Source organism: Bacillus cereus group sp. BfR-BA-01453, assembly GCF_022662915.1.
GTDB classification, from domain to species: domain Bacteria; phylum Bacillota; class Bacilli; order Bacillales; family Bacillaceae_G; genus Bacillus_A; species Bacillus_A paranthracis.
In genome coordinates, this window is sequence record NZ_JAKUEN010000011.1 from 57672 (window position 1) to 173014 (window position 115343).

Below are 115343 nucleotides of genomic sequence, written 5' to 3' on the forward strand. Positions count from 1 at the left end.
TTAATAATGCTTGTCCCAAGTCCCTCCTCTTGTATACCAATTGTATTCACGTCTGCATTGTCTGCGATTCTATCTGTCCTTTCTTTCTCGTGTGTTAATACGTAAATATCTTTTTGGTCTATTCCTTTCTTCACTAGATCATTCGCCGCATTCATGACCTCTTTCTCCGTAATAAATTCATATACAAAAGGTTTCCTATACTTCGTTTCCATCTTTAACTTCCTCCTTTAAAATGAATTATTTGTTATATTATATGTAGTACACCTATTTTCGAAATGTTAAACATAAAATATGAAAAAAGTTATGTGAATTTTGCTTTTAATAGAGAATGAACAACATCATTTACCATTTTAAAAACATCTTCTCCTTACAATAACTACCTAAATTAACAGAAAATTGATATAATTAAGCGTGAGGAGGGATACTATGAAAAAAATTATATCTATATGCGCTCTAACCGCTCTATCTTTCACTTTAATAGGCTGTACAAGCACCTTATCTACAGATAAAGCTTCACAAGCTAAGCAAGAACATACACAAACTACCTTTCAATTAAACTCCGCAAATATTACAGACATTGAAATACTTAGCACAATAAATAACAACGTTTCAAAATCTCAAACAGACAACGAAGAAATGATACAATCTATCGTTTCCACAGTTCAAAAAGGCACGCCTAAAACAATCACTTTAGATCAAAAAAAGCGAGAATCGGCACATTCTACTATTACCGTTACATATAAAGATGACACAAAAGAAGAATTTCTTGTTTGGGTTGATAATAATGAGAAAATTACGATTGCTAAAGATGAGAAGAAGGATAAGGTTGAAGGTGTAACAGTGAATATTAAAGATGTGAAAATGATGAAGGATTTCTTTTAAAATTTTAATATAATTGATGTTAAAAAAGAGTAGGATGTAAAATCCTACTCTTTTTTAATCTTGTCCAATAAATAAACTTTTATAAAAGCTATTTAAGATCTAATTTTGCTAAATCATGTTGTAAAACATTATTTCCTTCTTGTGGGTTAAATACTATTGCACTAAGACCAAAAACATTCGTAACAACATCTCTATCTTTCGAACGAATGATTCTTACTTCATAAGCAAAAACACCTGAAGGAAGAGCTGCTGAACGAAAAGTAACACGTCGATTAGGTGCCAATGTTTGTGTTGAAGGGTCTACTAATGGTAACAATACCGGAGAACCCGATGACCAATCAAACATTTCAACAGTTACTGTATGAGTATCATCTGGATCAACATTCATAGCTTCCACAGTAAGAAACAACGTAGCGGAATGTCTACGTAATACACCCGTTGACAAAGTTTCATTGTGGTGTTTATGATGTTTTTCAGGAGGATGATCATAGCCATAACTCATACCAATACCCCCTTTCATTTACAATTAAGGATAAGTATTCCTTACAATATATAATGCTAGTATTATTTTAATGAAAGGTATAAAAGCGGATTTCTATCTGTATTTTTGGATATTTTGTTTTTTATTTATTCCTTCTTAAAGAACAATATAGATTCTCCTATTTTGTCCTTGAACTCCTTCAAAGAATAAATCTATTTTGAAAAGAACCTGCTCCATTCATAAATACATAAAGTAAATGGAATCCGTTAAAACACATAATTGATCCTTTGTTTTCCCCCTCCTATTTAAAGGAGGAACTGTTCTCGGCTTTGGTGATAGTTATGGCTTCGCGGGAGGATTTGCTTTATTAGTTGTATTGTTTATTTTATTAATCATCGTTGGAGCTGCTTGCTTCTGCTAAAAAACTATTGGAAAAGACATGCGATATGCAGAGATTCAAGTGTAACTAATACTTTAATGATGTAATATTACATTCGCCCCCAAAATGAACTTCGATGCTATAAAAAAGATAAAGTGTTCATTTATACAACCTTAGCTTGATAGCAATATCATGAGTTCCCATTCCAGACAAACTAGTTAACATCTCAATAATTGCTATTGCAGAAAAGTACAACAAGCTGGACAACATAGATTTCAAACTGTAAGATTAGATGTTGGTGAAATCGGACAGCAAAGCATATATAGAAAATAGGTGTTAATTTTGAAAATCAATAAAAAATTTGAACCGATAATTTTTAATCTCTTTATGATTTTAGGTATATCTAGTATTATCTCTTTCGTCATGGTTTCAATGAATGTTGGGTATACAGCTTTATTTCTCAAATCATGGATAAAAACATGGGCAATTGCTTTCGTGCTTGCATTTTTAGCTTCTAAATTACTACCCTTTGTAGTGAAAAGGATAATGAAAATATTCATATTTGTTGAGAAGGATGCTTAAAAATAAAGTGATGTACTACTCTAGTTCATTTAAATGAACAGAAATAATCATCACAAAACTTAACCTAGTAAAATGTTTCAACTCAAAGAAAGGTACTTGAAAAGTTGTCTTTTCTTTATATGTTAAAAAAGCTCGCCTATTTCCGTAGGCGAGCTTTATCTTTATTACACAATAAGAAAGTATACTCTCTTTTTCTCGGAAATTTTATGTAATTTTACATATTCATGAACATACATGTTTTGATGGACTTTATCTATATACTCATGGTAGTAATCCATTGAAAATGTATCTTCTTGAAAGCAAAACTCTCTTTTAGAAAAAAGAAAAGACACCCTAAAGTGCCTTCCTCCGACTTGAATCATCTTAATTTTAATAATATGTATTGGACTCTTATCTAAAAAATAATCTAATGTATTACAATAAGAGAAAGATAATGATACAATAAAAGTGCAACAAGATGTTGCTTAGTTTTTAAATTTTATGGGAATAACACAAAAGCTAGGTTTGGTCGCCAAGTTTTTTCATTCCTATCGGTCATGAAATACCCCGGTTGGTCGCTGGGGTATTTCTTTTTTATTAACGTATATATAGGTCTATTATGGACAAAATAAAATATAATCTTAGTAGAAGATAGAACACTGACACCTTTGCCGCTTCTAAATCACTTTGGTCTTGTGCGAAGAAAGTATGGTCAGTACTTTCAGCTCAGTGTTCCATCTACTTTAGTTTTGAGTTGAGTGTTGCTAATCATAGCAGCACTTTTTTACATTCCAATTTGTTCTTTGATGAATTGAATTATATGTTTTACAAACTGGCTTTGCGTGAAGAAGTAATGAATATTTCTCAGTACTGTCGTCCACGATGCTAGATTACTTACAAAAGACTGGGATTTTGCCTTTTTGGTCGCCTTTTTTTACGTTTTTTCATTCCTGTCCCTCCCTTCTTAAGGGAAGGGCAAAGATGGCACATTTTATATTTTAAAGAGTTATATAGAAGAGGACAATCTATTCATTAGCAAAATAAAGAAAAGACACCATAAGGTGCCTTCCTCCGACTTGAACCATCTTAATTCTAATAATATGTATTGGACTCCCATCCAACTATTATTTTACCATGTTAAGTTATTTTTGTTTATTGAGAAATACAATAATTTACTTGTGTTGGTTGTCTGTATGAAATCTTTTTGTAGTCCATGCAGCGATTAACAAAAGAACAATAGTAGTAATAACACCTAAAAGTCCTTGCTTGAGACAATGGCTAAGAACATAAGCATTACTGTGTATGTATTAAATTCCATTATAAGCAATCTCCTAATGGAACTACATATTGGTAGAAAAAATATATACTTCTCTGCCTATCTTAATGTTACTTGATAAGTGCTTGTTTTCATCTTCTCTCTTCATACAACCGATGTGCTTTATATGAGCAAATTAAATACATAACAATTGCAGTAGGAATAAACAACCATGCAAAGCCTCTCATCAATGCAAATGGTGTTTCAAATAAGAATGCCCATAGAAATGATACACCTTGCTTATCCCATAGTCCTGGCGTAAAATATAGTTCTTTCGGATTTGCAAGTGCTCCTAAACGAATCGTGTCATTAAACATAAATAGGATTAATATCGGAATAGAGCATATAGCTAATTCTAAAAATGTTTTAGATAGACGTTTATATTTCCCTGCTCGTGACATTTGATCTGAAAAAATGTCATCTTCACTTTCCTCATTTACCTTTTTAAAATAGTACGTACCTGACCAACGATTACCAGCTATATGCTCCCAGCCACTATCTTCAAATAACGTGCAGTAATTAATAAATTCACTTTTTCTACTAAATACTCTATGGTCTATTCTAATCGTCGCATCTTCCGGCTCTGTATATCTAAATGTATAACCAAATGTATTGCTTTCTAGTTGATAGCCTTTCCAAGCCATCTCTTCTAACCATTTTTCCTCTTTCTCAAAGTCTAAAAAGAATTTCAATCTCCACATCATCGTTTCCCCCTAACTATACGTGTAATAAACTCTTTGTAACCTCAATAATGTGCTGCATTCTCATAAAGTCTAAGTGCAATACTTCTTTCCCGCGTTCCGTAATGACATACACTTTTCTTCGTTTATCTTCACTTTTTACCGATTCTATTAACCCTTGTTTTAATAAATTTTCAACCGCCCCATACAATGTACCCGCTGCGATTTTTACTTGATGATTACTCAGTTCCTCCACCTTTTGCATAATTAAATAACCATGTGCTGGCTCTAATAAAGCTAAAAGAACGTAATACGTCGTTTCCGTTAATGGTAAATTTTTATCTCTATTCATAAAGACCTCCAATGTAACGATAAATATATAGCTAAACTATATAGTTCAACTGTATAGTTTGATTTTATACAGTTAGACTGTATATGTCAAATTAAGTTATAAAAAAAACCTAGATCCCATAGGATCCAGGTTTTTTTTTACATAAATGTAATCGTTACTAAAGAATATCCTTCTTTCGCATTGTACGGCTCCGCTTTATAAGAAACACGGTTTGCCCCTTGCGGATAACCAATTTCTCCAATTACTTTTTTCACATCTTGCAATGCATCATCCATTGATTGTTTATAAAGAATTTCAATCTTTGGTAACTTTTCGTTATAACGCTGCTGCATTTTATTTTTGAATTCATTATAGTTATTTGCGATGTATTCATTTCCTAAATAGTTTAACTTTGTATCTTTTAATATTTGCTGATAGGCAGGAGTTTTCGTACCACCTGCCGCAATTTTATTTGTTAATGTACTATAATAATTTGTTGTAGCTTGCGGATATTCCCCTCGGTTCCACTCATGATTTCTTGCGATTTGCTCATCTGATAAGTTGAAATAGGAATATGTTACGCGGCCTTGTTCATCTGGAACCGGATCATCAAATGTTGTATCAAGATGATACCATTTGTTTTCGATTTTCACTAAGTTCCAAGCATGAGGCTGACCGTCTCCAGTTCCTACTACAAAATGATTCTCAATTCCCGCTTCTTTTAATAATTGATAAGTTAATAGTGCGTAACCTTGGCAAACCGCAGAACGATTTACGAGTGCTTCATATGCTGTGTAAGCTTTATAAGACGTATCATAAGAAACATGTTTTACGACATAATCATGAATCGCTTTCACTTTTTCGTGATCATCCATCCCAACTTGTGTAATAGAAGAAACAATTGCCTTCGCTTGCTTCATTACATATTCTGTTTGTTCTTTCGTTTCGCGATATGTAATTTTCAGTGTAAACGTATAATTTCCAGGTGACCCATTAAGACCATATGAAACATTCGATCTATTATAATTCGTATACTCATTTTTACTTGCCACTTCTTTATAGGCGTTAAAAAGTGTATTCATCACTTCTTTTGTATTACTGTTTGTCGTTTTATACGGCAGTGTAATATTCGTTTCATACGCATTAATACGCTTCTGTACTTCCTCTTTAAATGCTGCTAATAATGCCGCATCTCCTGTATTTTGCACCGCAACCGCAGGCTTTTTATATTGCAAAGCATTATATAAAAACTGTGCATACTGTTCACGCGTTACCGTTTTAGAAGGTTCAAATTTCCCGTCGCCTGTACCAGATGCAATCCCGTTTGACTGCACCGCACTAATCGCCCCTTCTGCCCAAAAACCATTGGGAACATCATTAAATGTATGCTTTTGCTTAGCCGAAACTTGAAAAGCATTTTTAATAATTTGCGCCATTTCTGCACGGCTAACAGAATCTTTCGGTCTAAAACCTCCGTTTCCATCCCCGTTAAAAATCCCTAATTTCGTTAACGTTAAAACCTCTTCTGGAAACAATGTGGATCCTGAGTGAATATCTCGATACGGATTGTTTAAAGTAGATCCATCTTTTAATACATAACGAGCACCGTCATTACTGAACGTACCACCTTGCTTATTCGGTAACAGCGCACGATAAATTAAAGCAGCAACTTGCTCTCTCGTCGCAACATCACCGAAACCAAACTTTCCATTTCCATAACCGGAAATAATATTTTTACTCGATAAATCTTTAATCGCCGGATACGACCAATGCGACGTAGGCACATCAGAAAAAATACCCACCTCAGCTGCTCTCACATCACTGCCATTTGTATACAGTAAAGCACCACCTATAAGTGATAATGATGTAATTGATTTTAGTAGTTTTGTGTACATAATTCCTTCTCCCAATATCGTTTCTATGTATGTTATTTTTTGTCGAAAAATCTAAAATAATATGACAAAACATATTATACTATTAAATTTTTTTGAAGGATATATTAGGTTTTGAAATATGCAAAAATTCATATTGTTATAGGGATTCATCGTGATATTATGTTGTTTTACTTGTGGATATATAAATAGTAACTCGTTATAACTCCCTCATGATAATCTCTAATTTAGTATTGAAATTCTCTAAATCTCAATGTATTATATTTTTGTATTTTCTCAGTTTCCCAAGCCGAGAAAACATCATCACTTCTAAAAGGACCCGAACTCCAGCGGGTCCTTTCTTATATTCCTTATTTTTATAAACGTATTTATCGTTTTATCCAGTACGATAATAAGAGACTCTCGCGTTTGCTTCCGTGCCATATCATCACTTATTTCATTATACAAGCTATAGCCTTTTCTAATTTCTGTAGAGCAATGTATTTCCTTACTAATCCTAAACCAATAGTATGATTTTTTAAATCGTCTATAATAGCTGTTTGTTCTTGGTTTCCACTTGGAGATGAGCAGTTAGTTTTTGCTAACTGCTCCTTTATTTATAACAATGATCAAATTATTTAAAATAATTCTTCTTTATTTCTCAATATAAGAAACCTTGGATTTTCATTAACACTCCTGTAGTATATAAACAAAGAGTAAGGTAAGAGTTACTCTTTGCCATTTTAGAAAAGGTTCTGCTGGAGACAGCAGAATCTTTTTTCATATAGAGATAGTTTTACTAAATTTTTCACTACTAACCACAAAAATATCCTATAATCTTAATATAACAAATAAACATATTAGGAGCGGATCAAATGCCAGTTACACTAGAACTTATTCTTTTCATTCTTATAGCAATTAGTGCTATTGGCTATTTAATAAAAGAATTTCAAAAAACTAGGAAAAGAACACTTGGAATTTCAATAGAATTCTTGGTTCTTTTCTGGTCAATATGGAGAATATCGACTATCGTAATCTAATTTATAAAATATGAATTCCTTCGAATAAAACTCAATATTATGTCCATAATGTTGATAGGCTGTATGCCAAAACTCATTTAGTTTTCTCTGTATCTCCTTGTATTGAGCAGTTAGCACTTGCTAGCTGCTCTTTTATTTGTAACCTTGTTAGACAAGTTTTCATATAATGTAGTCATTCCTTTCTTATAAATTAAGCTCGTCACTTGAATTATAAAAATGGGATTATATCCTATAACATTTTCAGGAATTATCCATATTTTATTTCTGAAAAAGTGCTTTATTTTGCTGAAAAGTGGTTGCGGAAACAACCGCCTTTTTATTTATGGCAAAATGAGATTTCTATTACGATCTATTACAAAGTATGTTATTACTGGTACCATCCGGTATAATAAATACAGATCAAATATTGAAAGGAAATATGACAATGAAAAGATATTTGAACTTCATTTCACTTTTCTTAACTGTACTTGTAATAATTAATCTTACAAATATACATACGAAGTATCAATTCTTTATAGGTGCATCTATAGCAATATGTTTAACTATTATTTCTACACATGAAATTATAAAATTCCTTGCTACTAGTAGCTTATTAGTTTATGGATTTGCCGCTTTTACTTATTTAAGTATTGCTTGCTAACTTTCAATTTCGTTTTGTATTAAAATAACATTTTTATTTAACTTCATCACGTTAAGTTATATAGAAAACTATATATAATTGAATATTAAAAATGTTATTTCGATTCTAATATAGAGGCACATACGACTTTTTTCATGCCAATCACGATTTATTCATTTTTTTTGATACATTTTATGGAACATTCCTACGTTACGTTAGATAAATCCTTTTTGACAGAATGAATAATGAGTTATATCTTTCTCTCAATGAATTTAGGTATTTAACATGGTAAAATAATATTCGTATGAGCTTCCAATACATATTATTAAAATTAAGATGGTTCAAGTTGCAGGAGGCACCTTTGGGTATCTTCTTTGTACATACTAAAATCCTCACCACCTTATAAAAACGGTAAGCCCTTTACACCAAACAATAATTGCAACTATATTATTTTTACATTACATTAAGGTAAAAGGATGTCCTTTTACAAATAAAGTGCTAGATAGTAGGTGGAAAAATGGAATTTAACGATTTGGGTATTATCATTAAAGAACTTAGAATGAAAAAAAATATATCACAATCCGAATTATGTCATGGAATATGTTCACAAAGTCAAATTAGCAAGATTGAAAAAGGTATGATTTATCCATCTAGTATATTGTTATATCAATTATCAGAAAGACTTGGTATTGATCCAAATAATATATTTGCACTAACTCAAAACAAAAGATTAAAATATGTAGAAAATGTAAAATACGTAATAAAAGACTGCTTAAAGCAAAAACAATATAAAGAACTTTATGAAATAGTAAAAAAAGAGAAAAACTTAAATAATTTTCAAACAAAAGAAGAGAAACAGTTTCTAATATGGCACGAAGCAATTGCTATATTTATGGTGGATAGATCAATAAAAACTGCTTTAGATCTTTTAAATAATGCATTAAAACTGACTTTAACTAATTCTGATTTTTTATCAGAAAGAGAAATAGATATTATGCAAACAATGGCTATATTTTATGCAGAAAATAAAAATTATGAAAAAGGTATTAATATATTAAAAAGATGTTTAACTAATTTTAATAAGTTAGATTTTCCTAGAGATAAAGAAATTAAATTAAAAATCATGTTAAATTTAGCAAAATGTTTAGACTCCATATATCAACATGAAGAGGCAATAAAATACCTTGATAAGGGTATAAAATTAGCAATTAATTTAAATACTTTATACCTATTAGGTGAACTATTCTATTTAAAAGGTCAATATTTATTAAAGATTAAACAACATAATGTAGAAGAGGTTGTTTATAACTGGAAAAAAGCATTATTTATATTTGAACTAACAGAAAAAGAATATTATACAAAAACGCTACCAGATGAACTGATTGAAATACAAAATAAAAAACAATCATAATTTCGTAAAAGATACTTACAAAAGTCGCAGGAAGGCACCTTTAGGTGTCTTTTTTTGTGAAGAATCAGTTTAAAAACTAAAAGAACCTCAATAAATGAGGTTCAAAGAATCTACTATTTTAAATTACCTTCGTAAAAAGCAACTCCATTTTGAACATGTTTTAAATACCACGTAATCGTCCCGCCACAAACATTTTCAGTAAAACTATTAGCATATACTCCATTTGAGTAATACAGAGTTCTTTTGAATTTACCGTTAGAATACTCATAAGGAATTGAGCATGTTGCTTGCTTCGGAGAACTCACAGCTTTTTGCGTATCAGCTGAAGCCGCTCCAATTCCTCCTGTTAATGCAATACCAGTTGCTAATAGCCCTACTACTAATTTCTTGAACATAATAAATCCCCCTTTAATAGTTTTTATAACTTACAACTTAAATGTATCACTTTTGCAATTTATGTAAATATATTGAATATTCAGAAATATTTATTTAACTTTTAGTAATATTAGGATTTTATTTTATCAAATGAAAAATAAAGGAATTTAGAGAAGTATGTAACAATACATAATAAAGTGAAACTTTAATCAGTGGGGGGGTTCTTTATCCTCCACTGATTATTAGTTGAACCAATGATATTTGATTTCCTTTTAGTTTTTGAGGATAGCCCTTTCCATCCCATCTTTCATGATGAGAAAGAATTATGTCTTCATTACCTTTTATTAAAGATATATTTTTAAAAACTTCTAATCCTAATTGTGGGTGTGTCTTAATAAGATTATATTCTTCTTCTGTAAGACAAGATGCTTTCTTTAAAACATCATCCGGAATACCTATTTTCCCTATATCATGTAATAAACAAATAAAATGAAATTGTTTTAAAAAATTATCATCATATTCATTTGTTTCTTTAGCAAGAATCGTAGCATAATTGGCTACACGTTCACTATGCCCTTTCGTATATTGATCCTTTAATTCCATTATCCTCATTATCGATAAAGCTGTTTCTTTCATTTGTTTTTCATAGGATACTTTAATTTTTTGTACTAAAAATTTTAATGAAAGAAATACAAAAAATGACGTAACAAAAATGATTAGAAACAATAATATTAATGATATTGGATAATTAATTTCAAAATAATAAATAGCAATTAAAAATCTACATACCATACAAATAGATACCGTTAGAAGATAATGAATACTTAAAAATAAAGGTGCAGAAATTACTAGGAAGCACTCTAAATATGGGATATGTAAAGACGAACCTGAATCACGTATAAACATAAGATCATATGCCAAAAGATAAATAATACTAACACCAAGAAAAATATATTTTGTAAACATTTGTTTATTCATTTTTTGTAAACACTTATTACATAAAAAAAAATGAAATGAAAATAAATAAAAATACAAGTTCAAATAAAAGCTTCTCTAGTGTAAAATCCTTTCTAAGAATAAAATGTTGATAAATATTATCAAACAAAAGAGTACTACAGGGAATAAATAGAAACATGTTTATCGGTTCTTTCGTTTCGATATTTTTAATCCCTTTCATCATTTTACACACCGCTAAACCTTTTTAATAAAAAAATAAGTTCATATACATATTATTAATAATATCCAAGAATAGATAATGGTGCAAAAAATACCCTTTCTCATAACCTATAAATAGGGTACTGCCATGATAGGAATGTATAAAGATATGGATAGGGTTATAGAAAAAGAAAAAGGCGAATTCCTTTTGAAATTTGGAATTCGCCTTTTTCTTGCTACCGATAATGAGACGTTATATTAACCTCATATGTATAGAATATACAGTAAACTAAAAATGAAAAGTTTACATTTTTTATTGTTTCTTATAAGTGAACTATTTGTATTCCTGTCTATATAATTTAAACGAATAAATAGCTCCAATAAAGAATACAAAAGCTTCAAATAATATAAAGATTTGACGGAAATTCTCGATATCTTTACCAACTAAAGAAATAAATATAGCATTCATTAGAATTTGAGTAGTAAACATACGAGAAGTAATTTTTAAATAAATAGCATTTGTTCCTTCATTTGGTTTACCAATTTTTTTGTAAATAATAATAAGTGCAATTACTGAACCCAAAAGTAGAAGTGCTGTAAGTCCTACAACAATATTGAAATTCCCTGTACTTTCTAACATCCATTTATTTAATAAATCAATCATTATTATCTTCCTTTCCTACATAAGAGAATATTTCTTTCTTCTTTTTCACTATAATAAAAAAAGAAAAAGGAAAACATCGAACTTTCTTACAAACATTCTTGTATTCTTACAATTTTGTCATTTTGCAAATGTATTCATCGCCTTTCCTTTCATTATTTTCTTTGGAAAACATAGTGAATTACGAAATAGAGCGCTACATGATCAACTTCCAAGAAGTAGTGCACGAAACCTCTTAATTCATGCAATTAGTATGTAGAATACTAATGAGTTATTGATTAAGAAGATAAAGGAATAAGAAATACGATAAAGAATTAGAATAGATAATGTAAAAAATGGAAAGAGGGGAAAAGATGAATCTAAAATTAATAGATGTAACAGAAGAAAATTTCTTTGAAATTATTAATTTAAAATCAGATAAACTTCAAGAAAAACACATTCAAATATATGAAAGATGGGTTGGTTCAAATGCTTTCTTTCTTGCAGCTTGCCAAACGTTTGGGTTTACTCCGAAAGCTATATATGATAATGATGTTTTAATAGGTTTTGCTTCGTATGGGTTTAGAAATGAAACGAAGCAATATGAGTTAATTAGTATGATGCTTGGCCATCAATATCAAGGGTTAGGGTATGGGATTCCTGTTTTAAAAGCAGTAATAGATAGTATGGTTCAGACGTACAAATGTGAAGAAATATTCTTATCGGTTATTCACGATAATGAACGCGCAAAGCGGATTTATGAAAAAGTGGGTTTTAGGCCAACAGGAGAGATTGAAGAAGGACACCATCCAGAATTAGTTTACTGTTTAAAATTAAAAAACTATGTAAATGTATAAAATTATATATACCTCTAGTTCTGTATGAATCATTTCATTTTCTGGTTTTTACTCCATATTCTTTAACATATGAAGCAAAAAAATTAATTTTGTGTAGTTTATTTTTGTTAGCATGATAGCGATGTGGTGCTCCCCCTATTAGTAGTAATTTTAATATCACTATGGATAAATTACTTTTAGAACTTTACTTCCAAGAATGAATTTTATGTGAACAATTAGTTAAAAATTCCCTTTATTAATTAACTAAGTAATATTTTGAAAGAACATATAGATATAATAGAAAGAATACTCGGTGCATCATCTCAACGCGCTGAATAGGTACATTATTGCATGTTAAAAATTTAACTTAAGGTGGAATTGTATATGACTGAAGATAAAAGACTGAAAAAGCCGGTGGTAAGTTTTATATTACTAACCAACATTATTTTCTGGCCACTTTTTCTGCTTGTAGGAATTACAAAGTTATTACATTTTCCAACTTGGATTTTTGATGTAATGCTCTGCATATCAGCTTGGTCTTCCACTTTTGCTTTTATGTTTCTATTTAAAAGAATTTATCCTGGACAAAGTTTTATTCAATTCGTAAAAGATAGATTTAAAAATAAACTTAATTACTCTATCGTTCTTACTGTCAGTATGATTCAAATAATTATATTTTTGACGATGTTGTTTCTCATTTCGACTAATAGTGAAGCAGACTCTATTTTTAATAGAACTACATGGGGCGTGTTAATTTATTATGTTGTTAAAACTATTGTATCTGGACCACTAGGAGAAGAATTAGGGTGGAGGGGTTTTGCATTAATGGAGCTCCAGAAAAAATACTCGCCATTAAAATCTTCAATCATTATTGGTTTTTGGTGGGGAATGTGGCATCTGCCTATATGGTTTACTACAGGTTTTACAGGCAGTAATTTAATCAAATATATTTTATTTTTTATGATTGCAATTATATCTACTACAATTATCATGGCAACATTTTATAATTTAAATCAAAATTTAATTGTTCCAATTATCATCCACTTTTTCTTTAATTTATTTATTGGCATAATAAATGGACCATTAATTGAATTAATTATGTATACTGCAATTTTTTATTTAATAGTTGCCATTTTACTTATAGTTATAAATCCAAAGAAAGTTTTATATCGAAGATACTATAATTTTTTATAATTCTTGCTTTCTCACTCTCCTTGCATGATAAATTTCTCCATACTAATTAACAACTAATATTAAAACTATTAATCCAATAAATCCTTAGAAAAATGGTTATCTATACACTAACTTAGTTAAATATGGATATTTTTTAAGAAGATAAAAAAGAACTAATCCCTAGAAGGGATTAGTTCAATATCTCAAAAGCTATTATATTACATAGTTTTATGAGCAAACGTTATATAATGTTGTGTGGGATACATAACCTGTCATCCCTTTATAAGTAACTTTTAACCACTGTTTAGAATTACTATAATGCCCTTGAACATACTCACCTGTTACCCATGTGCCAGTAATTTTCTGACCACTAGTAAATGTATGTAAGACAGGTGATCCCACAGTGTAACCACTGCGCATCTTTGCACCATATGTACCTACCGTACCTCCCTTGGCACAAGCTGCTACTACTGTTTCATTTTCAGTAGTATTCGTAGCCGCAAAAGCAGAGCCGTTAAATGTAAATAAAGTAAACATAAAAGCTGTTAATAAAGTACAAATAGATAAGCGACGTAACAAAATAAATTCCCCCTTTTTTTATAATTTCTTTCTTCACAAACTATTTTCTTAAATATTCTAATTATTTTCAATATATTAATGTTGAGAAATATTAGTTGTATTTTTGAAATAAAATTTTATCAAAAATAGTAACAAACTCATATTTTACAGAGAGCCCGAAAATAGTCTTCTACCAACTATATAAAAGCCCCTTCACCTTAAGGCAAAGGGACTTTCTCATTCCTATCTCAAACTCCCCACAATCTCCGTAAAGATAACTCCAAGCGCATGCGCACCTGCATCAGGATAGCCTAAGCTTCTTTCACCAACTGTACCGGCGCGGCCCATGCGAGCTACGATTTCTTTCGTATACTCTGCTCCTTTCACCGCTGCTTCGGCTCCTTTTTCAAAGGCAGTTTTCATGTCTTCTTCGTTTGAAGCGCTAACTAACCATGAGTCTACACATGGAGCAAGTGCGTCAACAAGTGTTTTATCACCAACTACTGCTCCTCTTCCGAATGATCTTTCACCGATCGATTGTATGCCTTGCAGTGCTGCTTGCAACATTTCAGCAAATTCTTTCACTGTTAGCTCACGTTTTTCGCCTGCTGCTTTACTAGCTGCGCGGAATGCACCGCCCCAAATTGGACCAGATGCTCCGCCGCAATGTTCCATAATAATCATGGAGCAACCGTCAAGGAATGATCCGATCGTTACGTTTTCTTGTTCTACAATCGAATGCCATTCACGTTTTAATTGCTTAAATCCTTTTGCCACACTCATTCCAAAGTCGCCGTCACCTGCATGTGTATCTAACTCACAGAACGGTACTTCATTTTTAATAATAATATCGCTCATTTTATCAACGAGATAAATCATGTTGTTTAATGTGATGATATTATCTTTTATAACAGCGTGCTCTTCCGCTGTTTCTAGTTCAAAGGAAACTTCCTTCTCTTCTGCCTCTTCAAGTACATTTACATACTCAACACTTTCAACTGGTCCATCTACTTTAAACGCTGGTGTGTTACATTCTTTCGCTAGTAATGTTTTTAGCTCATCATCTAATTTCATTACTGTTAAAGACATACCAGCCATATCAATACTCGTCATATAGTTGCCGACAAATACTCTATTAATTTTAATATTTCTAGCAGCTAATTCTCGCGTCACTGCGTTGTTAAATAAGTAAAGTTCTTGCAGTGGTGTTCCGCCAAAACCGTTAACTAGAAGTGCGATTTCCTCGCCATCTTTTACTCCTAAATCTTTCATTAAATCATTTGTCATACGATTAGCTAGTTCATCCGCTGACAGCATTTTTTCACGTTTAATTCCTGGTTCACCGTGAATACCTACGCCGTATTCCATTTCATCTTCCGCAAGTGTGAAAGTAGGTGATCCGCTCGCTGGAACTGTACAAGAAGTTAACGCTAAACCAATTGTACGCACGTTAGCAGCTGCTTTTTCCGCTACAGCTTTCACCGCTCCTAAATCCATACCTGCTTCCGCTGCTGCGCCGGCAATTTTATGAACGAGAATAACACCCGCAACGCCGCGGCGTCCTACTGTGTACAGGCTATCTTCTACCGCAATATCATCGTCCACTTTTACGTAGTCGACTTCAATTCCATCTTCTGTCGCTAAATGCGCACCGTTTTTGAAATTCATAATATCGCCGCTATAATTTTTAATAATTAATAACGTACCTTTTTTACTAGCTGTTTCTTTAATTGCTTGATATACCTGAATTTGTGAAGGTGAAGCAAACACATCTCCGCACACTGCCGCATCTAACATTCCTTTTCCGACTAGTCCTGCATGCGCTGGCTCGTGACCACTACCGCCGCCACTAATTAACGTTACTTTATTTTCGTTCATTTCTTTCTTCTTAATGACTTTATATTTTTTCAAAAGCTCAAGCTCTGGATGAGCCATAACCATTCCGTTGCACATTTCCATTACTAATGTTTCTGGTTTGTTTATAATCTTTTTCATTGTGATTCTCCCTCAATTCCTTTAATATATTGTGATATATTTGAAATCTTCTTCTTACTATCCATGTTAAAATGAAAGCGTTTTATAGTAAACGGACAAAATGGACAATCTGTCTAAAGACAACGCTCTCATTTGTAGGTAGGATTTTCATATTACTAACATTCTAGGGATGATTGAGATGACCTCTTCTATAATTTCTAAAAAGATAATCGCGAACTCATTGAAGTATTTAATGGAAACAGAGTCGTTTCATAAAATATCAGTAAGCGATATTATGTTACACTGTCAAATGCGTAGGCAAACTTTTTATTACCATTTTAAAGATAAATTTGAACTATTAAGCTGGATTTATAGAGAAGAAACGAAAGAAAACATTATTGACTTTCTCGACTATGAAACATGGGAAAACATTTTTGATTTATTATTTGATTACTTTTATGAAAATCAAAAATTTTACCGAAATGCTTTTAAAGTCATTGAACAAAACTCGTTTAATCACTATTTATTTGAGCATACAAAAAACTTATATATGAAGATTATTGATGAACTATCTGTGAGCTGTGGATTCAGCCTTTCTGATGAGACGAAAAATACGATTGCCTCCTTTTATAGTCACGGCTTCGTTGGAACGATAAAAGATTGGATTGAAAGTAAGTGCGAAGTAGATCCGTCCATTATGTCTTCTCTTATGAAAAATATGATAAACAATCAATTACTACTATTACTGGAGCAATCAGCAAAGTAATTAAAGGGTGGCAAAAGCAATGAAAAAGATTATGAATGATGTACAAAATATCGTTCAAGATATGCTGCATGGCTTTTATTTTGAACATAACGACAAAGTAAATTACGACGAAACAAATAACATCATTTATGTAAAAGATATCGAAAAAATGACGCAAGACGTCGCTATTATAAGCGGTGGTGGTAGCGGACATGAACCTGCTGATATTGGTTATGTAGGAAAAGGAATGCTTACGGCTGCAGTAAACGGCAGTATTTTCACTCCGCCTACAGTGGAACAAATTGTGGCGGCAATTCACCTCATACCGAAGGAGAAAAGCATTTTATTCATCATTAAAAACTTTAAAGATGATGTTCAGAAATTTTTAGCGGCAAAGCAAATCGCTAAAGAAGAAGGAAGAAAAATTGAACACATCATCGTAAATGACGATGTTTCAATTGAAGATGATGCTTCTTTTAATAAAAGAAGACGCGGCGTTGCTGGTACTGTTTTCGTTCAAAAAATACTTGGTGCGGCTGCTCTTGAAGGTCATTCTTTAGAAGAACTAACAACACTCGGCCATTCTATCACCGAAAACTTACACACATTAGGAGTCGCCCTTTCACCTGCGAATGATCCAGTGAAAGGAAAAGCTTCATTCACATTAAACGAAGATGAAGTATTTTATGGGGTCGGTATCCACGGCGAAAAAGGTTACCGTAAAGAAGCACTATCCTCTTCTGAAATATTAGCAATCGAACTAATGAACAAATTAAAAAGCATTTACCGCTGGAGAAAAGGTGACAACTTCGCCATTCTCATTAACGGACTCGGAGCGACGCCATTAATGGAGCAATACATTTTCGCAAATGACATTCGCCGTTTATGTGAACTGGAAGGGTTACAGATTACATTCGTAAAAGTTGGTACGCTACTAACTTCTTTAGATATGAAGGGTGTTTCTTTAAGTTTACTTAAGGTAGAGGACTTGAACTGGGTGAAGTGGTTGAAAGAAAATACGGAAACTGCTAGTTGGTAATATAGATAAAAATAGGATGGCTTCAATTGGCCAGCCTATTTTTGTACGTAATTCAGCTATGAGAAAAATTCAATTACTGAAGAATTCTGCACTCAATATTACAGCAAATTTACATCAAAAATGTAAATCCTCATTTCCTTCGTATTTTCCTTTATTAAGCCTTTTTCTTATGAATAATTCTGCAACAATTAAATTAGGTACCCATGCTAACCAAGCAATAATAGCGTAACTAAGTTCAAAATGTTCTATCCCAAATAGAACGATAAACAAAGGTAGCCAAATTCTTAATGTAACTGCCGCAAAGGTTAAAGCATAATTTCTAATCATCCAATTCCGATGCTCTTTCATTTTTTTATTCTTAACTCTATGTAATGCTTCATATGCTGATGTTAGCCAAAGTACGGATAACAAACCGAAACCTAGCTTCGCTACCAATCCTCCCGTAGCATAAAAGGATAGATATAGTCCAGAAACGCCGCCTAATAATATACCAACCATATAGATTCTCCCAGCTATTCGATGACGGTTGATATTCCTTTCTCTAAATTTAGTGGATAATGTAAACGGACCAATTACTAATGCTACTATACTAGTTGTAATATGTATAAATAGCATCATATACCAGAACGCACTTAATTTAGATCCAAACATAAGCTTCGCTTTTACAAGCCCTGTTTGAAATCCATCCATAATAAAATATTGGACAACAATATAACTAGATACTAAAAGAGCAAAACAAGTAAATACATACCAAATTTTCCTGTTCAAATTTTACTGCCTCCTTATTACATGAAGGAATTAGATTATACATTACTGTTCATTCTAGGGAAAAATAGAAAAGCCTTCTTTACTGATTTATTCAACACATTGTTTTTATAAACCGAATGACTTACATGTAGCGACGAATAAAATATATGATACAAGGCCCTTCTTCATACATAAAACCCCTCAAGTATGTCGTTCTATACTTGAGGGGTTTTTCATTTATTCTCTCTCGTCTCTCATTTTCTTAAATCAATAATTAGCTCATCTGTAATCTGCTCAAGATAGAAAAATCTTTTTATATAATGGATATCAGACCATTTTTCTTCTCCACCAATAATAAATAATTCTTGCGCATCATACATAAATGAAAAGCTTGGATAGAAACTGTCAGTCTTTATTTCAATCTCACCAGTACGATTACTGATAATCTTACAGTCTGTTGAATAGCTTAATAACGTATAGAGAGAATCTTGTGCTGATTGAAAGAAATACTTCATAAGTGTAGTTATATCATCACCATTGGTAATGCACACTTTAAAAAAGCTCGTATCCTTTTTCTTATTAGTAAAAACTAGCTCAAAATGAAGTTTATTCTCTTCTAAAAACCCTTCAATAAAGTCTCTACATAAATAAGTTTCAAATAGCATATACATAGGAAATTTGTTATGTGTACTCATAAATCCTTTAACGATTTCTTCGAATCCTGTATGCTGATTCCAATTCGTCCCCACTCCTATCATACTAGGGTGATTTAAATAAATAGGATACGGCGATAATCCTTCATCTTTTAACATATACACTCGTTTTTCATCTGTATGAAGAGCTGGTTTTGATTCTTTTAGTAAGTATTGAGATAATTGAACATGTAACACCTTTACACCTACCTATCATGTAATACATAAACTATATCTATTAAGTTAGAAAAAGAGAATGCATCATTCACATTTTACTGTGTTTGGGTGTGGAGAACGAGAATCATTTTATAAACGAGATCACACATCTCATTGGAGAATTACAGGTCTTCCAAATAAAATTGGATAATAAATTAACATCGCACCTACAAATGAACAAACTAAACAAAAAACAGCTTCATATTTTATAACTAGAGAAGAGCTGGTATCAAGCTTTTCCCCCTCTCTTTTACATATCATTTTAAAAGCTCTATATAATAAATACCCAATAATCGCCCCTAGGGTGTTTGTAAATAAATCATCAATATCTGTAATTCTATTATTTAGTAATTGATTTAACTCAATTGCCAATGAAAAAAAGAATCCTGCACATACGGTGTTTTTCATTTTTCTAAACTGCGGCCAAATAGTCGGCAATAAAAAACCGAATGGCATAAACAGTACAATATTTAAAAGATACGTAGTACTACCTGCCGTATCAAATAGAGTCAAATTGATTTGATTTACACGAATCCACGTTTCATATCTACTTATATCCCATATAGTCGCGATCTGCGTCACCTTATACACTAACGAAAGGTAGAATAGAAAAACATATACCCATAAAAAATGCCGAATAGATATATTGTTTTTCGCTTTAAAATAAAATCCAATTTGAAATACAATACAAAACATAATTGTAAAAAAATAAGTATACAAATAACTCATTAAAACTCCTGTATGCATGTGGAATCCCCTAACTTTACATTTTCATCTATTATTTAGAACATAGTTTAAGAATCGGTACTTTGTTCATATATTTAATCTTCTACTTTGTCTTCGAATATAAGGAATATATGAAAAATAAAAAATCCCCACTTCTTCATTTTCAGTCTCCTCCTTGATGTAACTTGTTTATAGGATAGGAAAAACTTTTAAAATAAAAAGTGGGGTAAATATAAAATTTTTCTTAAATTTTCACCTTGTACCTAGGTAAAAGAGCCTAGCAATCACATAATACAATTCCACACAAAATAAAATTCTGATAATATAAAATAGATAATCATTTATATATGGATTTTTTCATATACAAATGATTATCTATTTTAAAGGGGATAAAGAAAATTGGAGCTGATTTTTATTCATGAATAGAAAAAATTCTTCTCATAACAAAGGTGATTCCTCAAATAAAATTGCTGCTTTTATTGCAACGCTAGGAGCTCTATTAGTAAGTGTAGAAGTTTTATCTAATTTTTTTATAATTTTTTGGTTAATGATAATAGCAATAACAAATTTAATAGTCATATTTTATCTTCAAATTAGTGTTTTTAGTTTAGTAACAACAATCCTTTTTGTAATCTTTTACTTTATATACAAAAAGTTATTTGCACATTCTAAATTTGTAGAAATCTTTTCAAAATATAATATGATTATTACAATAATTTCTTTATTAATTTTAAATATGTTATACATATCAAAAAAAATGTTTAACGGTGCTTTAATTACTCCTGTGGTAATAATTATTACATGGTTAATTTACAAATTTATGTTTAAAAAAATAAAAAATAAGAAGAGCTAGTTTTATAGAGCAGACTCAAAATGGAGTACTTGCTTTCACTGTTTTGTTTTCGGGGAATTGTATTGATTTTATTGTAAGTGTTAATAATCCGCCTCAAATATATCTTTCCATGCTTGAGGCGGATATTAATTTCTAATTAAAGTGTACTAATCTATTCCTTCTCATCCCTCATACTATAATACCCCAAATTAATAATAACCAAGAAATACCCACCCATAATTCCAGCAGCAAATGTCCACATGTACTCACGGTGTTCAATTTCATACATAATAATCGCACCGAGTATGGCAGCTGCGAACCGATTTATCATTCCAAGCATCGGTGCTTTTTCTTTTTTTACGATGCTATTTCCGAACTTTTCGATACGTCTTCCTAAAATCCAGGCGCAGTACATACTAACTAAAAGGCCGATGCTTATCCCTACAAACTGGGCTCGAAAAGGTGTCATCAACCATCCCAGTAACATCACGCCTAGCAAACAATATATTTGCATGTTGAATGATCTTAATGCCATACGAATCATGTTATGCTCCTTATCTTTCCTATTAATCCCATCTTTCGGACTTCAAGCTTTCCGATATCTCTTTTTTAAAATGGGGGAATTTGATTTTGCTCACCATTAAATAAGCAAGTACGCATGTGCCAAATGCCACGGAAACTGGGTTATTTAAGAGGCATAAAATGAGGAGACACATTGCCGCAAATGGAATGGGCATTCCGATGAATGTTGGGAGTTTGCTTTGCTGCGTGTTAAATCTCGCAAGTCGAAGCATTCCGCAAATACTGTAAGCGAGCGCACATATCATCCCAATAGATTGCAAATCTTTTAAAGCGACACTATAGGCAAGAATAGATGGCGCTACGCCAAAAGTAACTAAATCTGCAAATGAGTCTAACTCTCCGCCAATTTCCGAAACAGCATCCATTTTCCGAGCAACCATGCCATCAAACCAATCAAATACCATACCTGTAATAATGAACATGACTGCACCATACATATCGTGAACGAAAACAGCGTGAATAGCCAAAAGTCCACACACAAAGTTTGCTATCGTCATCATATTTGGTATGTAACTCATCACACGCTTCGCCTCCTTTCTACTAATTGCTTCATCTTCATTCTCACTCATTAGACTCAAGATCCTTCTGTTTTTCTTCCAATATCACTTTATTTATGTTCTTTAGCGTATCCGTCATTTGTTCTAAAGCACCGATATCGATTTTTGAAAAATACTTCTCAATTAATACATCATCTAACTCAGACAACTGCTCCATATACTTACTACCGTTTGGACCAAGTGTAAGGAAATACTCCCTTTTATTATTCGGATTAACTTGCTTTGAAATCATCTTCTGCTTTTCCAATTTCGATAAAACTTGACTCACAGCACTTTTCGATATATTAAAAGTAGTCGCAATGTGATTTGCTGTCGTGTTTTCATTTAAATGAATATGAAATAACATGCTCTCTTGCTGTCCTGTAAGACCGTACTCATCTTTCAACTCCTGAAATAGTAAAATGTAGAATTCATTATAGGCTCGGTTCATTTCATTAATTATTTCTTTATAAGTTCTCGTCATAGCACTCTTCCTCCATGCTGTTATTTTGTTTCGTTTAATAGTTAAGTTAACTTAACTTAACTATATTATACCGTTATGTTTGTGTAAAGGGAAATCGATCTCTATCCATTCCTATAACACGGAATAAAGTATGCCATTTGCCTTTTCCACTGTTTTTCATTGATTAAATTCCGATCTCTCTGGCATGATACATCTATCATTTTGAATAAATAAACATAATCATTACAAAAATTCCATATAGACCCATTACTGGTTAAAATGTTATAATAAAATTACCCTACATAGTTACTCATATTCCGATTGAGGAACTAGCGTCTTATTAAGCAATGCGCATAACTCAAATAAAAAAGACACTTTTTACAGTGTCTTTTTTATTTATATTCTAAGGATTTATCTCTTTTAGACACAAAATCTATTACATGATAAAGGAGACTATCAAATGGAACATCCTGTTGCAAGAGAATTACGTAACATACGTATATGCCTTATCATCTTAATTATCGTCATCGCATTTTGGGACCGTGAGAAACCTGTAGAAATCACTGACCATAGTAGCGATCCTATGTTAAACACTAGTAATATGACCCAAATTGGCGATCATACATTTGCCTATAAAGACGAATCTAATCAAATTAAAATATTTAAGTTTGATCCGGATACAAACGAAATAAAGCTAATAAAAGAGTTTTATGCTAGCGAATATTGATTATATACAATAAATAATTCAAATTGATAAAAGGCACTTTAGGGTGTCTTTTCTTTATGGAGTAGGATTATGAAAAGACAGATTTACAATTCTAAGCGACTCGTTGGTAATACTCCATCACCATCAAGCTAATATTTTCATATCCCCCTAAATTAAAATTTTCTTTCTCTACAGATAGTTATTCTGAGAAGCCGGGCATTATTTTCTTAAGTTGATGGACATGCATGGTGACCCCTTATTAGACGATAGTAAATGAACAATTTCGGGGTTCAGTTCAACTTTATTCAAAATAAGATTTTTTTGCAGTAAAATCAATGTTGGTGGAAATTTTTTAATCAAAATTTTTTTAAAATTAACATAAATACTTGCAATATTTAAATTAGTACTATATAGTTCTAGTTATGACAAAGGTAAAATTAATGAATCAAAAACGTGTGATTGAAGTAGCTGCAACATTATTTTTAGAAAAAGGGTTTGCTTATACAAGTATGGATGAATTAGTACGTGTAAGCAAAGTTTCAAAGTCGAATGTGTATTATCACTTTTCTAATAAGGAACAATTATTAGAAGGAGTCGTTGATTATTGGATTGAAATGTATCAATCTGCAATTGATGACGTACTTTCTCAGAACCAATTTTTAGTTGAAGATCGTATTCAACTGTTTTTAAAGCAATTATCACAAGGAGTTCAGTCGAGAGAGTATAAAGGGAGCTGTCCATTTATTACTCTTTATATTCAAAGTCCTACACAGGCCACGCAAATAAAAGAAAAAATAGGTCTTTTTTTTACAGGATTACAAGAGAAAGTTTCTCTATTACTTAAACAAGGGGTAGAGAATGGAGAATTCAGAAATACGATTCATATTGATGAGGTTGCATCACTTTTTATTACAAATCTTGAAGGAGCGTTATTTATTTCAGAAACATTGAAGGATGCAACTGTAATCACGAAAACAGCAGATCATTTTTTAAAATTGCTTCGATAAAAGAAGCATTTTTTTTACATCAAATTAGTACTAAGTAGTACTAAAAGGGGGATTTTATATGAGAACAGTATTTTTAACTGGTGGAACAGGCTTTATTGGAAAGCAATTAGTGAAAGAATTAGCCAAAGAGGATGTTAAAATTCTTCTTTTAGTGAGGTCGAAAAGTAAAGCAATACGCCTTTTTCAAGAAAGAGGCAGCTTAAAAAAGGCAGTTATGCACTTTATTGAAGGTGATTTAACGAAAATAGATTTAGGTCTAAGTGCTGAAGATAAGGAGAGGGTGTTGGAAACGGATGTGATTATTCACGCAGGAGGCCCCATGGATATTCAAGCGACAAGTAATGAGGCAGCTTCCGTATTTTTAAATGGCGCGAAACATATTAGTGAATTAGCTAAAAGTATTCATCAATTGAAGGGCTTGCAACAATTTATTCATGTTGTAGGTTATATGAGTCCCTTTGATGATAAAAATAGCAACATTGCAATTGATGTGTTTCAAGAAGGAAACAGTTATTTGAAAATAAAAAATCCATATGAGAGAACAAAATTTTTAGCAGATCTTTATATCCGTCAGCAGGCATCAGCAATAGGTTATCCGCTTTCTATAATTAATCCGCCAACTGTAGTCGGTAGTAGTAAAACAGGGAGTACAGAGCAGATAGCAGGATTAGGTTTGCTTGTGATGAGTATGCGAAGAGGGCTCATGCCAGTGATTCCTGGAGGTAAGGGATATAGGTTACCACTTATTTCAAACGATGAGTTTGCGAAGTTTATTGTGCAGGTTTTCAGGTTGGAGCAACCGACTATCCAAACATATACACTTGTTGAAGACAAACAGCACGATCAGAACATTGCTGAATTATTAAGTATTATGTCGGAAAGTATGAATATGAGGGCACCAAAAATCTCGGTTCCAATGCCGCTTATGAAAACAATTATGAATAGTGGAGTAAGTAAAATAACAAAAATTCCTTCTGATGGACTGAATTTTATTACAAAACGAAAATTTTCAAATGTTTCAGCGAAAAAAATTATGGGAGAGGATTGGTTTAAGAAGACGAGTGTAATGAAATTTCTCCCTGCTGTAGTAGCAGATCTGGACTATCGAATGATATATCAAAATGGCCAGCATAATCATTTATTTAAACGAACATTATGCGATAACACTACCCTTTACCAATTACAAGGAGAGGGTAAACCGTTTATTTTATTACATGGTTTATTGAGTGATGGAGAGGATTTATTTCCTTTAGCACAAGAGCTTCATGAAAAAACTGGTCAACCTGTATGGATCTTGGATCTTCCAGGTTTGGGGCGTTCTCCTTTTAAACGAGATAAAAATCTTCTAGATATCTATTTGAATGTAGTGAAAAAGTTATTGGAGAAAGCTACTAATGGTGCACATCTAATTGGTCATTCATTCGGTGCATTTATTCTTCTGGAAGCATTGGTACAACAGTACATAGATAAGAAGTATGCAATCACTTTACTTCAGCCACCTGTTGTTAAAAAAAATGCTAAATCGCTAAATGTTCCTCAATTTATGAACAAATGGACATTAAAACTGGCAACTACTAATTTCATAGAGCGATACTTATTAAGTAATGGTTTGTTTGAAAGTATAGAGAGCATCCCTGAACATTATATTGAAAAGATAAGTAAAAGTTTTACTTCTCCTAGAATTTTAAATACTACGGTTCAGCTTAACAGTTTACTACTGAAAAACGATCAAGGTGATTTCAATGAAGTAACAAAGTATAATCTTCACATTATCTGGGGGGGTTATGACAGAGCATATTCTGCTCCATCGCATGTTGGTAAGATTGATTTTGTTCCATATGGCCATCATTTTCCTCTTAGCCATCCGAGTGTAACGGCAACATTAGTAATAAAAAATAGTAATACTAGCAGATGAGAGTGTGGGATAAATAAAAGTGTGTAGTAAGATCGTTGTGTCTTTGAAATAAAATTGTACTGTTTTGGGTCCCACCCTATGCCCATCAACTTCAAGATTTTATAACACCCCAAAACGAAAAAATGAGATTTTTATTACAAGTAAGCACAATTTTTCGTTCTGGGGGTAAAATAATCTTCGGATGGGAGTCCAATACATATTATTAAAATTAAGATGGTTCAAGTCGGAGGAAAGCGCCTTAAGGTGTCTTTTCTCTTTAATTTAAAAAATTTGAGAAATGGAGTCTTTAGTCATAATTACGACTAAAGGCTTTTTTCTATATAAAAATGAAATACTTACTCAAATTGTTTTTCACTTCACAAACTATATCCAAAAAGTTGGATAGCTCCTTTTACTACTCATATTATTAATAAATAAAGCAATAACTACAATAACAAGAGAACCAACTAAAACTGGCGTTACTAAATAACTCCAACTGTATGCTCCTAAAATAACGACAATTGGATCAGCCCCTGCCGGAGGATGCGTTGTTCTTGTTAGCATCATAATAGCAATCGACATCCCAACTGCTAAAGCAATTGTCCAATATTCATTCCCAAACAAATGATATATTGATAGACCAATGAAAGTTGAAATTAAATGCCCTCCAATAATATTACGCGGCTGTGATAACGGTGCATTCCAAACTCCAAACGCTAATACACAACTCGCCCCAAATGGAGCCATTAACAATTCTGTAGCAGTTATACTCGTTAAATATGTTAAGGTGAGAATTGTTAAAAATCCTCCTAATAGTCCCGTCAAAGAGTCCTTTATGTTCACTTGTAACGGACTTCTTCCTTTCCCTTTCATTTTTGAAAAATATCGTACACTTATTGATGGAGCCTCTTTCTGCTTAGCTGCTGTTATATTATCCATCATTCTCCTCCTTTATTTACCAACAATTATAATCTAAATATACTAACCTGTAAATTACATTTTTAATGGTTAGTTTTAAAATACAAAAAAGAATCAACTTCTATAAGTTGATTCCCTAAACTTCTTCACATTTTCGATTCTGGAATTTTGCTACCTTTTTTCGGTTCCCACATATTTTCATAGAACACCATTTTCGTTTTCCACTTTTATCTATAAATAATAAAACACAGTCAGGGTTTGAACACCTTTTAAGGAAAATAAGCTTATTTTCTGCTATTAACGTTAAAGCATCAAATGCAATTAACGATGCGAGTACATCCTCAATTTCTCCAACTGGGACAGGTACTAGACGTTGTTCAATGACTTTATATGTAAAGGGTGCCTTCTCAATTTGTTGTTCTAAATACGTAATAAAATCATTAGAAATTTCGTGCTGATCAGCAATTGCCTCAAACTGTTTTCTCAGTACTTCTCTTGCCTCTAATATGCTAGATGTAACTTGATCCATTCGCTCTTGAATTTCTATAAGTGTTTTTTCATTCCAAAAAGGCAGATTAACCTTTATTACATGTAGCCATTCTAATACATCTTCATCCGTTATTAATAAATCATAACGTTGTCCACGCCTAACTAACTCTGTATTCACTAAATCTAATGAGAGATTTCCAGATATAAGCGGGAATTGTTTTGTTTCCTGCATGTACTCATCACCTACTCTTTAAATAATAATATTCCAAATTCATACAGAAGTACAACTTTTTTATTAACTATAAAGTATGAAGATCAAAGCCTTTAGCCATAATTACGACTAAAGGCTTTTTTGTATATAACTAAAAAGGAGCTGACTGTATGGAACATAATAAAAACGGAATACTTGCTTTAATCGTTTTATTTGTAGGACTAGCATTTTTTGTTATCGGTATGGTTTATCATTTGTGGGGAACGGTTTAAAAATAAATAATAATTCATTAAAAAAAGTACTCGTATGAGTACTTTTTTTAAAATGTCATGTAAAAACATTCTAAACTTACTTACATGCATACAATCACCAATGATAGTTATATAATTGAGAAGGTTGTAAATTATCAATCTATTACAACGTGATTTGGAAAGGAGCTAAAATCTGAAAATGTTAGAAATCATTTTTGTTGCTGTATTGCTTGCATCTAGCATCACTCCCATCTTTATCGAACGTGGTTTGACGAAAAAAAATATAGTCATTTTACTAATCAATTATGCATTCTTATTTGCCACCATCATTGTAATTGGCGCAAACTGGCGTATGATCCCCACCTATTTCTTATTGTTCATTTTAACATTACAAGTTTTTTTGAAACCAAAAACTACAGCTCTTTCTAAAAAGTTAGTGATGAAAATTTTAAAAGGGTTAGGAATTATCGTAACTGCTATTGTAATGTTTGCGTTACCCTTACTTTTTCCGATCATAACACTCCCAGAGCCTACCGGAAAATATACAGTAGGAACGAAAGCTTTTCATTTAATTGATACAAATCGAAAAGAAACCATTGTACCCAGTAGCCACGGAAATCGCGAACTAATGATACAAGTGTACTATCCTGCCGAAAAAGGATCCGGGAAACCTTCTGCCTACTTTGAGAACATAGACGCCCTCGCTGAACAATTGGGTGTAACAAAAGGTGCTCCCTATATCGTAACGACACATTTAGGTCTGACAAAAACACATTCTTATCAAGATGCTAAACCACTTCAAATTAAGGAAAAATTCCCCCTTCTTTTATTCGGCCATGGTATGGAATTATACGGGCAACAAAATACATTCCAGTTAGAAGAATTAGCTAGTCAAGGTTATGTAGTAATCGCTCTTAATTTCACAGGATACGCAGCAACAACGATTTTCCCTAATGGAAAACGTATAGATTCCGTACCAATTGAATTTACACCTAACGCTTTAAATAACATGGTTCGAAATTGGGAACAGGATACTACTTTTGTTTTAAACGAAGTAATAAAAGGCAATTTTGATAAAAACTTTACAGCCATTGCAAATTTAATTGACGATGACAAAATCGGCATGTTAGGTCACTCTTATGGAGGAGCAACTGCCGCACAAATGTTAGTAAAGGATAATCGTATTCAAGCTGCAATTGATATGGACGGCGGATTGTATGGAGATCCAATGCCTAAAGACGGCCCTCAGAAACCATTCATGTTGATGAATGCTGAAGCTACCATTCAGTATATGAAAGAAGCGGAGAATCAAAAGACAGGTGGAATCCAAGATGAATTGTTTGAAATATCCTATTTAAGAAATAAAACGATTGAAAAACCTGGCGCGTACACAGTTGTAATTCCAAAAACAAATCATAATAGTTTTACAGATTTAGCAGCATTTTCACCTATTATTAATGAACCAGACGAAGATGTAGCCGCAAATTATACACTCATTAATAAACTAGTAACTAGCTTCTTTGATCAAAATTTAAAAGGGATAAACGAAAATCATTTAGAAGAAATTCAGAAGCAATATCCTGAACTTCAGCTCATTAAACACTAATAATCATTCATTTCCCTAGTCATGTAACCCCTCACTATGCTTGAGGGGTTTCTGCTTTAAAACAATTATAAAAAAAGGCCCCATAACTGGGGCGCTCAAAAAATAATATAAGTAAATGAATTAAAACAAATAACAGACAACTAAAATATATAACATAAAAATTTTATAATCTATATATATGCAATATTACATATAAAATTCCATTATTACATGCTATACTAAAAAAGGAGTCGACAATCGTTATTTTCTTCTTATTTTTAAAGCAATATGGATATACCTTCTTAACATCATTTGGATTGTACAAGTAAAAGAAGACATCTTAATTGATGTCTTCTTTTCTTATAGTTTTATGAATTTTTTTGAGCAGCTGCTCTCCAAGCACGAAAAGATGTTGGACGTCCAGAATGAGCTCTTTGCTTTGCAGCAGCAACAGCTGTTTTTTCTTCAATAGTCATTGGTTTTTCCTTAATAATCTTTGGTTTTTCTTCCACAATCGCTGATTTTTCTTCAAGAGTATTCACGGCTGTCTGTATCTTTTCCAACTGCTCCTTTAAAGCTTGCTGTTCAATCTTTAAATCCGTAAGTAATCGTAAAATCATTTCAGAATTGGCCATAAAGATCCTCCTTCCCCCAATACACAGAATAAAATACAATATGTCATCAGCTGAATAGCGGTGACAAAAATAATATAGTCAACTCTTATAAAATTCCAAGTACCTTTATTTTTCAAAAGGACCTGCTCAAGATTATCTGTAAAAACATAAAGTGAATTAAATCCATTAATTAATGGTCTTTATGGAAGGAGGAGTTAATATGGGCTATGGCGGTAGTTGTGGTGGAGGCTGCGGTTTCGGCGGCGGTTTCGCTTTACTAGTTGTACTCTTTATTTTATTAATCATCGTTGGCGCTAGCTGTTGGGGCGGCGGATTCGGCTGCTAAGGGAAGGCACTCTTGAGAGTGTCTTTTTTTGTGCTTTTGGATGTACAGCTCATACCTTCTGTAGAATGTGGAACAGAAAAATAAAGAACCTTAATATAATTGATAATTACAAAAATTAATCCTATTAATATGGTTAATTTTCCTATATTTGTTATAATTATTTTGTATAAATAAATTGGAGGTGAAAAAATAATGATACTATTATTACCTATACTGTTATTATTCTTATTAATGATCCTTGTTAAAATTTCTAAAATGGTGAGTAGAACCGTAGCTGTTTTAGTTGATTTTTTATTTTTAGGAGGATTCGCTGCTTATTCATTACATCAGTCTGTATCAGTAAAAATAGCAAGTGGGTACGCCGTTTATTTTTGGGATATTTTATTTTTCATCGTTTCCTGTGTTCTATATTACATTGTTTTAAATTATCTAGTTACTAACTTCCCTAGACTAGCCGCATTAATTAATTACATTATTGCTTGGATTGGAACATTTTTAGTTTATGCCACAATCTGTATTATCTTGATAGGAAATTTACCGCAGTTATTAAATAATAAGTTTTTCAGTGAACTTACTAATATTATTATTATTTCTATACTTGCAATCATAACATTCAATGTTAGAAAAACTATGTTTGCCAACAAAGAGAGAAATGAAGAAGTTTATTAGTTTATGATTAACTGCATATCATAGTGTGATAATAAAAAGGCAGACTAAGGTGCCTTTTTTATTTATTTGAATTAGATTAATCCATAACCTTCTTATGTACTTGGAAATCCTAGTCATTGAGAATAAACAAGTAGATAGAATTTCACCAGATAAGGAGGTATTTCTATTTCTTGTTTACCTATCCATTTTTATTATAAGTGCTATTTCCCCAGTTACATGGGATGCATCCATAGTTGTACATCCAATCGTTTCCATACCAATTCTGTTGTACACTTCATTTTAAATATCCTCCGCTTCCTTCATTTCATTCCCATTTGCGCTTTACTCGTAGCAAATTTTCTTCCCCTTTTTTCAGTACATATCACATTAAAATTGACATAACACTTCATGCACCATATACTGTTAACAACAGTATACTGTCATTAACAGTATTAATCATAATTCATTCTAGGAGGAAGATCCATGAAGCATACAGGAAGACATACAGGTGCATTTCTTTTGTTATTTCTAGCTGAAGGTGATAACTATGGCGGGCAATTACTGCAAAAGTGCGAGGAAGAACTTCCCGTCAATCCAATCGATAGTGCCATTTTATATCGTACGCTAAAAAAATTAGAAAACGAAGGTGCGATTGAATCTTATGTAAGTACAGATTATCAAGACAAACCGAGAAAGATGTACAAAATTACGCCTGCTGGAAAAGAACAATTGGCAGATTTTCAAATGGATATTGAAGAAAAAATGAAGAACTTATCCTTTTTCCTAGGCAAATATAAAGACTTACAGGAATCCGACCATGATTAACGGCGTGATTCTTTACACTTTAGCCATTATCCTTACTGGTATTTCTTTTATGAAGGACCGCAGGAAAACGAAAGATGCTTTAATGAAGTCATGGAAAATGTTTCGCAACCTTCTCCCTGCGATGCTCTCCATCATGCTTTTCGTTGGCTTATCGCTTTCTATATTAACGCCGTCCTTTATCTCTTCTATTATTGGGGAACAATCAGGGTTTATCGGCATTGTGTATTCAGCGATACTCGGCTCCGTTGCACTTATTCCAAGCTTCGTCGTGTTCCCACTTGGTCATACGTTAGTACAACACGGTGCAGGTCTACCTCAAGTTGCGGCACTTATGTCTACACTCATGTCAGTAGGAATTACAACATTGCCAATGGAACAAAAGATATTCGGCCGAAGCTTTGCTTATGCACGTAATGCAGCCGCATTACTCATGTCACTTCTATTTTCCTATATCATTTGGATGGTGATAGTATGAAAGAACTAAAAAGATATCGCTTCTTTTTCATCTTACTACTCGGGCTCTTCATATTAACGTTTATAAATCAATCTTTAGGATGGAGTGCATTACAACTAACAGGAAATAGCATTTTAGATATGCTGTTTCTCCTCCCCCCTGTCTTACTATTTGTAGGGCTACTTGATCAGTGGGTGAAAAAAGAAACACTCATGAAATATATGGGCAAAAAATCAGGTATATACGGAATCTTATTTTCTCTATTATTAGGAGGCATTGCGGCTGGTCCTCTCTACGTTGCCTTCCCAATTGCAGCACTACTCTTAAAAAAAGGTGCAAGCATTCGGTACATCGTATTTTTCTTAGGCGTTTGGACAACTGCGAAATTGCCAATTCTCGTGTATGAATTCTCTTCATTTGGAGCAACTTTTACACTCATTCATATTGGTTTCGGGCTAGTATTTTTCTATGTAATGGGGATTATTTTTGAGAGGTTTTATAATCAGGAAGAGTTGCTAAGGTATGATGTTACGGAGGAAATGTAAAAGACATCTTTAATCAGAAAGATGTCTTTTTATATAAACCTTAATTTTCGTTCTGTAAAACCCCTGCTACCTTTACTCCCTTTTTCTCTTCTTTTAAGAATAGCGATACGATAAAAGCAACAACGATAAAGATTAATCCAAGTGCAAATGCACCTTGGAACCCAGATGTTAAACCGTTTAACTTCTCTACTGGGTCCATTGGATTTGCAGAGCTTTCCATATAGCTAGCTGTTCCTGAAGACATTTTTGAAATAAAAATAGCCGTACCAATTGCGCCAGCTACTTGCTGCAGCGTATTAAACAGCGCTGTTCCGTGCGGATATAGATCTGGTGTTAATTGATTTAAACCGTATGTTTGTGCTGTCATGACAAACATGAGTCCAACCATTAATCCGCTATGCATCACAATAATTTGTACTATTGATGTATCAGGAGTAATGCCTTTAAATAAGAACATTGCAATCCCTACTAACACAATGCCAGGAACGATAATAACTTTCGGACTAAATTTATCAAATAGTTTACCTGCGATTGGTCCCATTATGGCGCTAATAACACTTCCCGGAAGCATGATGATTCCTGATTTAAAAGCTGTAACGAGTAAAACTGTTTGCAGGAACATCGGTAATAAAGTCATCGTTGAAAATAATGACATCATCACAATGACGATTAATCCGACTGATAATGTAAACATCGGAACTTTAAATGCTCGTAATTCTAAAATTGGATTCTCAATTTTTAATTGTCGCACGATAAAAATACATAATGAGATAAGCCCAACAAGTAAAGCACTATACACTTTCGTATCAGACCACCCTAAATCACCTGATGCACTAAAGCTATACACAAGCCCGCCAAATCCTAATGTCGATAAAAGGATAGATGGATAATCTACTTTTGGTCTTGTTAACTCTGAAACATTTTGAATGTACTTCATTCCAATCATAATTGAAATGATCACGATAGGAATAACGATATAGAATAACCAGCGCCAATTTAATGAATCCACAATTACTCCAGATAATGTAGGGCCAATTGCTGGAGCTGCCATCATCACAAGTGCGATTAATCCCATTGTGGCACCACGTTTTTCAGGCGGACAAATAATTAAAATCGTATTCATTAATAACGGTGAAATTAACCCTGTCGCTACCGCTTGGACGATACGACCAATTAATAAAATGGAAAATGTCGGTGCGAATCCCGCAATTAATGTACCAGCTAAAAACGTTACCATAGCGATCAAAAACATCTGTCTCGTTGTAAGCCATTGCTGAAGTAACGCTGTAATTGGAACTAAAACCCCAACCACCAACATGTATGCTGTAGAAAGCCATTGAATCGTTGAAGCTGTTACACCGAATTCTTTCATTAATACTGTTAACGCATTACCAAGTAACGTTTCGTTTAATAACGCAACCATTGCCCCTAAAAGTAATGCAATTAAAATGGGGGTATGTTTCAAATTAGAAGTATCAACTTTGCCACTTACAGGGCCCTTAGTTGTTATATTCATTTGCAAATTCTCCTCCTGTTTCTTACTTAAAAAACTTTAAATATACCTAAACACATGTAATATAATATACATATGTAGATTAAAAAGGGAGAATCAATTTTCAACCACTGTATATTTAATCTACAAAAAAGGAGAATTGTAGATGAACGATAATGAAAAACAACTTGATTTACGTATTAGACGTACACATAAATTACTATGGGATTCCTTATTTGAATTAATGACGCAATCAAAACAGAAATATAGTACCATCACGATTAACCAAATATGTGACCGCGCGATGGTACACCGAACAACCTTTTATAAACACTTTGAAGATAAAGATGCTTTATTAGCCTTTGGATTTAAACGATACAGCAAGATGATTGCTGAAATACCCGTTTCAGATCGATCAAGTAAACCATTTCAAGTAATGGAACAATTTCTACACCATGAAGAACTCGGTAAAATATTAGAGACGCAAATGTCTGATGAACAATTTATTAACCGGACACAGTATTTAAGTCACGAAACGAGAAAACAAGAAATAGAAGCGTTATATCAACTGCGCAAAAATCATACGATGCCAAATGATTTAATCATTGAATTTTATTCAGGGGCAATCACCTCATTAAGCGCATGGTGGTTTAAAAATGAAAGAAAAGTTTCTGCTACTGAAATGGATAGGTATCTCCACCAACTTATTAACCGGGATATTTTTCAGTTTGAAAAGGAATAAGACTGCACCTTTTCAATCATGCAATCAAATTGACCCCAAAATAGGAATATGATATATTTTCCGTAGAATACTATATAAGTGTAACAGCGAATAAATTGGCATATAATAAAAAGAAGAGATGCGCTAACATCTCTTCCTTAACTGCTACCGTATAGGGTGGTGGTTATTATACGTTATTATTTTTTACGAAACCCACCCTTTTGCTTCCTACGGCGCGGAGTGGGTTTTTTGTTGTCCTTACCCAGAAGTTGCTTCCGCAAAAAATACGCTGAAACTTCACGTACAGTCGCTTTTACAAATTCTTTTACAAGGTCAAACAAAAACTCCATATTATCACCCCCTTTCCTTCCAAATGGAAAGAAGGGATAACCACCCTCACAATATGCAGTTGACTTTATTTTATCAAATGATTGTAAAGATATTATGTAAACAAATAAAATCTCACAGAAAAAAATCCTTCTAAACTGGGCCTTTTTTTATACATACCAATACTTCCCCAGTATTCGGAAAAGAAAAATACGTCGATAAATTTACATTTCAAATATTCAGAATTAATATTAAAATAAAAAATGGGGATAGGGGTATGGGCTTATAAAATTTATACATAACGAGGGAATAGAAATGAAACTACAATTAAAAGCGGATTTAATGTTACTATTAGTTACATTTTTTTGGGGTGCATCCATCTTACTTACAAAGGTCGGACTTGAAGGCATAGAAGAATACAATTTAATCGCATTACGATTTATTATTGCCTTTCTTTTATCAGGTTTAATATTTTACAAACATTTATTCAAAATCGATTTTGAAACGGTAAAATATGCATTTATACTCGCTTCTGTCTTATTTATCGTTTACATTTTCGCGACTTTCGGCACAAAGTATACGAGTGTTTCTAATGCTGGTTTCTTACTCTGTCTCACAGTCATTTTCATTCCAATATTATCAGCTATATTTTTAAAACACATTCCGGAAAAGAAAGTTATAGTAGGAATCATTTTAACGATAATAGGAATCGGCTTATTAACATTAACGAGCGAATTTAAGATCGGTAACGGTGATATATTTTGCATACTGTCTGCCTTATTTTATGCCATTCACGTCATCATTACTGGCAGCGTAACGAAACATGTGAACTCCATTGCACTTGGGGTCATACAACTCGGTTTCGTCGGCCTATTTAGTCTTATTTTTTCATTCATGATAGAAACGCCAAAGCTTCCTAGCACAACCAACTCATGGCTAATCATCTTAGCCTTAAGCATATTCTGCACAGCAGTCGCATTCATCGTGCAAGTGATTGCCCAGCAATACACGACGCCTACACATACCGGACTTATCTTTTCATTAGAGCCTGTCTTTTCCGCAGGTTTTGCCTTCGTTTTCACAGGTGAAACACTTACCGGGAAAGGATATTTAGGAGCGACACTTATATTAGTCAGTGTGTTGATTGCTGAAGTGGATTTTAAGAGTTTATTACGAGTTAATTATAAAAAGAATATGGAATAGATAAACATACCCCGAGAAAATATTTGTTACTATTATTTTCATTCTCTTTTAAATGAGACTTTTTTAGATGCTATCTTCGAATAAGATAGCATCTAAAACATGTTAAAAGGAATTATTATATTAATGTAGCCTGCATAGTTCACCGTTTCTACATTACTTACTGCACATAGTCATACAGATTTTTCGCTAACAACAAACAAGTTACTGTAATGAAAAGGGCGCGAACATACCCGCTTCCTTTTTTTATAGCAAATCTGGAGCCGGCGATTCCTCCAGCAATTTGAGCAACTCCCATTATAAAACCATACACATAGTTTACTTGCCCTACATACATAAACATGAACAATGCACCAACGTTGCTTCCTAAATTAAGAAACTTCGCCGTACCTGCTGCTTTTAAAAAATCATACCCAATAAATAAAAGAGAAAACATTAAAAATGAACCTGTACCAGGACCTAGAAACCCATCATAAAAACCAATAACAAAAATAAAAAAGGTAAAAATAATGACGTGTCGACCAGACAATTTTTTATGAGTGGAAATACTCCCCCAATCCTTTTTGAATATCGTATAAATAGCGACCACACCGAGCATGATCAGCATTAATGGCTTTAATACTTCTGGATTCATTAAATGAACGGTCCATGCCCCTATTATGGAACCTATGAAAGTGATTGGAAATAATTTAAACGCCGATTTCAAATCAAGATTACCAGAACGATAAAACACAATATTACTAGTGGCACTTCCCATTGTCGATGCTAATTTATTCGTGGCTACTGCACTTGCTGGATTCAGTCCTGTAAATAATAAAGCTGGTAAGGCGATGAGTCCGCCACCGCCTACAACTGAATCAATAAATGCAGCCACAAACCCAAAAACAATCAAAATCATTAATACAGATGGGTCTAAATAAAAATCCATACTAGTAGCCTCCCCTTTAGTCACTATTGTAATAGTAACTACCAATTTGCTAAATGTAAAGAGTTATTGTAACGTTGAAATATAACAGCAAACATCGGAGGACGAAAAAGTGGACTACATAGTACAACAGCTTAAAAAAATTGGTTTTAATGAATATGAAGCTAAATCTTATGTATCTCTTGTGAAACAGGGTCCTGTCACAGCCTATCAAGTAAGTAAGGATTCGGGTGTCCCAAGAGCGCGAATATATGAGATTTTAGGTAACCTTGTAGAAAAAGGAATTGTCATGAAGGAAGAAATAAATGACACCACTCGCTATTCACCTCTACCTGTTGAAATCTTTTTACAGAAGGCGCAATCAGAATGGCAGTCTACTTATGAAGGAATTAGCGATTCATTAAAAAAACTAGAAACTTCCGAGGAAAAAACGGATAATCGAGTCATTACTTTAAAAGATAATCAAACAATCATTAGCTACTGTCAAACATTAATAAAAAAAGCAGAACGACGTATTGTCATTTCGATGTGGGATGAAATGTATGAAGCGTTAAAAGAGGACCTAGCTGAGGTAGCTGATAAAGTCACAGTACAAGGCATTACCTTGCATGTAGAAAATCCTATTAAAAATCTAGAAGCCCATCGCATAACGGCTTATACAGAAACCCTCTCTACAGAACATTGGTTTATTTTATCGATAGATTCGAAAGAAATGATTTATGGACCATCACTTGAAGAGCGTAATATTGCTTTTTATACAGATGACCCCGTCCATATATACTTATTAGAGGATTATGTATGGCATGATGTTTTAGTAAACCGACTTGTCCGACGTAGCCAAGATGACTTGGAGCAATGGATCACTGCAGAGAGACGATCTTTCTTTATGGGAAAATAAGAAGTATATTGAAAGAATCAAAGAATAAAGCATAAGTGAATGCAATAGAACACTTATGCTTTATTTTATTTGCAAAGTCATACTCAAGTCTTTCAACTATTCCCCCTCCACAAACCGACCAAACTCCTTCATAAACCTCAGCTTAAAACTCCCCACAGGCCCATTCCGATGCTTCGCCACATGAATCTCCGTCATCTCTTTCTGCTTCGTTTCCTTATCGTAATAATCCTCGCGATACATAAGCATAATGACATCCGCATCTTGTTCAATTTGTCCTGTTTCTCTTAGATTAAATAAAAGAGGTGTCACCACCTCTTTTTTAAACATTTAATGTAGAATTGTTATTATTAGATTTTAAGTTTATTTTTCTTACAATTGCCGTTATTACCTTCATTAACAATAAGGGAATAACAGCTGCGTATATAATATATATAATTCCGTATTTAATAATAACCCCTAATCCATCAGTATCTCTCATTATAAAAGTGACATAATCTACATTTTCAAACAGTTCAATAACATTAGTAAATAACCTAGTGGCTAGAGCTAAACACCCTAAATAAAATAAAAAATTAATAAATCTAGAATTAGCTTTCGTTACATACATGAGTATAAATGATATAACAAAGCCTATATAAATATATGTAGCGTATTCAACCGCATACGCAATAACAAGAAATCCACCGATGAAAAAAGCTATTAAACCGGCTATTAAAATAGCTAAAACTAAAAAAAATGTCCATTGTCCAGTAGGTATTGGAACCCCTACTGAATGAGTATCGTTTTGTTTCAATCCTACATCCCATGTATCGCTATCAGGATCTAATGTATACCCTCTGTCATATAACTTATTTTCTGCATCTCGACTTACACGTGTATTCCCTTCGTAATATAACCGTTCTAGCTCTTCATCTGACTTATTCGAGTAATCCCCCATAAACTTCCCCTCTATCAAATACTTTGTTCATTGTATTATCTCATTTATATTTATAAGTTTTAATTATTATTTATTTAATTTTCTGTTTTTTTTATTTTAAAAGTAGTTATCTAAATCAATCTAGTTCGTAATATAAATAATGGAGACAAACAAAACGAGAAAGGGTGAGTTATTATGCAGTATGCAACGAATAAAAATATTTTACAAATAATATGTGGTGTCTTGCTATTATTCAGTTTCTTTTCAGCATGGTACAATACCGGAGCATTTTTATTTTCCCCTTCAGAACTTATGGGATTTAGTCGTTTTCCTTTATTTAAATTATTCTTTGCACTTCCTATACTCGGTCTCGCGCACATATATTTTGGGTGGATGAAAACTTATAAACCAATCCTCCACCTTGCAAGTACAATACTGAGCATCATATTAATATATGAACTCAATCGGATGGTTAATTTTGGAACATCAAATATAGATGGGGCTGCGAATGGCTACTATATGGCTGGATTAGCCATTTTAATTTCAATCGCAAGCTTTATTTTATCTAAAAAAGAGATATCCAATATACAAACAACTGGCAAAGAAGGTTAACTATTACGCTATAAAATATAGATGATTCAAATTGTAAAAAAGCACCTTAAGGTGTCTTTTTACAATTTGAATCCCACTAAAATCATACGTAACTTTTTCCTAACATAAACTTCCTCTCCAACTATTTCTTCCCCTCCACAAACTGACCAAACTCCTTTATAAATCTCAGCTTAAAACTCCCCACAGGTCCATTCCGATGCTTCGCCACATGAATCTCCGTCATCTCTTTCTGCTTCGTTTCCTTATCGTAATAATCTTCGCGATACATAAGCATAATGACATCCGCATCTTGCTCAATTTGTCCTGTCTCTCTTAAATCAGATAAAAGAGGTCGCTTATCTTGACGCGACTCTACTGAACGAGACAATTGCGATAATGCTACTACACAAACATTTAACTCACGTGCTAATAACTTAAGTTTACGAGAAATCTCACTAATCTCTTGAAAACGATTGCCCTTATGCTTCGGATCGCCCGTAATAAGCTGCAAATAATCTACAATAATTAAAATCTTTTTATCACCGTGCTTCCTCTTTAACTTACGAGTTTGCATCCAAATATCTTGCACCGTAACCCCTGCATTGTCGTAAATCTCAAGAGGTAACTCACCAATCTCCGCAAACGCCTTACTCACCCTTTCCCAGTCTTCCATCGCAAAACGATGCTTCGGATTTTTCAGCCTACCTCCTGACACTTCACCTACGCAAGAAGCCACCCTTTTCAATAATTGCTTACTACTCATCTCTAACGAAAACAACCCAACCGCCGCGCCAGACTTCGCCGCATGCAGTCCAACATTTAGCGCAAACGCTGTCTTCCCCATCGAAGGACGAGCACCGAGAACGACAAAATCTCCTTCCTGCAATCCGCACGTCATTTTATTTAGCGATGTATAACCCGTCTCAATACCAGTAATCTCTTTCGCATCTTGATGAAGCTCTTCATATAAATCAACTAGCGCATCCTTCAAATCAAACTCACATACACAGTCCTTCTCCTCTAACTCACAAAGTGCCGTAATCGTCTCACCAATAATTTTCTCACTCTTCTCTGCAATAAGACGCTCTCCCATCTTGTGCCCAAGAACACCCGCCTGATACATTTTCCAGGCACCTCGAACAAGCCCCTCATAATAAGAGAAGTTGGCAGTTGTAGGCACGCCATCCATTAACCCTATAAAATACTCCATTCCCCCGATCCCCTTCAAAAACTTCGGATCCACTCTAGAAGTGAACGTCACAAGATCAATCGGTTGCCCCTCATCTTCCATCTTTCGCATTAACTGAAATATAGACTTATGCACCGGCATAGAAAAATACTGCTCCGTCAAACGGCACTCCTTAATAAGCTCTCCATCAAGTAATAGAGAGCCTAACACCGTCTTTTCCGCCTCCACATTTTGAATACTCATGGACGCCACCCGCGCTCCGCTAAAAAGCGCTGCAACTCTTCCTCAGACGGCGTATTCTTCTCCCACTCCTCACACCTCGCCAAAAACTCCTCCGTCTCCCCCGTACTAACAGACGACCCCTTCTTCCGAAAATTCGCAGCATCCGCCTCAACCTCACACACTTTCGTAAACCCTTTTCCGTGCCAACCTCTCAAAATCCCCTTCACATAAGCAACCGTCTGCTTATTATTCTCAAACGCAATTTGAAGAGCCTTCAGCACAAGCTCCTCTGACAAGTCTTCCATCCACGCACTCAGTTCCTCCACAGTATGAGGAGACAAACTACCGAAATGTTGCTCATAAAAAGAAAACACGCGACTTCCCGTTTCTTCCTCTATAACCTCTTCTTCCTCTGTCTCCTCACAAACTGGCTCAACATCATCCACAGCCAGATCACTCGGCATACCGAAATGTGCTAAAAGCATCGGAACATTCAGCTCCTCCTCTACGCACTTCTGAAGAAACATATGTACAAACTCCTTATTCTTCACGCCCTTCAGCTCACGAAGCACGCACTTCTCCACATTTGTATTCGTCACCGGATTATAACGAAGCCAATTCAAAACGAATAACTCTCGCGTATCCGCATCATAAAGAATCTTTCCATAATCAATGAAGCGCTGCACAAGCTTATCAACAGTCTCCCGATTATAACCAGTCTCCATCTCAGCTAATCGCTTCGGAAAAGGAAAAATCCCACACTGCGTCGTCTTCGAACAAGTTAACAAATACACATAAAAATACCGCTCCTCCGGCGTCAAATCCAAAACAAAATCATCCTGCCAAAAATTCACCTGCACAGTACGATACACCGCCATCCTAATTCCTCCCGTCTCCGTTCAAAAGTAAAAGCCCCTTCATAATATATATGGGAGACTGGCCGGGTTTTTGGCGTGTTATTTCAAAAATTTTTTCGACTCCTACTACGGTGTTTGCTGTTGTTTTTGTTTTTGTTATGTTTTTTCTTAGTGATTTATTACTTGGTAGGGGCTTGTAAGGGGCTTAGGAGGGGGCTATTTATTGGTTACTTCGATTAGAAAGACTCGATCTGAGAAGCCACCTCGTTCTTCTGCTTTCTTTTTGCGGATGTTGTTGATTTCTTCTAGTGTTGTACCTTCGTGTTGGGCTAGGGCGTTTATTAGTTCCAGGAGGTCGGATAGTTCTTCTAGTTTATGTTCTTTTGTGTCTGCTTCTAAATATTCGGTTAGTTCTTCTTGTGTTTTGTTGCAGAGTTCCTCTATGTATTCATCTTCGTTTAGGATTCTTGTTGTTGGTGTTTTTCCGTTGGATTTTATTATTTGTGGAATTTTGTTTCGGATTAGTTTGTTGTAGGTTGGCATGTGGGTCTCCCTCCGTTTGGTTTTTCTTCTATTATAATGGAAAAGCAGTTTAACTAGGTGTTAAACTGCTTCATTGCTTCTTTTATATAGTTTTCTTCTTCGGTTGTGAAGAGAGCCGGGAATTCGGATAGTGGAAGGTTTGATTTTTGGATTATATCCTCTATATCAATTTGAGGTATATCAAGATAGTTTGTTACCTCTTCTATTACATTGAAAAATTCCTTCAAGGTAATTTGAACATCATGATGACTCGGATCCTTCTCCTCTTCCTTATACTTTTTCAACTTCCCTATCACATCCATAAATCGCCGATCAAACTTTTCTTTTAGTTCCTTATTATTATAAAAATCTCGAACACTATCCGTTGAAAAGTGTTCCTCTAGCCATTCCTTATTTTCTTTCTCCCATATAAAAGTTTGCAAAAACGAAGAAAACAAAGCGACATCCACTCGTTTCTCCTTTTGAAACTTCTTCGTCATCTCATCCATATGCGAAAGCACCTTCACAATCCTTTCTTGCTCTGCCAAAAGCAATTCCCTTTGAAAATGCATTTGTCTTAAAAATTCTTCCGTCTTTATATCACGCTGCAATATAATATTTTGAATTTCCCCAAGCGAAAAACCGAGATGCTTAAACGATTGAATTTGCTGCAGCACATACAAATCATCTTTCGTATATAACCGATGCCCACCCTCAGTATAATCGCTCGGCTTTAATAAATTAATCTTGTCATAATAACGAAGCGTCCGCACCGTAACATCCCCAACACTTGCAAACTCACTAATCATCCACGCCATACCATCACCTACTCCGCTAACTTCTCTCTCACATACTGAAGCATACGAGAAAAACTCTTCTCATTCTGCCTACAATATTGAAACAAACCTACAACAAGCAATAAAAAAGAAATATTCCCTCTATAACGATTTTCATACTCACTAATCCCATCATAAAAGTAATCATACTTTCTTTTTCGTAAAACGATATAAATTGCAATAAACAACACGGCAATCATAACCAAAAGTCGCTTTCCCCTTATTTCCACTTCTTGTTTCATCACCTATTCTCCTTCCACTACATACCTATCTTCTTTAAATAACGGAATTCGAATGAAATAACGATATGGCTCATCTCGTATTACTTTCCACGCAACAATGATCACTTGGACAACCTCAAAGACAAATACGATCCAAAACAAAACATCACTAATACGCGAACTAATATTAAATAGAAGAAAGATTAACAAATGAAAGTTGAAGGCCTTTCGGCAATGGTATTTGTACACTTCATTTTTACGTGCCATCGTGATGTACATGAGTAGTGGTGAAAAGATTCCTATTGTAGCTGAGAGTAATAGCATGATGATGGTATTTATTTTTTCTTTTGTGGTGGTTTTCATGAGTGGTTTGATCCCCTTTTTTGATTTGTCTTCTTTAGGTTAGGGGGTGACGTTGGGGGAGGTGCAAGGTTTTTCTCTTATGTAGGAGCTTCTTGGTTATTCAACAAAGATATCTTTTTCTTAGTTGTGGTCAGTATTTGGTCAATAACTACTTATTTTGGTCGACGATTTTATTTTTAATAGGTTTCTTTTGCTGTACACAATCTGCATAATGTGGCTTTAAAATTTGTTATATAATGTAGAAGAATTGTTACAGGAAGGGGTGAAAAAATGTCCTTGTTTATTATTAACACGAATCTACAGAAAGACACCCGTTATGAGCGTGAGATGCTGCAAGAAGAGAAATGTGCTGCTTGTCGTTCTACCAAGACTGACATCCAAAACATTCAAAAAAATGATAAAGTTTTATTGTATACCAACAAAAAAGGAATTATTGTACGAGGAATTGCTTCAGGACAATTGTTTATGAAAGACGATAATGGTGAGCCTAACGCTGAGTATTATCTGCCCCTTATAAATTTTACAGAACTAATTAAACCTATACCTTCGCATAAACTTAGAGACATCTTATTGCTTGCTGATTCGCAAGAAGCACGACCGTTTAATAAAACTTCTTTAAAATTTCAAGAAGGAGTTTTAGAGGAAATTTGGAAGGAAATATGTAGATATATGTAAACAGAATCGCCAGAGATTTGATGTTTTCATGTTTTACATTTCGAACTAAATTTTCTAATGAAGACAACCTTTATAAGAAAGTTTTCTAAAAGAAAGTAAATCCCTCTACTTAAATGATAGAGGGATTTATACCATCTCTTTGAAACTGGTAGCCTACGACATGTGAAAAGACCTTAATACCCTCTATCTTTTAATATGCGGGCTACTATTGCACGATCTGAAGGGCGGGAAAAGTTATTTCCCTTAGCTATTCTTATTAGTTTTTCGTCCGAATAACTCTCATATTTTTCAACACTGTTATTCATCTCATCTTGAAGATTATAGTATGTATCTACAACCTTGCCAAACATAGTTTTTATCCTAAAAGCAGCTGAACTCATCTTTGCAAGCTCTTTGCCGTAATCACTTAATGAGGCATTTTTTATATTAAGCTCCATGCCGTAAATACCTTTATCATCAAAAGCAACTACCTCAAGGTTGTAAACAATTCTATCTTCAAAAATTATTTTTATAGCATTCCCAAGAGCCAGAGTATCATCCTTATACATATAAGGAAAAATTATAAATGGTTGGTCTACTAAGTCTAAATCTATGTGATCCGATATTCCACTTACAATTTTATGAACAAGAACATCCACGTTCATCTCAAACACTCCTTGTAATGTAAAATATTAGTTAGATTTTTCTTGTTTAGGGCGTGGTTTTCCTGCATCACTTCTCTTCGCTCTCCAAGCACCGTCTTTATTTCTAGTACGATTCTGTCCAGCAGTCGGACCAGTTTTTACAATTGGTCCTTTTGTATCCTTTGGACTTGGCATAATAATCCCTCCTTACTAAATTTCAATAATAAAAGCATCTTAATTTTAACATATAAATATATTCAACCAAATAAATTAAATGTCTCATAAATCAAATTTTCGACTATGGGACACTCTTTTTTATTTTAAAAACGTTGTTATGTCAACATTTCTATTTTTATATTTTGGGAGAGCATGATGAAAAAATTAACAATTTCAAGCCTATACTTACTTACTAAATCCTTAGATATCACATTAGAAGAATACTTTTGCCCACCATCCTTTAAATGATGTCACTACGTTCCACATTTAAAGCCTAACCACAAAAGTACCAAAATAGCTGAACTAAATTTCAAATTCATTTTCAATCCTTTAATGCCTATTTCAAATAAACATTTTCAAAATAAAAAACACAAATAATCTCATAAAGAGAAATTTGTGTTTAGCTTGTTTTTTTATAATGTTTTATACGTTTATAATTTAGTAAATCGAAATCTGATTTTATTAACATTTTATCATGCATAACAAAACGATATCAAAAAATATGTTATATAAATAACAATATTCAGGTTTACTATGATATAGATTTTTTTCTTTTGGACCATTAAAAAACATGTGTAAAAGTAGAGCGTAGCCCACCAAACAAGGTGAGACTTATGCGATGGCTACAAAGTAGCTACCGCAAGAAATGTTTTAATCTATTTCACCAACGTTTAGTAATCCCGATCCAATATTTATTCATGCAGCAAAAATTATTTTCTTCTTTATCTTTTCCTACCAAATCCAATCTATAGTATCAATTACTCTCTAAAACCTGACCAATCATACATTCTTGCTTTTTGCCTACGCTTCTTCTCTTCAAATATACTTTCCACATTTTTTTCTTCTGTAAAACTCATGATGAATCCACACTTTTCACAATTGTATTTATAAACTTCAATAGGTTTGTCATATCGAACATAGTTAATTTCTTCTTCAGATATTAACATAAAAGAAATATCAGCACTTTCATCGACTTCATTATCAATCGAAGTGTTTATAGCTACATCTACGTCTATATGTACATCATCAAAACTACTGTATCTTACATCAACATCATTGTACGCTGTGGAGTAAACCTCAACATTTACACCTAGATCATAATATCCTTTACGAAAGTACTTTCCTCCACAAACCAAACATTTAATTTCACTCATCTACCACCACTCCTCCCTTTATTTACTTATATATATTTGGGAATTGAGCCCTTATGAGTAAAAAAATACTCACCAACAAGTGTAGAAAGCGGTTAATGTTTTATATTATGGCCTGTATGTATTTTCATTAACTAAATAACCTCGCTTCAATTGAAAAAGCATAATATTTTTTCAATTAACACCCAGCTAATATTTATCTAATATATTTAACAATTGCATCTATAATTTAATAGTGTTAACTATTGAACATCCATCATTTTTAACAATTTCTACACTGCACTTAAACCCACTTGTTTCAAACAAAAACAAGTTTGGCCTCTTATTCATTACTTAATCCCCTCTGTATCTAAACTCTATTCTCCAACATTTAACACCTCTAAAACCTCCCTAAACAACACCGAGCCTCTACCAACAACCAACTCCAAAGGAACTTCCTTAACTCGCCCATCTCTCCCCACCATAACAATCCCATTCTCATAATCAACCCAAATCTGAACATCCTGCACATAATAACTCTTAATAGTAGAAGCCTCATCTAAGTTGTTATGATCTAGCTCAACCTTAACTTGCTTCGTAAAACGACGCAGCGTTTTCCAAAGAATTCGTTCTTCTTTTGATTTCATGAAGAGTTCTGGGAGTTCTTGTACTTCTTTTAATAACGACATAGTTGTTATTGTGTATGTTTGAATGCCATATCCTACTGGGCGGATGAGGTGGTCGAGTTTTTTCCATGGCTCTAGTTCGAAATGTACATGCTCATCGTTTTGTTGCACTTGAATGTGTTTGATTTTTGCTACGTATTGAATCCCGCCTTTTTCACCATGCCATTTTTTCGGTGCGTATAATGCTATGTACTTTGCTTCTTGCCACCCTGGTTTTAACTGTGTAACTGGTAACTGGTATAAGCCTTCTTTTCTATATACTTCATAGTCGGCTTCAGTTTTCACGATGCCCACTAATACTTTTTCTTCTAGCGAGGAGTGCCATTCTTCTTTTGTGCCTCTTGGAAGGATGCCTTCTCTTATAATTTCTTCTGGGCTTTTTTCAATGAGATGGTCTAGAAACTGTTCGACTAGTCTTGTTGCGTTTGGTAAGAATGGAAAACCACCAATATTTACTTTTTCGATACTTTTATAAAATGGATGGTTCTCATACGCTTCCTCTTGGTTCCATGGGAATAATACGTACGCTCCGTAAGCTGTACGCTCAAAAGGTCCCTCTTGCTCCACTACTAATGCATCTCTGTAACGGTGCATTGTATTAATGTCTTCTTCCATTGGACCAGGGGTGCCATACTTCCTTTTGTAGTGGGTCTTTTCAGCAAAATCAATTCGATATTTCGCATCAAAAATGTATTGGTATTGATAACTCTTTCCCTTTTTCTCAATAGCAAGCATCGTATCCGGTTTTTGTGTAACTGTTGGTAATCTACCGTTTCTTTTCTGGAAATAAAGTTCTATTACTTCATCAGTGACTGGATGCTTGAATGTTCTTTTTGCAGTTTTACTTTCATCAAGCGTTACGTATAAACCATCTTGTTTTACTTGAATGACATCTTGATGGAGCGGTATATACTTTTTCGATAAAATTTGTCCGAGTTTTAAATATGTCCAGTATTCATATAACCTAGCAACATCTTTTACCGACATTTTGAAAATTTGCCCTCGTAATGTTAATCCGCGTGATAGCATTAAGAAGATTTGATACGCATCTCTATATCCTGCTGCCATTTGAATAACGAGTGAGAAGACTGAGCGATCCAATTTTCCAATTTCTCTCCAAAATGGATCGTTCAATTCATTTTTCATTCGATACTTCATATTTTTTACACGTTCCAGCAAATCTTCATCAGTTTCACCACGTGTATATCTAGACTTTTCCTCTAGCGCCTTAAGCAAATCATCGATTTTATGTATAACTCTTTGAATCATCCATTTAACAAATCGATTTTCCAGCGTATCATAAGAAACTTCCTTATAAGCTGTAATACCTTTAGTCGGCATACTGTTTTCTCCTTGCAGCAAGTGTGGTCGCTTTCGTAAATAATTCATTCCGACAGAATCCAATTTACGAATTTTTTCTCCTCGTACTAGTTGATGTCTAGTCATAAGCGTATGATGCGGTTGTCTTTTAATATGAGAAATTGACTTCATAAAACGCTCAAAGGAATCATTTAAAATACGATAGAACTCACTCTTCGATGGATTTGTGGCGTAAATTGCAGATGCTCCTAAGTAAGTTCTCTTTAATAAATGAAACGCTAAATTATAAATTTCATCATTTACTTCATCTAATAAAGCTCTGTAATCATCCTTATAATCAAGTTTTGCCGGGAAAACTTCAAATGTAACAGTTAATAAAGTATTTTGATCATCTTTAATTTCAAACGTTGTATTTCCTACTTCATTTGGAAACGAAAGATTACCCATTAACACATGAAGTGATCCCATTTGAATAGAACTAACTTGTTTTCGAAATCCTGGATGTTCATGATAAAAAGAGAGCTGCTTGTTATTTTTCGGAACAACAACAAGCTGATAACTTCTATTTTCAAAAAAGATTGGCGGATGTTCGTTCCATTCATCCAACCTCTGCAATCCCGCATCAAATACAGAAACGGATTCCGTCTTCCCATTTACATGAAAATACATCATTTCATCTGCGTTCATAGCGTGATATTCTTTTAAACTCTCATATTTTTCATGATAAGGATTTCCTTTAATCGTTAATGATAGCTCCTCTGTTTCAATCTTAACTAGCTCTATCTCATTATTAGATCCAGAAAGAGGTAAAACCATCATACTCGAACCTCCTTAACATATGAGACAGCTTGTTAGCGGAACGAGGATACTTAGCATATGAAGCGTCACTATTGCTACTATCATATTCTTCATTTGCACATAATACATACAACTGCTTTAATACCTCTTCTGTTCTTCCATCACTCCCTGCAAGACGCGGTAAAATCTTTTGATATATTTGATAATCAAGCGCTTCATCAAACGATAATAACTTTCCTTGTTCGTTATATGCCATATAGAAACAAATTTCATCTCGTATACGATACCCAACTTGGGCTCCAACTGATTCAAGTGTTTTATTTATTTCTATTAAAATATTCGATATGTTTCTCACAAGATCTTCGTTGTCTTTAAAACATTCTTTTAGATGAAGATACTCGGTTTCTAAAGAGCGATTCGAAGCAATTTCAGCTTCCTTCTCCTCTACATCCATTAAGAAATTAAAATAATCTAAGTTAACGGTATTAAACTCAATTGTATTCGCACGATCTAATACTTTCTTACTTAACGGATGTGTCGTTTCATCCATATTTACCGTTCCGATAATATATACATTTGATGGGATTGTAATGTGCTTATTCGTAATGGATTCTGGAAGTACTGGTGAGGTAACAATTTTTCCATCTTTCCATTTACGACTTTCAATTACACTTAAAAAATCACTAAAATAGTATTCCACTCGCGCTAAATTCATCTCATCCAACACTACAAAATACGGCCTATTTGGGTTTGCATCTGCATTTTCAAGAACTTTAATTAACGGTCTTTCTTGAAACTCTCCTTGAAGGTTCACATACCCAAGTAAATCAGAGCTATCACTCCAATCAGGTCGAACCGGAATAAGCGTAAATTGTCCCTTCTCTTCTGTTGCCCCTAAACTCTCCGCAAACCACTGAACAATTTTCGTTTTTCCTGTGCCCGAAATACCTGATAAAATTACAAATGGCTTCGTTTTTAATGAAAGGAAGAAATTAATAAGATCCTTTTTCTCATAAAAGAAACCTTTACTTTGAATATAAGAAGACACATGATCGATAATTGATTGTTGATCTAAATACACTTCTTTCCTTTCATAAATCATTTCATATTTCGTTCCTTCCTCTTTATAAGCTATGAACCCCTCATAATAGCGAAGCATTTCTTCTAGGTCCTCTACTAACTCTTTTTCACTTGGCATTTTATTAACATCGTACGCAATATAAGCCGCTGTTGAATTCGCATATCCTTTTGCTTTTGAGCTTGTTCCTAGGAAAATCTCATCATCTTTTTTCACCTGTTGGGACATATGTATTTGTTCACGAATCTCTTCTTTAATTTTTTGCATCTCTTCTTTAGTCGTTTCTGTCACACCTTGCGCCAGCGTTAAATATAATCGCTCCATATCTTCACTAAACAAATAAACGATATAATAACCTCTCTGCGTAGATGTCGTAATATCTTTATTCATAATCGCAAGCCATGGAACAGCAGCCCAATTCCCTTGTCCCACTGACCCTGTAACAACATACTGACTATGATCAATAAATGGTAATCTCGTTATTTCCGTTGTCATTTCATTCCTAACAAACGATCCCATTTTATGCCCCGCAAATCTTTCTGTTCTTGCCTGTAAATACTCATTCAGAACCGTTAAAAACTTTTCACGCAAATTACTGTCCATACTACCGCCCTTTTCTCCATCGTCTTTTGCATATTGTTCAACAGGAATCCATTCACCATTAATTAGCCCTACTTGTTCAAGCCAATCTAGTAAGTTACCCGTACGCCTCTTCGCTACCGATTCAACCATCAAATTATCTCCTAATGAATTTCGGACAATCGTCATTCCAAAATCAACTAGAGCTTCTTTCTTTTCACCCTTTGAATATTTCTCTAGCAATCCAAGAACAAATAAAACATGACGGAAATATTCTTGTCTTAAAACTAGCTGCGCAATGTAAGCATTCTTATCCTTCGATTGAACATATTCACTTAAGCGCAGCTGATTCATTTCATGAGATTCATTCAAAAATCCCAATAACCTTAAATCTTGACGCGCGCGAGACTTCCTACTATATAAATTTTCATCCGTTTGTTCACGTAACATACTTGGATTATATGTACCATTCATTATCTCTTCTAAAAAGAGTATGACTTTATCGTATTTTTCACTTGGTAGATTATCAGTTTGGAATTCTTTAAATGTAATAGCCTTTTCTCCATTAATCTTTGTTACCTTTACAAAAGGTAATTCTGCAAATAGCGATACAAAGAAATTTAATTCCTCTTCTTGATAAAAGTCAGGACTATTAATTATCCGATCATTTATGAAGTCTTGCCAAACTCTCAGAACTTTTTCAATGGTCACACTAAAATCAAATAATGTTCCCGCGTCTTTTTCTATTCCAAGTTTTCTTTCTACATATATTTCATTATCTTTTATCGTTATAAGCCAATTACTTTTATCACCAATACCATTAATAATCCGCTGTTTTGCCTTAATAAATTCTATAATTATTTTATCTAGCATTTTTATCCTCCGTAGCTACAATTAATTACAATTACTGTTATTTTATCAAACTATCTACAAGTAAAAAACATATCAATAAAATGATATCAATTATTCAATGAATCTATCCAAAATAAAAAAGAACCCCTTACCACACACTACAGGCAGAATAAGAGGTTCTCCTATCTTCAAACAATATTACCCATTCACTTCCGAATAAACTTCATTCATCATATCTTCCATAATAAAGTTTTTGAATTCTTCGTTCTCTAAAATTTCCATAGAGAACTCCCCGTTGCTGCTCATGCGATCAATAAAACACCTACATTATTTCTTCACATATTTTTAAAATCCCAAAAACTCTTTTGGAGAAATCTTCTTCTCTCCTTTGGAATATTATCAATTATCAAATCCAACAATTGATAAATATTGTAATTATATAACGCTGAAAAATAAATAGGTTCTTCAATCCATACTGCAGTCTCATTGTAAACACGCTCTTGTATAGAGATTACTTTTTCGTCTAGTTGTTTAAGCAATTCTTCACTTGGTTTGTTTGCTGCAGGAATCCACCCTTTCCCCTTTAAACCCATATCACATTGATTTATTGCTATTAATATTCTATCTGCTTGAACATTAGGAATAATCACTTCGTTTAACAATTTATAGGTAGTCCCTAAATCCCTGCTACCACCCTCTAAAATAACAAGTACCAAATCAATAAAACCATACCTAACTGATTCACCATACGATTTATGTAATAAATCTATTATTTTCTTTGAATGAATAGCGTCTGCTTTTATTCCATCACCTAATCCAGGGGTATCCCATAAACGAAGCCTTCTATCACTCAAATAATAAGAATCAATAGTCATTGTTTGAGGGTCTACTCCATTACCTTCGTCTGCTACATCTTTTTCAAAGATGGCATTAAGAGTCGTAGATTTCCCAGCACCAGTTACACCAGTAACCATAATATCTAACGGATAAAAACCTGCTATATTTAATTTAGAAGTAATATCTTCATTACGATACTGCTTATAATTCTCCCCACCTTTCCCCATAATCTTAACCAAATAACTTTCCAATGAATCCTTTTACCGCGCCACCAACGGCACCAACGGCACCACCAACTACCCGTCCTACTTTTTCACCACGTTCTCCACCAAAAATCCTTCCAATTTTAGCACCTGTATCTGCACCAAATTCCATACCATCTATAATCGATTCACCTAATGATTTCTTGATATTTTGATTATAGTCTTCTAATTCATCATTAGATTTCCATGGGTCTGGTTCCTTATTAATATTATCTATATACACTGCTCTTTTCTCAGAAGGTGTGTGTTTAATAATAAAACTTAACAGCTTTGAAACGTTATACAGTTGTTCCGCCGAATAGTAAATCGGATCTATCTTAATACCAGTGTCTTCATGTATTCTCCTTTGGACAGAAGTTACTTTCTTATCCAAAAATGATACTAATTCTTTTTGTGGTTTATTTCCAACATAGTCCCATCCCTTTCCCTTCATTGCAATATCACATTGATTAATAGCAACTAAAATACGATTTTTATCTGGAAGATTGGGCATAATCACTTCATTTATTAATTGATAAGAGGTCCCCATATCTCGTGTTGAACCATCTAGAATAACCAATACTAAATCAATAAGCGCATTGCCTTCTTCATCTTTTTCCAACAGCTTATTAACAATATTTTTACTATGTTGTATATCTGCCTTTATTCCATCGCCAAGACCAGGTGAGTCCCATAAAATAAGGCTTTGCAACTCATACTTCTCAATAGTCATTGTTTCAGGATCTACGCCACGTCCAACTTTAGCTATTTCTGTATCAAAGATAGCATTAATCGTCGAGCTTTTTCCGGATCCAGTAGCTCCAGTGATCAAAATATTAATTTTTTTATTTTTTAAATTTAATAGTTTATTAAATAATCTCTTTTTTGTAGCTTCATCTAGATCAGCACCAATAATTTCTCTCTCAATTTCATCCCAAACACTTTTTCTTTTTATTTGCATAACCATTAATTTGTACACCCCTATATTTCAATATTAGATAATTATAGCATAAATTTGGAATATTAATCCAAAAACATAATCACTAAATAGTATTATCTATATTAAATGTTTTTTTATAAGCCAATGTAAAATCCCTTTAACACCATAAATTTCTTAGTTTACTCCACCACTTCTACCTTCTTTTTAGGTTTATGATAAGCAACATAATCATCTACAATACTTTTTATCAATCTATCCATGGCAATAAACACTGTCAAAAAAAGAAATACTAAATAATCGTTAAATTGATTAGGAGTATCTATTCCCATCAAAATTTTAAAATCATTATATCCTTTCCCAAGCGCTATCATCATTAATAAAAAGTAACTAAGTATTCTTCTCATATTTTGTGAGACTAAATCGCGATCGGTAAAGTAAATAAAAGTTATTAAGGAAATTGGCAATATAATGATTACTATATAATAAATTTGATATGGCATATGTTTAAAATTGACTGCTCCAGCGAACAACACACATATTATTGTGATATGAATCATTAAACTAAGTGTTGTTTTCCCAAATAGGATGTCCAGTCTATTCATTAAATAATTCTTTTTATTAATCTTGGATACCATTTTTTGAATAACACTATTAAAAGTACCTAATTCTTTTTCTACGTCCAACTTAATCCTACTAACTATTACAACAAATATTGGATAAGCACATACTACACTTAAAATTGACCATTTCATTTTTTCTATTTCCGTCCCCATAATAATCTGGAAAATAAAATAGATTAATATCAGTGTTGCTATGATAATCAACACTTCAAATACCATTAAAACACGTTTAATTATTCGCTTTGACATCCTTATTAATCTTCTTGCGCTTATTTCTCCAATTTTCTCTAAAAATGGGAGAATCACTTTATTTATAAGAAAGTAAGATATCCCCCCTCCTACTACGATCAAAAATAAATAAAACAAAAACAACTTCATATCCTGCATAATCCTACTCTCCTTTTCTTAATATAATCATGGCTACATCTCTATATTATCAACCTTTCCGGTAATTATAACGTCACATAATTACAGTATTTCTTATTTATGAAATTTTTTGTATACAAAAACTCCAATCATCCAAGACTCTTAATGGATAATTGGAGTTCTATAAAATCTATTATATACATAAATTTCCTTAAACATATTTCATGTTACTTTCCATATAACTTTAGCAACTTTCTTCCTTCCTGAATAATATCTTCCCTTAAATTATCAGGCTTTATTACCTCTACAGCCGCCCCCATACCAAGAATCCATTTCTTTATCGATTCTTTCCCACTCATTGTCGCATAAAAATGAATACTACCATCCAAATTATATTCTATGATTTGATTCTCTCCCCAGATCGATTCTGGTACGGATACAGAAAACGGTGGATGTATAAGTAACTCTACCTCTAGCGGTTCATTCATAATCCCGAATCTAGGGAACTCTTTTTGAATATCAAATTCCTCAGGGATTGTATATGTATCATAAATAATTCGAATATCTTTCATTCGGGACAATTTGAACATACGTGTGTCTTTTCTCTGATCACACATGGCAATACAGTAGAAAAACTCGTTGTAATGTACAAATCCATATGGAGCAATGACACGTTCAGATCGTTCACCAGATCGTTTTTCATACTGAATTTTCACTTTGCATCTTGCTCCAAAGGCTTCTTGTAACTGTATATATTTTCGATTTTCATCCGAAAACTCATAATTTGGTCTGGATCGCTGCACAAAATAAATATGACGCTCTCGATCTTTCTCCAATTTCCGTAATGCTTTCAGCTTATCCAAAGCTACTTGTGCATCACCTGAATAAATAGCATTTCCTTTAGATAGTAATTGTTCAATCGCAAATGTTAGAGCACGCAATTCTTTATGAGACAAGTTTTTTATTGGGAATAAAGATGTGTTAGAAATATAGTATCCTCCCCCACGTCCTCTTTCACTTTCAACAAATATACCTGCTTTTTCAAGCTCATCTCGGTAGATGCGGATCATGCGCTCCTTAACTTCAAGCTCCTCTGCGAGTTCGCTAATTTTCATTTTTCCCCGTCCATGAAGAAGCTCTATCATACGAAGAGTATTACTTAACTTACTCATGATTCTTCTTCCTTTCTAACTTACACCGCTAGTTTTGACGTTTTAACTCATCTAATGTATGCCCATCATTATCTTTCCACTCTGTCCATCCATTTGCACGTCGCCCTAGTACTGCCGCAGCCGCCGCACTTGGAGAACTAAATATATAATCCTCCTTAAAAATATATACATTTTCTTTTTTCTCTACTATATCGCTATTTAATAATTTTTTTCGCATATTAATTACCGATGCACCCGCTGTATGAGCTTCCTCAATATTTGCTTTTGATCCTTTAAAGACAACAAAGCCATCATCTGTATATTCTCCTGTTGCATAAGCTTCTTTTCCTTTACAAGTTAATACTTCTTCCTGCTTTGCTGATGCCTCGTGTAATTCTTCAAATAACGGATAACCTAATGTTCCAATTAAAATTTTTATATCTTCAAATACACGCATTAAATCTGCTTGCATCCATTCTGTTATATACGATTCTTTTGGTATCATACTATTTTCAACTTCATAGCGCCCAACTTCCTTTGCTTTTTTATAAGTAAAATGCTCTAAATATTTTACATATGATTTTGTAAGAGTATTTGTTTTTGAAATAACCACTAACGCAGTATTCCAAAAATCTTTTTTCGCGTTATGCTGTTTTAAACGTTCAAAACAATTTTCTGATTCGCCAATATAGACCTGATCCTTCGCCTTATCATCTGAAGAGCCAAATAAGAAATAGATCCCTACATTTTGTAATTCCTCTCTATTCTTTGCTTCTTCCAATTTATTTCTCGGTATTACAATAATTTGAGTAATTCCACTTGTAAATTCAGCTATACGAATACTTCTAGGTGAACCATCTGGTAAAAATATTTGAATTGTTTGAGCTCTCATTATATATATATCCCCTTCCACTTACATTCTTTTACAACCTGATTATTTTGTATAACATATATGAATATATCGAACGGTAATTCTTCCAAATCCCGTTGGTGGTTGATTGATAAAACAAAGTTTTCATCTACCATTAAAATAATACAGCGTGTATTTCCATTTTCATCTTCACTCATAAAATCTACTAATGATAGGTTGGAATATGTCTTAACATTCTTACGTTGATTATTCCCCTCATACTCATTAATCAATTCTTTATAATCACTTGATATAAGTCGAGAAATATTCTTTTTATCCGGTACTAAGGTTACTTGCATCACTTTATACGGAGGCATAACGTTTACATTTCTCTCCCTTTCTACTTCTTCAAGACGACTTTTACGACGGTCTTCAATATCGAGTAGCTGCGCTTTCATCTGATTAATCAATGCTGAATTACGATTATCTACATTTTCATTGCGATATTTCTCCAACTTATCCATCGTATTTTGATATTGCGAATCAAACGCACGACGTAAAAATTGTATTTTTTTATTTAACTGTGTTTCGTTTCTTATGACGAACTCTTCTCGCTTTTGCATCACATGATCCATTGCCTGCATAAGTAAATGAGTTCCTTCTTCTTTCTTTTGAATCGCTGCATCAAATGATGAACCATATAACCAATATGAATCTAATTCTATTACATTTCCATTTTCTCGCTTTGCAAAATACACTATATCTTTATGCAATTCTCTTCCGGTTCCATCTGTTAGCCTAATTTCATATCCTTCAACTTCAAGTTTCTCTTGAATTGAAATTGGGATTTCATAAGTAACAACTGTTACTCCCTCCATCTCATCTTTCATAAGCTTGATTGCTAAAGAAAACAACGGATTATCATTTTGGATTAACGAAACCGTTTCATCTATATACTCTTCCTTGCTTGTAAAACGATAGGAATCCTCTTTCCCTTTCAATGGAATACGATGCTTTCTCGCAAATTCACGAATTGATTTCGGAATTCTATCAATCCGATACATTTGATCATTTTGCGAGGGATATACTCTAACCCTATAATCACTTAATGTATTAGCAGTAAAATCTGCGTATACTCTCATCGGAACCTTTTGGATGGCTATTTCCTGTTGTTCACGTTGCATACCAGGTAGATCAATACTATCCATTGCAAGCCGCTCTTCTTGAGCAACTCTTAATAACTCCTCATATTCCTCCGATAAAACTTGATTCACATCTCGTTTTATATCTTCTAGCTGTTCCCGATTCAAAACTGCATGTTGCATAAGTGTAGGTAAATCTATCATCCGATCTTCAAGACGATCCCCTATAAAATCATAAACAAGGTCTTGTCCTAAATCGTTTTTCATTTTGTCCATTTTTACTAAAAGAGTATGTAACACATCACCTTCACGTGTATTGCCCGCTACTAAATTAAAAACAAACACTTCATTCTTTTGACCGATACGATGTATACGTCCCATACGTTGTTCTAGTTTGTTTGGGTTCCACGGAATATCATAGTTCACCATTTGATTACAGAACTGCAAGTTAATTGATTCTCCACCCGCATCTGTTGCAAGCATGATTGGATAATCACTTCGGAAAAATTCCACCTGTCTTCTTCTCTCATCCATAGAATATTTTCCAATAATTTTAGCAATACGTAATCCGTGTGTACTAAGGCGCTTTTCTAAATAATGCAGCGTGTCTGTTGATTCCGTAAAAATGAGAATTTTTTCTCCTTTTTGCAAAAGGCCATCCGTTCCAAACAACGTATTTTCAAGTTCTATATATTTACGTTCAACACAATTTTGGCGAATATCACTCGAATGATGAATAAGACGTTCTAACTCTGTAATCTCTACTTCCAGCTCTCTCGGATCAATCGTATCTATACTTTCTTCACTGTTTTGCTCTAATAGTTCTTGCTCTTCAAATGTTGCTTCTTCATAATCCTCTACAGATATATCCTCAAGATCAACATGTTTTTTCTCCATCACTTCTAACAATGTTACCAATCGTTGATGGCGACGTACTAATGATAAATGCACAGCTTCTATAGAAGAACTTAATCTTCTTTGTAATAAAATCATTGCAAAAGCAGTACTGTTATTCCCTCGACTCATCGCACGATTAAAATGCACTTTTACATACTCTGTCACAGCCTCATATAGTTCTAATTCTCTATCTGACAAGTCATATTTAATTGTTTTTGTTGTACGCTTTGGAAATAGAAGAGTGCCGTCAAATTGCTTCAAACCTTCTTTTAAGCGCCGAATAATAAATGGATTCGTTTTATCACGTAACGTTTCTTTAATCCCAATAGAAGAAAAAATATCTGGATCAATCAACTTCATTAAATGACGAAAGTTTTCTACATCTCCTTTGTGAGGAGTAGCAGTCAACAACAAAGCATGCTCACTATTCCTAAGAATCCCTTCTCCCAATTGATATATCTTTGTACGCTTCGTTTTTTTATTCTTATTACCTGTTGTATAAGCTGCCATCTTATGAGCTTCATCTACAATAACTAAATCAAAATCAGCTTCCATCACAAGACTTTTAATATCATCTCTTGATGCCCAATAAAGAGATGTTAATATACAGTTCTGTTCAACAAATGGGTTTTTACCGTTGTATTCTTTTAAAGTATGACGTGTCACAATCGTAAATTCTTCTCCGAACTTTTCATGTAGTTCTTGCTGCCACTGCTTCAATACTAATGGAGGAACAAGAATTAAAATCCGATCCGCACTTCTTCTTGCTTTCAATTCACGAATGAGCATACCTGCCATAATTGTTTTCCCAGCTCCCGGGTCATCCGCAAGCAGAAAACGGACAGTTGGCACTTGCAACATTCTCCCATAAACTGCTTCAATTTGATGTGGAAGTGGTAGAATATTTTTGTTTCCTAATGCACGAGACTTAGAAAATTTCCGATCAATCAAAAGTTCTCGATATAACATATAACGCTTTAATTGTTTTGGCGATAACAAAGTTTTCCCGGCTAAATCATTCAACTTTTCAATTGATTGCAACTGTTCCGGGAGCATAATTACTTGATAGTACTGATTACTATCTTTTCCATATGCCTCAACACGATAAAAACTTCCTTGTATATCTTCACATTTCTTTATTTCTACTATTTCAGGCCATAACGATCCTTTAACAATATCGCCTACCTCTAACATAAGACTCCTCCTACCAATAACATTTCTATATTTCATTATAGCAAAAAGAAAAGGCCTCCCAATATTAGAAATAATCGGAAGGCCTTCAACCTATTAAATACTATATAACTTTAGTTCAAACTCTTCTTCTTTATACATTTCTGTCGTACGTCCCGAAACATCCTCTAAACGTAGTACACAAACATCACCTGTTTTATAACGATCTTCTAGCAGATGGAATACAGCTTCTGTTTGACGCTCTACTACCTCTCCTTTAGAATCGAATACGATTGTTAATTCATTTGAAATCCGCTCATTATTACGATAAAATGCTGCGCGCAATGTTCGTGGATATAACTCATTTGACACTTTTTCTTCTTGGAAAAATGGCACGATAAATTGATAACTTGTAATGACTTTTTGAATAGAAGTAACTCGAACATCTACAAGTTCTTTCTCTGCCTTACGTGCTTTTCCTTTTAACTGACGATATTCAATTAAAGGCACAATACTTTCTTGCGGCATTGCTCCTCCGTGAACAAAGCGTAGTCCACCACCAGCAGTAAAGCGATTTAATCCTTTCGCAATAACCGCTTCTTGTTCTAGCCCTAAATATTTCAAAGAAATCTTTACTGTTCCTTCAGGCTCTATTAAATCTTTCCCGATAGCAAATCGACGATTACTATCAAAAACATCACCTTTTATACTTTCTGTTTTCTGATGTTTTTCTACTTGTGAAGATTGATATAAGAACCCATGATCACTTGTAATAAAGATGCGGCCAGCGTCATACGTACCAGTCAGCTTTCGAACAACAACCTTTACACGTTCTATCGTATTCTCAACAGCTTCATATGTATAACCTTCCGTTTTACCAGAATCACCAATCGCATCGATATTATCATGATATAAATAGACAACACGTTTTCCTTTTATAAATCCTAAACCGTCTTCCTTACTTAAACCAATGAATTCTTCCATTTTTAATGCAATAGAATCTGGTTCACGCGATTGTAAAATCTTATTTCGATTTTGCAACCCTTTTGTAGAAATTTCATCTACATATACAGTACCATCACTTGCAATATTAGATATCTTTCCAGGTAACAACGCAGCCATTCCGAGTTGTGTATACGTCGGTAGCGATGCTTGCATAGGAATTAACCTTACTTCTGTATTCAATCGCTGACTAAAACTATTTGTTAACTCTTGTCCAATCTCATAGCGAAGTGCATCAGAAATGATCACAAAAATACGCTCTCTAGAACCTTCCACAAGCGGACGAATCATATAACGATAAAAGTTCTTCTGCTGCATTACATCAGTAATTGGCCAGTTCTCTTTTAATTTAGCCTCTACTATCTCATCTGTATAACGACCTAACTCTACTAAATATCGATTCTCATACCAAAACGTTAATCGCTCCAATAACTCACTATATTCATCTAAATTAGGCTCATTTACATAATGTACTTGAAAATGACGATACGCTTGATCGATATTATAATATTTATCTGTATAAAACGTAAACCATTCTTCTTCATTCTTCGGAATGTCATTACGCTCAAATACATCTTTCCACTCATACAAACGGAGTGCCTTTTCTAACAGTTCATATTCCTTATGAAAACGAGTCTTATACCAATAACTCTTACTTCGCTCAGTTAAAATACTCTTCCACTCTGTTACCACTATCGTTTCATTTAGAAGTAGCTCATGTAACACATCAAGAATTTTACGCTCTACTACTGCAAAAGTGTCACATCGAAGAAAAGCTTGATACGTGTACTGATCCACTGCTTGTACTACATTCCACTTTTGTTCTAATATGTCTAAAATTCCTTCTAGTACATTTCTTTCTTCCGACTTTAACCAATCTTCAATAAACACTTTACATATATTCGGAACTGTTGACTCATACTTAAACGCTACTAGCTTCTCATCTAAGTATGCAGCATAATGCTGGAACACGATTGTCTCCATAATTTGAACAAGACGATTATCGTCTTGTTTAGCAATTCCAAAATACTCTTCTATGAACGTATAAAATACTTCTGTATCCAAATACTTAGCAACTTGCTCAAGCATTTCATTTGTATCAGATAAACTTCCACCAGCTACAACACTTTTTAAAATATCTTGTGGTGTAATACTTTTAGCATTACATAACACAGCCAGCATCGTTTGCTTTACCTGCTCAACTGTCGACTTATTAGGAAGTAATTTTTGAAACTTCGCTACACGTTGCTTATTATCAAAGAACTTCGTATGCTCTTCTAAAAATGGTCGGATTGCAAGATGATCTAAACGCAATTCCTTCATACGAATCGCAACCTCATCAGCTTGAAACTCACCGTAACTTCCGCTATATAATAAAATATCTAATAAAAAATTCTCCCGATCCTCTGGTTTTGGAAATGGAGCATAAATTAAATACGAATTATCGGTATCCTCTTTCTCCAATAAAACCTTTGTACGGAAAGCATTATGTTCGTCTAAATAATGAAATTGAATATTTTCCCGTTTGATTGCTTCTTCTATTTCTGTCACATCACGCCCTTCACTTTGTGCATCATACCAAAACACCAGTGAACGATTCGTACTATTATTCTCTTCCTGTTGTTGATGAAACAGTCGAAGTAACTCTTCTATGATATTCATCAGTCACCAACTCTCACTAAACTTATTGTCCAACTCCTAGAATAAAAAAGAATAGGACGATTGTAAACTACTCAAATAAAAAAATGGATAGAGGGCATGCTCTATCCATTTTTTATTATTTAATCTTCGCAAGCACGCTTTCAATCTTCTTGTAGTTTACAACTACTCCATCATCTAAATCAAGTGCAATACGCTGATTTGCAAGTTCAGCCATCTTCTTATCAAAGTCAATAAGCTCATCTTGCTGTGCTTTAATTGTCGTTAACTGCTTATTATATCGCTTCTTCATCGCAGCTGTTAAATCCGGATTTACAAGATCTTGTTCTAAACGTTTTTGTTCTTGGCTTAATTTCTCTTGTAAATTCTGCAAATAAGAGAAGCGCATTGTCGCTAATGTTTCTGGTGTATAACGATGCAAGTAGAACAACGCACGGAAACCTTTCTTTTTACCTGAATCCGCCATCCAGTAAATTGGGCGTTTTTGATAGATCTTACAGTGATCACTATAAAACTCATCAAAGAAATAACGACGAAGACGCTCAACAGGCGTTTCATTATTTTTCATTGTAAGTGACTCAGCTAACCAACGAAGGTTCTCTGCAAGAGTATCTTGTCCAAACATAATCACTAATAATTCTTGTAAACGCGTTACAACATCATCTTCAAAATACTCTGTATCTGTTAATGGAATGATACCATCTGAATCAGGTTGGAATGTTTTATACTTACTAGTATCCCATTCTCCACCTGCATATGCTAGGCCTTCTACATCTAGTGAGTAACGTCCCATCATAAGACCAATACAGTAGGATAAGAATGATTTTGTATCACGAACGCGGTCGGCTCGGCGAATTGTTACTTCTCCATCTGGTACTTCTGGTGTTAGTTCGTCTTGTAAGCCATACATTTCGATAAAGATTTTATTTAACTCTTCTTCGTTTTGTTGGAGTTTACAGAATTGATTTTCAGCATACTCTTCCCAACTTGTATAGCATTCCTCTAAAACTTTAGCTTGTCCACGATACTTTAAAAGTGGATGCCATTCAAAATCCCAAGAGTTTTCAAAATGGTTCCAATCTTCTCTAGAAATCCCTATGTTTTCTTCTACTAACTTAGTAACATAAGGATAATTGGATTTATCTATTTTCACTGGAATATTCTTTATATTTCCTACCTGAAAGTGTAATGTAGGATTAAGGATTTTTAACATTGTTACTGAAATATTACTACTCAATAGCCCCAGTAAATAAAATAAGTTTTCTTTGCTTGTAAATGTCATAGATCCTGAAACATCAAATAAAAAACCTTCATTTAAATATCTCACACCAAAATAACTTGAGCTAACATCTGACCAAGTAATTCCCTCTTTAAAATAATACGAAGAGTTCCGAAGAACCGAACCTTTATAGTTTTTTATACTTTCTCCATTATTAAACCAATCTACAACATATTCTTGATTGCCATACCATTTTCGATAAGCTCCTCCCTTATTGTAAGGAAGCCATTTTAATTGATTCAATTCTGGATAATCAATTAACTTTAGATTAGCCTTTACAGCACTAACTTCAAACCAAAATCTTAAAAATTTATTATTGTTACCAGTTTGCAATCCAACCTTAGGTTCGGATACTTCCTCTAATCTTGCACTATTTAGAAAACTTTCTTTTACAGATGCAGATACCCAATACGCAATTGGAAAACCTGGAATATTATAAAAATCTCGACTATTGGCAGAATAACGATAATAAACCGAATCCCTTACCGCTTCCCTTACTTTAACCGGTTGGATGGAATAACCTTTAAAATCCTCTAATCTAATATATTCACCAACCTGAAGTTTACATTGGTTCTGAACAACAAATGTACAAATCGGTACCGTCGCTTCTTTAAAAGCAGAATATTCTAATTGAATTAACGTATTTATACTCTGATTTTCGATAATATATCTTCTTAATTTTTCATGAGTAGTTATAAACATCCATGTATAAGGCGTCATCAATGCAGAAAAACCATTTTTTGTAGTCATATTTGTACAACAATAAATAAAAGCAGCATATAAATCAGATTTGTAGTTGCTATAGTTAACTCCCATAAATTTCTTTAAAATAGGATTGTATTTATTATGATAAGGTGGATTAGTTACTACCACTTCATATTTTAAAGCTAATAAATATGCTTGTTCTAATAAAGGGACTAACTTCTCATTCAATTCAATAATATAAACTTCCTCTAATAAATCTACTGCATCTAAATTATAATCTTCAATGTGTTTAATATACTCTAAATATACTGAGGCTTCTTCTTTAGGAACTATAAGTGAACCAAACTGCTTTGCATTCTCAAATTGTCCTTGTAAAGAAGAAACCCAGCCCAGATCCCCTATCTTTTCTGATAAAAATGCTAGTGCATCATCAGAAATTTTTTCGCTATCTACAAACTCACAAATGTTTAACTTTAAATCCTCTGCTTTTTTTAAGAAACGACGATATTTTTCTTGTCCCTTCATCATTAATGCGAAGCTTGCCATCTGCACAGCACGTTTATCAATATCAAGACCGTACAAATTCTTCTCAATAATTAACCCTGGAATATCCCGTTCCGAGTATCCCGCTTCTAAATACATATCGTACAGCAAGTCAAACGCATACACTAAAATATGTCCAGATCCACATGCTGGATCAATCACCTTTATTTCTTCCAAATCCTTAACACCTGGGATCGGTAATTTCTCAGATGATTTGAAGTAGTATTCCCAATCTTCTACAAGGTTGTTTTCTGGCTTCCACTCATCATATAATTTCCCTAATGAATTTTGTACCATATATTGTACAATCCATTTTGGTGTAAATAATTGAGTAACAACAGGCAAATCTTCTTTTTTTACAGCATTGTTTTTAAGTCCACCAACCTTCTCCTTTCTCTCTGACATATAAAATTGATAAAGCCATCCGATAACCTCAACTTCTTGGAAATCATCCCCTAAATCATTCACTAATTTATTTATTAATGAATCTGCATGTAATAAAGACTCCGGCAATAATAATTCCGTATAATCCGCTAATTTTTCAAATAAGAAATCCATCATTCCATTTAATTCATTACATTGTGCTACTAATAACTTACGAAATGCTTCTTCACGATTTCCTTGTGCTAATAAAGAAGCCACGTCTTCTTTATTCACTGGCAAATCCGTGTATTGATACTCTGTTAAAATATCCGGATCAACTTTTCCTTTTGTTTCACTAGATAATACACGTACTTTTGATGGCAGATAGTTATGTACTTCCATATAGCGAATAGCGATAAGACGGTTAAACCATGTGTATGCTACTTCTTCAATTACATTATCGTAGCCTTTTGTTTCAACTTCTCTTAACAATTTTTGAATACTATTTTTATAAGATACTGGATATTTATTCCCATTTATTTCTACATAATCCGCCCCTGTTACAAGCACAGGAGAGCCTTCGGATGTGACTCCAAAGGCTTGTGCTCGTAATGCGATTTGTTCACGAAGTTCGTTACGGGCATAGACTGCAAATTCTTTTAGTACTTTTTTATTCATCGCATTTGTTCTCCTTTATTTTTTAATCTGTACTGTTTTTCCTTGATTTAATTCTTTATTAACCGCATCTTCCAGTTTTTCCAACCATTCCCTTAAAGCTTGAATGTTCTCTATTTCTACTTGACCATCTGGTAGTGCAACAGCCATTAATTGCGAGACACTCATTTTCACAATATTAATTTGATCAGTACCATCTAGATCATCTTGGTCATCTGCGTAATCTTTATATAGTTCCTTGACCCTCTCCTCCAAACGGCGATAATCATTATTTGCCATTTGCGTATACGTATACACACGTGAAATACTTTCAAGGTCCTGCATTTGTTTAACACGTTTCTGTAATTCAGCTATTTTTTCTTGAACTACTTCTTTGATGGAATCAATATTTTGATATCGTGTTTGTAGGCTTTCCATATCACGACGAATTGTTTCCATTTGCTTCAATTGTGTACCAATTTCATGTTTTACAAAATTAGAAAGCCCTTGTTTCAATTGCTCATTTAAAATTGGCAAATTAGGAATATGCTTATATGGATTGTCACTTGTTAAAATAGATACAATACTATTTTTAACTTTTTGCACTTCTGCATCATGCTGTGCTACATCTAAATCATCCCGGCGCTCTTTTAATACACGTACACTTTCATCAAAATGACGAATTGCATTACCATTATAGAATGAGTTTAAATGCTGCACATCGTCTAACCATTCTTCTAAATCTTCATCAAGCTCAATAAATTCTTCAACAAAATTTTCTTGTTTTGTGATAGCCAATAAGTCTATAATACTATTTTTAATTTTAGAAAGTGCAATTCCGCCTGGATATGGATATTGCTGGTCTTCACGTTGCTTCGTACGCTGCATATCGTCAATTGTCTCTATGAAATGTTTTTGAATTTGATTACGAATACTTTTCGCGACTTCATCGTAAGTTTCACCGATATCATAGAAGTTGAACAGTTCCCGCATTGTTTCTACAACTTCTTTACGCACACGCGATGGTATACCGATTTGCGCTTCAATAACAACTTTTTCTCTTTCCGAAGCCTTTGTAATTCGAGCGATAAACTGCGAGCTTGTTGTATCAAAGCTTTCATTTAAATACATCAGCTTAATTTTTTTATTATAGAGAGCAGCTGCGACCATACCAGCGATATCATTTTCGCTCCATCCATATGGTACATCTTTAAACTTCTCTACTAACAATTTCATAGTAACAATTTGTCTACCACGACTTTCCTCTAAGAAACGAACAATCGTATCATAAGCCAGGTGGTTTTCAAATGTTCCATCTAATCTTGCCGGTAAACCTTTTGTTGCCCAATCAAGAATGATGTCATTTGCATTTTTTACAGGTACTGGTTCATCAATATAACCTAAGTAGCTGTACGTATTTCGAACTAAGATCTCAAATGCACTTTGTAATTGATTTTCTAATGTACCCTTAAATTCGTAATCTTGCCCTTGAATAAAGTACTTTGCATTTGTTGCTGCTTCAGCTAATGCTTCTGTCGCTTTCTTCTCAAATTGACCAATTTGCGCACGTTTTTCATCTAATATTTGTTTTTGTTTTTCCGTTAAACTTGTTGAACTTTTTTTATTAGTAAATGCCTGGATTTTTTGTGCATATTGCATTGGTTCAAAGAATTTTTCAGCGTAATGATCCGGAATATACATAATCATCGTTCCAGAATGTGCATCTGCACGTGATTGTTCTTCTGATATATCACCTGTATATACTTGCAGTGTTAACGCATTTGTCTTCCCGCCACGATTATATGTATCAAATGCTTTATTAAATTCAAAATCATGCGTTTTCTGATAACGATATGATCTTACCTTCACAATATCTTCATAGAACACTTTACCTAAAGCATCGACAACATTTGCCTCATTTAAATTCTCACTTTGAATTTCACGGTTAATTTCTTGCTCATCATCGCTTAAGAAAACGAATGTACGATCTGCATTTTCTGCGATTAGCATTTTTTGACGAAGGCGGTATAGTGATTGTTTCACTTCTTTTTCCAATTCATTTTTAATACAATCTACACCATCTACAAGCAAAGTTGTAATGTTTTCAACAGTTGCTTTTACTTCATCAATACCTTTAATCATGAATAATACTTTAAGTACTTCTATATCAAATTCAGTAATACCATCACGCTTGCCAGCTTCAACAATCGTAGCTGAAACAGACGTGCTTAAGAAACGTTTTACCGTTTCGTAAAACTGTGAGAATCGTGCTAATTGATTTGTATCTTCATCTTTCAACTGAATCGCAACTTCTTGGAAAGCATTCAATAAAGAACGTTCCCCTTGTGATAAATGTGCACCAGCTTCTCCTTGTCGGCGAACCTTATTGAATACTCGTTGTAATAATTCTACTTGATATGGAACGAATGGATAAATAGATGCATATTCATCCGCTTCTTTAAATCCATTTTGTAGGACCGACTTATCTTTCTCGAACGTCAATGTATTATTTAAGCTTTGACCAATTTGATCGAAATCAATTTGTAAGCGATCTGCTGTTGCTGCTGTTTTTTCTAAAAGGCGACGTTTAATAACCTCGTCTGTATTCGAACTTGTAAGATGGATTTTTGTTGCAAATCGACCTTGGATTTTTGAAAACTTCTCCATTCCTTTTATTTTTGTTACAGCATCGATTTGTTCTTGCGATGTAACAATGACCCAAACTTTTCCGTGACAATAGTTACCCAAATCTTCTGTTACCGTTTGAAGATTTAACATTAAATCAGAATCATCGCCAATATACTGCCCAACTTCATCTACTAAAAACGTTAATCGAAAATCCTGTCCTTGATCTTTCACATGCTTAGCAACCAACTTAGCGAAGTCTTCCGAACTCATCTCGAAATTTTTGTTAGAAGCGGATAAGACAGATTCCGCTGTATCCGTTGTGTATCCTAATTGTGTTAATGCTTCAACAAATGATTTTTTCTTAAATAGTAAACGTGCACGGCTATCTACCCATTTCGTACCATCTATCTCTTCAAAACGCTTAACAAACTGATTATAAATTCCCTCTTCTGCAAGTTGTCTTTCTAAATTAGCAATCCATGGTGTAGAAGAGTAACCTAAATATTCATTAAACACTTTAAAAAATACATCCACTATCGTTGCTTTTTCTTTTTTCCCACCTGCTGATTTAGAATCTACATTGAATAAGATTGCTTGACTCTTATAGTTTGCAGATTGTTGAAGGATGTTTAATAATTCCTGATCATCGGTCTTATTCACAAAAAAGTCTACAGCTCGTTTGCCATATACTGTTTCATTGTTTAATAAATAAGATAAAATTTTTAAGAAGTGAGATTTACCTGATCCAAAGAAACCAGAAATCCATACACCCATTTTTGTTGTTTGATTTTCAAAGCTATATGCATAATTTTTGAAGAAATACGCCATGTTCTCGCTAATTTCTTTTGTCATTACGTACTCATCTAATTCATCTTGAATAACACCTTCATCTCGCTGCCCAGCCTGAACAACACCATTAATTTCACGATCAATATCTTTTTTAAATAATTCTTTAATTGTAAAAGAGTCTTGCAACATACTCGTTTCTCCCCTTATCTTCTATATCGAAAATGCACGATAATATCCGTTTGATTCAAAACGGTTGAATAAACTTAATCCTTGCCCCGTATACTCTCCTGGGTAAAAGATAATAATTGGTGTATTTGTTACTCGTGCATGTAGCTGGTTTAAAAGCTCATGCGTACTTACAAGTTGAAATACACTGCCCACACCTGTAACAAAGACAATTTTTGCATCAGTGGCTTCTTCTCCAATACGTTCTACCAATTGTTCTTCTTCTAACGTTGGAAGAATTGCCTCAAATAATTCTTCTGTTCCTTGCTCTTCTTCAAATTGCTTTAATCCCTCTATACCACCAATGTCTTCAAACAAGTCGATAATCATATCAAATAAATTTAAGACTTTTATATTTACTTGCATTTTATCTGCAAAATATTTCACTGAATTTCTAACCATCAGTTCATATTCAGGATCATAGTCAAACACAAAATAAGGGACTTCATTTCCAAGTCCACGCATCTTTAAAAAATCCTCTTTTTGAATTTCTTCAAAAAAACGATCCAATTTCTGTTGAATCATTTCCACATCTATCACCATCAGTCATTTAATGTAAGAATAAGTAAGTCACTATATTCAGTATTATTTTCTACGTATTCTCGTAACTCTTTACTTAGCGGAATCGATTTGATTTCATACTCATTTCCTTTTTTCACAAGGAGCTCTCCATCCACTAAGATCTTTAATGTAACTTGCTTTAGCTTATACTTTGTTTGGTCCGTCCATTTTCGAACTTCTTCATATTGTTGACCTTTTTCTTCAAAAAAGGTTATAACATTGCCTTCCGTTACCGTATTCTTAAAGCGTTTTAAGTTATAATGAATTACTTCTAGTACAAAATCACGTGGAAACTTAAAATGCTTTAAAAATGCATATAGCAAAATGGCATTATTATCAGAACGTGAACCATTTACTAGAATTTCACGCAATGTATCATCCAACTTTTCTGTTCTTCTATACACACGTGGAAAAATATCTTTCATTGCCGCTTCACTGCGGCAATGAAAGAGGTTTTCCTCAAATACTTTATCTTTAATAGCTTGCTTTGACATACCCTTTAATTGTAGGTCTGCCACTATCTTCATTTCATTACGATATAAATGTTCGGCTGTAAAACCACCAGAATATACTTTCATTTCTATATCACAACCTTCTAATTTCTAGTCCTGTAGCTTCTTCTTTAATTCTGCCCAACGATGCCATACTTTCAACCATGCATAAAAGTCATAGTAGCGTTCACGATCTTCTTCAAATGCTTCCATAACTACCTCTTCTTCCTCATCGTCAAACAATCGTAGTGTATCTTCTTGTTCTACTACTTTCATCTTTTCCACTTGTGGTTCGATGTTTGGATTAGAAATATCTGTGATTAACCAGTCTTTAAAAGACTTTCTCGGTTTTGGAGGTGCATTTGGATCACGATCCTCCAATAACGGTGATATGTTACCACGATAAAACATGTGCAAATCATGGTGGGCACGCGTAATGGACATATATAACATTTTAGCGTGTAAAGTCTCATCTTTAAAGGTTGTTTTACTTACATCATGTATAATTACTGCATCAAATTCTAATCCCTTTACTAAATACGATGGAATAATAACAATTTTTTCATGTAATTCTTGTCTTCCTTCTGAAATTACTTGAATACTATTGACTCCTCGTCTTTCCAATTCATCATAAGTGTCAATAGCTGCCTGTTTTGTATCTGTTAAAATAGCAACTGTTTTATGTCCTTTTCCATCAAACTCTTGAATAGAACGTACCATTTCATCATATAGCTCTCCAGCACTTGCCACATTTTGAATAGCAGGTACAGCTCCTGGACGGTTTACCGGGATTACAAGTGGAAAATCATAGTTACTATTTAGCAACACACGATTTGCCATATCCATTACTTGTCTCGTAGAACGGTAGCTCGTTTGCAGGTGAAGACGTTTATATTCTTTTTCTTTAAATACATATGACTCGATTTCTTCCCATCGATCTAAACCATAGAAAGAGAAAATCCCTTGCCCAATATCACCTAAAATCGTCATTGATTTTGCATAGTCTTTCATAATTGCAAGTTGGAATGGACTATAATCTTGTGCTTCATCAATGAAGATATGCTCATATTCTAATTTTTTTCCATTAATTTTCGCATCCAAATAAATAAGCGGCGCAATATCTTCATATGTAAATTTTTCTTGTTTTACTTGTCTTCCGTTTTTCAGAAGCAAACTAAGTAGCTCTTGTTCTATACCTTTGTGGAATGTATCAAATACTTTCTTTTGGAAAATAGATTTATACATAAGTATTGCAGAAATATGCTGCATCTTCTTCACATATAACTCAATTTCACTTTTCATTTTTTCGCGGAATACTTTCTCACGTAATTCCTTCGCTTTTTCCAATGCTTCATAAATTGCTTTACGCTCTTCTCCTTCTGGAAGCGTAATAATCCACTTCTGATAAGCATCTTCAAACTCATCTTCAATTTGCTGTATTTTCTTCTTCGTCTCTGCTATGCTCCAACTTGTAATGAAATCTTTTACTTTTTTCATACGAACATTCAACGGCAAATGTTCCTTCGTTTGATAGAAATTATGAATTTCATCTTTTTGCAACATAACATCTGATCCAATAATAATACTACCATGCGGAATCATTGTACTTCCGATATACTCAACAAAGTCATCTAATAACTTTTTAAAGCGAAGAGATCCTTTATATTTTGAAACTTTTATAAGATCTTCTTTATTAGAAGAAGCATAGACATTTACATAGTGGTCATGTAATTCTGGAATGCTGTTTACATCTGTAAAATAAGTCGATGCCCAATCATAGAATGTACGTTGTTCAATACCGTCTACTTCAATTTCAGGAACAATATCTTTAATGTAGGATAAGAAAATTTCGTTCGGCGCCAAAATCAAAATATCTTGCGGCTTCACTTGTTCATGATATTGATATAGAAGATAAGAAATACGATGAAGGGCAATTGTAGATTTCCCACTTCCCGCGGCCCCTTGAACAATAATGGTGTCTTTTAACGGTAAACGAATAATCTCATCTTGCTCCGCCTGAATACTCGAAACAATATCTCGTAATTGATGAGATTCACCTGTATTAGACAAAATTTCATTCAAATAATCATCCATATATTTTACTTGCTGGCCGTCTTCCTCTTCGACAATCCCACTTTGACCAATTTCATTTACACTATTAATTATTCCATCTTGAATAATAATACCGCGCTTACCAAGAATTTGAACGAATTGACTTTGATCATTTCCAATAGAAAAGCGAGATTGCACGCCTTGGTAAGCATTGTAAAGCTTACCTAAATCAGTACGCCAATCTACAACAATAAGATCCCCATCATCATCAATACCTTTTTTTCCTATGTAAATAGTCTCTTCACCATAGTCATCTTCAAAATCCAACCTACCAAAATACGGACTTTTTCGTGCTTCATTTAACTTCTTTATTTGCTTATGTTTTATTTCTTGTAAACTAGCTTCAACCTGAGATGTTACTTCCTTCTTCATCTCATCTTCTGTTTGATCTAACAAACTATCTATTACTTTTACCGTTTTATCTAAATACTTTTGTTCTTCTGTTATAAGAGTAGTATTCATCGCTCATCACCTTACATTTTATTACATACAATTATAATATAAAAATGTACCTTCTCATAGTTTAAGCTAAATAACAAATTATACTAATGAACTCCCATTCATCGAATATCTTAATTAAATTTTAATTCTAAAAAAGGTAACATTCACGTCACTTAAAAATATTTTTAAATAAACTTTATATTTACAATTAGAGAAATATAAACTATTAAAAAGGATTAGCACGTAATCCGTACCAATCCTTTTTAGCAATACATATTTATATTTGAGAATAATTCAATTAGTCTTAATGCACTAATTCCAACGTCTTCTTACACTCGGTACCCTGTGGTAATAGTCTTCATCAAATCTCTTATTATATCTACCACTTTCATTTTCTAAGATATAAGCTCCATATTTCAAATCTTGAGCAAATTCATCAAAATTCTCTTGATTAATATTAATACCTCTTTTGTAATTAAAATGTTCATTCTCTAAAAACATTTTATACACCCATGGATTTAAAATGAATTTTTCTATAGGCGAATCCTGAAATACTTCAAACACACCAATGATACGTTGAGGCATTATACCATCAAGAAGCATTACTTCTTGGTGAATATCGTTATACCATTTCACCCCAAGTCTTTCTAATTCTTTATTTAAATCCTCTGTTAATACCTCAAAACACCTTTCTTCTATTGGAATATACCCCAAAGTAATAAATCCATTATTTCTAGGTACGCCATCCAAACTATTAGTTGCAAACTTTCTAGCTATTTCCTTTTTCTTTTTTCCATATGTAGCGGAAATTAGCGGGCTAGTCTTTTTCCCTGACCATAAATTACCTATATTATGTAAAAATGCTGTTAAAAAAACTTTATTGTACTGAAGCTCTTCTATAGTTTTATCCTCATCAGTATTAGTAAACTTTTCAGATATTTGCCCATCAACCCATTCGCTCTTCTTTTTCTTTAATAAACCATTCGCTTCTTTATACAAAGCCTGAATCTCTTTTACCAGCGCTTCCCTGTCGTTCATTTCATATGTATATAAATTACTTCTTTTTCCTTCTGTTCTCTGCAAATATTCTCTTCCCTTTTGTCCCACAACAAAAAATTTATTTAAATCCTCTTTAATAAACCATTCATGCTCGTCTGGTAAAGAAAAACCACGAAGACATACGATCAATTTCCCTTCCTTCTCTAATCGATTTAAAGTGCGAATCAAATATGAAAGTTTTATAGCCCCCCTATAATTAACAGGTCCTAATTCATACTCATATATATCATTTATCGGATCAAAGCTCATAACTTCCTCTACATTTCGGAACAAAACTTCACTTTTTTTCATACTTTATTCCCCTTCACTATTAGCTTAGTCTTAGTTTCTCCAGTATCTCTTATTAATTATTTGTGATTATTTCCCCCTCTAATCCCCGGATGATTCTTTGTGACGTCTATCTTTTGTCCCCTTACTAAAGTATGTATCATCATAATTCCCCCGTCCTACACCTTTAATGTTTTATCATTCAGTTCAATTATACTCCTCTTTAGATTTCCAAGGATATTCTCAAGATATTTCGTTCCTTAATACTTGCCCAAAGGAAGGTTTATCATAACTTCCAGCATGAATGTATAAATGCTCAGATGATCTTGTCATGCCTACATATAATAGCTTACGTAGTTTAATATCATTTTGTTCAAGCTCCATTCTTTCAAACTTGTCCACATCAACTAAAAAGACAATTGGTGCCTCAAGACCTTTTGATGAATGATATGTTGTTATAATTAAATGTCCTTCAGTAATATTTTTTGTAACTTTTACTTTTTGACGTATCTCACGATTTAATTTCTTTTGTATATTCTCACAATCTTTTCCTTCTCTACACAAAATTAATATATCTTCTGGCTTATAGCCCTTGCGCTTAATAAGCTCGTAAACTTTATTACTAATATCTTCATATGATCCTTCAATAAAACTAACTCCATCTTTCATTTCATTCTCAAAAGATAGTTCGCTCATTGGACAATAAAATTTATTTACTTCCTCTTCCAATTTCTTTTCTTGTTTCAAGAAATTAAGGGCTAAATCTATATGTTGACTACCGGCACGATAAGATTTCTTTAATAAAGAACTTCTCCCGCGCATATCAATACCTAAGCTCTTCCAACTATGATCTGAGTTGTTATAGATGCTCTGGAGTCTATCTCCTGCTAAAAATAAATTTATCCCAGTAACAGTTTCCTTTTGGTTATTAACATACGTATGTTCTTTACAAGACTTCACACATAATCGAATCCAATCATCTAGAAAGTCTTGGTATTCGTCCACTAAAACAGCATCATATGATGATTGAGCTCGCTGTATAGCTACTTCCGGCAATTCTTCATTCCACCACTTCACTGTATTTTTTTGGGGTACACATATACTTGCTGTATCTAGCGCAAATTTATGAAAAGTGCTAACATCTATATTCTCTAAGCGCACATTCATAAAAGCAAGATCAGCTGCTAAAGAATTCAATTTGTTCTCAATTTTTGTTTTTAACGATCTATTATACGTTAATATTTTTATTTTCCACTCTGGATGTTCACGTACTAGATGAATTGCACGAGCTAGCAATAAAACCGTTTTCCCACTACCCGGAACTCCAGTTACCATATAGTGACCGTACGGTACACGCTTCGCGAAACGCTCTTGCTCTGCATCTAGTGCTGTAATTAATTCTTTTGTACTAATTTGATTATCGCTACAACTAACCTTAATTTCTGGGAATAATAGCGTTCGTATCGCAATAATTTCATCTTCTTCTACGAAACTAAATTCATTTTTAAATAATTGATTTATATTTACTGTACTTAACATGTCAGATGAAATACACTGCGCCGGTGGCTGATTAAATACTGGATCTAATCCACTCTCTTCAATTTTATTAAAATGAAGATACGGAAATATAACGTTAGTATGTAATTTAAACTTTAATTCGTTCCGTTCATTTTTTAAAACATCTTGCAAACTAAATAATCTCTGTGCTGCAGTATGATATAAGTTAGCTTTACAAAACGGATTATCTACCTGTTTCCCATCTGCTAAATCTATTTTTCTTCTATCCGCTCTACTAATGTAAGAAAGTTCCCAATCCTTCACTTCAAAGATTGTTACACCTCTTTGTGAATCAATTAAAATAAAATCTGGTTCTAAATGTCTAATTCTTGGCTGAATATATAAATACGCTTCTCTTTGCACATCTTTATATAAAGACCGAACCTTTTCAAGTACTTTTCTCTCACCTGGAGTTAAGCTCGGTAAATCATTCGGTATAACATGTAAACCCACAAGAATCCCCTCTTTTTTCATATTATGTACGTTGCAAATTCATAAAAACAAAATATAAATATATAATAATAATCAACTTCAAATACTAAAAAATTATCAAAATTTCTCTTTTACAATAAGAAATATTATTACAACACCATTCTCATTTTAAATTATATACTAAAATATAAGTTTTCTGGATTATTTTTCTATATTCAAAACAAAAAGACACTTTTCATAGTGCCTTTTCCATTAGTCTATACCTAACCTTTTATCTCCCTAATTTCTCTTTTCTCGTTTGCCCTGACTAATTAACTTAATAAGTTTCTCTCGATTAATTAATACAACTCGATTCACTTTAGCGAGTTTGTATGCTGCAGCTGTAAATTCACTATTTGTAACAACCCATGTTTCATCAGCTTTATACAACTCTTTTGCACCAACAATCTCCTGAACAGATTTAATTCCAATGTTATTCTTATAGCGTTTTGCCTGTACAATAATTCTTCTATCATTTTTTCTCAAAATTAAATCTGCACCAAAATCGTTAGATGCTCTAGTAACCTCTGTTTTATAACCCAAAGCCTGAAATAGACGTCCTAAATATTTTTCAAACTGGTGTCCACTCATTTTATCGATATCATAAATTCCTGATTGCCGAAGTTCTCTTAGCTTTTTTACATTCACATACATATATAATAATATAATTGCTGCCGATACCATTATTATCGGTACTAAAAATTCCGGTTTCCACAACACCCCGAAAAACGTCATAACTAGTAAAGATCCCAATATCGATTCATCTTGCTTCTTCTTTCGCTTAGCCATCTTAACTCCTCTTCACTCATAAACCATAATAATTACTTTAGTAACCTATATAAAATATCCCCCCTAAAACAAATAATGCTAAAACCCCTTTAATTATAGGTAGCATATCATCTGGTATATAAGATCTAATAATTACAAGCACAGTACATACAACAAATATAATACCAAGGAGCATCCATCCCAAAGTACTTCTTTTAATGATTCTGGTAACTCTATATTATTAACATCCATTTTAGTTCTCTTTCTATCTTAATTTATAAAATTATAATAACGCATTATTTTTATAAAAGGAAATATTTATATAAATGTATAGACTAAGAATGATATCGATATTTTATAAGTACAAAGCACTAAAATTACTTATCTCCTCTATCTCCACCAACCATCCCCCCATACCAACCATAACTCTCCTCCAAAAACCCCCTACTCTCCCCACTATCCTTATAATAAGAATTCCAACCCCTCTCCCTCAAAATCCACCTCCAACTATCACTCTCCACCATCCTCTTAATCACACCATCCCAATAAGCAACCTCTTCCTCCGTCATATCTTTCGGGCCCATAATTCCTTTCCAGTGCTGGAAGATAACGTTGATTCCTTGTTCTTTCCATGTTGGGATTTCTGGTAGGCGGTCTAGTCGTTTTGGTGCGGATACGGCTAGTATTTTTATTTTGCCGGTTTTGTATTGTTTTTCGGCTTCGGATAGGGTCATGGTTGCGGCGCCTATTTGTTTGTTCGTTAGGGCGTTTATGATTTTTTCTTTGTTTTCGTAGACGAAGAATTGTAGTTCGGCTGGGTTTATACCGAATGCTTTGCTTACTTGTACGAAGGATAGGTGATCGTCGTTTCCTAGGCCAGGGGCAACACCGATTTTGAATTTTTTCTTATCTTGTTTTAGTTGTTCCATTAGTTGTTTTGCGTTTTCTATGTTTGATTCTTTTGATACGACAACGACTTCCCAGTCTGATGCAAGTAGCGCGAGCGGGGTGAAGTCTTTATATGTTAGTTTACTGTGGCCTAGTAGATTGTTCGTTATGAGTAAGCTTGAGTTAATCGCCAGTACGTGACCGCCTTTTTGTTTCGTATATTTCCAGCCGACGTCACCGCTGCCACCTACTTTGTTGGTGACTGTGATTGGTTTTGTGAAGATTTTTTCTTCCGTCAGTGTTTTTTGCATTGCTCGTGCTGTTAAGTCCCATCCTGCTCCTTGAACGTTTGGCGCAACGATTTCTACTTTGTCGATGTTCACTTTATTCGTATGGGATTTTTCCGAGGCACAACCAGCTATTACTCCTGTCATGATCCATATACATAGTAATAATCGCTTTTTCATAGTCCTCGTCCTATTCGATATTTTCGTTCTGGTCGTCCAATTATTCCGTATGTGTATTCTACTGTGCACTCGTTTGTCGCTACTAAATATTCTAAATATCTTCTTGCGGTTGTTCTGGAGGCCCCCATTTGTTCTCCCATTTCTTCTATTGTAATGCCCTCTTCGAATCCTTTTATAATGCCTTTCACTTTTTGCAATGTTAGCGGATCAACACCAGTCGGTAAGTTTTTCATTTCTTGTGTTTGTGAAGTACCGAAAAAGTTATCGATTAGCGCTTGATTTACTTCATTGTTACTATGTAATAGTTGCTTCTTTCTTTTATAGTCTTCAATTGTGCGAACGAATTTTTCTAACGTGACCGGTTTTATAAGGTAGTTGCTTACGCCGTTTCGAATTGCTTTTTCTAGCATATGGTTTTCATTCGCCGCAGTAACCATAATGACGTCAACGTCTGGAAAGTCAGCATGAATTTTCGGTAATAAGTCGGTTCCGATTCCATCTGGCAAGTAATTATCTAATAGAAGCAAATCGATTTCTTCCCTTTGTAGTAGTTCCATCGTTTCTTTCGCGTTCAATGCTTTTCCGATCACTTTTACGTCCTTTATTTTTAATAAAAACTCCTCTTGAATTTGCGCGACACGGAAATCATCTTCTGCAATTGCAACCTTCAACATATGCCCATCCCCCTGTTTGTCATGTACTTTCTTTCAATGTTTTCGGAAGGTAAATTGTAAAAATCGCTCCCCCATTTTTCTCGTTTTGAATTTCAATTGTGCCCTCTAGGACATCTACCATTTCTTTTACATTGGCTAGTCCGTAACCACGATCATTTCCTTTCGTTGAAAATCCTTTTTGAAAAATAGTCGTGATTTTTTCAACTGGTATCCCTGCTCCACTGTCTATCACTTCAAACACAATGTCATGTCCAATATCCGTAACAAAGAAGGAAACACTCTTCTCCTCTCGTTCACTCACCGCATCAAATGCATTATCAATTATGTTTCCAAGGATCGTAATAAGGTGCGAAACTTTTATATGGTCTGGTAACGGATGAAGCGCACTATCTCCTTCAATATGAAAATCAATTTTCTTTTCAGATGCTGTTGCGATTTTCCCTAATAAAATAGCTTGTACTTTCGCATCATGAATTTGATGGAATAAAATATGGTTTTGGCTTTGATGAATATTAGATTCTTGTTGGATAAATTCAATCGCTTCTTTGTAATGTCCTAACTGAAGTAATCCTGATAAGACGAACAGCTTATTTGTGAATTCATGTGTTTGAGCACGTAAGTCTTCTGAGTACTTTCTTACTTCAGATATGGTGTTAACAAGGTTTTGCAGTTCTGTTTTATCTCTAAAACTACATACAATGCCTACCGTACTGTTATTTTCGAGTATCGGCGTCATGTTTAAAATAAACACTTTATCTTGAAACGCGATTTCTTGATCGTTTTCTAACACTCTCTCCATATTAAATTCCGGTAAAACTTTTGAAATGTGTTGCTGCATATAATCATCATTTACATGTAGCATCTCTTCTGCCGAGGTGTTCATCATTGTAATAAAACCATTTTGATCAATAGCGATAATTCCTTCTTTTATAGATAGTAGTATCGCGCTTCGTTCCCGGTATAGCGCTGCAATTTCATTCGGCTCTAAACCGAGTGTATCTTTCCGAATGCTACGCGCTAAAAGAATGCCACCAACAATGCCGGCTAGTAATACAGCTAAGGAAAAGAGTATAATTTCTTTCGTTCTGCTCAGTATGTTAGATTCGATACCTTTTATTGAAAACTCTACTGTCACAACACCTACGACTTGATCGTAGTCTCCGTTATGAACAATAATGGGCGCCTTCGCCATTAAAGCGGAACCACTTTCACCATTTCCTTCAAGCGTATAATAGCCACCAAAAGTGAGTGCTTCATAGTTATATGGATTGTTACTCTTTGTGCCAATTAACTCCGAATTAGAATGGGAATACATCACCCCAAAGCGATCTTCTATAATGACATAATCTGCACCAGCTTGCTCGCGAACTTGTTCCGCAATGGATTGGATCGTACTTTTATGCTCGTTATTTTGAAAAGCCTCTTTTATAGCTGGCATGAAAGAAAGAGATTTAGCTGTTTGTAGCGCTAACTGTTCCACTTGGCGCTTCGTATCAACGGACTGAATGTAAACAAATATTCCCGCTAATAGGAGAACGACAAATAAAATTAACGCGATAATTAAGCTTACTATTTTCGTTTGTAATGACACTTTGCGTGATTTTTTCATACCCCATACCCTTTGATAAAATATTCAAAACTATCAATCTCCTTTTTCTATTATTATGACAAAACTGAAAATGAAGCAACTATTAAAAATATCCATGTTCATAAAGTACAAAAAGAATAAAATTGTCATAATATTGAGATTTTATTTCGTAGACAGTACAATTCAACTACAATGAACACGCTTTCATATATACCTTTTATTTCTAAGCAAGAGGAGGAATTAGTATGGCTCAAGCAAAATCAAACCGAGTCGCCGGCAATATTTTCAAAGGTTCTGTCGGCAATTTAATTGAATGGTATGACTGGTACGTTTACTCTGCTTTCGCTGTTTACTTCTCAGCAGAGTTCTTTCCTAAAGGCGATCCAACGAGTCAGTTACTGAACACAGCGGCTATTTTCGCAGTTGGATTTTTAATGCGCCCTATCGGAAGTTTATTAATGGGCCGCTATGCGGATCGGCACGGACGCCGGGCAGCATTAACGCTTTCTATTACGGTTATGGCCGGCGGTTCTTTCATTATCGCCTGTACACCGAGTTACGAAAGCATCGGTATTATGGCGCCTATTATTTTAGTTCTTGCCCGTTTACTACAAGGACTATCGCTTGGCGGAGAGTATGGAACTTCCGCAACGTATTTATCTGAAATGGCTAGTAGTGGTCGCCGCGGTTTTTATTCAAGTTTCCAATATGTAACGCTCGTTGCTGGACAGATGGTTGCGTTAGGCGTTCAAATTGTTCTTCAGCAATTACTAAGCGAACCAGATATGAAAGCTTGGGGATGGCGCATTCCATTCATTATTGGAGCGATGGGCGCAGTAGCTGTATTATGGCTTCGCCGCACGATGGATGAATCAGAGCAGTTTGCAAACATAAAATCGCAAAAACGCGAAAGCGCAGGAACCGTTCGCGCACTTATGAAGCACCCGAAAGCAGTATTAACAGTAGTCGGCCTAACACTCGGAGGCACTGTTGCATTCTATACGTACACAACATATTTACAAAAGTTCATGGTAAACACAGTCGGTCTTCCGAAAGAAGTTGTAAGCTGGATTAACTTTGTCGCACTACTTATTTTCGTCGTACTTCAACCAATTGCGGGGTTACTATCCGATAAAATTGGACGCCGCCCACTATTAATGGCTTTCGGTATTCTCGGAACGTTACTAACAGCACCAATCTTCTTCTTTATGGAAAAAACGACAGAACCAATCGTAGCGTTCTTGCTTATGATGGTCGGCCTCATTATCGTTACTGGCTACACTTCCATTAACGCAATTGTAAAAGCAGAACTCTTCCCAACTGAAATTCGTGCACTTGGCGTAGGTTTACCATATGCACTAACCGTTGCGATATTTGGCGGAACAGCCGAGTTCATCGCATTGTGGCTAAAAAGTATCGGAATGGAGTCACTATTCTACTTCTACGTAGCTGGATGTATCGCGATCAGCTTTATTACGTATTGGCGTATGGATGAGTCATCGAAGACTTCGCAAATTGAGGCGGAGCTTGGTGGTGGGGATACATTAGTTAATAATAAATCTAGTTAAAATGATCTATTCTATAATCTTTGTTTACCTGAAAAAGCATAATTCATTAATATGAAATTCAAAAACCTCTACTTATATGTAGAGGTTTTTGAACTTTATAACAGAAAAGATATTCAAATTTACTTTTCTTCTTTTTTGATTATGACATGTATTATTTATAATAAATCATTATGAAACGAAAAAAAGAAGATTATAGAGGTAACATCTCATGTGTATCGACTTAAGAAAAATAAATACCTACTTTATAAGATCCACCAAGCTCAAATATTCTCTCATTTAAAGCCTTGAAATACGGAAGAATACTATCGCCATTGTTTTGCGCTAAAATTTGAAGCCTATCTTCTATTTATCTACATTTCTACATGTAGATAAATATATATATCATTCGAAAACACTAGCGGTTCGTTTTATTTTATGGTAAATTAAACCAATTAAAACATAAAAATTATTTCCAAAATGAAGATAATAATTTATAAATATAGTTAACATTCTATGCTTAGTAAAAAGTTAAACAAGGTGCTACTTTAAATCATTTAGAGGTTTTCTATCTAATTATACTAAAGTTGAGTGGTGAAACTAATATGAGCCAATGGCTAAGTAATGATAAAATGGCAGACCACGATTTTGGCGGTTGCATATTAAAATTTTTATTAGGTATGAGTATCATTTTTATACTTATTCTATATCCTATTTATTGGCTATTTTTTCAAGAAAACGAAAAACCTCTTGTAAAAAATACGTCATCCAACCAAGCAAATCAAATAGAAATTACGGGCATTTCTTATGGACATCTCTTCGATGATAAATACATAAAAATTTACTTTAAAGAAAAAAACAAACTTGTAGAGAAAACAAAAATAAGGGTGGCTAATTTTAATATTGTTAATAGTTCAGACCTTTATGAAATTTCATGGAAAGATAATACTAAAGTTTCAATAGTAATGAAATTTGAATATGAAACTAAAACATTGGAATATGATTTCGAAACGGAAAAAATGGGTGGATATATGAACAGCACAAATAATAACTTATTATAGCCTAATATTCCAAATATATAGGATACACTTCCAAATCATAAAAACTTTTTCCTACTATTTATATTTAAACAACGAAAGGGGGGTGGCACTTTGAACAAATGGGCTATATTATCTTTATCCTGTGTACCTTATGCTCTTTTAACTATAATAAATGAGCATACATTAGAAATTGGTGGATCAGCGAATATCTTTTGGAAAGTTGGTTTATTTGCACCACTTATAGGCGTTTTATTTTCAGCTGGAGCCAGTAAAACTTACCAACGCGTTATGCTTGCCATATTTAATTTAAGTTACTATTTTGTACTCTACATCCATATGATATACACTTTGTAAAATACTCTTATACTCGTTTTAGGAACATATATTTTGGAGAGAAAATCATGAAAAATAAAACCTACTATTTATCAAGTAAGTTGTAAAACTATCCTTACTATTATCTATATAAACAAAAAAGCACCAGGTCCCCCCGATGCTTTTCCCCTTAAAACAAATGACAAGCCACCTCATGCCCTTTCGCAATCTCGACCATCTTCGGTACTTCCTGTGCGCATTTTTCAGTGGCGAATTTGCAGCGCGTTCTGAATTTACAGCCGGATGGTGAGTTGAGTGGGCTCGGTACTTCTCCCTCTAGGATGATCCGTTCTTTGCCTATGTTTGTTGGATCTGGTTCTGGCATGGATGAGAGTAGTGCTTGTGTGTATGGATGTGCCGGTTTTGTGTATAGGTCTTCGCTGTCGGCAATTTCTACTATGTTCCCTAAGTACATGACTCCGATTCGGTCTGATATGTGCCTTACCATCGATAGGTCATGTGCGATGAATAAGTATGTGACGCCTGTTTCTTCTTGTATGTCTTGCAGCATGTTTACGACTTGTGCTTGGACTGAGACATCGAGTGCTGAGATCGGTTCGTCACATAGGATGAAATCTGGTTTTACAGATAGTGCGCGCGCGATGCTGATGCGCTGGCGCTGGCCTCCGCTAAATTCGTGCGGGTAGCGATATAAATGTTCTTCTTTTAAGCCTACCTTTTTGAGCAGGTCTAATATGATTTCTTTTTGTTCTTCTTTTTCATAAGATCCATGAATGTTCATTGGCTCACTAATAATTTGGAATACGTTCATCGACGGATTTAATGATGCGTATGGATCTTGGAAAATGATTTGCATTCGTTTTCTATATTCTTTTAGTTTACTTTCCTTTAAACTTGCGATGTCTTTTCCGTCGAATAACACGTTACCTGAAGTGACATCGTGCAAACGAATGATGCTTCTTCCTGTCGTTGATTTTCCGCAGCCAGATTCTCCTACTAATCCAAATGTTTCACCCTTTTTAATTGTGAAGCTTAGGTCATCGACTGCTTTTAATTGCTCTGTTTTTCTGCCGAATAGTCCTTTTTTAATAGGAAAATACTTTTTTAAGTTCCGAACTTCAATTAAGTTTTCTTCATGCATAGGAATCACCTACTGTCTTATCGTTTAACCAGCACATGGAACGCCTTCCGTCTCCGATTTCAAAATACGGTGGACGTTCTTTTTCACAAATGTCCATCGCATGCGGGCAACGCTCTGCGAATGGGCAACCTTTCGGCGGGTGTAATAAATTTGGCGTTACACCTTGAATTGGCGCAAGTCTTTCTTTTACGCCGTTCGATATTTTTGGCAAAGAGTTTAATAGCCCTTTCGTATATGGATGATTCGGTGATTGGAAAATATCAAGTACAGGTCCTTCTTCCATAATAAGCCCGCCATACATAACGATAACGCGTGTACAGTTTTGCGCGACTATTCCTAAATCATGCGTAATAAGAAGTAACGCCATATTCGTTTCGTTTTTTAAGTTTTTCATTAAATCTAGTATTTGTGCTTGTATCGTTACATCAAGCGCTGTTGTTGGTTCGTCCGCAATGAGAAGGTCAGGGTTACAAGACATTGCCATCGCAATCATAACCCGCTGCTTCATACCACCGCTTAGTTCGTGCGGATATTGTTTTACCCTTTCTTCTGGCGACGAAAGACCGACTTGTTTTAGCAAGTTAACCGCAATCTGCTCTGCTTCTTTCTTTTTTACTTTTTGATGCCGTATAATTACTTCCGTCATTTGCTTCCCAATTTTCACAACTGGATTTAGCGCCGACATTGGATCTTGGGAGATCAATGAAATTTGATTTCCTCTAATAGAACGTAATTCTTTTTCAGATTTAGAAAGGATGTTTTCATTATGAAAAAGAATCTCTCCTTCTTTCACTTTCCCTGGTGACGTAACGAGAGACATCACGGACTTCGCCATTACACTCTTTCCGCTTCCAGACTCCCCAACGATACCAACTACTTCTCCTTTATTTAAACGAAATGTAACGCCGCGAACAGCTTCCACTTCTCCACTTTCTATGAAAAAAGAAGTCTTTAAATTTTTCACTTCTAGTAGTTTTTCAGACACGCTTCTCACTCCTTTCACTTAACACTTTAGTTTTCATTTCCAGCTCCTTTTGGTGCGAAAGCTTTCTTCAATGCTTCACCAATTACGTTAAAACTTAGTACCGTTAAAAGGATAAGGAATCCTGGGAAGAGTGTTAAATACCAAGCTTCGCCAATATATCCTTGCGCATTGTTTAGCATGCTGCCCCAAGAAGAATCTGGTTCTCTAATACCTAAACCTAAGAAGCTAAGTGATGATTCCATTAAAATTGATGTCGCAATCGTTAATGTCGCGGCGATAATAATGGTTGATAAAATGTTAGGAATGATATGTCTTACAATAATCGTGAGTGATTTTTGTCCTGACACTTTTGCGTATAAAACGTACTCACGCTCTTTTACAGATAAAGTCTCTGCCCTTACGATACGAGCGGTGTCCATCCATGTTAGTAATCCGATAATAAGAACTAACGTTGTAATCCCTGGTTTTAAATAAGCATTTAATAGTAACATTAAGAAGAATGATGGAATTGACATAAGCACTTCAACAACTCGCATTAAGAAGTTGTCTAACTTTCCGCCAAAATATCCGCTAACCGTCCCAACTGCGGTACCGATTGTAACAGATACAACCATTGCAAGGAAACCAACCGCAAGTGAAACGCGTCCACCATATAACGCCCTAGTTAAGTAATCTCTTCCGTAATCATCCGTTCCGAAAGGATGACTCACACTTGGTTCTTGTAAGCGATCTGGAATTGACATTTTACTAGGATCGTAAGGCGATACGAATGCGAAAATCGATGCGACCGTTAAAACCGCAAGTATAATAACTCCCATTGCAACAAACTTATTTTTTGTAAAACTATGCTTTATCGTTTGAAATCTCCTATTATTCATTCCAAATCACCCCCTCATTCGAATGCGCGGATCTACTACGCCATATAAAATATCAGCAATTAAGTTACCAAGAATCAACATGAATGATGATAATAATGTAATTGCCATGATAATCGGATAATCAAATCTAAAAATAGCATTTACCCCAAGTGAACCAAGACCCGGCCATGAAAATACTGTTTCCGTAATAAACGCTCCGCCCACTAAACTTGGAATAGATAATCCGAAAATTGTAATGATCGGTATTAATACATTTCGAAGCACGTGATTAAATAAAACTGTTTTCTTTGAAGCACCGTACGCATATTGAACTTGTACGTAGTCTTCTTCTAATTGCTGGATTGTGCTGGAACGAATATATCTCATATAGACAGAGATGTTTTGGAACGCAAGCACCATGCAAGGTAAAATACCATGTTGGACAATATCCCAGACGGAATCTTGGCCGACCGTACGCATACCCATACTCGGAAGAAGATTCAACTTTAAAGAGAACAAGTAGATTAATAGTAACGCGAACCAAAAGACTGGCATTGAGATTCCTACATAGGAAATAAAGTTTACAATGCGGTCAAAGAACGAATTCTTTTTCACACCTGTAAATAACCCAAGTGGGATTGCGATCACAAATGAGACGAGTAAAGAAGATCCCATTAAACCGATTGTCGCTGGTAATCTTTCTACAATAAGATCTAAAACAGGACGGTGATTTTGCAGTGAGTAACCAAAGTTCCCTGTTAAAATATTTTTCAGCCATAAAATATACTGCATATAAATTGGTTGATCTAGTCCTAAACTTTTGCGAATACGCTCAACATCAATTGGACTCATATTCGGTGTGACAAAGTTTCGAACAGGATCGCCCGGTGCTAGTTTTATTAATAAAAAAGAGATAATAGAAATAACAAATAAAAGCGGAATTGCATTTAAAAGCCTCTTCGCAATTACTTTATACACAAACTTCCCCCCTCAAGCTAAAGAAGCTGATTTCCACCAGCTTCTTTACTGTTTGTTTCTTATTTCACTTCATAAATCTTAGATAAATCTTCAAACATTGTGACAGGAATTGCTTTTGCTTCTTTTAATCCATCAAACTTTTTATCTACTGCAATAACCGCTTTCGGATATGCGATTGGTAGATAAGGTAAATCTTCTCTAGCTGTCTCTTGAATTTTATGATATAGTTCTGCTCGTTTTGTTTTATCTGTTTCAACTGCAGCTTCTTCCCATAACTTATCGAAATCAGCGTTTTTATAACGTGCATAGTTGTATTCAGCATTACTTAAGAATAAGCTCTTATATGAATCTGGCTCAGGTCCCATTATGTAACCACCAAATGTAATGTCATATTCTTTATTCTCTTTATCTAAACTTTTTTCACTTGCTGCACTAGCATCTAATGCATTCAGTTCAACTTCTAAGCCAACTTCTTGTAATTTTTGTTGTGTATAAAGCGCTAAGCTTTCCATAATTTTATTATTCGTTACATACATGACGCGTACTTTTTCTTTATCTTTCACGCCAGCTTTCGCTAATAAATCTTTCGCTTCTTTTTTATCATACTTATACTCTTTAATGTCTTTTGCATAATACATAGCATCCGGCGTTAAAATTGAATTTGCTGGTTCTGCAAATTGACTAGAAACGAATGCAGAGTTAATCATTTCTTTTTTATCTAACGCATGCGCAATTGCTTGGCGCACTTCTTTTTTCTTCATAAGATCTGTATTTTGGTTATAAGATAAGTAGAATAATCTACCTTCAGGGAATGTCACCATTGAGAAGTTCCCAGTGCTATCTAATTTCTTAAAGTCTTGCGGCTCAATCATCTTCATATTGATTTGACCATTTTGTAGTGAAACATTTGCTGTATTACGGTCTTTTACAACGCGATATACGATAGAGTCTAATTTCGCTTTACCACCTACATAATCATCAAATCGATCTAATGCAACGTACTCATCAGACTTATACTCTTTAAACTTAAACGGACCTGATCCTACAGGTTGTAAGTTTTTCTTACTCTTCGCTAAATCTGCTTCCCCTTCAAATACATGTTTCGGAATTGGGAAGAAATCATTCATCACACCTTCAAAAGATGCACTTACTTGTGGTAAAACGAATTGAGTTGTTAACTCATCTACCTTTTTCACCTCAAGCGGTTTTCCTTTAAAAACAAAGTTTTCACGACTTGAGCTATTTTGCTTCTCATCTAAAATAGATTGGAATGTAAATGCTATGTCGTCTGATGTAATTTTCTTACCATCATGCCATTTCAAATTATCTTTTAACTTCAATGTCCACGTTAATTGATCCTCTGAAGGCGTAAAGCTTTCAGCAAGAACAAATTTCTTCTTACCGTCTTCCATATGATACAGCGGTGCATATAAAGCTTGCTGCACCGTTAACGACACACGATCATTCGCATAAAGCGGATTCATCGTCTCTGGGTTATCGCTAACGCCAATCGTTAATGTTCCTCCATCTTTCGGAGTCCCTGATTTACTAGTGCCCGCTTGCTTCGAAGAATCTTTTCCTCCAGAACAAGCCGCTAATGCAATAAGTAGTATTAGGACAAATGGTAATGCAAATAATTTCCGTTTCATCTTTCGGCCCCCTCAAACTAGTTATACCCATAAGAAAACTCGGAATTAATCCCGAGTTTTCTTATAAATTTTAAATTACCACTACCTCTATATAAAGTCAAACTTTTTTGTAAAACTAGAAGGTTTGAAATCTATTCATGCATTCTTGTGATAAACTATATTGATGCGAAGAGCAAAATAAGTTAAAAAACTAGTAGCCTAAAAAATTTCTCTTAAATGATTGTTATATATGATTGAAAATATAGAATGAGATTAAAGATAAAAAAACACTTTTTAGGAGGTTATCATGACATTTGATGAATTGAAAAAAAACAAACCAACAACCTCATGGGTTGAGTATGATGAAGATGGGGAATTTTTCACTGAAGAAAATATAAGTGCAACAAATACGGTTCTTGACACTTACATTAACAATTTACAGCAATTAGGTGAGAATCCAAATGAAGTCGAAGTCATGCAAGTTGTTAAAGAGGTCGTTATTAAATTAAATGAACTAAATATCGAACATAACCATTTTATCGAAACAATGGAAAGAGAAGATCTCTATGAATTTATCGATGCAGCAGCACAAATAGGTGGCTTAGAATCCGAAGAAGATATAACTGAAGAATGGCGGGAATGGTAAAAAAGCTGCACCTCTAATAATGAAATGCACGGCAGTCTAACAAAGGACATCGTTTGAGACTCTAAGCCTTAAACAGATTAGCTACCAATGGCTTCATAAAACAGATGCCATTGGTAGTTCTATTGGAGTAATCTAACTTATTACCTTCGATTCTTAAATCCCCAACCAGATACTAAATAGTTTTGCGTTTTGTTTATTGTAACGCGGATTACCTTCTTCTTATCATTTTTAGAATAACCTTCTACATCAATAAAACCCTCACGTACTCCATGTAAAGTCTCGACTTTAGTAACTACAAGATCTATATTTTCTTTATCCGTCATGTATTTTATTGCTACTTTTGAAGCTTTATCTTGCGTAATATTTTTGCCGTACATTGTATAAAATATGTAGCCTATTATTAATAATAAAATTGTTAAAATAGCAATATTCATCCTGTTTTTCTTATTCAATATACCCTCTCCTTAAGAAGATTTATAATATAACTATAAATCTTTTTTAAGACGATGGAAATGCTAGTAGTGGTTATGGCGATACTGTACAGCAGTTATAAAATTTAGAAACCTGCAGAAATAAATGACGCAGTTTTTCATAACACCTAAAATAACTTTGATGCAACTCTTTACTTTTCTTGGAAAGGACCAAATGTTATTACCCCTCAACCCAAAATTAAAAAGACCACCAAAAGGCAGTCCCTCAAAACTCAATCCTATTCCCAACCCCACTCTCCACCGCTTTCTCATACAAATACTTCGCAACAATAATATCCACTACCGCCAAACCAACTGATTTGAAAACAGTAACCTCTTCATCGTTCTCCCTACCTGCTTTTTCCCCGCTTATAATTTGACCTAGTTCAGCATGGATATCGCTTCCTTTGAATAACCCTTCCTGCATCGGAACTTGAAGGTCCCCTGTCTCTTCTAATGCTGCTTCTTTTGATTCGACTACTACTTTGTTTGCGCTCGTGATAGCGTGGGATGGTAGTTCTTGCATGTTCGGTTTGAATGAGCCGACGGCGTTTATGTGGACGCCTTTTTGTAGTTTTTCTGAAAAGACTGGTGTGGATGCGTTCGTAGTTGTGACGATGATGTCTGCTTCGCTTATTGCTTCATTCACATTTGTGTGAACATATGCAGGTTTATTGAATCTCTCTTGTATATATTGCGAGAATGCATGTGCTTTTTCTTCTGTTCGATTGTATAAAATGACTTTTTCGATATCTCTTACCGCAAATACAGCTTCAGCAATTCCCTTCGCCTGTTCACCCGTCCCGATTATGCATAACGTTTTTGCATTATGACGAGCTAAATGTTTTGTCGCTACTCCTGATAGGGCGCCTGTTCGAATCATCGTTAAGTAAGATCCTTCTAACAGTGCGAGCGGTTCTCCTGTTTGAAAGTCTGATAGCATTACAATCCCGTTTATCGTTTTCTTTCCTATCTTTTTGTTCTCGGGGACTACTGTTACTACTTTTAAGCCAAGTGCCTCAAGTCCTTCCGCTACTGAAGGCATAATTAATGCCGTATTTTTCTCGTTCGCAAATGGCAATGAGCCGCGAATTGGCGTGATCGTTCTTTCTGCGGAAAATTCTTTTAAAGCAAGCGCCGCGTATTCAATAACTTCGTTCATATTTACTAAATTTCGTTGTTCGTTCGCGCTTATGACTAGCATATCTTTCCACCTCCTCCTTCTATCCTAACAAAAATCCCCGATGCAAATCATCTCTCGGGTCTACAACGAACTGATGAAATCCTGTAATAAATGCATGCCCCGTTATTTTTGGAACGACAGCTTCATATGTATCTACTGCGGTTACCGACAATACTTCCCCTTCAAATTTCCCATCCGTAATGCATTCGTGGACGAAATTTTCTCCCTTTTGTAAGACATCTTTTTCAAAAAGAGTTGCGATTCTTGCGGAAGTTCCTGTACCACAAGGAGAACGATCTACTTGCCCATCAGCGAAGATCGTTACATTTCGTAAAGTTGCGTCTTCCCCTTTCGGTTCATCTGAGAAGATAACGCCGTATATTCCTTTTAACCCTTCTTCAAGGGGATGCTTCACTTCCATCTGACTCTCAATGTAGCGCTTAATTTTACCGCCCCACGTTTGAATAGCAGCTAAGTCTTTGAAATCGACTTTCAAACCAAATTCTTTACTATCTACTACCGCATAAAAAGCTCCGCCAAATGCGATATCTACTTGAAATTCATATTCATCTATTTTAATAGGAACGTCTTTTTTGTATACAAATGAAGGAACATTTTCAAATGATACGGATTCTACTTCGCTCCCGTTATATGTTGCATACGCAATGACTTCCCCAGCAGGGCTATCGATAATGAACTTCTGTTTCTCACCTGTCACTTCAAACATACCAGTTTCAATTCCGACTGTAATAACAGCAATAATGCCATGACCACACATCGTACTCCATCCTTCATTGTGCATAAATAACACGCCAAAATCAGCGTGTTCACTTGCAGGCGGAGTAATGATACAACCGTACATACCGTGATGTCCTCTCGGTTCATACATAAGAACCTCGCGAAGATGGTCCAAATGTTTCATACAGTACATGCGTCTTTCTAGCTGCGTTTCTCCTTTTATTTCTGGCACGCCGCCTGTAATAATTCGGAGCGGCTCTCCAGCTACGTGAGCATCAATTGTCGTGTACACTTTACTAACCTTCATTTCTATCTCTCCCCTATATGTTGATACTATTTTTATTGCAAATATCATGCCAACGCATAGGGTATAGATTTGTATACATTGTGTAAAAAAGCATACACTACTGTCTATTTTTTTATACACGATCCAGAAGCTATTTTATGGAACCACTTGATACAGCCAGGCTTATTATTTTCACTGGAAAGTTACTTCCACCCCCAACATATACTGTTCAAAAGCAAAAAGGAAGTGATCCAATGTACTACGGAACAAAAGGCTGGTACGTAGCTGAACTAAAAAAATTAGGCGTGCGTTATCATGAAGGACGCAAACTAGAAAGTTACCGCGGACACATCTTGCGCAATTTACTACTTGCACAACAAGAGAAATTAAAAGAACAGTAATATACTAATTTAGCGATATCGACGATTCTCGGAATATATCAGCGATTTCACACAATATATCGGCGATTTTTTAAATTTATCGACGATTCGACATGGAATATCGACTTACCGACAAATTTCGCCAAATCCCTTCTCCATTCCACCAACCAATCACACATCAAACCACCATAAAAAAGGTCACCCAAACGGGTGACCTTTCTTCCTTATTCACAAATAAGAATTTGTCTAGAAAATGTTCCTTTTTTTGTAGTGCAGCGATCTATAATTTCAAATCCTGCTTCATGAATCATATCGTCCATTGTTTCCATTGTAACAACGACTACCTTTTTAGCAATGCGGCGCGCGCTTGAAAGAATGGAGAGCTGATTTTCTGGTGTTGCGTGCGTAAATAAGTCATATGGCATGTCGATAATTGCGACGTCGTAATTATCCGTAATCTCCTCGATCGGGCCTTTCGTTATCGTCCCATCGAATCCGAAGTGTGCAATATTTTCTCTCGCTCCAATCGCAACGAGCGGGCTTATATCTCTACCAACGATGTTAATTCCCATCGAAAGAGCTTCTACTACAACCGTTCCAATGCCGCAGCACGGATCAATCGCTCTTACTCCCTCTGGATTTGGCACCGCAATATTTGCAACGGATCTTGCAACGCGTGTGCTAAGAGATGTCGAATAGCTACGTGGTTTTTTTATATGATGATACCAAACTGGCTTACTCTCTACATAATGTCCAAAATACCAACGTCCGCCTAATGGAACAATACCAAAAGTACGCTCTGGATTGCGCACATCTGCTTCCGCATCAATACAATCTCCAATATGTCGTTCAATGATACGCCTTTCCGCATACTCTATTTTATTTTCCCCCTCAAGATCATTGATTTTCACGAAGATAACTTTAAACGTCATTTCTCCTAATTCAATTTCCTTTACTTGTTCCAAAATACTTTCTAAGTCGTCTCCTTCATACATAACCTCAACGCGCTCTTTCATAAAAGGACTTCTACTCGGGTCAATTTTGACATCACTTTTCAAAATATTAACGTGAGACTCCATTCCAAAGAACGAGCGCATTTCCAAGTAACATAAAGCACGCTCCTCCTCACGAAATGCATACGTATATATACATGCAGGTGTTTTCCTATAATTATTCAATCTATGATCATCCTCTATATCGTTATAATTACAATACTTTCTTATATAAAATTAAATGATATCACATGCCTGAAATAAAGAGAAACGTTAATAAATAAAAGAGATTGCCTATCGGCAATCTCTTTTAATGTATTAACGGAAAGAAGATACGTTATTACCCTTTGCTTCGTAATAGTCTAAAATACCTTGATAAATTGCTTCTGCTGCACTTTGTTTCTGTGCTGGTGTAGCGAGTTTATTTGCATCATTCTTATTATCTACAAATGCTAATTCTGCTAATACAGCTGGCATTGTATTATATTTTACTACGTACCAATTATCCTTTTTCACACCACGATCTTTTGTTCCAAGAGCTGCTACAAGGCGCTTTTGAATTTTTTCTGCTAATAAGCGACTGTCTTCCGTATGTGGATTCGTTGATCTTGTCGGTGCTGCTGCATAATAGAATGTTTCTGTACCATGTCCATCTTTACCTGTAGAACCGTTACCGTGAATACTTACGAAAATATCACCATTATTTTCATTAGCAAATTCTACTCTTTTTCTTAAAGAATCACTAGAATCTACTCCTGGGCGTGTATCGTTCGTACGTGTTAACTTAACAGTAAATGGTGTCTTTTTCTCAAATAGTTTTTGTAATCGTAAAGATGTATCTAATACGATTTGACTTTCTTTCTCGTAATAACCAACATTACCCGAGTCAATTCCACCGTGACCTGGATCAATAATAATTGCTTTACCTTCTAAGAAGTTCTCTTGTTTTACTGGGTTTAATTGATTTTTATCAACCCATTGGAAACCAGCGCCTACGCGGATACGAATCCAGCTTCCACTCTCTTCCATAACCGTTACTGTTTGTGCATTATATGTACCTAGCACTTTAGAACTATGTGAAGCTGTTTCATAAGTAGTAAATCCTTCATTAATCGTTTCTGTTTTTTCTGTTAGAGGTGTCCACTTCTCACCTTTACTTGTTACAATTTTTAACCAGCCGTCTGCTCTTTGTTCTTTCACTACAACCATTTGTGGCTTATGCTGAACATCAGTAATACCAGATGATAATGATGGTTGATGATATGTAATAAAGTTTCTGTTCATATACATTCTTTTTGATGTATCTGTTTTATTTTGATCAGCCATCGCAATAAACTGAGCTGCTTCTGCACGAGTTACAGTTCCTTCAGGCTCCCAACCATTTCCCGTACCTTTAGAAATCTCTAAAGCTACTAAAATATTAGCTTGTTTCTTACCCCAATGAGGTTCCAAATCTTTAAACTGTGTTGGAAGTTCTCCAATAATTTTCTTATCTAATGAGTATGCTTGTACCAACATAGATGCCATAGATGCACGGTTAATTTGGCTTGATGGATTAAATTTACCAGTACCATCTCCACTAATTACACCTGCTTTTTCCACTGCAGCAATGTACGGAGCTGCCCAATGGTTTTGTGCATCTTTAAAAGATGGCTTTGCTTTTGGATCAATTGGTAAACCAAGAACGACTGCTAAAATTTTTGCAGCTGATCCTCTATCTACTGCTTCAGATGGAGAAAACGTTCCATCTGGCTTTCCATCAAGCGCCTTTTTTCCTACTAAATAATCAACTGATTCTTGCGCCCATGAAGGAACATCCGAAAACTTCTTCGCTGCTGCGAAACTACTTACTGGAGACGATAATAAACTTGCGGCTAAAATACCTGCCGCGACTGCACGATACTTCATAAAAAATAATACTCCTCTCGACAATCATCTTTTAATAACGCGTAATCTTAATATATAAATTTCGACAAATTCGAACAAAAAAAATTAGTGCGCCTCTATTATTTTATAATACTCGAATTATGTAGTAAACCTACTTTCTTAATATTGTAAAATAAATTACAATTAATTTACTCTTTGTTAAATAAAGTCGATTTCTCTGCAAACAAAAAATAGGCTACTAGAGGTAGCCCATTTCTTTTCTTATTCTGCAATCATCTCTGATAATACATATGCATAAACAAGTGCTTCTGTATGAGCAATCGAACTTTCATGTGTACGCTCAAATGCATGAGAAGAATCAATACCTGCTCCAATTAATGCATGCTTCACATCAAATCCAGCGCGAATCGCAGCTGATGCATCCGATCCATAGTACGGATAAATATCTACTTTATATTCAATATTGTTCGTTTTCGCAAGCTCTACTAAATGTTTACGTAGTGCATAATGATACGGACCACTAGAGTCTTTTGCACAAATAGATACTGTATACTCGTCAGATGCTTGTCCATCACCTAGCGCTCCCATATCAACCGCTAAATATTCAACCGTTTCTTCTGGAATGTTAGAGTTACCACCGTATCCAATCTCTTCATTGTTAGAAATTAAGAAATGAGTTGTATATGGTAATGTTACGTTTTCATCTTGTAATCGCTTAATTAATTTTAATAGAATCGCAACACTTACTTTGTCATCTAAATGACGTGATTTTATGTATCCACTCTCTGTAATTTGAACGCGTGGATCAAATGAAACGAAGTCTCCTACTTCAATTCCTAATTCACGTACTTCATCAGCTGAAAATACGCGCTCATCAATACGAACCTCAATATTTTTCTCATCGCGTTTCGCTTCACCTGCATCTTTATATACATGTACAGATGTTTGATGCATTAAAATCGTTCCTGTATACGTCTTGCCACTTGATGTTTCAATTTCGCAATATTCCCCTTCTACAGAGTTCCAGCGAAATCCGCCAATCATAGAAAGACTCAGACGACCATCTGGCTTAATTTCTTTTACCATCGCACCTAACGTATCAACATGTGCTGTTAATAAACGGTGCTGTGCATCATTTTTCCCTTTTACCGTTAAAATAAGAGCACCTTTATTGTTACGCTTCGTTTCTACATTCCACTCACTTACATAGTTTTCAATAAAACGAATAATTTTCTCTGTATTTCCAGATGGACTTGGAATAGAGACAAGCTCCTTAATCAATTCCATCGTTTCTTTCGTATGATGTGCCATTGTCATTTCCTCCTCATTTTTCCTATTATTTAGTATACCGAATTTACTATAAATCCTCTACTCATATAGCTTAATTTTCTAAATTATAGTAAAATTCACTTTAGTATATAAAAGGAGTTATACAATATGAATATATCAAAAAAATATGTACACATTGCACTCATTTGGTTTCTAGCATCATTACTTTGTTTACAAGTTTCTTATGCAGTTCATACTACTACTTCTATTACAACTGGCTGGGTATTAACAGCTATCTTCTTCATTATTAGTTTATTTGCAACAAAAAAGCATAGCGTTAATGAGTAACGCTATGCTTTCCCTACAAATCTATTCTTCTGAAACATCCAACAAGTAAATACCTCTTTCAAACCCACCGCGCTCTATCTCTTTCTGCTTACGAAGACGTTCTACATCTTCAATTGTTGCACCTTCTGCACGCGCTAATGATATGATTACTTCCAGTGCATCCGCAAGAGAATCAAGCGCATGTTCACGCTCTTTCATAGAAGCAAATTCACGAATTTCTTCTGTCCCAATTTTCGCCAAAGCTTGTATGTATGCTTGTCCTGTTAATTTTTGTGCTGTATATGTTTTTCCAGACATTAAAATCTTCTCTGGAACACGATCTCTTACTAACTTGTTATATGCTGACATCATTAATCCTCCTATGTTTAATAGCAGCCGAGCTCTGCCTTATAAAATAACCACTCTTTTTTCACACAAGCACTTAACATATCAATTCCTGATCCGTGTGCCCTTACTGCCGGAAAGAAATAATGCTCTGGTTCTTCTTTCTTATCGCCATATAAGGTTTGGTACTCATCAGGAATCGCCTCTTTTTTCACATCCCGTTCTTTCTCCACTTCACCTGAGAAAGCAACAATTGGATGCCCTTCAAAGAATAGTGCAGTTCGTACCGCAAGAGATGGTGTACTATGCAAAGCATAATATGTAAGTAAAATAATAACGATAACACCAATAATTTTCTTCATATATTACTCCTAAAAAAAGTGCTAACACAATTATACTAAAATGTGTTAGCACTTTCTCCCCTTTACCTTAAATTAACCGTTAGTAAAACTATTACTACACTTTATTCTCCTTTAAATGCCGGTAAACGTTTTTCTAAAAATGCAGCAATACCTTCTTTATGATCCGCAGTTTGTCTCATCGCATATTGGCCGCGTTTTTCAAGCTGCAGCGTTTGTTCTAAATTGGAGCGATTTACTTCACATAAAATTTGTTTCGTTTGAATCATCGCTTTAATCGGTTTTTGTGACCATTCACTAATCTTTTGCTTCACAGCTGTTTGGAAATCCTCGCCAATTACTTCATCAATTAAGCCGATATCAAGCGCTTCGCTCGCTGATAATTTCTTTCCTTCCCAAATAATTTGCTTCGTCATATTTTCACCAACGCGCTTTTGAAGGAAGAAATGGCCGCCGCCATCTGGAATTAAAGCGATTCCAATAAAGTTCATCGCAATAATGGATGAAATATCTGCCATCACATAGTCAGCTGTTAGCGCAATACTTAATCCAAGACCAGCAGTTGGTCCATGAATCGCACTAATAACGAGCTTTGGCATCGTATATAAAGTCACAACGACTTCAGAGATAGTATTCATAATACCATCAAACTTGCTTTCATCATTACTTGAAAGCATCGATTTAATATCTCCACCCGCAGAAAAACCACGGCCGTTCCCGCATAACACAACAATGTGTGCAGAACTCTCCGCTACTTCTTTCAGTTTTTGTAATAACTCTTTTAACGTTGGCTCATCTAATGCATTTAACACCTCTGGGCGATTGACCATAACCGTTGCAACGTGCCCTTCATATTTCACAATGACAGATTCTGTTTTACTTGTTACTTCCATTATATATACCCCTCTTTTCTACATAAAGTGAAACTTTAATCAGTGGAGTGGGGGTTTTCTTCATCCCCCACTCCACTGATTATTAGTTGAACCAATCGGACTTTTATGGGCAGTTGATTCCCCACCTAACTTCTTTGCTTTCTCTGAATTTTGAGGTGGGGGTCTTACTGCCCATTAAAGCGGGACAAAGATTATACTTATATAATTATAGAAAGGATGTGAAAAACCCTTCTTTTTTCTTAATTTTCTGTCTAATAATCTCGTAATTTGTATATCACCTTGCATAAAACATACAATTTCGTTGAAAAATATAGAAATTAAAGTCGGTTTATCCCGGCTCTTCATCTATTTACCATTACAATGAAATGGTGTATTCTTAAGTCTGATATAAAAATTAAATATAGAAATTCATTCCCCTTCCTATTATATAGAGGGGTGCTGAAATAAAGGAATGAAGAAATGGAGGAACATATGGTTACTAAGTTAAAACAGACGGATAACTACTTCCCGCATTTCCTACTGCTATTCATCGTGTTTCAACCAATTTTAGATTTATTAACGTCTTTTTCAATCTATATATTACACATGAGCGCAACAGTCGGAATCGTAGTCCGTTTCGCCTTTATGCTTCTTGCATTAGGTTATCTACTTCTTCATCATAAACAACAAGGCGCGAAAAAGTACATTCTCTATTTATGTTTACTCGGCATTGCACTGGCAATCGGTCTTGTAAATAATATGATGGTTAAATCTCCAGTTTCATTTGGAGAAGAAGTTAAATTTATTTTAAAGAGCATATATCCAATTGTGCTACTGTTTGGATATATTATCGTCTTTAAAGAGCTAAAAAATAAAGAATATGTGTTTCATAAAATCATTACATATTTCTTATATGCAACTTTAATTTTAAGCATCACAATGATTATCGCAATGCAAACTGGCACTGATTTCCCAAGCTATCCTCACTCAAAAATTGGCTCAAGAGGTTGGTTCTTTGCTGGAAATGATTTAAGTGCTCTCTTCGCGATTATGTTCCCAATCGTTGTCTTATATTCGATTTATAAAACAACTTCTTTCTCGAAAATATATTACTGGATTCCAACAATACTTGCGATGTATGCAAGTATTATGGTCGGAACAAAAGTTGGATATGGTGCAATTGTGCTAACATTAGGCGTAGCACTTTTCTTCTCGTTCATTGAATATATGATAAACCGTAAAAAAGAAAAAAAAGGATTCACATATCTTGTAAACACCATCGTTGCAGCAGTTGTACTAGGAGGTTTAATTGTTCTTACACCGCATACTCCTATCGCAAAAAATATGGGAATCCACATGCAAATATACGAATACAAAAAATCAGTACAAGAAGAACAGGATAAAAAAGAAGGAAAAGTAATTAAAGAAAATCCAGAGGATGCAAAAAAACACGCAAAAGGTGAACTAACAGACTCTGAAGTGAAGAGTTTAATTTATAGTGATCGGGACAAATTCTTAAAAGTATACAAACAATACTATAAAGAAGCACCGCTCTCACAAAAACTTTTTGGAATGGGTTACGCTGGTAACTACACAGTTAAAATTAAATTAATTGAAATGGACTTCCATGACCTATTTTTCGCCTTTGGAATTATCGGTTTCCTTATTTACTTAATACCACTTCTATACTTCGGTATTAAACTATTCATCCGTATGATCACAAACTTTAAGAAAATTATAACTGTAAAATATATGCTATTATCTAGTACACTCATCCTATCACTTGGCATTGGCTTTATGTCTGGTCACGTATTAACAGCGCCATCTGTTAGCATTTTTTTCATCGTTATACTTGCCTACTTAATTGTTGATTTAGAAATAGAATAGAAAGAAGCAGCATCTATTTGGATGCTGCTTCTTTCTACTCCAGTCATAATTGCTTTTTCTCGCTTAATTAAATTTTTTGTGGACTACTAAAAAAAGATCGAATCACATGACGATTCGATCTTTGAAACAAAACTATTTCTTTCTATTGAAACGATGCATGAATCTGCTCCAGCACCTCATCAATATTATCCTTCGTAATAACAATACCGAAATCTTTCGGCACATTACGATCTTCTTCATTTACAACTTTATGTGCAATTATCTTTCCGACTTCTGGCCTGAAATGATGTCCATCCATATAATTATCTAAGTTCTTTGTTACTGAATTTAAATACATGAAATGATGCACTTCTCCAAATACATCGACAGCATCATGGAGCCACCTTTTATAATCTTCCCAACGCCCTGATTGAATCATCGCACGGAACAATGGCTCTGAAACAGGAGTTGTAAAAATATAAAACTTTGTATTCGGATTATGAGATTTTACAGTTCCTAATATTTCCTTCATATTTTGATACTCATAATTCCCGCCATAAATCTCTCTACTAAATTTATCTACTTGCGCGGCAATTTGTGTGTCACGCTCTTCTTTCGTATACTCACGCATCGATTTTATGTTATCGCGATTATATACATCAATAGTCTTATTGTGATGAATGGAGTTTTGAATTGTATTTCGGGAATATGTAATCCCATCCATACTCACATACGATTTAATTGGATATAGTAAGCTTTGTGCCTCATTAATATATACTTCTGGCTTTTCAAAACCGATTTCTCTATTTTTGTTCGTTCCAAGGAAATCTAAACCAATCACAATAGAAGATAATTCACTACCTTTCCTCTCTTTTGCATATTCAATGTACGCATCGTACTCACGCGGATCTGTACTACTTACCGCATAATTAAATGCGTTTAATCCGGTAAAATCATTTTCATTGATAAACGTTGTTCTACTACTGCCAAGTATAACGCTATCATAAGTAAACGGACGATATGTTATATAATTCGTTTTTTGTTGTCTCTCATTAAACCCAAACTGAACATTATTCCACTTATTTTTATGCGAGAATAACCAAAGTGAATCTGCATAGCCATTAAATATTCCAACACCTGCAAGTGGAACAAAAACACATACAAAAACGAAAATAAGCCACTGTTTGTTTTTCATATTCTCCACCTAGAAATTAAAGTATAAAAACTCACTAATACTCGTTAAATGCAATACACTATACACAAGTAATATTGCAGTAAATAACGCCGTCCATACTGTCGGACGGAATGAGTCTTTTAACTGAATTGAATTTTTTAAGAAGAAACTAATACATAATGCTCCGAAAATATACGCTACTATTTCCGTATTTAATAATGAAACATGGTATGCTTCAGTAAATGAAACACCGTACCCTTTTAAAAATTGTAGCTTCTCAATAACAAATACCGGGAATACGCTATTTGCTAGTTCGAATCCATTACATCCAAACATTCCTTTTAACACTTTCACCGCATCATGCATCGATGTTGCTCTAAAGAATACCCACGTTATATTAATGAAGAAAAACGTCACGAGCCATCCCGCCCAGGCCGGCATGCACCCTCCTGCTTTGTTCCACAAACGATGAACGACAGAAGCTAATCCGTGCAGAAATCCCCAGAAAATAAATGTCCAACCAGCCCCATGCCAAAGTCCACTTATTAAGAAGACAATCATAATATTGACGTATGTACGCGTAATACCTTTTCGATTTCCTCCAAGAGAAATATACACATATTTCGTTAAAAACTGGCTTAATGTCATATGCCAACGATGCCAAAAGTCTTGTATACTCACCGCTTTATAAGGTGAGTTAAAGTTTTGAGGCAATTTAATGTTGAACATTAACGCAATTCCAATTGCCATATCGCTATATCCACTGAAATCAAAGTATAACTGAAATGTAAACGCTAATGATGAAAGCCAAGCTTCAACAAAGGTTAGCGACTGCTGTACATCAAACCCTTCCCGTACGACAGGAGATAAAACGTCTGCAATCCCTACTTTCTTGAAAATACCGATGGCAAATACAAAAATACCGAGAACGATATAATTTGATTGCCAACGCTTTTTACTACGATCCGCAAATTGCGGCATAATTTGCGCATGGTGTACAATTGGTCCTGCAATAAGTTGCGGGAAAAATGTTACAAACAGAGCGTAATCAAGAAAATGACATGCCTCCGTTTCCCCGCGATATGTATCTACTAAAAACGCAATCTTTTGGAATGTATAGAAACTAATCGCAAGCGGTAACGTTAATGATAATAATGTAAAATGAGTTCCAAATAACGAATTTACATTTTGCAAAAAGAAATCATAGTACTTGAAATAACTAAGCATTCCAATATTAAATAGTAAGCCTACTGTTAAAAGAAATTTACTCTTATGCTTTACGAGCTTCATTCCGATAAAGTAGTTCACAATGAGCGATACTAACATAAGCGGCAAATACTTTATGTTCCAATAACTATAGAAAAATAAAGATGCTGCGACAAGCCAAGCTTTCGCTAAAGTAGTTTGTCCAAATTTATTTAATAAAAAATATAAAAGAAATGCTATCGGTAAAAATAAAAAAATAAACTCAAACGAGTTAAATAACACACCATCTCTTCCCTTCTAAACAAATCACACCTTATTCATCTTATCTTATCCAGATAGTGGGTGTCAAAAGGATTCCATACCGCTTTTCTTCTATTATATAGAATAATTATTTTAATCGAATTATTAACATGCTAAAATATTAAAGGCACTATTATAAAAAAGAATATATAATAGATATGTCGTTTTTTTTACGAAATGTATTTCGAAAAAGTGAGGAGAGTCCTTTGGTATTTAGTAGTTCGATTTTCTTATTTATCTTTTTACCTCTCGTATTATTTCTCTATTTTATAGTGCGTGCCGAGCTACGTAACTTCGTATTACTTGCATTTAGTTTAATTTTCTATGCATGGGGCGAACCACGTTTCGTTCTTTTAATGCTCTTTTCCATCGTATTAAACTACTGCTTCGGCCTACTCGTGCATCATTATGATAAACGAAAAAATATGAAAGTCACATTTTTAATTATGGCTGTGGTCGGAAATATACTATTACTTTCTTATTTTAAGTATATTTCATTTTTCACAGACATTTTAAACAACGTCTTGCACTTATCTATTCATGTGGAACCTATTCCACTACCAATTGGAATTTCATTTTATACATTCCAAGCGATGTCCTATGTCATCGATATATACCGTAAAGATGGGGATGTTCAAAAAAATCCACTTAACTTAGCGCTATATATATCTATTTTCCCTCAGCTTATTGCTGGGCCAATTGTTCGTTACAATATCGTCGCTGAGCAAATTAAAACGCGCATCCATTCTTTTGAACGATTCACAGAAGGTATTCAAATTTTCGTTCTCGGACTAGCAAAAAAGATATTAATCGCTAACCAAGTTGGATTCGTCGCTGATAAAATCTTTGCCTTACCACCATCTGAAATGAGTGTTGGAACGGCATGGATTGGTATTATCGCCTATACCCTGCAAATTTATTTCGATTTCTCAGGGTACTCTGATATGGCAATCGGACTTGGAAAAATGTTCGGCTTTGATTTCCCGAAAAACTTCAACTATCCGTACATCTCTAAATCTATTTCAGAGTTTTGGAGAAGATGGCATATTACACTCGGCTCTTGGTTCCGCGATTACATATATATCCCGCTCGGCGGAAACCGCGTTTCAAAACTAGCGAATTATCGTAACCTCTTCATCGTATGGGGGTTAACTGGTTTATGGCACGGGGCGAGCTGGACATTTATCGCCTGGGGCTTATATTACGGCTTTATTATTTCAATTGAAAAAGCTGGATTCGAAAAAATATTAAACAAACTATGGAAGCCGCTGCAACATGCATACGTATTACTAATCGTTATGATCGGTTGGGTCTTCTTCCGAGCTGACAATTTCGCTTACTCGTTCCAATATTTAAAAGCGATGTTCGGCATAAGCGGCCAATCTTTCATCGATGACAATACGATGTTATACGTACATGAATACATTATCGTATTTCTCATTGCCTTTATCGCAGCGACACCAATTTTAAAAAGAATGAAAAACATACTAGAACTTGCGCCAAAAACGTATATGTTCACAATGCAATTTTTACGTCCTATATTATTACTAACATTATTTATGATTTCGGTTATGTACTTGATTAACTCAACATATAATCCATTTATTTATTTCAGGTTTTAACACATGTAGGAAGGAAACGTTATTATGAAAAAATTGGGGAACCTCATCCTGTTTATCGGTTTTCTCACCATTATCTTTTCATTTGGCATATTATCGTTACTCAAAACAGACCGAGACATTTCACCAGTTGAAAATCGGCCGCTCGCTCAAAAACCAGCACTTACGAAAGAAGCTCTCCTAACTGGTAGCTTCTTTAAAGATTTTGAAACATACACAAATGATCAACTAATCGGACGAGATGAGCTTATTAAAAACTATACAATTGCTCAAATTAATATGGGCAAATCTCTCATTAACGACATTATTTTAACTGATGATAAATGGCTCCTGAAAAACCCGGCGTGGACAAAAAAATATAATGAAATTGACCAATCCATGCCTGCTATAAACGATTTGTCTCAGTTTTTAAAAGAACAAAACGTTGAGTTTTACTTTGCTTTACCACCGTCAAAAACGAATGCATTATCATTTAAATTACCTTCTCATATTCATACATATGCACAGGAAAATTTAAATTACTTTCTAAAGAAGCTTCCAGCAGACGTAAAGCCAATAAAACTTATGGAACACTTTAAACAGAACTATACAAACGAAGAAATACAAGACATGTATTTCAAAACAGATCATCATTGGAATATGGACGGTGCCTTCTTAGGTTACCAATATATAATGAACACAATCGGGCAACAATCTTCTATATATAAAGAAAAAGAAATAAAAAAAGAAGACTACACTCGGACATGTGCGCAAAATAAACATTTAGTCGGAAGTTTTAACAACCAACTATACCAACTCATCGATGCCAATGGTGAAAAATTATGCTACTACACACCGAAAGACGGTTTCAACTTCACAAGCGTAACCGCAAAAGATGTGCAAGGTACTATTCACCAAAACTTAGATGAAATATACGGCGTAGAAAAACAAAAAGATACAACATCATACGCAGGTTATTACACAGATGACTATCCAGAAATCGTCATCGAAAATAACAATGCACAAAATGAAGTACGCGCCCTAGTCCTAAAAGACTCATTCGCAAACGCAATCGTGCCACACTTAGCACAAAGTTTCAAACATACATCTATCCTCGACCTGCGTCACTATCACGAAAAAGATGTATATCAATACATTCAAGACAACAACATTAACATGGTATTGTTTGTGTATAGTGATTCGAATTTGAGCGGGGATATGTTTAAATTTAAGAAATAGAAAGAAGGCTCTTGTAAAAATACAAGAGCCTTCTTTCTATTAAAAAATCAGCGGAGATGAATCCCCGCTGATTTTTCACTTTATCTATAATCGACTTATAGATTTGGGTTGTTAAGAACGTTCACGTGTACAGCTTGTGAACCGATTTCGCTTGTTAGAACATCTTTCTCACCTAATACTTTGAATACTAATGTACCTTTGTCAGTGTACTTAGTAGTTAAAGTATCGTAAAGGTCTGCCTTAAAGTTTGGAAGTGCAGAATCACTTGTTTGAGATACTGTTACATAACCAAGTTTTACATCGCCAGCGTTAAATACAGCATCGCCGTTTCTATCTAAGTAAAGTTTACCTTGCTCGTCACCAGATTTTACAACACGTACTTTATGTTGTGTATCTTTCGTTAAGTTAATACCTTTTACGATATCATCAAGGTTACTCTTCTCAAGCTCTAATACAGTACCAATGTTGATTTTCTTCTCAACGAAGTTTTCTGTTTGAACTGGTTTAAAGTTTACAGATTTAATAGCAATTGTCTCTTGAACGATTTCGATAGTTGCTTTACCAGCAGTTGCACCATTTTTCGTTAAGTGGATATCAACTTTACCTGGTTTTAAACCTTTAACAACAACTTTATTTCCATCAATTTTAGCTTCAGCTACAGCCGGGTTTTTAGACTCAACTTCATAACCTTCTAAGTTTTCAGGATCAGAGTATACGCGATCTGAAGTGTACTTAGATAATTGATATGCAACTGTGTCAGAAACATTAAGATCAAGTTTTGTATCAGGTGATGCACCGTATTGACCTACTTTAGATACAAGTTCAAAGTTTTTAAATGCAACGTTTCCTTCTGTTACATTCACATATAATGAGCCTAAAGTAGCACCGTTACCGTTTTGGAAGTGAACTGTACCTTCGCCTACTTCGTTACCTGTAACATCAAGTGTTTTCGTACCAATTGAACCAGAGTCAGTCGTTACTACATCTAATCCACCTTCTGCAACTACACCAGTTTTCGGAAGAACTTCTTTAATTGCAGCTGTGTTAGCACCAAATGGATCGCCATATTGGTCAGTTGTTACGAATGTAACAGGTAATTTTTTATTTTGAACAACTTGTAATTTATCTGGGTTAGCTTTTACTGATGCTAATTTACGAGAATCAGTCGTTACTTTAAATTTAACATCTTTCGTTGCGTCACCTACTTTAATAGTAAGTGTTGCCTCACCAGCAGCCTCAGCAGTAATGTAGTTATTTACTACAGAAATAATACCGTGGTTTGAAGACTTAATGCTAATTGATCCTGGATCAACTACTTTATCTTCTCCAGCAATTGTAGCAACTAATTTATTAAGAGATGCTTTTTCACCAACAACTAAGTTTTGGCTATTTAAAGCAAAGTCTTTACCAGAAAGTTTGCTACCGTAGTTTACAACACCATCATTATCAGCATCTAATGCAAATACAGCATTTTTGATTGCAGAAGCTGGTGTATCAAGGTTTTTCACTGTAATAATACCAGTGTTAGAAACTGTTAAACCACCGCGTTTTGTAACTTGTACTTCTACTTTGTAGTCAGCTGGTTTAATGCCAACAGCTAGTTTACCTGTAGTAGAAGTAGCTACTCCACCTTCAAAGATGTTTGCTGATGAACCGTCTAAGTTATTTGCTACAAATTTGACGTCATGGTCTGCTAAGTTTAAGTATTCAACATCAGCGTTACCTTTTTCATCGTTTAATTTGAAAGCAACTGCTTGACCAGCACGATCATCATCAAATGTAAGTTTTTCTACTGCTAATTTTTTAACTTCGTATACAAATTTCGTTACGAAGGATTGATTTTTAACTTTTACAGTAAGATTTTTATTTGGAGCTACTTTACCACCAAGTGTTACAACTGCAGAATTACCGTCAGCACTTGCTTCAATCGCAACAGCTTTGTCTCCTTCAAGAGTTACATCTTCAGCAGCAAGCTTATCTAAGCCAGTTCCTGTTAATGTTAATTTCGTTGGTTCAGAAACTTTCACATCAGTTACATATGCTTGTGCATTATCTTTTTTACCATATTTTTTATCTGTTAATGCGATAAATTGAGCTGCTTCTGCACGAGATACAGATTTATTTGGCTCCCATTTACCACCAGTACCTACAGAAATCCCAAGGTTAATTAGGATGTTTGCTTTTTCTTCACCCCAATGATCTAATAAATCTTCAAATGTCGTAACTAACTCGCCGTTAACTTTATCTTTTAAGTTATAAGCACTTACTAACATAGAAGCAAATGAAGCACGATCAATCTTTCCAGCTGGATAGAAGTTTTCTTTGCCGTCACCTTTAACGATACCAGCTTTTTCAACTGCTGCGATATATTTAGCAGCCCATGTATTTTTAGCATCTTTGAAAGAAGGTTGAGCATTTTCATCAACTGGTAAATTTAAAATTTTAGTGAAGATTACAGCTGCAGAAGCACGATCGATTGATTCGGTTGGACCATATGTACCGTCTGGCTTACCTACAATTGCACCTTTATCTACTAAGTAGTTAATAGAATCTTCTGCCCAATGTCCAGCTGGAACGTCTGGGAATGATTTACCTGCTGCTGCTACTGGTGATACAACACCTGCTACCATTGCTGCTGTCATTGTACCTGCGATTACTTTTTTGTAAGAGTTAGTCTTTGCCATTTTATAAATTTCCTCCTTCAGGAATATGCTACTAGTTTCATATCATATTAAATTTGAAAACTAGCTAGTTAGAAAAGCCATAAAACAATAAAAACATAAACAAAAACACTATAATGAAAAGTAGTTCACATAAAAAGTGATACAAACCGTTTAATGTAAATATAAGGTTTAAATACCATTTTCTGAAACAAGTTCATCATACTATACAAAACTATTCGTTATCAAGAACTTTCTCAAAAGAAGATTCGACACATTCTGATAATTCAGTCTTTTAATCGTATTATTAGTATATTAATAATACTAAAATATAGAAATGAATAAACTGTTTTCCTATAAACCACTCTCACTGCGCTTCGTATATTTTTCATATCGAATACACAATTGGAATTATAGCACATATTTACACTTTATCACCTAAATATTTTTTACAATAAATACAATTTTCAGACTACATTCGACTGAAACTATTTCATTTCGACATTATTTTCTTCTTTTCGAATATTTTTTTAACAGAAAAAGGTGTTAATTTACAAATAATTTACATATCAATGAGGTATTCTTCTATTTTTGAAAGCGCTTTTGATTTGTTTCTCAATAAGGCTAACTACTAATCTGCAAAATATGATTTATTTTTCAGAGCTCGTTTTATATAAAAAAAGAGCCCACATGTTGTGGGCTCTTTCTATTGAAATAAATTTCAATTAGCGAGTTACTGTTACTGGTTTGAAAGCAACAAGTTTGTTATTTTCTGTGTCAACTGTATTTAAAGTTGCATTATCTTTAAGTTCTTTAGCTTTAAGAGTTAATGTACCAGTTGCAAAGTTAACATTCTCTGCAGTTTCTAACTTAAGTACTACTTCTTTAGAAGCAGTTTCTTTTGCTGCTTTAGCAGAGTCTGCCGCTACTGTGAATGGCACACCATTTAAGTCAAATACAAGATCAGTTGCATCAACTTTTACAGCTTCAGAGAATGTAAGAGTTACTTCTTTCTTCTCTACATTTGAAACTTTAGCTGATTTAAATTCAGGAGCTTTTGTATCTTTAACTTCTAGTAATAGGTTCGCTGTACCCATTTTTACTCCATCTTTGTTTGCAACATTAGCTACTGTGAATTTCACTGTTTCTGATTTTTCAAAAGTAAATGTAGATGGTAATTCAATAATTGCATTTGTACCGTCTAATACAATTAAAGTACCTTCTGGTAATTTAGTACCAGCTAATGTGTAATTATTTACATTAGAAGCTGATTCAGCAACCTGACCACCTTTTACTTCTTTCTCAAAGTTTACAGTAATTTTATTTGTAGCTTTATCATAAGCTACAGCTTTTACTACTGGAGCTACTTTATCTGTTTCTTTTTCAGCTTCTTTTTCTACAACTTTTACTTCTTTAGTAAATGCTACAGACTCATTACCAGCTGCATCTTTTACAAGACCTTTTGCAGCAGCTACTTTGTAGTTACCTTTTGCTGGGAATGTTAATGTAATACCTTTTTTATTATCTTTAGCTGGTGCAACAGTTACATCAGCAGTTACATCTTTACTTGTATCTAAGTTAATTACACGAAGCTTTCCATCTTGTGCAGTTACTTCTTTGTCAAAAGTGAATGTCGCTGCTTTATTTTGATCCGCTTCAACTTTTACGAAGTTAGGAGCTACAACGTCTTTTGAAACTTTTACTGCTTTAGATACTTTAGAACCTACGTTGTTAGCTAAATCTTTGTAGCCAACAAATTCAACTGTAAGATCTGTAGCAGTTTCTTTTTCTTTAAGAGCGCCTGTTACCTCAATAACTGCCTTTGTTTTATCTTGTGTATCAACAGTAATTGTAGATTTTAATTCTTCTTTACCTTTTTTAACTACAACTGTTCCTTGACCATTTTTAGCAAGTTCTTCTGAGAAAGTAACTTCTAATGTTGCTTTACCTTCAGCAGTAATTTCTTTCACTTTAACATCTTTAACTTCTGGAGCTGTAGTGTCTTTTTCTACTTTGTAAGTAGCTTTACCTTCGTACATTTCCATAGCGTTATTAGATAAATCTGTAGCACCAGTTACGATGATTGAGAATTCTTTACCATTCTCAAGATTTAGAGCATTAGTAGAAGTGAAAGTATTGTTTTCAACTTTACCTTCAACTTTTTGACCATTAACTACAACAGTTGCACCTTTTGTTGCATCTAATTTCTCGCTGAACACAACTTTAAGTTTTCCGTCTGGAGTAGATACTGTAGATACAGTTGGAGCTACTTCATCGTTAAAGAAGATAACTTCTAATGCTTTTGGAATTTCTTTTCCATCAGTAGCTTTTAAGCCTTCAACAGTTAGAACATATGCTTCTTTATTTTTAAGTTTCGCATCTCCATCTAATGTTAAGATTACAGATTTTTTATCTTCGCCGATTTTTGCAGTAACTGCTGTTGCATTAGTTCCTTGAGAAAGAGTGAATTTCGCGTTCTTCACATCTTCTTCTTTCACTGTAGCGCCAAGTTTAACTTCGATTTCTTTAGCATTGATTGCTTTAATAGACTCAACTTTAGCTTCTTCTTTTTGTCCGAACTGCTTGTCAGTTTTAGCAATAAATTGAGCTGCTTCTGCTTTCGTTACAGATTTATTTGGTTCCCATTTGTCGCCAGTACCAACAGAGATTCCTAATTTAACTAGGATGTTAGCTTTATCTTTACCCCAGCTATCTTTTAAATCATCGAATTTAGTTTCTAAAGGACCGTTTACTTTAGTATCTAATTTGTAAGCTTCTACAAGAAGAGATGCCATAGAAACGCGGTCGATTTTTCCGTTTGGATCGAATACGCCTTCGCCTTTACCTTTAACAACGCCAGCTTTTTCTACAGCTGCGATGAATGGAGTATACCATTGGCCTTGAGAATCACCGAATGATGGTTTAGCATCTTTATCGATTGGTAAGTTTAAGATTTGAGCCATCATTGTAGCTGCTTCTGCACGAGTTAATTCTTTTCCAGGCTCGAACATTCCTTTGTCGTTACCTGTAACTGCACCTTTTTCTGCTAAGTAGTTAATAGAATCAATTCCCCAGTGATCAGCTGGAACGTCTGGGAATGTTTTACCTGCTGCTGCTACTGGAGATACAACACCTGCTACCATTGCTGCTGTCATTGTACCAGCGATTACTTTTTTGTAAGAGTTAGTCTTTGCCATTTTATATATTTCCTCCTTAGGAATGTAATACTAGTTCCATACTGTTTTAAATAGATATTCTATTTATTTTTGAAACTAGTAGATATAAATGTGGTTAAAGTATTCCTTATACAGAATAATAGAATATCCCATATTAAAGAATCATACACTCTTTTCATCTAATTTAAAACCTTAAATTCGACAAAAAAGCGAATTTTCACAATTCGAAACGATCGTTTTTTCGACTTTCATTTTAAAGGATCCAGATCTAAAAATCAGAATATTTTAAATGAATAGAAAAACGCGTCAGAATTACATTTATAACAAACTTCTTATAACCATTTACAACTATAACAGAAAAAGCTTTCCAATTACAACATCTAACTATAGAGATATTACGACATTAATCGACAACTTATTTTTCTATGATTCGACATTTTTATTACCATCAGATTTTCCAAAATTACCATACCTATTTTCTTATCATTTACTAAATAAAACGTTAAATACCAACATTCATTATATATTAATGTTAGGATTTTTAAACATACATCTTATCTCTCAAACTTCTTTCTTTATGAGCATATGTTTACAATCACTTACGTAATTCGACATTTTTCTACAAATTTATTTTTTCTTTCGACATTTTCTTTTTTCAAAAAATAAAAAAGAGGATGTCCTCTTAAATTAAGATCCCATTCCTCTTTTTTTGAACTCTTTTGAATTCAAGTCACTTATGATGTATCGAGACGCTGTTGAAATTTGCTCTCGTAATTCTTCTACTCTTTGTTCCAATGTTTCTTGTACATATTCTTTTTGTTCTAATTGCTTCGTTGCGACATTATACAAAGTTTCAGACGTCCAATCACCATCTACGTTTCCGATAATCGGCTGATTTACTTGTTGTAAAAATGAATCGATCTTTGGATCATATGAAATACCGACCATAGGAATATTAGCAACCGCAGATAGTATGAGCGCATGAAGTCTCATACCGATTAGAAGCGAACATTCCGACAAAATTGAAATTTTCTCATGAATATCGAGCTTATACGGAAGCATATGAGCTTCTTCTCCCATTAAATTAATAATATCGCGTGATGCATTTTGATCAAATGGTCCATGCATTGGCACGAATAAAATATGGTATCCATCACGCTTAAATTTTTTCAGCGTATCTGCTAGCTTCTTCATATAATCTTCTTTCGCGTCCCAATACCTCACACTAACTGCAATTACTTTCCCTTGAATCGCATGTTTTTGCAACCACTCCGACTTCATTCCTTCTGGTTGACATGCCAATACTGGATCTGGAACTAGTTCGATATCCTTCTTAATACCAATTTCTTTTAAATACAAAAATGAATCTTCATCACGAACTGATATATATTCCGCTTTTGATACTTGCCATTTCACTAATAAACGATTTTGTCTTTTCGTAATTGGACCAATTCCTTGCGCATAAATATAATACGGCTTCTTCAAAAAACGAGCAATTCGCATAATACCCGTATAGTACAAAATACTTTTAATACTCGTTTTATCTTGAAGGAGGCTTCCTCCTCCGCTAATTAAGCCATTACTTCTCTTTATTTCCTTATAAATTGCTCTTATATCCCAGCGATTTACTGCCTCTACACCGTACATTTTCCTTGTATAGTCGGGGTCATTCGAAAGTACAACAAGCTCAAGAGTAGGATCCTCTTCATGTAGCGCTTTAATAATTGATTGCAAAATTGCTTCGTCCCCAACATTATAAAAACCATAATATCCTGATAAAACTAACCGCACTCTTAATCTCCTCCAACATTTCGCAATCAACTTTTTGTCATTCAACAAATCGCTATCAACTCTTTAATAAGAAAAGTT

Annotated in this window: 102 protein-coding genes and 3 pseudogenes (1 of these 105 only partly in view); 33 read left to right on the top strand and 72 right to left on the bottom strand. The window is 34.3% G+C overall.

The window, feature by feature from the left end; genetic code table 11:
- Positions 1-212: the 5' portion of a YflT domain-containing protein gene (locus tag MR070_RS19675; RefSeq protein ID WP_000448798.1), read on the bottom strand. Its footprint begins 178 nt before the window's first position; the window shows 212 of its 390 coding nt (coding positions 1-212); the start codon lies at positions 210-212; its stop codon lies off the left edge, out of view.
- Positions 213-426: 214 nt separating this feature from the next.
- Between MR070_RS19675 and MR070_RS19680 the strand changes: the two genes are divergently transcribed.
- Positions 427-882, top strand: a complete 456-nt coding sequence (locus MR070_RS19680) for a hypothetical protein (RefSeq protein ID WP_242261853.1) — start codon at positions 427-429, stop codon at positions 880-882.
- 88 nt (positions 883-970) lie between these two features.
- Here the strand turns inward: MR070_RS19680 and MR070_RS19685 are convergent, their stop codons facing one another.
- A complete protein-coding gene (locus MR070_RS19685; RefSeq protein ID WP_000120198.1) occupies positions 971-1384 on the bottom strand; it encodes a hypothetical protein in 414 nt (137 codons plus the stop codon).
- 316 nt (positions 1385-1700) lie between these two features.
- Here MR070_RS19685 and MR070_RS19690 point away from each other — a divergent pair.
- Both MR070_RS19690 and MR070_RS19695 read left to right on the top strand, forming a co-directional pair.
- A pseudogene (locus MR070_RS19690) lies at positions 1701-1784 on the top strand (YjcZ family sporulation protein); the annotation flags it as partial.
- Positions 1785-2084: 300 nt separating this feature from the next.
- The gene (locus tag MR070_RS19695; protein ID WP_000700215.1) at positions 2085-2324 is read left to right on the top strand and encodes a DUF2798 domain-containing protein; all 240 of its coding nucleotides are present in this window, start codon (positions 2085-2087) and stop codon (positions 2322-2324) included.
- Between the two features lie 1386 nt (positions 2325-3710).
- Here the strand turns inward: MR070_RS19695 and MR070_RS19700 are convergent.
- From MR070_RS19700 to MR070_RS19710, 3 genes are all read right to left on the bottom strand, one after another.
- On the bottom strand, positions 3711-4322 hold the full coding sequence (locus MR070_RS19700) for a DUF2812 domain-containing protein (RefSeq protein WP_242261854.1): 612 nt from the start codon (positions 4320-4322) through the stop codon (positions 3711-3713).
- Positions 4323-4335: 13 nt separating this feature from the next.
- Complete coding sequence (locus tag MR070_RS19705) at positions 4336-4650, bottom strand: PadR family transcriptional regulator (RefSeq protein WP_001078066.1); 315 nt, start codon at positions 4648-4650, stop codon at positions 4336-4338.
- A gap of 137 nt (positions 4651-4787) precedes the next feature.
- Positions 4788-6524 (bottom strand): S-layer homology domain-containing protein, encoded by a 1737-nt coding sequence (locus MR070_RS19710; protein ID WP_044792625.1) that lies wholly within the window; start codon positions 6522-6524, stop codon positions 4788-4790.
- A gap of 1440 nt (positions 6525-7964) precedes the next feature.
- Here MR070_RS19710 and MR070_RS27150 point away from each other — a divergent pair.
- Both MR070_RS27150 and MR070_RS19720 read left to right on the top strand, forming a co-directional pair.
- A complete protein-coding gene (locus MR070_RS27150) occupies positions 7965-8180 on the top strand; it encodes a hypothetical protein (RefSeq protein WP_041184078.1) in 216 nt (71 codons plus the stop codon).
- Between the two features lie 496 nt (positions 8181-8676).
- Positions 8677-9570 (top strand): helix-turn-helix domain-containing protein, encoded by an 894-nt coding sequence (locus tag MR070_RS19720; protein ID WP_070805392.1) that lies wholly within the window; start codon positions 8677-8679, stop codon positions 9568-9570.
- A 113-nt stretch (positions 9571-9683) separates the two neighbouring features.
- Here MR070_RS19720 and MR070_RS19725 read toward each other — a convergent pair whose 3' ends face one another.
- The 3 genes and pseudogenes from MR070_RS19725 to MR070_RS19735 all read right to left on the bottom strand — a co-directional run bounded on the left by MR070_RS19725 (position 9684) and on the right by MR070_RS19735 (position 11764).
- The gene (locus tag MR070_RS19725) at positions 9684-9965 is read right to left on the bottom strand and encodes an LCI fold-containing protein (RefSeq protein WP_088121474.1); all 282 of its coding nucleotides are present in this window, start codon (positions 9963-9965) and stop codon (positions 9684-9686) included.
- A gap of 214 nt (positions 9966-10179) precedes the next feature.
- A pseudogene (locus MR070_RS19730) lies at positions 10180-11125 on the bottom strand (HD-GYP domain-containing protein); the annotation flags it as partial.
- Positions 11126-11434: 309 nt separating this feature from the next.
- The gene (locus MR070_RS19735; RefSeq protein WP_070805390.1) at positions 11435-11764 is read right to left on the bottom strand and encodes a 6-aminohexanoate hydrolase; all 330 of its coding nucleotides are present in this window, start codon (positions 11762-11764) and stop codon (positions 11435-11437) included.
- A gap of 350 nt (positions 11765-12114) precedes the next feature.
- Here MR070_RS19735 and MR070_RS19740 point away from each other — a divergent pair, with 350 nt between their 5' ends.
- Both MR070_RS19740 and MR070_RS19745 read left to right on the top strand, forming a co-directional pair.
- The gene (locus MR070_RS19740) at positions 12115-12597 is read left to right on the top strand and encodes a GNAT family N-acetyltransferase (protein WP_001049724.1); all 483 of its coding nucleotides are present in this window, start codon (positions 12115-12117) and stop codon (positions 12595-12597) included.
- Between the two features lie 363 nt (positions 12598-12960).
- Entirely contained in the window at positions 12961-13770 is an 810-nt protein-coding gene (locus tag MR070_RS19745; RefSeq protein WP_242261855.1) for a CPBP family intramembrane glutamic endopeptidase, read from the top strand.
- A gap of 207 nt (positions 13771-13977) precedes the next feature.
- Here the strand turns inward: MR070_RS19745 and MR070_RS19750 are convergent, their stop codons facing one another.
- Both MR070_RS19750 and dhaK read right to left on the bottom strand, forming a co-directional pair.
- The gene (locus tag MR070_RS19750; protein ID WP_000946187.1) at positions 13978-14328 is read right to left on the bottom strand and encodes an SH3 domain-containing protein; all 351 of its coding nucleotides are present in this window, start codon (positions 14326-14328) and stop codon (positions 13978-13980) included.
- Between the two features lie 222 nt (positions 14329-14550).
- The gene (dhaK, locus tag MR070_RS19755; RefSeq protein ID WP_242261856.1) at positions 14551-16302 is read right to left on the bottom strand and encodes a dihydroxyacetone kinase subunit DhaK; all 1752 of its coding nucleotides are present in this window, start codon (positions 16300-16302) and stop codon (positions 14551-14553) included.
- 178 nt (positions 16303-16480) lie between these two features.
- Here dhaK and dhaS point away from each other — a divergent pair, with 178 nt between their 5' ends.
- Positions 16481-17047 (top strand): dihydroxyacetone kinase transcriptional activator DhaS, encoded by a 567-nt coding sequence (gene dhaS, locus MR070_RS19760; protein WP_000204220.1) that lies wholly within the window; start codon positions 16481-16483, stop codon positions 17045-17047.
- Between the two features lie 19 nt (positions 17048-17066).
- Positions 17067-18065 (top strand): DhaKLM operon coactivator DhaQ, encoded by a 999-nt coding sequence (gene dhaQ / locus MR070_RS19765; protein WP_242261857.1) that lies wholly within the window; start codon positions 17067-17069, stop codon positions 18063-18065.
- Between the two features lie 114 nt (positions 18066-18179).
- On the opposite strand, the gene MR070_RS19770 is transcribed toward dhaQ, so the two are convergent.
- From MR070_RS19770 to MR070_RS19780, 3 genes are all read right to left on the bottom strand, one after another.
- Positions 18180-18833, bottom strand: coding sequence for a DUF2306 domain-containing protein (locus MR070_RS19770; protein WP_242261858.1), 654 nt, complete (start codon positions 18831-18833; stop codon positions 18180-18182).
- A 233-nt stretch (positions 18834-19066) separates the two neighbouring features.
- The gene (locus MR070_RS19775) at positions 19067-19702 is read right to left on the bottom strand and encodes a hypothetical protein (protein WP_242261859.1); all 636 of its coding nucleotides are present in this window, start codon (positions 19700-19702) and stop codon (positions 19067-19069) included.
- A 129-nt stretch (positions 19703-19831) separates the two neighbouring features.
- Positions 19832-20467: a VanZ family protein gene (locus MR070_RS19780; protein ID WP_139895667.1), complete on the bottom strand. Its 636-nt coding sequence runs from the start codon at positions 20465-20467 to the stop codon at positions 19832-19834.
- Between the two features lie 397 nt (positions 20468-20864).
- Here MR070_RS19780 and MR070_RS19785 point away from each other — a divergent pair, with 397 nt between their 5' ends.
- The gene (locus tag MR070_RS19785; RefSeq protein ID WP_001080454.1) at positions 20865-21299 is read left to right on the top strand and encodes a hypothetical protein; all 435 of its coding nucleotides are present in this window, start codon (positions 20865-20867) and stop codon (positions 21297-21299) included.
- A 151-nt stretch (positions 21300-21450) separates the two neighbouring features.
- Here the strand turns inward: MR070_RS19785 and MR070_RS19790 are convergent, their stop codons facing one another.
- From MR070_RS19790 to MR070_RS19800, 3 genes are read right to left on the bottom strand one after another with little or no spacing between them, the layout of a single operon-like run.
- Complete coding sequence (locus MR070_RS19790; protein ID WP_242261860.1) at positions 21451-21822, bottom strand: ATP synthase subunit I; 372 nt, start codon at positions 21820-21822, stop codon at positions 21451-21453.
- 22 nt (positions 21823-21844) lie between these two features.
- Positions 21845-22429 (bottom strand): CDP-diacylglycerol--serine O-phosphatidyltransferase, encoded by a 585-nt coding sequence (gene pssA, locus MR070_RS19795; RefSeq protein WP_242261861.1) that lies wholly within the window; start codon positions 22427-22429, stop codon positions 21845-21847.
- Positions 22422-22880: a MarR family winged helix-turn-helix transcriptional regulator gene (locus tag MR070_RS19800; protein ID WP_139895670.1), complete on the bottom strand. Its 459-nt coding sequence runs from the start codon at positions 22878-22880 to the stop codon at positions 22422-22424. The genes pssA and MR070_RS19800 overlap by 8 nt, the downstream gene beginning before the upstream one ends.
- Positions 22881-23319: 439 nt before the next feature.
- Between MR070_RS19800 and MR070_RS19805 the strand changes: the two genes are divergently transcribed.
- From MR070_RS19805 to MR070_RS19815, 3 genes are all read left to right on the top strand, one after another.
- Positions 23320-23586 (top strand): YmzC family protein, encoded by a 267-nt coding sequence (locus MR070_RS19805; RefSeq protein ID WP_000400975.1) that lies wholly within the window; start codon positions 23320-23322, stop codon positions 23584-23586.
- Between the two features lie 419 nt (positions 23587-24005).
- A complete protein-coding gene (locus tag MR070_RS19810) occupies positions 24006-24572 on the top strand; it encodes a TetR/AcrR family transcriptional regulator (RefSeq protein WP_001072300.1) in 567 nt (188 codons plus the stop codon).
- A gap of 58 nt (positions 24573-24630) precedes the next feature.
- Complete coding sequence (locus tag MR070_RS19815; RefSeq protein WP_242261862.1) at positions 24631-26487, top strand: alpha/beta fold hydrolase; 1857 nt, start codon at positions 24631-24633, stop codon at positions 26485-26487.
- Between the two features lie 363 nt (positions 26488-26850).
- Here MR070_RS19815 and MR070_RS19820 read toward each other — a convergent pair whose 3' ends face one another.
- Positions 26851-27405: an HPP family protein gene (locus MR070_RS19820; protein ID WP_242261863.1), complete on the bottom strand. Its 555-nt coding sequence runs from the start codon at positions 27403-27405 to the stop codon at positions 26851-26853.
- A 115-nt stretch (positions 27406-27520) separates the two neighbouring features.
- Complete coding sequence (locus MR070_RS19825) at positions 27521-28105, bottom strand: CGNR zinc finger domain-containing protein (RefSeq protein WP_242261864.1); 585 nt, start codon at positions 28103-28105, stop codon at positions 27521-27523.
- A gap of 429 nt (positions 28106-28534) precedes the next feature.
- On the opposite strand from MR070_RS19825, the gene MR070_RS19830 reads away from it, so the two are divergent.
- Positions 28535-29941 (top strand): alpha/beta hydrolase family protein, encoded by a 1407-nt coding sequence (locus MR070_RS19830; RefSeq protein ID WP_242261865.1) that lies wholly within the window; start codon positions 28535-28537, stop codon positions 29939-29941.
- Positions 29942-30288: 347 nt separating this feature from the next.
- Here MR070_RS19830 and MR070_RS19835 read toward each other — a convergent pair whose 3' ends face one another.
- A complete protein-coding gene (locus tag MR070_RS19835; protein WP_071729295.1) occupies positions 30289-30555 on the bottom strand; it encodes a hypothetical protein in 267 nt (88 codons plus the stop codon).
- A 199-nt stretch (positions 30556-30754) separates the two neighbouring features.
- Between MR070_RS19835 and MR070_RS19840 the strand changes: the two genes are divergently transcribed.
- The 5 genes from MR070_RS19840 to MR070_RS19860 all read left to right on the top strand — a co-directional run bounded on the left by MR070_RS19840 (position 30755) and on the right by MR070_RS19860 (position 33352).
- Positions 30755-30880 carry a YjcZ family sporulation protein gene (locus MR070_RS19840; RefSeq protein WP_000540377.1) on the top strand — a complete coding sequence of 42 codons (126 nt, stop codon included), beginning with the start codon at positions 30755-30757 and terminating at the stop codon, positions 30878-30880.
- 192 nt (positions 30881-31072) lie between these two features.
- Complete coding sequence (locus MR070_RS19845) at positions 31073-31549, top strand: hypothetical protein (RefSeq protein ID WP_242261866.1); 477 nt, start codon at positions 31073-31075, stop codon at positions 31547-31549.
- Positions 31550-32011: 462 nt separating this feature from the next.
- Positions 32012-32353 carry a PadR family transcriptional regulator gene (locus MR070_RS19850; RefSeq protein WP_000683194.1) on the top strand — a complete coding sequence of 114 codons (342 nt, stop codon included), beginning with the start codon at positions 32012-32014 and terminating at the stop codon, positions 32351-32353.
- Positions 32346-32828 (top strand): hypothetical protein, encoded by a 483-nt coding sequence (locus MR070_RS19855; protein ID WP_242261867.1) that lies wholly within the window; start codon positions 32346-32348, stop codon positions 32826-32828. The genes MR070_RS19850 and MR070_RS19855 overlap by 8 nt, the downstream gene beginning before the upstream one ends.
- The gene (locus MR070_RS19860) at positions 32825-33352 is read left to right on the top strand and encodes a permease (RefSeq protein WP_193108952.1); all 528 of its coding nucleotides are present in this window, start codon (positions 32825-32827) and stop codon (positions 33350-33352) included. The genes MR070_RS19855 and MR070_RS19860 overlap by 4 nt, the downstream gene beginning before the upstream one ends.
- 40 nt (positions 33353-33392) lie before the next feature.
- On the opposite strand, the gene MR070_RS19865 is transcribed toward MR070_RS19860, so the two are convergent.
- Positions 33393-34868, bottom strand: a complete 1476-nt coding sequence (locus MR070_RS19865) for an MDR family MFS transporter (RefSeq protein WP_242261868.1) — start codon at positions 34866-34868, stop codon at positions 33393-33395.
- A gap of 142 nt (positions 34869-35010) precedes the next feature.
- Between MR070_RS19865 and MR070_RS19870 the strand changes: the two genes are divergently transcribed.
- The gene (locus tag MR070_RS19870) at positions 35011-35586 is read left to right on the top strand and encodes a TetR/AcrR family transcriptional regulator (RefSeq protein ID WP_242261869.1); all 576 of its coding nucleotides are present in this window, start codon (positions 35011-35013) and stop codon (positions 35584-35586) included.
- A 176-nt stretch (positions 35587-35762) separates the two neighbouring features.
- Here the strand turns inward: MR070_RS19870 and MR070_RS19875 are convergent, their stop codons facing one another.
- Entirely contained in the window at positions 35763-35915 is a 153-nt protein-coding gene (locus tag MR070_RS19875; RefSeq protein WP_000394757.1) for a hypothetical protein, read from the bottom strand.
- 292 nt (positions 35916-36207) lie between these two features.
- On the opposite strand from MR070_RS19875, the gene MR070_RS19880 reads away from it, so the two are divergent.
- A complete protein-coding gene (locus MR070_RS19880) occupies positions 36208-37095 on the top strand; it encodes a DMT family transporter (protein WP_242261870.1) in 888 nt (295 codons plus the stop codon).
- Between the two features lie 157 nt (positions 37096-37252).
- On the opposite strand, the gene MR070_RS19885 is transcribed toward MR070_RS19880, so the two are convergent.
- Positions 37253-38020 carry a TSUP family transporter gene (locus MR070_RS19885; RefSeq protein WP_242261871.1) on the bottom strand — a complete coding sequence of 256 codons (768 nt, stop codon included), beginning with the start codon at positions 38018-38020 and terminating at the stop codon, positions 37253-37255.
- Between the two features lie 109 nt (positions 38021-38129).
- On the opposite strand from MR070_RS19885, the gene MR070_RS19890 reads away from it, so the two are divergent.
- The gene (locus MR070_RS19890; RefSeq protein WP_074569163.1) at positions 38130-38915 is read left to right on the top strand and encodes a TrmB family transcriptional regulator; all 786 of its coding nucleotides are present in this window, start codon (positions 38130-38132) and stop codon (positions 38913-38915) included.
- A gap of 96 nt (positions 38916-39011) precedes the next feature.
- Here the strand turns inward: MR070_RS19890 and MR070_RS19895 are convergent.
- Together MR070_RS19895 and MR070_RS19900 are read right to left on the bottom strand one after the other, a co-directional pair.
- Positions 39012-39218: pseudogene (locus MR070_RS19895) on the bottom strand (DnaB-like helicase C-terminal domain-containing protein); the annotation flags it as partial.
- A gap of 16 nt (positions 39219-39234) precedes the next feature.
- On the bottom strand, positions 39235-39852 hold the full coding sequence (locus MR070_RS19900; RefSeq protein ID WP_242261872.1) for a hypothetical protein: 618 nt from the start codon (positions 39850-39852) through the stop codon (positions 39235-39237).
- A gap of 174 nt (positions 39853-40026) precedes the next feature.
- Here MR070_RS19900 and MR070_RS19905 point away from each other — a divergent pair, with 174 nt between their 5' ends.
- Positions 40027-40443 carry a hypothetical protein gene (locus MR070_RS19905; protein WP_242261873.1) on the top strand — a complete coding sequence of 139 codons (417 nt, stop codon included), beginning with the start codon at positions 40027-40029 and terminating at the stop codon, positions 40441-40443.
- A 121-nt stretch (positions 40444-40564) separates the two neighbouring features.
- Here MR070_RS19905 and dnaB read toward each other — a convergent pair whose 3' ends face one another.
- From dnaB to MR070_RS19935, 6 genes are all read right to left on the bottom strand, one after another.
- Entirely contained in the window at positions 40565-41854 is a 1290-nt protein-coding gene (gene dnaB / locus MR070_RS19910; RefSeq protein WP_242261874.1) for a replicative DNA helicase, read from the bottom strand.
- Positions 41851-42711 (bottom strand): DnaD domain-containing protein, encoded by an 861-nt coding sequence (locus MR070_RS19915; RefSeq protein ID WP_242261875.1) that lies wholly within the window; start codon positions 42709-42711, stop codon positions 41851-41853. Before MR070_RS19915 ends, dnaB begins: the two co-directional genes overlap by 4 nt.
- 195 nt (positions 42712-42906) lie before the next feature.
- Positions 42907-43233, bottom strand: coding sequence for a nucleoside triphosphate pyrophosphohydrolase (locus MR070_RS19920; protein ID WP_242261876.1), 327 nt, complete (start codon positions 43231-43233; stop codon positions 42907-42909).
- Between the two features lie 53 nt (positions 43234-43286).
- Positions 43287-44030: a MerR family transcriptional regulator gene (locus MR070_RS19925; protein ID WP_242261877.1), complete on the bottom strand. Its 744-nt coding sequence runs from the start codon at positions 44028-44030 to the stop codon at positions 43287-43289.
- Positions 44031-44038: 8 nt separating this feature from the next.
- Complete coding sequence (locus MR070_RS19930; RefSeq protein ID WP_242261878.1) at positions 44039-44290, bottom strand: hypothetical protein; 252 nt, start codon at positions 44288-44290, stop codon at positions 44039-44041.
- Positions 44291-44293: 3 nt separating this feature from the next.
- Entirely contained in the window at positions 44294-44632 is a 339-nt protein-coding gene (locus tag MR070_RS19935; RefSeq protein ID WP_242261879.1) for a magnetosome magnetite crystal formation protein family, read from the bottom strand.
- Positions 44633-44902: 270 nt separating this feature from the next.
- Between MR070_RS19935 and MR070_RS19940 the strand changes: the two genes are divergently transcribed.
- Complete coding sequence (locus MR070_RS19940) at positions 44903-45307, top strand: hypothetical protein (RefSeq protein WP_242261880.1); 405 nt, start codon at positions 44903-44905, stop codon at positions 45305-45307.
- A 173-nt stretch (positions 45308-45480) separates the two neighbouring features.
- Here the strand turns inward: MR070_RS19940 and MR070_RS19945 are convergent, their stop codons facing one another.
- The 23 genes from MR070_RS19945 to MR070_RS20055 all read right to left on the bottom strand — a co-directional run bounded on the left by MR070_RS19945 (position 45481) and on the right by MR070_RS20055 (position 82016).
- A complete protein-coding gene (locus MR070_RS19945) occupies positions 45481-45951 on the bottom strand; it encodes a hypothetical protein (RefSeq protein ID WP_242261881.1) in 471 nt (156 codons plus the stop codon).
- Between the two features lie 27 nt (positions 45952-45978).
- Positions 45979-46125 (bottom strand): hypothetical protein, encoded by a 147-nt coding sequence (locus MR070_RS19950; RefSeq protein WP_167519251.1) that lies wholly within the window; start codon positions 46123-46125, stop codon positions 45979-45981.
- A 779-nt stretch (positions 46126-46904) separates the two neighbouring features.
- Positions 46905-47300: a hypothetical protein gene (locus MR070_RS19955; protein ID WP_242261882.1), complete on the bottom strand. Its 396-nt coding sequence runs from the start codon at positions 47298-47300 to the stop codon at positions 46905-46907.
- 353 nt (positions 47301-47653) lie between these two features.
- Positions 47654-50098, bottom strand: a complete 2445-nt coding sequence (locus tag MR070_RS19960; protein ID WP_242261917.1) for a restriction endonuclease-like protein — start codon at positions 50096-50098, stop codon at positions 47654-47656.
- Positions 50073-52610, bottom strand: a complete 2538-nt coding sequence (locus MR070_RS19965; protein ID WP_242261883.1) for an MrcB family domain-containing protein — start codon at positions 52608-52610, stop codon at positions 50073-50075. The genes MR070_RS19960 and MR070_RS19965 overlap by 26 nt, the downstream gene beginning before the upstream one ends.
- A gap of 314 nt (positions 52611-52924) precedes the next feature.
- Positions 52925-53665, bottom strand: coding sequence for a GTPase family protein (locus MR070_RS19970; protein WP_242261884.1), 741 nt, complete (start codon positions 53663-53665; stop codon positions 52925-52927).
- Entirely contained in the window at positions 53658-54635 is a 978-nt protein-coding gene (locus tag MR070_RS19975) for a GTPase family protein (RefSeq protein ID WP_242261885.1), read from the bottom strand. The genes MR070_RS19970 and MR070_RS19975 overlap by 8 nt, the downstream gene beginning before the upstream one ends.
- A 152-nt stretch (positions 54636-54787) precedes the next feature.
- A complete protein-coding gene (locus MR070_RS19980; protein WP_242261886.1) occupies positions 54788-55615 on the bottom strand; it encodes a hypothetical protein in 828 nt (275 codons plus the stop codon).
- 206 nt (positions 55616-55821) lie between these two features.
- Positions 55822-56766, bottom strand: a complete 945-nt coding sequence (locus tag MR070_RS19985) for a helix-turn-helix transcriptional regulator (protein ID WP_242261887.1) — start codon at positions 56764-56766, stop codon at positions 55822-55824.
- A gap of 28 nt (positions 56767-56794) precedes the next feature.
- Positions 56795-57637 carry a GIY-YIG nuclease family protein gene (locus MR070_RS19990; protein ID WP_242261888.1) on the bottom strand — a complete coding sequence of 281 codons (843 nt, stop codon included), beginning with the start codon at positions 57635-57637 and terminating at the stop codon, positions 56795-56797.
- Positions 57637-60828: a DEAD/DEAH box helicase gene (locus MR070_RS19995; RefSeq protein ID WP_242261889.1), complete on the bottom strand. Its 3192-nt coding sequence runs from the start codon at positions 60826-60828 to the stop codon at positions 57637-57639. The genes MR070_RS19990 and MR070_RS19995 overlap by 1 nt, the downstream gene beginning before the upstream one ends.
- Positions 60829-60921: 93 nt before the next feature.
- Positions 60922-63468, bottom strand: a complete 2547-nt coding sequence (pglZ, locus tag MR070_RS20000) for a BREX-1 system phosphatase PglZ type A (RefSeq protein WP_242261890.1) — start codon at positions 63466-63468, stop codon at positions 60922-60924.
- A 115-nt stretch (positions 63469-63583) separates the two neighbouring features.
- Positions 63584-67033: a BREX-1 system adenine-specific DNA-methyltransferase PglX gene (gene pglX, locus MR070_RS20005; RefSeq protein WP_242261891.1), complete on the bottom strand. Its 3450-nt coding sequence runs from the start codon at positions 67031-67033 to the stop codon at positions 63584-63586.
- Between the two features lie 15 nt (positions 67034-67048).
- Positions 67049-70615 carry a BREX system P-loop protein BrxC gene (brxC, locus tag MR070_RS20010; protein WP_242261892.1) on the bottom strand — a complete coding sequence of 1189 codons (3567 nt, stop codon included), beginning with the start codon at positions 70613-70615 and terminating at the stop codon, positions 67049-67051.
- Positions 70616-70636: 21 nt separating this feature from the next.
- Positions 70637-71176 (bottom strand): DUF1788 domain-containing protein, encoded by a 540-nt coding sequence (locus MR070_RS20015; protein ID WP_233723912.1) that lies wholly within the window; start codon positions 71174-71176, stop codon positions 70637-70639.
- A gap of 17 nt (positions 71177-71193) precedes the next feature.
- Positions 71194-71790 (bottom strand): DUF1819 family protein, encoded by a 597-nt coding sequence (locus MR070_RS20020; protein ID WP_242261893.1) that lies wholly within the window; start codon positions 71788-71790, stop codon positions 71194-71196.
- A 24-nt stretch (positions 71791-71814) separates the two neighbouring features.
- A complete protein-coding gene (helD, locus tag MR070_RS20025; RefSeq protein ID WP_242261894.1) occupies positions 71815-74277 on the bottom strand; it encodes an RNA polymerase recycling motor HelD in 2463 nt (820 codons plus the stop codon).
- Positions 74278-74568: 291 nt separating this feature from the next.
- Positions 74569-75606 carry a hypothetical protein gene (locus tag MR070_RS20030; protein ID WP_048558551.1) on the bottom strand — a complete coding sequence of 346 codons (1038 nt, stop codon included), beginning with the start codon at positions 75604-75606 and terminating at the stop codon, positions 74569-74571.
- A 219-nt stretch (positions 75607-75825) separates the two neighbouring features.
- A complete protein-coding gene (locus MR070_RS20035) occupies positions 75826-77592 on the bottom strand; it encodes a UvrD-helicase domain-containing protein (RefSeq protein ID WP_242261895.1) in 1767 nt (588 codons plus the stop codon).
- 258 nt (positions 77593-77850) lie between these two features.
- On the bottom strand, positions 77851-78399 hold the full coding sequence (locus MR070_RS20040) for a restriction endonuclease (RefSeq protein WP_242261896.1): 549 nt from the start codon (positions 78397-78399) through the stop codon (positions 77851-77853).
- A gap of 356 nt (positions 78400-78755) precedes the next feature.
- The gene (locus MR070_RS20045; RefSeq protein ID WP_242261897.1) at positions 78756-79733 is read right to left on the bottom strand and encodes a tripartite tricarboxylate transporter substrate binding protein; all 978 of its coding nucleotides are present in this window, start codon (positions 79731-79733) and stop codon (positions 78756-78758) included.
- Positions 79730-80407: a response regulator gene (locus tag MR070_RS20050; protein WP_000921521.1), complete on the bottom strand. Its 678-nt coding sequence runs from the start codon at positions 80405-80407 to the stop codon at positions 79730-79732. Before MR070_RS20050 ends, MR070_RS20045 begins: the two co-directional genes overlap by 4 nt.
- A 19-nt stretch (positions 80408-80426) precedes the next feature.
- On the bottom strand, positions 80427-82016 hold the full coding sequence (locus tag MR070_RS20055; protein ID WP_242261898.1) for an ATP-binding protein: 1590 nt from the start codon (positions 82014-82016) through the stop codon (positions 80427-80429).
- 224 nt (positions 82017-82240) lie between these two features.
- Between MR070_RS20055 and MR070_RS20060 the strand changes: the two genes are divergently transcribed.
- The 3 genes from MR070_RS20060 to MR070_RS20070 all read left to right on the top strand — a co-directional run bounded on the left by MR070_RS20060 (position 82241) and on the right by MR070_RS20070 (position 84933).
- Positions 82241-83563, top strand: a complete 1323-nt coding sequence (locus tag MR070_RS20060) for an MFS transporter (RefSeq protein ID WP_065224652.1) — start codon at positions 82241-82243, stop codon at positions 83561-83563.
- 581 nt (positions 83564-84144) lie between these two features.
- On the top strand, positions 84145-84600 hold the full coding sequence (locus MR070_RS20065) for a hypothetical protein (RefSeq protein ID WP_242261899.1): 456 nt from the start codon (positions 84145-84147) through the stop codon (positions 84598-84600).
- A 90-nt stretch (positions 84601-84690) separates the two neighbouring features.
- Positions 84691-84933: a hypothetical protein gene (locus MR070_RS20070; protein ID WP_242261900.1), complete on the top strand. Its 243-nt coding sequence runs from the start codon at positions 84691-84693 to the stop codon at positions 84931-84933.
- Positions 84934-85081: 148 nt separating this feature from the next.
- Here MR070_RS20070 and MR070_RS20075 read toward each other — a convergent pair whose 3' ends face one another.
- Genes MR070_RS20075 through MR070_RS20095 form a run of 5 tightly spaced genes read right to left on the bottom strand, consistent with a single transcriptional unit; the run spans position 85082 to position 90522 of the window.
- Positions 85082-86053, bottom strand: a complete 972-nt coding sequence (locus MR070_RS20075; RefSeq protein ID WP_242261901.1) for an ABC transporter ATP-binding protein — start codon at positions 86051-86053, stop codon at positions 85082-85084.
- Positions 86046-87038, bottom strand: a complete 993-nt coding sequence (locus tag MR070_RS20080; protein WP_242261902.1) for an ABC transporter ATP-binding protein — start codon at positions 87036-87038, stop codon at positions 86046-86048. Before MR070_RS20080 ends, MR070_RS20075 begins: the two co-directional genes overlap by 8 nt.
- A gap of 26 nt (positions 87039-87064) precedes the next feature.
- A complete protein-coding gene (locus MR070_RS20085; RefSeq protein WP_242261903.1) occupies positions 87065-87916 on the bottom strand; it encodes an ABC transporter permease in 852 nt (283 codons plus the stop codon).
- Between the two features lie 6 nt (positions 87917-87922).
- Positions 87923-88873, bottom strand: a complete 951-nt coding sequence (locus MR070_RS20090; protein WP_242261904.1) for an ABC transporter permease — start codon at positions 88871-88873, stop codon at positions 87923-87925.
- A 59-nt stretch (positions 88874-88932) separates the two neighbouring features.
- The gene (locus MR070_RS20095) at positions 88933-90522 is read right to left on the bottom strand and encodes an ABC transporter substrate-binding protein (RefSeq protein WP_242261905.1); all 1590 of its coding nucleotides are present in this window, start codon (positions 90520-90522) and stop codon (positions 88933-88935) included.
- Positions 90523-90808: 286 nt separating this feature from the next.
- Here MR070_RS20095 and MR070_RS20100 point away from each other — a divergent pair, with 286 nt between their 5' ends.
- Positions 90809-91147, top strand: coding sequence for a hypothetical protein (locus tag MR070_RS20100; protein ID WP_242261906.1), 339 nt, complete (start codon positions 90809-90811; stop codon positions 91145-91147).
- A 140-nt stretch (positions 91148-91287) separates the two neighbouring features.
- Here the strand turns inward: MR070_RS20100 and MR070_RS20105 are convergent, their stop codons facing one another.
- From MR070_RS20105 to MR070_RS20115, 3 genes are all read right to left on the bottom strand, one after another.
- Positions 91288-91581, bottom strand: a complete 294-nt coding sequence (locus tag MR070_RS20105) for a hypothetical protein (protein WP_396021600.1) — start codon at positions 91579-91581, stop codon at positions 91288-91290.
- A gap of 262 nt (positions 91582-91843) precedes the next feature.
- The gene (locus MR070_RS20110; RefSeq protein WP_242261908.1) at positions 91844-92821 is read right to left on the bottom strand and encodes an ornithine cyclodeaminase family protein; all 978 of its coding nucleotides are present in this window, start codon (positions 92819-92821) and stop codon (positions 91844-91846) included.
- 19 nt (positions 92822-92840) lie between these two features.
- Positions 92841-93893, bottom strand: a complete 1053-nt coding sequence (locus MR070_RS20115; protein ID WP_242261909.1) for a proline racemase family protein — start codon at positions 93891-93893, stop codon at positions 92841-92843.
- Between the two features lie 89 nt (positions 93894-93982).
- Between MR070_RS20115 and MR070_RS20120 the strand changes: the two genes are divergently transcribed.
- Complete coding sequence (locus MR070_RS20120) at positions 93983-94225, top strand: YflJ family protein (protein WP_000433496.1); 243 nt, start codon at positions 93983-93985, stop codon at positions 94223-94225.
- Positions 94226-94428: 203 nt separating this feature from the next.
- Here the strand turns inward: MR070_RS20120 and MR070_RS20125 are convergent, their stop codons facing one another.
- From MR070_RS20125 to MR070_RS20135, 3 genes are all read right to left on the bottom strand, one after another.
- Positions 94429-95382: a TRM11 family SAM-dependent methyltransferase gene (locus tag MR070_RS20125; RefSeq protein WP_242261910.1), complete on the bottom strand. Its 954-nt coding sequence runs from the start codon at positions 95380-95382 to the stop codon at positions 94429-94431.
- Positions 95383-95514: 132 nt separating this feature from the next.
- Entirely contained in the window at positions 95515-97104 is a 1590-nt protein-coding gene (locus MR070_RS20130; protein WP_044793667.1) for an N-acetylmuramoyl-L-alanine amidase, read from the bottom strand.
- Between the two features lie 240 nt (positions 97105-97344).
- On the bottom strand, positions 97345-98394 hold the full coding sequence (locus MR070_RS20135; RefSeq protein ID WP_000930097.1) for a M42 family metallopeptidase: 1050 nt from the start codon (positions 98392-98394) through the stop codon (positions 97345-97347).
- A gap of 126 nt (positions 98395-98520) precedes the next feature.
- Here MR070_RS20135 and MR070_RS20140 point away from each other — a divergent pair, with 126 nt between their 5' ends.
- On the top strand, positions 98521-98700 hold the full coding sequence (locus MR070_RS20140) for a hypothetical protein (RefSeq protein WP_001027102.1): 180 nt from the start codon (positions 98521-98523) through the stop codon (positions 98698-98700).
- Between the two features lie 21 nt (positions 98701-98721).
- On the opposite strand, the gene MR070_RS20145 is transcribed toward MR070_RS20140, so the two are convergent.
- The 3 genes from MR070_RS20145 to MR070_RS20155 form a co-directional block, all read right to left on the bottom strand.
- On the bottom strand, positions 98722-99048 hold the full coding sequence (locus MR070_RS20145) for a nucleoside triphosphate pyrophosphohydrolase (protein ID WP_001277353.1): 327 nt from the start codon (positions 99046-99048) through the stop codon (positions 98722-98724).
- 17 nt (positions 99049-99065) lie between these two features.
- Positions 99066-99386: a hypothetical protein gene (locus MR070_RS20150; protein ID WP_000720155.1), complete on the bottom strand. Its 321-nt coding sequence runs from the start codon at positions 99384-99386 to the stop codon at positions 99066-99068.
- A gap of 101 nt (positions 99387-99487) precedes the next feature.
- Positions 99488-100276 carry an enoyl-CoA hydratase gene (locus MR070_RS20155; protein ID WP_000454170.1) on the bottom strand — a complete coding sequence of 263 codons (789 nt, stop codon included), beginning with the start codon at positions 100274-100276 and terminating at the stop codon, positions 99488-99490.
- A 471-nt stretch (positions 100277-100747) separates the two neighbouring features.
- On the opposite strand from MR070_RS20155, the gene MR070_RS20160 reads away from it, so the two are divergent.
- A complete protein-coding gene (locus MR070_RS20160) occupies positions 100748-102142 on the top strand; it encodes an O-antigen ligase family protein (RefSeq protein WP_000256702.1) in 1395 nt (464 codons plus the stop codon).
- A 142-nt stretch (positions 102143-102284) separates the two neighbouring features.
- Here the strand turns inward: MR070_RS20160 and MR070_RS20165 are convergent, their stop codons facing one another.
- Positions 102285-103316 carry a hypothetical protein gene (locus tag MR070_RS20165; protein WP_242261911.1) on the bottom strand — a complete coding sequence of 344 codons (1032 nt, stop codon included), beginning with the start codon at positions 103314-103316 and terminating at the stop codon, positions 102285-102287.
- A gap of 9 nt (positions 103317-103325) precedes the next feature.
- Complete coding sequence (locus MR070_RS20170) at positions 103326-104783, bottom strand: MBOAT family O-acyltransferase (protein ID WP_139895715.1); 1458 nt, start codon at positions 104781-104783, stop codon at positions 103326-103328.
- A 224-nt stretch (positions 104784-105007) separates the two neighbouring features.
- Here MR070_RS20170 and MR070_RS20175 point away from each other — a divergent pair, with 224 nt between their 5' ends.
- Positions 105008-106423 carry an MBOAT family O-acyltransferase gene (locus MR070_RS20175; protein ID WP_242261912.1) on the top strand — a complete coding sequence of 472 codons (1416 nt, stop codon included), beginning with the start codon at positions 105008-105010 and terminating at the stop codon, positions 106421-106423.
- 24 nt (positions 106424-106447) lie between these two features.
- Positions 106448-107638 carry a secondary cell wall polysaccharide O-acetyltransferase PatB1 gene (gene patB1, locus MR070_RS20180; protein WP_242261913.1) on the top strand — a complete coding sequence of 397 codons (1191 nt, stop codon included), beginning with the start codon at positions 106448-106450 and terminating at the stop codon, positions 107636-107638.
- Between the two features lie 95 nt (positions 107639-107733).
- On the opposite strand, the gene ea1 is transcribed toward patB1, so the two are convergent.
- From ea1 to csaB, 3 genes are all read right to left on the bottom strand, one after another.
- Positions 107734-110322: an S-layer protein EA1 gene (ea1, locus tag MR070_RS20185; protein ID WP_242261914.1), complete on the bottom strand. Its 2589-nt coding sequence runs from the start codon at positions 110320-110322 to the stop codon at positions 107734-107736.
- 701 nt (positions 110323-111023) lie between these two features.
- Positions 111024-113495, bottom strand: coding sequence for an S-layer homology domain-containing protein (locus MR070_RS20190; RefSeq protein ID WP_242261915.1), 2472 nt, complete (start codon positions 113493-113495; stop codon positions 111024-111026).
- 666 nt (positions 113496-114161) lie between these two features.
- Complete coding sequence (gene csaB / locus MR070_RS20195) at positions 114162-115265, bottom strand: polysaccharide pyruvyl transferase CsaB (RefSeq protein WP_001241608.1); 1104 nt, start codon at positions 115263-115265, stop codon at positions 114162-114164.
- Between the last annotated feature and the right edge of the window lie 78 nt (positions 115266-115343).

Excerpts from the sequence above, each read along its gene's own strand:
- MR070_RS20190 (WP_242261915.1), bottom strand. The coding sequence starts at position 113,495 with ATGGCAAAGACTAACTCTTACAAAAAAGTAATCGCTGGTACAATGACA.
- MR070_RS19940 (WP_242261880.1), top strand. The coding sequence starts at position 44,903 with ATGTCCTTGTTTATTATTAACACGAATCTACAGAAAGACACCCGTTAT.
- MR070_RS27150 (WP_041184078.1), top strand. The coding sequence starts at position 7,965 with ATGAAAAGATATTTGAACTTCATTTCACTTTTCTTAACTGTACTTGTA.
- MR070_RS19700 (WP_242261854.1), bottom strand. The coding sequence starts at position 4,322 with ATGATGTGGAGATTGAAATTCTTTTTAGACTTTGAGAAAGAGGAAAAA.
- MR070_RS20045 (WP_242261897.1), bottom strand. The coding sequence starts at position 79,733 with ATGAAAAAGCGATTATTACTATGTATATGGATCATGACAGGAGTAATA.
- MR070_RS20085 (WP_242261903.1), bottom strand. The coding sequence starts at position 87,916 with ATGAATAATAGGAGATTTCAAACGATAAAGCATAGTTTTACAAAAAAT.
- MR070_RS20120 (WP_000433496.1), top strand. The coding sequence starts at position 93,983 with ATGGAACCACTTGATACAGCCAGGCTTATTATTTTCACTGGAAAGTTA.
- MR070_RS19745 (WP_242261855.1), top strand. The coding sequence starts at position 12,961 with ATGACTGAAGATAAAAGACTGAAAAAGCCGGTGGTAAGTTTTATATTA.
- patB1 (WP_242261913.1), top strand. The coding sequence starts at position 106,448 with ATGAAAAAATTGGGGAACCTCATCCTGTTTATCGGTTTTCTCACCATT.
- MR070_RS19885 (WP_242261871.1), bottom strand. The coding sequence starts at position 38,020 with ATGGATTTTTATTTAGACCCATCTGTATTAATGATTTTGATTGTTTTT.
- MR070_RS19980 (WP_242261886.1), bottom strand. The coding sequence starts at position 55,615 with ATGCAGGATATGAAGTTGTTTTTGTTTTATTTATTTTTGATCGTAGTA.
- MR070_RS19875 (WP_000394757.1), bottom strand. The coding sequence starts at position 35,915 with ATGGAGTTTTTGTTTGACCTTGTAAAAGAATTTGTAAAAGCGACTGTA.
- MR070_RS19815 (WP_242261862.1), top strand. The coding sequence starts at position 24,631 with ATGAGAACAGTATTTTTAACTGGTGGAACAGGCTTTATTGGAAAGCAA.
- MR070_RS20030 (WP_048558551.1), bottom strand. The coding sequence starts at position 75,606 with ATGAAAAAAAGTGAAGTTTTGTTCCGAAATGTAGAGGAAGTTATGAGC.
- dhaS (WP_000204220.1), top strand. The coding sequence starts at position 16,481 with ATGACCTCTTCTATAATTTCTAAAAAGATAATCGCGAACTCATTGAAG.
- brxC (WP_242261892.1), bottom strand. The coding sequence starts at position 70,615 with ATGTTGCAAGACTCTTTTACAATTAAAGAATTATTTAAAAAAGATATT.
- MR070_RS19965 (WP_242261883.1), bottom strand. The coding sequence starts at position 52,610 with ATGCTAGATAAAATAATTATAGAATTTATTAAGGCAAAACAGCGGATT.
- dhaK (WP_242261856.1), bottom strand. The coding sequence starts at position 16,302 with ATGAAAAAGATTATAAACAAACCAGAAACATTAGTAATGGAAATGTGC.
- MR070_RS19810 (WP_001072300.1), top strand. The coding sequence starts at position 24,006 with ATGAATCAAAAACGTGTGATTGAAGTAGCTGCAACATTATTTTTAGAA.
- MR070_RS20130 (WP_044793667.1), bottom strand. The coding sequence starts at position 97,104 with ATGAAGTATCGTGCAGTCGCGGCAGGTATTTTAGCCGCAAGTTTATTA.
- MR070_RS19830 (WP_242261865.1), top strand. The coding sequence starts at position 28,535 with ATGTTAGAAATCATTTTTGTTGCTGTATTGCTTGCATCTAGCATCACT.
- MR070_RS19705 (WP_001078066.1), bottom strand. The coding sequence starts at position 4,650 with ATGAATAGAGATAAAAATTTACCATTAACGGAAACGACGTATTACGTT.
- pssA (WP_242261861.1), bottom strand. The coding sequence starts at position 22,429 with ATGAGTGAGAATGAAGATGAAGCAATTAGTAGAAAGGAGGCGAAGCGT.
- MR070_RS19860 (WP_193108952.1), top strand. The coding sequence starts at position 32,825 with ATGAAAGAACTAAAAAGATATCGCTTCTTTTTCATCTTACTACTCGGG.
- MR070_RS20050 (WP_000921521.1), bottom strand. The coding sequence starts at position 80,407 with ATGTTGAAGGTTGCAATTGCAGAAGATGATTTCCGTGTCGCGCAAATT.
- MR070_RS19945 (WP_242261881.1), bottom strand. The coding sequence starts at position 45,951 with ATGAACGTGGATGTTCTTGTTCATAAAATTGTAAGTGGAATATCGGAT.
- MR070_RS19990 (WP_242261888.1), bottom strand. The coding sequence starts at position 57,637 with ATGAGAGCTCAAACAATTCAAATATTTTTACCAGATGGTTCACCTAGA.
- MR070_RS20065 (WP_242261899.1), top strand. The coding sequence starts at position 84,145 with ATGAGCCAATGGCTAAGTAATGATAAAATGGCAGACCACGATTTTGGC.
- MR070_RS19870 (WP_242261869.1), top strand. The coding sequence starts at position 35,011 with ATGAACGATAATGAAAAACAACTTGATTTACGTATTAGACGTACACAT.
- MR070_RS20155 (WP_000454170.1), bottom strand. The coding sequence starts at position 100,276 with ATGGAAGTAACAAGTAAAACAGAATCTGTCATTGTGAAATATGAAGGG.
- ea1 (WP_242261914.1), bottom strand. The coding sequence starts at position 110,322 with ATGGCAAAGACTAACTCTTACAAAAAAGTAATCGCAGGTACAATGACA.
- MR070_RS20100 (WP_242261906.1), top strand. The coding sequence starts at position 90,809 with ATGACATTTGATGAATTGAAAAAAAACAAACCAACAACCTCATGGGTT.
- dhaQ (WP_242261857.1), top strand. The coding sequence starts at position 17,067 with ATGAAAAAGATTATGAATGATGTACAAAATATCGTTCAAGATATGCTG.
- MR070_RS19935 (WP_242261879.1), bottom strand. The coding sequence starts at position 44,632 with ATGAAAACCACCACAAAAGAAAAAATAAATACCATCATCATGCTATTA.
- MR070_RS19825 (WP_242261864.1), bottom strand. The coding sequence starts at position 28,105 with ATGCAGGAAACAAAACAATTCCCGCTTATATCTGGAAATCTCTCATTA.
- MR070_RS19975 (WP_242261885.1), bottom strand. The coding sequence starts at position 54,635 with ATGGTTATGCAAATAAAAAGAAAAAGTGTTTGGGATGAAATTGAGAGA.
- MR070_RS20160 (WP_000256702.1), top strand. The coding sequence starts at position 100,748 with ATGGTTACTAAGTTAAAACAGACGGATAACTACTTCCCGCATTTCCTA.
- pglZ (WP_242261890.1), bottom strand. The coding sequence starts at position 63,468 with ATGAATATCATAGAAGAGTTACTTCGACTGTTTCATCAACAACAGGAA.
- MR070_RS19835 (WP_071729295.1), bottom strand. The coding sequence starts at position 30,555 with ATGGCCAATTCTGAAATGATTTTACGATTACTTACGGATTTAAAGATT.
- MR070_RS19800 (WP_139895670.1), bottom strand. The coding sequence starts at position 22,880 with ATGACGAGAACTTATAAAGAAATAATTAATGAAATGAACCGAGCCTAT.
- MR070_RS19920 (WP_242261876.1), bottom strand. The coding sequence starts at position 43,233 with ATGCCAACCTACAACAAACTAATCCGAAACAAAATTCCACAAATAATA.
- MR070_RS19680 (WP_242261853.1), top strand. The coding sequence starts at position 427 with ATGAAAAAAATTATATCTATATGCGCTCTAACCGCTCTATCTTTCACT.
- helD (WP_242261894.1), bottom strand. The coding sequence starts at position 74,277 with ATGAATACTACTCTTATAACAGAAGAACAAAAGTATTTAGATAAAACG.
- MR070_RS20055 (WP_242261898.1), bottom strand. The coding sequence starts at position 82,016 with ATGAAAAAATCACGCAAAGTGTCATTACAAACGAAAATAGTAAGCTTA.
- MR070_RS19725 (WP_088121474.1), bottom strand. The coding sequence starts at position 9,965 with ATGTTCAAGAAATTAGTAGTAGGGCTATTAGCAACTGGTATTGCATTA.
- MR070_RS19905 (WP_242261873.1), top strand. The coding sequence starts at position 40,027 with ATGCAGTATGCAACGAATAAAAATATTTTACAAATAATATGTGGTGTC.
- MR070_RS20110 (WP_242261908.1), bottom strand. The coding sequence starts at position 92,821 with ATGCTAGTCATAAGCGCGAACGAACAACGAAATTTAGTAAATATGAAC.
- MR070_RS19710 (WP_044792625.1), bottom strand. The coding sequence starts at position 6,524 with ATGTACACAAAACTACTAAAATCAATTACATCATTATCACTTATAGGT.
- MR070_RS19960 (WP_242261917.1), bottom strand. The coding sequence starts at position 50,098 with ATGGTTTTACCTCTTTCTGGATCTAATAATGAGATAGAGCTAGTTAAG.
- MR070_RS19780 (WP_139895667.1), bottom strand. The coding sequence starts at position 20,467 with ATGCATACAGGAGTTTTAATGAGTTATTTGTATACTTATTTTTTTACA.
- MR070_RS20020 (WP_242261893.1), bottom strand. The coding sequence starts at position 71,790 with ATGAAAGTATATTCTGGTGGTTTTACAGCCGAACATTTATATCGTAAT.
- dnaB (WP_242261874.1), bottom strand. The coding sequence starts at position 41,854 with ATGAGTATTCAAAATGTGGAGGCGGAAAAGACGGTGTTAGGCTCTCTA.
- MR070_RS19720 (WP_070805392.1), top strand. The coding sequence starts at position 8,677 with ATGGAATTTAACGATTTGGGTATTATCATTAAAGAACTTAGAATGAAA.
- MR070_RS19735 (WP_070805390.1), bottom strand. The coding sequence starts at position 11,764 with ATGATTGATTTATTAAATAAATGGATGTTAGAAAGTACAGGGAATTTC.
- MR070_RS19685 (WP_000120198.1), bottom strand. The coding sequence starts at position 1,384 with ATGAGTTATGGCTATGATCATCCTCCTGAAAAACATCATAAACACCAC.
- MR070_RS19995 (WP_242261889.1), bottom strand. The coding sequence starts at position 60,828 with ATGTTAGAGGTAGGCGATATTGTTAAAGGATCGTTATGGCCTGAAATA.
- MR070_RS19880 (WP_242261870.1), top strand. The coding sequence starts at position 36,208 with ATGAAACTACAATTAAAAGCGGATTTAATGTTACTATTAGTTACATTT.
- pglX (WP_242261891.1), bottom strand. The coding sequence starts at position 67,033 with ATGAATAAAAAAGTACTAAAAGAATTTGCAGTCTATGCCCGTAACGAA.
- MR070_RS19985 (WP_242261887.1), bottom strand. The coding sequence starts at position 56,766 with ATGAGTAAGTTAAGTAATACTCTTCGTATGATAGAGCTTCTTCATGGA.
- MR070_RS20150 (WP_000720155.1), bottom strand. The coding sequence starts at position 99,386 with ATGAAGAAAATTATTGGTGTTATCGTTATTATTTTACTTACATATTAT.
- MR070_RS19900 (WP_242261872.1), bottom strand. The coding sequence starts at position 39,852 with ATGGGGGATTACTCGAATAAGTCAGATGAAGAGCTAGAACGGTTATAT.
- MR070_RS19955 (WP_242261882.1), bottom strand. The coding sequence starts at position 47,300 with ATGAGTGAAATTAAATGTTTGGTTTGTGGAGGAAAGTACTTTCGTAAA.
- MR070_RS19820 (WP_242261863.1), bottom strand. The coding sequence starts at position 27,405 with ATGGATAATATAACAGCAGCTAAGCAGAAAGAGGCTCCATCAATAAGT.
- MR070_RS19925 (WP_242261877.1), bottom strand. The coding sequence starts at position 44,030 with ATGGCGTGGATGATTAGTGAGTTTGCAAGTGTTGGGGATGTTACGGTG.
- MR070_RS19740 (WP_001049724.1), top strand. The coding sequence starts at position 12,115 with ATGAATCTAAAATTAATAGATGTAACAGAAGAAAATTTCTTTGAAATT.
- MR070_RS19805 (WP_000400975.1), top strand. The coding sequence starts at position 23,320 with ATGGAACATCCTGTTGCAAGAGAATTACGTAACATACGTATATGCCTT.
- MR070_RS20145 (WP_001277353.1), bottom strand. The coding sequence starts at position 99,048 with ATGTCAGCATATAACAAGTTAGTAAGAGATCGTGTTCCAGAGAAGATT.
- MR070_RS19930 (WP_242261878.1), bottom strand. The coding sequence starts at position 44,290 with ATGAAACAAGAAGTGGAAATAAGGGGAAAGCGACTTTTGGTTATGATT.
- MR070_RS20015 (WP_233723912.1), bottom strand. The coding sequence starts at position 71,176 with ATGATTCAACAGAAATTGGATCGTTTTTTTGAAGAAATTCAAAAAGAG.
- MR070_RS19915 (WP_242261875.1), bottom strand. The coding sequence starts at position 42,711 with ATGGCGGTGTATCGTACTGTGCAGGTGAATTTTTGGCAGGATGATTTT.
- MR070_RS19865 (WP_242261868.1), bottom strand. The coding sequence starts at position 34,868 with ATGAATATAACAACTAAGGGCCCTGTAAGTGGCAAAGTTGATACTTCT.
- MR070_RS20115 (WP_242261909.1), bottom strand. The coding sequence starts at position 93,893 with ATGATATTTGCAATAAAAATAGTATCAACATATAGGGGAGAGATAGAA.
- MR070_RS19850 (WP_000683194.1), top strand. The coding sequence starts at position 32,012 with ATGAAGCATACAGGAAGACATACAGGTGCATTTCTTTTGTTATTTCTA.
- MR070_RS19840 (WP_000540377.1), top strand. The coding sequence starts at position 30,755 with ATGGGCTATGGCGGTAGTTGTGGTGGAGGCTGCGGTTTCGGCGGCGGT.
- MR070_RS20105 (WP_396021600.1), bottom strand. The coding sequence starts at position 91,581 with ATGAATATTGCTATTTTAACAATTTTATTATTAATAATAGGCTACATA.
- MR070_RS19950 (WP_167519251.1), bottom strand. The coding sequence starts at position 46,125 with ATGCCAAGTCCAAAGGATACAAAAGGACCAATTGTAAAAACTGGTCCG.
- MR070_RS20075 (WP_242261901.1), bottom strand. The coding sequence starts at position 86,053 with ATGCATGAAGAAAACTTAATTGAAGTTCGGAACTTAAAAAAGTATTTT.
- MR070_RS20060 (WP_065224652.1), top strand. The coding sequence starts at position 82,241 with ATGGCTCAAGCAAAATCAAACCGAGTCGCCGGCAATATTTTCAAAGGT.
- MR070_RS20140 (WP_001027102.1), top strand. The coding sequence starts at position 98,521 with ATGAATATATCAAAAAAATATGTACACATTGCACTCATTTGGTTTCTA.
- MR070_RS20165 (WP_242261911.1), bottom strand. The coding sequence starts at position 103,316 with ATGAAAAACAAACAGTGGCTTATTTTCGTTTTTGTATGTGTTTTTGTT.
- MR070_RS19790 (WP_242261860.1), bottom strand. The coding sequence starts at position 21,822 with ATGATTCGTATGGCATTAAGATCATTCAACATGCAAATATATTGTTTG.
- MR070_RS20135 (WP_000930097.1), bottom strand. The coding sequence starts at position 98,394 with ATGGCACATCATACGAAAGAAACGATGGAATTGATTAAGGAGCTTGTC.
- MR070_RS19855 (WP_242261867.1), top strand. The coding sequence starts at position 32,346 with ATGATTAACGGCGTGATTCTTTACACTTTAGCCATTATCCTTACTGGT.
- MR070_RS19785 (WP_001080454.1), top strand. The coding sequence starts at position 20,865 with ATGAATAGAAAAAATTCTTCTCATAACAAAGGTGATTCCTCAAATAAA.
- MR070_RS19845 (WP_242261866.1), top strand. The coding sequence starts at position 31,073 with ATGATACTATTATTACCTATACTGTTATTATTCTTATTAATGATCCTT.
- MR070_RS20040 (WP_242261896.1), bottom strand. The coding sequence starts at position 78,399 with ATGGCTAAGCGAAAGAAGAAGCAAGATGAATCGATATTGGGATCTTTA.
- MR070_RS20095 (WP_242261905.1), bottom strand. The coding sequence starts at position 90,522 with ATGAAACGGAAATTATTTGCATTACCATTTGTCCTAATACTACTTATT.